Below are 113,196 nucleotides of genomic sequence, written 5' to 3'. Positions count from 1 at the left end.
CATCATCAGCTTACGGAGCCGGGTATCAGCTCTTTCTGGAAATACCTGCAGGTCGTGCTGACCTTCATGGTTATTGTGCCTTCCCTGATGACCGCGTTCTCGATGTTCGCCATGTTCGAGACGACAGGCCGCGCCAAGGGTGCCAAGGGCCTGTTCGGGTGGGTGAAGGTGCTGCCGTGGAAGGATGTGCGTTTCTTCGCTCCCTTCATGGGCATGGTTATGTTCATTCCGGCCGGAGCAGGCGGCATCATTAATGCGAGTAATCAGATGAATCAAGTGGTTCATAATACGCTATGGGTAACCGGACATTTTCATCTGACCGTAGCTACGAGCGTGGCGCTGACCTTCTTCGGCATCACCTACTGGCTGATTCCTGCAATCACGGGCAGGCAGCTCACGCAGCGTCTGAACAAGCTTGGCATCTGGCAGACGGTAATTTGGAGCGCGGGCATGCTGGTGATGTCCGGTGTGATGCACGCAGTCGGACTTCTGGGCTCGCCGCGTCGTACTTCGTACACGACATACGATGATCATCCGGTTACTTTTCTGTGGATGCCGTACCATGTGTCGATGGCGGTAGGGGGCATGATCGTTTTTGTCGCCGTCCTGCTCATGGTGTACAACATCATTGCCCTGCTCAGAGCGCCCAAAGGCGAGACAGAGTATCCGATCGCAGAGGTCCGGGATGCTTCCGAGCCTACACCGAAGCTGTTTGAACGATGGGGCTTATGGATCGGGGTTACCGTTGTCCTTATTCTGGTCGCTTATACGATTCCGGTTTCTCAGATGATCGGTGGAGATTCCCCGGGCTCTATCCCGTTTGTAACCTGGTAATCGACCGGTCCAAAGCGCGCTGTCTGGGCACAGGCGCCCCAAATTAAGTCAGCGGCTCATTGTTAAGAACCGTCCGTCATTTTATGGCAGGCGGTTTTTTTCGTGTTAGTAAAAGCTCAATAACGGGCATATTACCACTATCATCACCTTATACCGTGAAGGAGCCGAGTACGATGGATCTAGTTACTGGACTTTCTTATTGGCCGTATACACTTGAAGCGATACCCGCTTATCCGACCCTTGCAGAAGATTTGACATGCGATGTTCTTGTCATCGGCGGGGGGATGGCGGGGTCCATGATTTCATACATGCTTCATAACAGCGGGCTGGATACCGTACTGGTGGATGGCCATACGATAGCGGGGGGCAGCTCAGGCGCGAATACGGGAATCATTCAATATTTTAACGATAAAACACTGACAGGCTGTATACATACGTATGGAGAACAGAACGGAGTCGCGTTCTACAAACTTTGCGAACAAGCCGTAGATACACTGGCGGAAATTATGACGCGCGAAAATATCGAAGGGGCAATAACCCGCAGAGAATCCTTATACATGGCTTCGGATGATTCCGATGTACCTATGCTGAAGGAAGAATACGAGACCTTACGGAAAAATGGTTTCGAAGTAGAGTACTGGGATGAGGCGGACATTGCGGGCAACTTTTCATTTAATAGACCGGGCGCTATCTTGGCCAAAGGGGATGCACTGCTAAATCCGCTTAAATGTGTGCATGGCCTTGTCTCCGCGGCTGCCGCTGCGGGAATGCGAGTCTATGAACATACTAGAATCGAATCCCGGCAAGATACCCCCGACGGTATTATACTCTACACCAAGGACCGGTATCGGATCCGTGCCAAACATGCCGTGTATGCAACCGGGTATAGGGCGCAGGAGATGAAGCCCAATGCCAATGCGAGGCTGTTCACCTCGTATGTTCTCGTGACAGAGCCATTACCCCAAATCACCGATTGGTACCGGGAGTGTATGATCTGGGAAACGGCGAGACCTTACCTGTACCTGCGCACGACGGAGGATAACCGGCTTATTATCGGCGGTGAGGATGAGCCTATGATGGGAGAGCATGATCGTGTAAACCGGCTCCCTGTTAAGCAGAAACAGCTACTGGCCCAGGCAAGATCCATGTTTCCGCATTTGGATCTGCGCACAGCCTATGCGTGGTCGGCTGTTTTTGGAGAAACGCATGACGGATATCCTCTCATCGGCAGCCAACCGGAATATCCGAACAGTACGTTTGCGTTAATTTATGGCGGTAACGGTTCCGTGTATGCGACTATAGCCGCGGAAATCATAAAACGTCAATTATGCGGCGGCGAGCCTCACCCGGCGGCTCATTTTTTCAGGTTTAACCGGCCAAGCCGGACGCTCCCTTCCCAAGCCGGAAAAGAACGGAAGGAAGCGCCGATTGTATCCGGAGAGGCTTAAAATAAGAAAACTGGTTATTTGAGTCATTTTAGGCGCCGATCCGCTATAATAAAGGGGAGCTGCTGTCAGCCCAGATTCTTATTAGTGAGAGGAGTACCGGACATGAAAGTCGCCGTAATCGGCTGTGGAACAATGGGAACCGTGCATGCTAGGGATCTCTATAAGCTTCCCGGCATAGAACTAACGGGTGTATGCGATCTCGATTTGAAAACGGCTCAATCCTTAGCCGAAGGTACCGCTGCCCAAGCTTTCGCTTCATTCGAAGAAATGATGGCGGAAGTAGAGGCCGATGTGATCCACGTATGCCTCCCGACTTATCTTCACAAGGAATATGTATTGAAAGCTGCGGATCTAGGCAAGCATGTGATCTGTGAGAAACCGATTGCGTTGAATCTTGCGGATGCCGAAGAAATGATCGCCCACTGCGAGAGCAGAGGGGTCCGGTTATTTGTCGGACACGTGGTCCGGTTTTTCCCGGAATATGCGGATCTTCATACCAAGATTGAAGCGGGCGTCATCGGGGAACCCGGAATCGCACACTTTAAGCGTATCGGTTCTCACCCCGGTATGGCGAAAGCCTGGTACAACGACGAAGAGAAAAGCGGCGGAATCCTCATGGATCTGATGGTTCATGACATTGATTTTGCCCGCTGGTCGTTTGGGGAAGTCAAGGAAGTGTACGCGATGAGCCACCGTTCGCAGGGGAAAGAGTATGCGCTGGTTACGCTGCGTTTTGTAAACGGTACCATTGCAAACCTGGAAGCCCATTGGGGATATCCGGGAGCGTTTACAACGTCGACAGAGATCTCTGGCTCAGCGGGGATCCTGCGCTCGAATAGCCGCGATTCCGGCTCCCTTCAGCTTGTCCGGTCGACTATAAGCAGAAGTGCCTTGGCGGGCGTCCAGGTACCGGGAAGTCCTTCCTATCACGATCCGTATTACTATGAACTGGAGCATTTCTTAGCGAGTATCCGCAATAACAATCAGTCCGTTGTGACTGCACGCGATGCGTACCACGCGATTGAGATTGCGCTGGCAGCTAAAGAATCTGCACGCTCCGGCCGGCCTGTGCAAATCGCATCGAAAGGGGGCGTGCCCGTATGAATAAGCTCCGTATCGGGTTGATTTCATTTGCACACAGTCATGCTTTTTCCTACTTAAACGCACTTTTATCGATCCCTGAGGTTGAGGTGGCAGGGATAGCCGATGAAGAGAAGAACCGTGTCCAGAAGGTGCTGGACCAGCATGCCATTCCTTATTTTGCAGACTACCGGGATCTGCTGAAATCCGATCTGGATGCCGTTGTCATCTGCTCGGAGAATTCACGCCATGCGGAGCTGACGCTGGCCGCAGCCGAAGCGGGCAAGCATATCCTGTGCGAGAAGCCGCTCGGAATTACCGTCTCCGAAATGGAAGCCATGATAGAGGGATGCAGGAGGAGCGGCGTGCAGCTCATGACCGCATTCCCCTGCCGGTACATACCGGCGGTTGTGCAGGCCAAAGAAGCGATAGACCGCGGAGAGATCGGAGAGATCATTGCGATCAAAGGAACGAACCGCGGCAGTATGCCCGGCGGCTGGTTTATCGACAAGAAGCTCTCAGGGGGCGGGGCGGTTTTTGATCACACGGTCCATGTGATGGATCTTATGCACTGGTTCCTCGGAGCGGAAGTCACGGAAGTTTTTGCCTATGCCGATACCAGGTTTAACGATATTGAGATTGATGATGCGGGAATGGTGCATGCTAAATTCGACAATGGCGTTTTTGCGGTACTGGATCCAAGCTGGTCCCGTAAGCCTGTGTTTCCTACCTGGGGAGATGTCACGATGGAGATTACCGGGACCAAGGGTGTCTTGAGCATCGATTCATTCGCGCAGAAAAACGATGTGTACAGCGTTCAAGCGGGCAAAGCCCAGTGGAGTTATTGGGGCGACAACATGGACGAGTATCTGGTCCGCGGTTTTGTCGATGCCCTGCAAAAAGGCGAACCTGTGCCGATTAGCGGTGAGGACGGCATGAAAGCGGCCGCTGTGGGACTCGCGGCATACGAATCTGCCCGCCGGGGCGAGCCTGTGAAATTATAGTCTCCGAACAAAGTGCCTCCGGTTATAACGAGTCAAGCATGAACAGGATGCTTGTCGGGTACCGGAGGCTTTCTTTTTACGTAAAAAAAGTTCATGTTTATTCTGCATGCCCGTTCCACTGTCTTTTCGTAATTTTACGGGTTGTACAGGGAGCTGCCGGTTTGTGAACACTTTCCGACACTGCCGCGCATAGGAACGGACCGTTTACTTTACGTGCTTGTAATAAAAATCACTGCTTGTTATGATAAAAGCGTTACGCTTTACCACGGTAACCGCTGAAGTACATATTGACTATGGAGGAATCGACATGTCAGACAAGTTGCTTAACATTTTTGTGCAGTCACATGCGGGATCATGGGCATTTATCGTTATCCTGTTTATCGTGAGTGCGATTTTCTACCGGCAAAAAATCACACCTATGATCCTGCGCCTGTTCTACTTAATCATGGTTGTATCCGGTGTTGGAATGCTGATTGGATATAGCTTCCCTGCAAAATATGTGGTCAAAGGAATTATTGCCATTGTAGTGATCGGTCTGATGGAAATGATTCTGGGACGCATGAAAAGAGGACAAGGAAGAGAATCTTCCACGAAGATCTTGTTTGCAGTCTGGGCCGTTCTTATTATCACGGTAATCATGATGGGCTTCGGAATATTCTAATCCGTGCATTTCGGGAACCGTCCTTGCTTGTGCAGAAGGGCGGTTTTGCCCTGTTAGAAGAAGGAGAAGAGGCAGATGTTAAAATCTATATTATTCCTGTTCTGGACTACCATGCTGGGCGGGGTTGTGCTGGGACTCCTTACATGGGGAATAGGCAGAACTGTTTTCAGTGATTTTGTGTCCATGGACGTCGCGGTTAGCGGTGCGAGTGAGATCGGGATGATTATCCTGGCGACACTGACGATGTGTCTGATTAGCGTGGTCGGCTATGTCGGCTACTTAATGACCAATTACTATATGATTGGAATCCTCAGAAGCAGAAAAGGAGCCTGGTCCGGACTGCAGCTGTTCTTTATCGCACTGGCGATCGCTAACTTATTCTTCCTGAGATACACAGAATTTGCCGAAGGCCGTGAAAGCCTGGGAATGTACTTGGGAATTCCGGCACTTATCATTGCGGCCGGTCTGATTGTCTCGCAGATCAAAGTATCCCTTACAAATTCGCATGCAAGAATTCCGACGTTATTCTTCATTATTGTCGTAACGAGCCTCGAAATGCTGCCTGCTTTCAGTATTTCAGATTTATCCTCGCTTCTCTACGTCGCCATCGTTCTGCTGGGCTGTAATGCTTGGCAAATTCTTATCTTTCATAAGCTTACAAACAATAATAGAGCAGGGGCCAAGGCACCGGCGAATGCACCGGTCAAGAGCCCGCCCAAACGCCCTTCTGCTAAAAAGGCCTAGCCGATTTCTGCTTCATTGTACAGCCCCGCCTATTATGGCGGGGTTTTTATTTCCTGCAAGCGGATTGTCCGGATATCGGGCCGCGATGTATGCAGGTCCCTAATCGGAAGTTTGCTGTTGCCGGAATGGAGAAGCCCGATTATCGAGGAAGCGGCTAGAAATTCCCCGGCTGTTGACTTGCACTCCCTAACATTCTTAGAATAGATAGATAATGAAATCCAGCATAGAGCGGCCCTGAGGCCGGGCTGTTTTTCTGACAAAGGAGACAGGAGAGACACATGAGCAAATCACTCGTACTGGCCGAAAAACCGAGCGTAGCCAAAGAAATCGCGCGCGTTCTCGGTTGCGGGCAGAAGCATAAATCGTACTTTGAAGGACCCAAGCATGTTGTAACCTGGGCACTCGGCCACCTTGTAGGACTGGCGGAGCCCGAAGATTACGATACGAAGTACCAGAAATGGAACCTGGAGGATCTTCCGATTATTCCGGGACGCATGAAACTGAAAGTACTGAAGGAAACTTCGCATCAGTACCGCGCTATTGCCGATCTTGCCAAACGTAAAGATCTGAGCGAGCTTATCATTGCCACGGATTCGGCCCGTGAGGGAGAACTGGTGGCGCGCTGGATCATGGAGATGATCCGCTGGAATAAGCCTTATCACCGCCTGTGGATATCGTCGCAGACAGATAAGGCGATCCGTGAGGGCTTCGCGAATCTGAAGCCCGGCAAGCAATACGACCGCCTGTACGAGTCGGCGGTTTGCCGTGCCGAGGCCGATTGGCTGATCGGCCTCAATGTGACGCGCGCGCTGACGAGCAGGTACGAGGCGCAGCTGTCGGCCGGACGCGTCCAGACCCCGACGCTGGCTATGATCATGGACCGCGAGCAGGAAATCCGCAATTTCCGTTCGGCCGAGTACTGGACGGTGCAAGCGGATTTCGGCGCGTTCCGCGGGACGTGGCGCCAGCGCTCCGGTGAGAGCCGGATCTTCGACCGTGGCCGGGTGGATGCGCTCGTGCAGCAGGTCTCCGGCAAGAGAGGCACCGTGTCTTCCGTTAAGAAGACGGAACGGACAGAGCCTCAGCCGCTCGCTTATGACTTGACGGAGCTGCAGCGTGATGCGAACCGGCGCTTCGATTTCTCGGCGAAGCATACGCTGTCGGTCCTGCAGCGGCTGTACGAGCAGCATAAACTCGTCACTTACCCGCGGACGGACTCCCGCCACCTGACGAGCGATATGGTAAGTACGCTCCAAGAGCGTGTGCAGTCGGTAGCGGTGGGCCCTTACGCTCCGCTGGCGAAACCGCTGCTCAGGGGAACTCTGCCGTTAAGCCGGCGGATTGTAGACGATGCGAAGGTGACGGATCACCACGCGATTATTCCAACAGATGAGTATGTGAATCTGTCGGCACTTTCGGCTGACGAGCGCAAACTGTACGATCTGATCGTCCGGCGTTTCCTGGCGCTGTTCTATCCGGCTGCCCGGTACGAAGTGACCTCGATGATCCTGGACGTCGAGGGGGAGCCGTTCCATGTATCGGGACGGATCGTCAAGGAACTGGGCTGGCGCGGTGTCTACGGATCGGGTACCGCAGCTGATTCCGGCAGTGAGGACGGGGACGATGACTATGTGGATGAAGACGACCGGAAGGCTTCGCAGCAGGAGCTGCCGGAACTTGCCGCCGGCGACCGTATCGAAGCCGTCCGCTGCCGGATCGGCAGTCACCGCACCCAGCCTCCGAAGCGGCATACGGAGGCTACTCTCCTCACCCAGATGGAGAAGCATCATCTGGGAACCCCTGCCACGCGCGCCGAGATTATCGAGAAGCTGGTCAGCTCGGACACGATCGAGCGGGAGAGCGGAGCTTTGCATCCGACAGGCAAGGGGACGCAGCTGATCGAGCTCGTCGCCAAGGAGCTGCGCTCACCCGAGCTGACGGCTAAGTGGGAGCAGGAGCTGGAGGATATCGCGCGGGGACGCGGCAAGACCGAGACGTTCATCGGCGGAATCCGCGAGATGACCAAGCAGCTTGTCCAAGGGGTCAGATCCAATGAAGCGGAATACAAACCGCATAATCTGACGAACAGCCGGTGTCCGGAATGCGGCGAAAGACTTATGGAACGTAAAAGTAAGCGCGGCAAAATGCTCGTATGCGCCAACCGGGAGTGTGAGTACAGACGCTCTGCCGAGAAACAGCTGACTAACCGCAGATGCCCGCAATGCCACAAGAAAATGGAAATGAAGACCGGGAAAGCCGGGAAATACGTCCAGTGCCTGCCGTGTAATGTCGTAGAGGTTCTCGGGGAAAGTACAGGCCGTGTTGCCAAACATCAGCAGCAGAAGCTGGTGAAGCAGTACAGTAAACAGGAGAATCTCGGCTCGAGCCTGGGGGATGCCCTCAAAGCCGCACTATCCAGACAGGACGGGGAGAACTGACGGCAAGGTATAAGCTTGTATTGTGCATGGGTGTTTCAACAGAAAGGTAAGATTGGTAATCCAATAGGGTATAGACGGCCTGTTCCCCCGGCCAAAGAACGGAGATCCCAGCGGATCTCCGTTTCTTGTTTGCTTCTGCGGATAAAACAAGGTAGAAATTCTTCCGCGCAAAGATGACCTGCCGACAAACAATGTGCGGGAAGGAAACGGAGTAGCCATATTTCCATGTTGGTGGGAAGGGCCTGTCACACGAGGGTTTTCAGCACGAATCGACCTTAATTAGAATTATTATAAATTAGTATTGATTATAATTAAGCTGTCTGTTATAGTAAGTATATAAGAAATAAGCAGCACAAGATGTGACAATTCATACACGGAGGTTGATCAACTATGACAACAATGACAGCTATGACAACAAACCAACACTTAATCAAACTGACTGCCGATTGGAATGTATTCTCCATGAAACTGCGGCATTATCACTGGAATGTAAAAGGCCCTCACTTTTATACGCTGCATGCGAAGTTTGAGGAATTATATAATGAAGCAGGCCAATATGTGGATGAATTTGCGGAGCGCGTTCTCGCACTGGGCGGCAAGCCGATCGGAACGTATGGCGAGACTCTCCAAGAAACCCGTCTGAAAGAAGCTTCCGGTAAAGAATCTTCCGAAGAGATGGTGGCAGCCATTCGTGAGGATTTTCTTCAAATGGTTGCTTTTCTGCAAGAAGGCATTGAAACCGCGCAGCAGGAAAATGACGAACCGACCGCAGATATGCTGATTGGAACTCAAGGTAACCTGCAGAAGCATATCTGGATGCTTGGAGCTTTTCTGGACGCCTAAAATCCAAGTCCGTTACTACCAGAGGATAGACAGATTCCGGATCGGGGTCTGTCTTTTTTTGGTATGCCTGTTTAGGTGAACACCGTCTCTTGAACCCTTTCAGCAACGCAGAACTAGAGCAGCCGGTCTGAGACCCCGGTCCCTATCTGTCTATCAGGTTTGTGTTATACTAGAAAACGGAAGAAAAATATGGAACCTAACAGATTTCGATCTTCCTTACCGTTATCATTACGACTCTATCAACACTACTATCAGGGGGATTCTATGAAAAAAATCTTGCCAGTATGGCGAACCGCTGCACTTGCCTCATTTTTGCTTGCTTCTCTAGCTCCGGCTGCGCCTGCAGTTCTTGCGAATTCACCGGCAGCGGTACAGTCTGCCGCTCATGCGGATTCAGCACTCGTGCCTTTACGTCTTCTGAGTGAAACCGCAGGAGCGAGCGTGACCTGGAATCAGGATGACCGCACGGTTACGATTTCCAAGGGCAGTGACCGGATTATTCTGACGATTGATCAGAAGACCGCCGTTGTGAATGGCGAGAAGGTTGATTTGGACAATGCTGTACAAATCGTGAAAGACAAAACAGTTGTGCCGCTCGGGTTCTTTAAGAAAGTGTTACATACATCTGTATCGTGGGATCTACATAAGAATGAACTGGTTCTGCCGGCAGGGGATCTGGAGGCCAAAGCGAACGCTTTTGTCAGCTATTTGAACCAGGGGGAAAGCCAGCCAGCATACGCGATGTTTAATGAGGATCTCCGGAAAAGTCTGAATGAGAACAAACTTAGCTACTACTGGTCCTATTTTGCCAGCGTATATGGTGAAATGAAGGGGCAGACCCAATCGGGCAAGGAAAAAAACTCCGTCCACGATAACGTGTATCTGACTTATGAAACGGAGAGCAGTTATCCTTTCCAGGTCACGGTCCGTTTTGACGACAACAGCCAGATCAATGATTTGTTTATTCCGCAGTACTATATGCCGAGTAATTATGTCAAGCCGGCCTATGATAACCCTGCCGCCTATACCGAGAAAGAAGTGAAAATCGGGGAGGGCAGGCTGGCTCTTCCGGGAACGTTAACCCTGCCTAGCACAGCAGGTCCGCATCCGGTCATCGTGCTTGTGCATGGCTCAGGTTCCAATGACCGCGATGAGACGATGGGTTCATCGAAACTGTTCCGTGATCTTTCCGTCGGACTGGCTGCGCAAGGAATCGGAACTTTGCGTTATGAGAAAGTCACACGCGAACATCCGTTTAAATCGCAGAAAGCTGATTTTACGGTACAGGATGAAACGGTAAACGATGCCGTTTATGCGGTTAACATGCTCGCACAAACCGAAGGCATTGATCCTAGGCAGATCTATGTAGCAGGTCACAGTCAAGGGGGGATGCTGGTTCCCCGCATTATTGAGTCGGATACGAAGAATCATATAGCTGGCGCTGTCGTTCTGGCCGGTCCTACGAATTCGATAGAAGATGTCGTACTGGAGCAATCCAAGCACCAGCTGAAGATTGCCAAGGAACTGGGTACGGATACGGCTGCCCTGGAGCAGCAAGTAACTTTCTGGGAAAGTCAGGTTAAACTGATCAAAGATCCGAAGTACTCCACGACGAATCTTCCTGCAGAACTGCAGCTCGGCAACACTTACTGGTGGATGGACTTCCGCAACTATTCCGGATCCGCTATTGCCAAGAACCAGAAAACGCCAATGCTAATCCTGCAAGGGGATAATGATTCCCAGGTGCTGTCCTATCATCTGGATAAATGGAAAGAAGCTCTCAAAGAGCGCACGAACGTACAGTATAAAATGTATCCGAAAGTGAATCATGTCTTCACAGAGTTCGACCAGAAATCAACGGGAGCAGAGTACAGCCTTCCGGCGAACGCTCCGGAAGTTCTTATTCATGATATTGCGGATTGGGTCAAAAAAAGCAAGTAAGCCCCGCAAAGTTCCGTTCGTTTTCGTTTGGGTGAGTTTTGCTGCTTGTAAGGAGAGTTAATAAAAGGGAAAAGCCGTCAGCCATTATTATCGGGTCGACGGCTTTTTGCCGTTGCAGGAGTTGTGGATGTCCGGCAGGTTGCCGGGCTTGTATCAGATCAGTTGAACACAATCGGATTCAAGTTATGCAGGGACCGGCCGAATGATCCGTCTTCATATGAACCGCTGCAAGCCGGGAGAGAACTTGATCCGTCTCATCCATTAGCCGAGTTACCAATTCGGCGGCCGAGGTCTCCAGCGCTAACGGGGAAGCTTGGCCCGCCCACATAGCCATATACGCCGGATTGCCGGATCTGGCCGCTGTACGCCGAATTTCTTGGGTGAGCGCGTTCTGCGCCGGATAGGCGGGAAGCTGTCCGGCCAGCGGCTCCAGCTCCTCCAGCAGGCGGCTGCGGATGCCGCGGGCATGCTTGCCGGAGACAGCGCGCGTTAGCATCGTCGACTCATCGGACGATCCCAAGACCGCTGCCTTATGCGCGGGATGTGCACCGCTCTCGGTACAGGTGAGGAAAGCTGTACCGAGCTGTACGGCTTCGGCGCCGAGCGCAAGGGCGGCAGCGATGCCCCGGCCGTCCATGATGCCGCCGGCTGCGATTACGGGCACCTGCACGCTGCCGGCGATTTGCGGCACGAGTGCCATCGTGCCGGTCAGCGGCGGCTCGCCCTCACCGGGGAAAGTGCCCCGGTGGCCGCCCGCTTCGGCGCCCTGCGCAACGATGGCGTCAACGCCCGCCTGCTCGAGCCGCAGCGCTTCGCGCACGGTGGTCGCGGTGCCGATGGTGCGGATGCCGAGTCTCGTACACTCGGCAAAAGTATCCGCATCCGGCACGTCGAAGGTGGAGCTGAAGACCGGTACCCGCTCGTCCAGCAGGACGGCGAGCTGTTCCCGGTAGGATTCGCTCCACACGGCCGGCGGCCCGTCCTCGCGGACATTCAGCCGCTCCCGCAAGGGTGCGAGGAGACGCCAAGCGCTGTCGGCCCGGGCTCTTTGCTGCGTTTCACCGGGAGCTTGCCCCGGTTCGGGCAAGATAAAAAGGTTGACTGCAAAAGGTCGTGCGGTCAGCTCGCGTATATCGCGGATCGCCTGGCGGATAGCGCCGGGGGACATGTATCCGGCGCCCAAAGTGCCAAGTCCTCCCGCTTCGGATACAGCCGCAACCAGAGCGGGTGTTGTCGTGCCGCCCGCCATACCGGCTTGAATGAGCGGGTATTTTAATTGGAATAGCCGGCACAATCGGTTCGTTGATTTACTGGATGTCTGCATGAGAAGAAAACCTCTCTTTCACCTGGTAATAGAAATGGATCGTTCCGTTTATTAGATCCATTATACGCCGAATCAGGTCATTAGACTTCCCGTATCCTGCTTCGTATACAGAAAATAAAAGCGGTTAGCTGATTCCGGCAACGGACATCACAAGCGGCTCAAAGTTCACTAAGCCTGCGCCGGCAAGCATTTGAGACTTGTGCGTGGTATACTAGTTCTTAATGTCTAGTTCTTAATGTTTATCAACCAAGAGGAGTGAGCCCGATGAAGGCGGTACATATCAAACAATTTGGCGGTACAGAGGAGCTGTATATCGGGGAAAGTCCAGAACCTGTCGCAGGCGACGGGGAATTACTTATACAGATAAAAGCGGCCGGGCTCAACAGGGCCGATATCTTACAGCGAGCAGGCAAATATCCGGCTGTTCCGGGTGAGTCCGATATACTTGGCCTTGAAATAGCGGGTGTCGTGATCGGTGTCGGATCCGGCGTAACCGGCTGGCGTGAAGGGGAGCGTATATGTGCGCTGCTTCCCGGTGGAGGTTATGCGGAGCGTGCGGCGATCCCCGCGGGAATGGCGATGCGTCTGCCCGCCGGTCTCAGCTATGCGGAAGGCGCGGCAATTCCGGAAGCTTTCCTGACCGCTTACTTGAACCTCGTGCAGCTTGGAAGTATCCAGGAGAAAGACTACGTGCTCATCCATGCCGGTGCGAGCGGAGTCGGCACGGCCGCCATTCAGCTGGCCCGTGAGTATGGCGCCCGCGTGCTTGTGACAGCCGGCTCCGAGGAGAAGCTCCTGTATTGCCAGGAGCTGGGGGCAGATTCCGGCTGGAACTACCGCCAAGGCTCATTTGTGCCATGGCTTATGGAAACCACGCACGGTCACGGGAGTGACCTGGTGCTTGATCTCGTCGGCGCATCGTATTTCGCCGATCATCTAGCCAGCGCGGCCGTCGGGGGCCGCATTATCCTGGTCGGGATGACCGGAGGCTCCAAAGTGCCGATGGATACATTCGACCTGAATCCGCTGCTCATGAAGCGGATCTCGATCATCGGCTCCACGCTTCGCAGCCGGAGCCGGGAAGACAAAATCCGTCTGACTCAGCAATTCTGGCGGAGCATGGGTCCTAAGTTCGCGGATGGCAGCATTTATCCTGTCATAGACCGGATTTTCCCTTGGAGCCATGTGAGGGATGCGCATGAAATGATGGAGGCCAATGCCAACAAAGGCAAGATCATTCTGGATATTACAGCGGATGCGGAATAACTAAGAAAAAAGCAAAAGCAACCAGGTTACGCGGGGAGTGAATTCCTAACGTGAGACAATCAAAATACCTTCAGGAGAATGTGGCCCTGTCGTAAGATAGGGGACAACCTTGAAGGTGTTTTTACGTTGCCAGCAAGATTAGTCTGGAGGTGCTAAAAAAGTGAAAGAAATTGTAAGTGAGATGGGCCGGGAATCATTATTCCATGGATGGACTTTAACCAGTTGCCGGTTGTTTTGCGGCGACTGGTTATTTAGATGTAAGGTATTTTGATCCTATCTTATAAATGGAATAAAGTTTCTGAAAGCTATTTTTAGGTATTTATATATAATTTATATATTATTTATTTTACATATAAAAATATAATACAAGACTTTTATATAGGTATATAGTATTATGTTTATGGAAATTAACTTAAAATGGAGGAAAAGAAATGAAACTAAAGAAGTTGAAATTAGCAATTCTTATTATTGTGCTTATTTGTTATTCTATTATGTTAAGTAATACTGTTTTTGCCGCATCCAGCAAATACACGGGTGGTCTGCTAGATGGTATAAATCTACAAATGGGTCCTTCAATTACTCAACCCACAGGCTCAGGTGTAGCACAACTTACGGATGGTAATCCGACGAATTATATAAGTATGTCGAATCAAATGGTTTGGCATACGTTCGCTTCACCCCAAGAAATTCGTGCGGTGATTGTAAAGTCTGACACTAAAGCTATCATTGAATTTTACGATACAGGACAAAATCTTCTCACTTCTTATACAACTGCAACGAGCGATGGTATGGAATCATTGCCGGCTCCAGTACAAAACGTTAGCACAGTGGTGCTTAAACAAGGTAAGTATGTTTACGAATGGAATGTTTTCAGTACTCCGACAGCCACACCATTACCGACAGTTATTAATTGGATTCAAGGAGGGGATAAGAGTGTCGATTTGGACTGGGACTCAACAGGAGCAAAATCCTATAATGTGAAGCGTTCCGCATCTCCAGGAGGACCGTATGCTTTATTAGCAAATGTATCGGGTACGTCCTATACAGATAAAGATGTAAAAAATGATACGAATTATTACTATGTAGTTATGGCCGTCAACGAATCAGGTGAAAGTGCGCCTTCTCCAGAAAAACTCATTAGACCAGCGGCAACGAAATATACAGGTGGGTTGTTGGATCGAATAGTCTTAAAAGCAGGAACTGCAATAACCAATCCACTGACAACTGTTCGGCTACTAACGGATAATAACGGTTCTAATTATGTCGGTATGGCCAATCAAATAGTTTGGCATACTTTCTCGTCTCCAAAAGTGGTGGAGTCGGTAATTGTAAAGTCTGATGCCAAGGCTGTAATTGAATTTTATGATGCAGATAACAACTTGTTAGATTCCTATTCGCCGACAAAGAGTGATACAGTAGAGACTTTACCGATTCCTATAGTCAATGTATCTACAGTCGTACTTAAACAAGGAACCTACGCTTACGAATGGAACGTCTTCGGCAAAGGCACTGAACCACCCGCTGCCACTCCGCTTAATCTGACAGCAGTTGGGGGAGATACCAAGGTAAACCTGGCATGGAATGCTTCAGTGAACGCCGTGAGCTACAACGTTAAGCGCAGCGCAACAGCGGGCGGACCTTACGCTGCAATCGGTACAGCTGCAGGGAGCGCCTACACAGATACGAGCGTAGTAAATGGCACGACCTATTACTACGTCGTGACAGCTGTCAATGCTTCCGGAGAGAGCCTTCCTTCCAACGAAGCATCCGCGACGCCAAAAGCGGGAACCGTTGTTGTGCCTCCGGTTGAAGAACCGTCCGGTGAAAGCGCGATTCTAGTGATTACACTGAATAACGGAACGGACAAAGAATATGATCTTTCAATGAACGAAGTGAATGCCTTTATCGCTTGGTACGAAGGCCGTGCAGCAGGTACGGGTCCCGTTATGTTTGCCATAGACAAGCACAACAATAACAAGGGACCTTTCAAGAACCGTAAGGATTATATCCTGTATGATAAAATTATTACATTCGAAGTGAGTACATACGACAGCATAGAGAGCGGTGCGCCTGTAGAACCGCCAATTCCGCTGTAAGCAGCCTATCTGCTCCGATAAAAATACCAAAGAAGCCCGCGGTCAGTTTCGAACTGACCGCGGGCTTTTGGCGCAGACCCGAAATCTGCTCATGACCCGCTCTCGGGTCCGGCATCTGGGGCTGGAGACTTGTACAGCTCGCTCAGCTTGACGAAGGAGAGAGTCTCCTTTAAGCGCGGAAGAGTATCCCGCAGCGCAGAAGCGGTAATTTCGCCCTTGGCGCCGACATGGCCGATCGCAATGCAGGGCTGATGGACTTTGTTGTGAGCGCCGATTAATTCAATTTGCCGGGTCACTTTGCTCTTTGTGTGGACATCATCCAGGAAAATGTGATTTTCCAGACAGGGCACTCCTGCTTTTTTGGCCTCGCGGCAGGCGATGCTCCGGTAATTCGTGTGGCTGTCCAGAAAGAAGAGGCCTCTTTCGCGCAGGACTTCCATCACGATATGCATAACCCGCTCATCGGCTGTGGCTTTAGACCCCATATGGTTGTTAACGCCGATAGCGTGGGGGATATCATCTATGGCTGCATGGACACGTTTACGGATTTCCTCATCGCTCAAATCGGTAGAGACTACACCGGGGCCCAGCCAGCTTTTCTTGCCGGTCATAGGTTCCATAGGCAGGTGCACGATGACTTCGCGGCCTTTGCGGAAGGCGTCTTCCGCATCGCTTTTAGAAGAGGAGAGGAAGGGCATGACAGCGACAGTCAGCGGGATGGGAAGATCAAGGATCGAGTCCGTTCCTTTCATGTTATTCCCGAAATCATCGATAACAATAGCGGCTGATTTGGGAGCAGGACCGGCGAGTCCGGCAGCCTCGTTACTTGATGCGGCAGTAGCGGTAAACGGATTAACAGATGTCAGCAAGTTAATGCATATAATACCCATAGTAAGCGCGCGGGTTAGGGGTGTTTTCCGGGAGCCTGTACGATTCCGATTCATAAAGTTCTCCTTCCGGTTGCAATTTCTAATCTTGGCTTTTACTAATATGGAGTAAGAATCCCTATGTTATGCAACCGCCCCATGCACAGCTTTATCAAAGGAAAGGCATAAAATCCAAGCATGCGGGAATACGTTGAAGTAAATCAATGAATGGATGGAAGGGAGGCCTTCAAACCGGCGGATCTTCTTCAAGAAGCGCGCATCCTGTCTTTGACTGACTTTGACTCTTCATCGCTTTCGGAGCTATACTGTATAATAGGAGATTGTTCTATTCTCCAAATCTAATTTATGGACATAAAAGGAGGTGTACCTATCTGCTTCTCTGAGGTAGATAGGAATTAATTGGATAGTGACCCCTTGCCAGTGTTACTTAGCCTTACCATGATCGTGGTTCTTGTTCTGCTCAGCGGCTCATTTGTATCGGCCGAATTTGCGATGGTGAAATTGCGGGGAAGCCGCATGGATGCACTTGTGTTAGAAGGTAACATGAAAGCGCGCATCGCAGGGAAGATAGCTGACAATATGAATGGGTATCTGTCTGCCAGCCGGCTCGGAATTATCCTAACGTCTTTGGCGCTTGGTTGGATTGGAGAGCCTATGGTGGTGGGAGTACTCGAACCCTTATCAGCCAACATTGGTATACCGGAAAGTATTATTCATGCCCTGTCTTTTGTACTTGCCTTTACGGTTATAACAGCGATTCACATTATGATTTCCAAAAAGTATGCGGACCGCAAGTCGGAAGAAGTAAACCTCTGGGTTGCAGCTCCTGTGCTGGTATTCTACAAATTAATGTTTCCCTTCTTCTGGGTATTGGATAAAATCTCGAACTGGCTGCTCCGCCGCTCGGGAACAGAAGCTACGGGCAGACAGGACTCGGCGCATACAGAGGAAGATATTCGTTTACTGATGAAAGAAAGTCACAGAAACGGCCTTATTGATAATACGGAGCTTACGCTTGTCGACAATATTTTTGAATTTGCTGATACGAATGCGCGTGAAATTATGATTCCGCGTACTGAAATCGTTTGTCTGCATGCCATTCATTCTTTTGAAGAGAACAAGGCGACGGCTATCAAAGAATTGTATACCCGGTATCCGGTTTGTGATCCGGACAAAGACAATATTATCGGATTCGTGCATATCAAAGATATTTTGACGGCAAGTGATGAGCTTGACGATATACGCAGCATTATGCGCCCCTTAATGACGGTGCCCGATTCTATGCCCATTAGCATCCTGCTGAGATTGATGCAGAAACGCAAGACGGAAGTGGCCCTGCTCATTGACGAATATGGCGGCACTTCGGGGCTTGTTACCGTCGAGGATATTCTGGAAGAGATCGTCGGCGAACTGCAGGACGAATTCGATCACGAGCGTCCTGAGTTTGAGAAGAAAGACGAATACACGTATTCGATTGACGGCATGATGTTAATTGACCAGTTCAACCAGCATTTTGGCACGGCTATCGAAGCGGAACATTTTGATACCATCGGCGGATGGATTTATTCTCAGGTGGAAATTCCGCCGGTTAAGAACCAGCGGATTCATCATGAGCAGATGCAATTTATTATTGACGAGGTTGATAATATGAGAATTGTCCGGCTGCTGATCCGTAAGGACCAGCCTCAAGAAATTCTCTCCCTCGAAGAGGGATATATAGACCTTGATCTCGACCCGCAAGTAAAGTTGTCTTCCTAACACACAAAACCGCTGCATCAGATGCAGCGGTTTTTGTTGTATTAAGGACTAAATTAGAATGTAGCAAGGATGATAACCAGAAGGATGTACAGAACAAGGATAATTGCAGTGCTCGTGCCAACAACGCCAATACCGTAACCGCCAGTTCCACAACCGGACATATTTGTTTCCTCCTCATGAAGTAGGATGTAGTTTACGTTAATATCCTATGTGCGGAAGTGTTTCTTGTCATGGACTTCTGTCCCGGTGCTGCAAAAAAAATCAAGATACCTGTACAGCATGCCGGCAGATATCGTTTGTTTGATTCTCTTTTAAAAAGGCTAAACAATATAGAAAGGGCAGCGGCGCTACACATAAACGGTGCTGCCGGACGCGTATTTTCAAAACCATTAGATATAGAGGAGTGTTGGAAGGATGGCTGACAAGAACAAGACAGAGAACAAGAATGAGAATAAGGACAAGCGCGGGAAGCGGCTGATCCGCCAGATAGACCGCACATTTGTGCCGGAGAATACCCTTGCACTGTGGCATCTGGGACAAGAGAGCATGGTTGTGAAAGGGTCGGGGATGATTGCATACATAGATCCTTATCTGAGTAACTCTATTGACGAGCAGTTCGGCAATTCACCGCGGAATTTCGAGACGCCGATATCCCCGGAACTGATCGGACATGCCGATCTGGTCCTCATAACCCACGATCACCCGGATCATCTGGATCCGGTTACAGTGCGGGCCATGGCGATTGCTTCGCCTCATGCGACATGGATATGCCCGGCGCCTGTAGTTCCGCAGCTTGCTGAACTGGGCATTGTCCCCGATGCGCTGATTGGAGCAAGAGCCGGTGATATGATTGATTTTAGAGACATGAGAATTACGCCAATTGCCGGCAAGCATGAAGAGTTTAAGACCGATGAGAACGGTAATCATCTCTTTCTCGGTTATGTGATCGAGCTTAATGGAGTGAAGCTGTACCACGCAGGAGATACGATTGGCTATGAGGGGCTGGTCGAGGCTTTGAGGCCGCACCGTATCGACATTGCGTGTATGCCGATTAACGGACGGGATTGGAAAAGATACCAGGACAACCTCATGGGGAACATGAATTTCCGGGAAGCGGCGGATCTCGGCGTTGCGATCGGGGCAGACCTGCTTGTTCCGATGCATTACGATCTATTCGCGTTTAACACCGAGAATCCATCGTATTTTGTTGATTATGTTCATCACACCTACCCGCATCAGAAGTTTAAATTGTTTGCTCCGGGAGAAAGATTAATGTATGCGGCGGAAGAGAGCGATGAGGAACTGGAACTGGGGGATGAGGAATAGATCCGAGTGACTCCATCCTTGAAGAAGCGCATCAGACAGATGCCAGATGGCCGCGCTTCCGGCTTACGGATCACGGCTTTAAGAGACTCCACCGGCTTGAAATATTGACGCTGCGGCCCCTCATAAGGCATTATAAGGAGATAGATGCAGCATATGTGGAGGGACCGCAGTGAAAGCCGAAGAGATTACCCGGGCGATGGCCGAGCAAGGAATGCGGATTACCGATCAAAGACGAACGCTGGCGGAATTGTTCGCAAAGTCCGACGGGTACGTGACGCCTAAAGCCGTATACGACATTATGGGCAAAACATACGGGGGTTTAAGTTTTGATACGGTCTATCGCAATCTGAGAATTATGCATGAAATGGGCGTGCTTGAGCAGTTTGTGTTCGAGGACGGAATCAAGTTCCGTGCGAGATGTTCAGAGACGCACCATCATCACCATCTGATTTGTCTGCAGTGTGAGAAGACCATTTCTTTTGTGTTTTGTCCTATGGATGAAGTGGAAGGACTGCCGGAAGATTTTAAAGCCGTTAAGCATAAATTCGAGATATACGGATACTGCAAGGATTGTCAGAAATGAAGAAGCTCCTGCAGGCTCCGATTCATGTTTACCGCAAGTTCATCTCTCCTCTCAAACCGCCCACGTGCCGCTTCTATCCGACATGTTCTCAATATGCGCTGGAAGCCATTGAACAGCATGGGCCCGCGAGGGGATCTTGGCTGGCGGTTAAACGGATCTGCAAGTGTCATCCTTTCAATCCCGGAGGGATCGATCATGTGCCCCCGCGTAAAGAGAGGTAGGCAGTTTCCTGGGCGGTTGACAGCCGGACCGAGATTCGCTATATTGTTGGTTAAACGAGACATTTGACAGGGAAATGACGAACTGGATATGACAATGTTCGATGAACGGATGTGTACGGGGGAAAACTGCAGCAGAGAGCCGGGTCAGGTGGAAGCCGGTGCAGGTAGAACCCCGGAGTATGGTCCCGGAGAACATGCTTTTGAGCGTCCTGATGTACCCGAATGTGCCTGGCACAGAGGTTGGCGCATCAGCGTAAGGAAGCATCGCTTTTCCGGCGTTAAAGGAACATGCCGTCTGGCGACAGGCGGCTGCCGAGCTTCGTTCTCGCAAGAGACGAAGGAATGTGGGTGGTACCGCGTGAGCCTAGCTCTCGTCCCAAGCTGGACGAGGGCTTTTTTTGCGCTCATTCAAGGTTCAGCATAGAAGAAACAACATGCCGTACAATTCAATGAAGACGAAGAAAGGGAGCGCCGACATGGATAAGAACAAAACCTTTTATTTGACGACACCGATTTATTATCCGAGTGACAAACTGCATATCGGTCATGCATACACAACGGTTGTTGGAGATGCGTTAGCCCGATACAAAAGGCTTCGCGGTTATGATGTGATGTATTTGACAGGAACCGACGAGCATGGTCAGAAAATTGAACGCAAGGCGCAGGAGAAGGGCTTGACTCCGCAGGCTTTTGTCGATGAAATCGTAACCGGAATCAAGGAATTGTGGAGCCGTTTAGAGATTTCCTATGACGATTTTATCCGCACGACCGATAAGCGCCATACGGATGCCGTCCAGCAAATTTTTGCGCGTCTTCTTGAACAAGGAGATATTTATCTCGGTACTTACGAAGGCTGGTACTGTACACCCTGTGAAGCATTCTTCCTGGAGAACAAGCTGGAGAATGGAAACTGCCCGGACTGTGGACGTCCTGTTGAGTGGGTGAAGGAAGAAAGCTATTTCTTCCGTATGAGCAAGTACGTAGACCGTCTTCTCCAATACTACGATGAGAATCCGGATTTCATTCAGCCGGAGTCCCGCAAGAATGAAATGATCAACAATTTTATCAAGCCGGGATTAGAGGATCTGGCCGTATCCCGTACGACTTTTGACTGGGGCGTGAAGGTTCCGGGAGATCCGAAGCATGTAATCTATGTGTGGATAGATGCTCTAAGCAACTACATTACGGCGCTTGGCTACGGCAGCGAAGATCCGTCTAAATATGAGCGCTACTGGCCGGCAAATGTTCACCTGATGAGCAAGGAAATTGTCCGGTTCCATACGATTTACTGGCCGATCATGTTGATGGCGCTGGATTTGCCTTTGCCCAAGAAGGTATATGCGCACGGCTGGCTGATGATGAAAGACGGCAAGATGTCCAAATCCAAGGGCAATGTCGTGGATCCGGTTACGCTGATTGACCGGTACGGTCTGGATGCGCTGCGTTACTATCTGCTCCGTGAAGTGCCTTTCGGATCGGATGGAACGTTCACGCCGGAATCGTTCGTGGAAAGGATCAATTATGATCTTGCCAATGATCTCGGGAACTTGCTGAACCGTACTCTTGCCATGCTGGGTAAATATTTCGACGGCGTCTTACCTGTATTCGAGCAGGGAGCAACCGAATTTGATGCCGATTTGATCCAGACCGCTCAAAGTACGGTGGATAACGTAGAGAAGCTGATGGATAAAATGGAATTCAACAGCGCTCTCGCGGCCATCTGGGCGCTCGTCCGCCGCGCCAACAAATACATCGACGAGACGCAGCCTTGGAATCTCGCCAAGGAAGAATCCCAGCGCGGCGCGCTCGGCTCCGTAATGTATGCGCTGCTGGAAGCGCAGCGCATAGTCAGTGTGCTGCTGCAGCCGTTCCTGACGCGAACGCCTGCGAAGATCTGGGCCCAGCTCGGCATCGAAGCCGGCGAGCTGACGGCCTGGGACAGCGCCCGCACCTTCGGGCTGCTGCCGGCAGGCACGCAGACGGCCAAAGGCGACCCGATGTTCCCGCGTCTGGACATCGCGGAAGAAGTCGCCTTCATCGCCGCTGCGATGACAGGCGCAGCGCCGCAGGCGGAACCTGCGCCACAGAGCGCTCCTGCGGCTGAGCCCAAGGCCGCGCCGGAATCGAAGCCCGAAATCGCAATCGACGATTTCGGCAAGGTAGAGCTGCGCGTCGCGCAGGTGACGGCTTGCGAGCCGGTCAAAGGCGCCGACAAGCTGCTCCAGCTCCAGCTGGATCTCGGTTATGAGCAGCGGCAAGTGGTGTCCGGTATTGCCAAGCATTATAAGCCGGAAGAGCTCGTCGGCCGCAAAGTGATTTGCGTGACGAATCTGAAGCCGGTGAAGCTTCGCGGGGTTATGTCGCAGGGCATGATTCTTGCAGCCTCCGAAGGCGACCAGCTTACGCTCGCTACCGTGCCTGATTCCATGCCTAACGGCGCAATTGTAAAGTAATCAACGAGAAACCCGGAAGAGTTGCGGTGAATCCGCGCTTTTCCGGGTTTTGATATTTCGTGTCAGCAATTTTCTTAATCGTAATGATTATGATTAGTCTTGACAAGCTGCCCGGATTCTCCGTATAATCAGCTAGTAAATAAAAAACATTACGATTTACATGAATAGCAATGATAGATGGAGATCGCTCGTTGAGAGGAGTTATTTTATATGAATTACAGGCGTATACTGGGAGGAATGGCTCTTGTCTTTCTGCTGGTAATTGCAGGCTGCGGAGGCGGTCAGAAGTCGACCGTGGTCGAAGGCAAAGTGAATGTGATGACAAGCTTCTATCCGCTTTATGACTTTGCCGTCCACATCGGCGGCGCTCATGTGAATGTCGTGAATCTTGTACCGGCGGGTGTGGAGCCGCATGACTGGACCCCGAAAGGCAGAGACATTATGAACGTTGGCGACTCCGAGCTGTTCTTATATCAGGGAGCTGGATTTGAAGGCTGGGTTGACGATTTTATGAAAAGTGTAAAGGATAAGAAGGTGAAGGCGGTGGAAGCGAGCGCGGGCGCACATCTGCTGGAAGCAGCCGAAGGCGGCGACGGACACGATCATCAGCACGGGGGTGAGTCTCACGGCAGCAGTCCCGCTGATCTGAAGAACACCGATCCTCATGCTTGGCTGAGTCCGCACAATGCGAAGAAGATGTCGGAGAACATCAAGAATGCATTGATAGAAGTAGATCCGGCACACCGCGAAGATTACGAGAATAATTACGAAGCTTATGCGGCCAAGCTCGACGGGCTGGATAAGCTGTATCAAGATAGTTTGAAAGATTTGCCTAAGAAAGAAATCGCCGTATCCCATCAGGCATTCGCTTACTTGTGCCACGATTACGGCTTGACTCAAATGGCGATTATGGGGCTGTCCCCGGATTCAGAGCCGACGGCTCAGGATATGAAAAAAATGCGCGAATATATTCAGGAGCATCAATTGCAATATGTGTTCTTTGAGGAACTGGTCTCTGATAAACTGGCTAAGACCCTCGCTAAGGATGCGGGTGTGGAGACCCTTGTGCTTAACCCTCTTGAAGGTTTAACGGAAGAACAGATTAAAGAAGGACAGAATTATATTTCGGTTATGGAAAATAATTTAAAAAATTTAGTCAAAGCTTTACAATAGATGAACAATAACCTATTCGGGCTAGCGCAGATTTCGTGGAGATACGATTCTTAAGCGCTAGCCCGAATAAGCGGTTGGAGGTTGAGTGAAAGTGCCAGGCACCAAGACGGTTAACTGCCACAACAATATTGTGGAATTCGATGATATCTCGTTCTCTTACGGAACGAAACAGGTGATTAAGAAGTTGAACTTTCATGTTCTTGAGCGTGATTTTATAGGTTTGATCGGGTCTAACGGGGTCGGCAAGACAACCCTTCTGCGTATGCTTGTAGGGCTCATTAAACCTACGGAGGGAGATATCCGCCTGTTCGGCGAACCTATCCGTCAATTCCGTGACTGGGAGCGCATCGGCTATGTCCCGCAGAAGAATTCGCTTAACCCGCTATTCCCGGCTACCGTCCGTGAAGTTGTGCTGTCGGGCCTGTACACCAAGAAGAAGCTGTACCGGCGTCTGACGAAAGAAGATATGCGCCGCTGTGACGATGCGATGGAAGCGATGCGGATCACCGACCTTGCCAAGCGCAAAATCGGGGAGCTCTCGGGTGGACAGCAGCAGCGGGTATTTCTGGCGAGGGCCATCGCCAACAGTCCGGAACTGCTTATTCTGGATGAACCGACAGTAGGCATAGACGCCGAGAGTCAAGCCGGTTTTTTCAATATGATCCGGCATATGCATCTGCATCACCACATGACCTTCATTATGGTCTCCCACGATATGGAGATGATGAGAGCCTATCTCGGATCGGAGCCGGTTGCGAGCAGCGGAGGGCTTAAATTCTATGTCAAACATACGCATGAGCCGGAGAATTGTGAAGAAACAGATCTGGCACATTCCACTTCAACAAGTAAGGAACTTGAATTAAGCGGCATTAAATAAATCCGAACAAGTAAAATGAAAGTTTGGTAGAGGTTAGGGGAGAACGGCTTGGATATTTTCACAGAACCATTCTTTATAAGAGCGCTAATCGGTGGAGTTCTGATTGGGCTTACCGCTCCGCTTATGGGCGTATTCCTGGTGTTGCGGAGATTGTCCATGATCGGAGATACACTGGCTCATGTCTCCATCGCGGGTGTGGCGCTGGGTTTTCTTCTCGGGGTATATCCGACGGGCATGGGACTTGTATTTGCGCTATTGGCTTCCTTCGCTATTGAGAAGCTGCGCAAAGCGTATAAGACTTACGCGGAGCTTTCGATCGCCATTATTATGTCCGGCGGCGTTGCCTTGGCAACATTGTTGTTTACACTGGGCAAAGGGTATAATATTAATGTGATGAGCTACTTCTTCGGAAGTATCTACACGCTGGATTCCAGCGATATATGGGTTGTATTCGGTGTATGTGTCGCTGTGCTGCTTATCGTGGGCATTCATTTCAAAGAGCTCTTCCTGATGTTCTTTGACGAAGAAGCTGCAGGCGTCAGCGGGCTTCCGCTAAGACTCTACAACATCATGATCACGATCCTGACGGCTCTGGTCATCTCCGTCTCGATCAAAATCGTCGGAGCCTTGCTTGTATCGGCCCTGCTTACTATTCCGGTTGCCTGCAGCCTTCTGGTTGCGAGAAGCTTCCGCCATTCCGTGGCACTGTCTGTTCTGGTATCCGAAATCGGCGTGGTAGCCGGATTAGCCTTGTCCGCATGGTATGATCTGGCTCCCGGAGCGACGATTGTGCTCTCTTTAATTACGATCCTGACCTTACAGCTGGTCTGGAAATCACTGCGAAGATAACCCGGGGTTATAGGAGGAAATTGCACTATGCAGCAAGTGAACATGTGGTTGGCGTTTTGGGCGGGGTTTGCCTCCTTCATTTCTCCATGCTGCCTGCCGCTTTACCCGTCTTACTTATCTTATATTACCGGCATTTCTGTAGGTGAGCTCAAATCCGGCGCGGCCAAAGGCTCTGCAAGATTGCGTACGATGGGGCATACGCTTGCTTTTATTATCGGGTTCTCGATCATTTTTTATAGTCTCGGTCTTGCAGCGAGTTCCGTTTCGGAGTTTTTTGTAAGTAATCGTACGCTGCTTCGTCAGATTGCCGCTATTTTAATTCTCGTCATGGGCCTTTTTCTGCTGGGAATTTTTCAACCCCAGTGGATGATGAAAGAACGCAAATTTCAATTGAAATGGAAACCGGCCGGTTACCTGGGCTCGGTGCTTATTGGCATGGGATTTGCTGCAGGCTGGTCTCCTTGTATCGGCCCGATTCTCTCTTCCATGCTTGTCATGGCAGCGGCAGAGCCCGATTCCTGGCTGCCGTTGATCAGTGCTTATTCTTTGGGTTTTGCCGTGCCGTTCTTCGTTTTGTCTTTCTTTATCGGCTCGACGAAATGGATTCTGAAATATTCCGGCATCATTATGAAAATAGGCGGAGGCGTTATGGTTCTTTTCGCCATCCTTCTGTACACGAATCAAATGTACAAAATTACGATCTGGCTCAACAGCATAACGCCTCCGTGGCTTCAGTTCTGATCCGTTTTATTTTTAAGTGAAATATTCGATTTTGGCGGCAGGAAATTTATCGAAAATATGCTCCGTTATAAATTCCCGGAGAGCTGCAGCCTGTTCATCGGGATAAACATATTTGCCGCGGCCGTACCGGCCCCACTTGTATTTGCGTTTGGCTTCGTCCATTTCGAGTTTGGACTTGGGGTAGCGTCTTTCAATGATATTTTTAGCTGTTTTGGTAAAGCGGTGCTGAATCAGCTCGAAGGTCAAATCTTCAAGCGCTTCTTTGGGAAGCGTGTCATGCAGCTTAACAATAAGCTCCTCGTATCCTTGCTCCCATCCTTCATACCAGATGATGGGGGCGATGATAAAGCCAAGCGGATAACCGGCGCGTGCGACTTTACCCGCTGCTTCGATCCGCTCGTGGAACCTGGAGGTGCCGGGTTCGAAATTTTTAATTACATAATCCGAATTTACGCTGAAGCGGAACCGGGTATGCTTGTTATGGTTCGCATCAAGAAGCGGGTCCACATGATGATATTTGGTTACAAAGCGAAGCCTCCCGAGAGGCTCTTTTCCCATAAATTCAATATATTCTTTCAGAGAACCCGTGATGTGCTCCAGTCCGACCGGATCGGAGGTACAGGCTGCTTCAAACCGGGTAATTTCCGGCGCGCGCTCTTCGATATAATCTTTGGCCGACTTGAGGATATCGTCCGTATTGACGTAAGCCCGTACATAAGGCTTGTTGCCCAGGGTCGTCTGAAGATAACAATAATGGCAATGGCCCATACAGCCGGTTGCGATCGGAATCGCATATTCCGCAGAGGGCTTGGACGTATCGAATTTCAGCGTCTTCCGGATGCCGACAACAAGCGTTCTTTTCGATATCCGGTATTTCTCCAGATCGGTTTCGCCCGGAAGATTGGTAATCCGGTTATGGGAAGTTGTCATATGGATAGGAAGGTCTTGACTCTGAGCCCATTCGAGAATCCGTTTGCCTTTGGGATACAGCATTGCATCGGGTTCGAAATAGACGAGTTGAGGCACGAACAAGGCCGTACTTCTGGTGTGTATCAGTTGCTCTGTGCTCATGATTGCTCCTTTGGCCCGCATTGTAACGGAAGCAAATCCGTTCAGCTGATAGTGTGCATCGGTTGCACCCCGGGCACTCATGGGAAAAGCAGTGGATGCGAGGCAAACTTGCTTTCTTAGTTATTTAAAGGTATTATACTAAAACAATATTCTAGCAAAAATCAGGGGGAACTCGGATGGCAACGCCCAGTATGGAAGATTATTTGGAACGGATCTACAAACTGATCGATGAGAAAGGCTACGCCCGCGTATCCGACATTGCCGAAGGCTTGGAAGTGCATCCTTCCTCCGTAACCAAAATGATTCAGAAGCTCGACAAGGATAAGTACCTTGTCTATGAGAAGTACCGGGGGCTCATTCTTACGCCCAAAGGCAAGAAGATGGGTAAGCGTCTTGTTGACAGACACGCGCTGCTTGAGGAATTTCTGACGGTCATCGGTGTTCAAGAGGCTAATATTTACGGGGATGTAGAAGGAATTGAGCATCACTTGAGCTGGGATTCGATGACTTGTATCGAGACTCTTATTGAGTATTTCAACCGCGATCCCAAGCGTCTTGAAGACCTTAGAGGTGTACGCGCCGAACTAGATAATAACTCCGGTCCGGAGTGAAACAGGAACGTTTGCCGGAAACTAGAGGCGGACGTTTTTTCGTTTTGCGGTTTCATCCGATTTAATACGTCTAAGAAGCCAGGCCTCCGCATACATACCTAGGGAAAGCTTGCGGAGGTGGGGGAAGTGAAAATCAACGGCGTTTTTGAAGGCGGCGGGGTAAAAGGAATTGCTCTGGCCGGTGCAGTCAGTTCAGCACTCGACAGCGGGTTCAAGTTTCATGATGTGGCCGGGACTTCATCAGGGGCTATTATTGCCGCTTTTCTGGCCGCGGGTTATACAGGTAAAGAGATTAAAGAACTGATTATCGAAACACCGTTTCATAAGTTTCTGAAACGTTCTCCGATTTTTGATACCGGTATTATCGGGTCTGCGGCCAGACTTCTTCTTAAGAAAGGTCTGTATTCGGGGGATGCTCTGGAAGATTGGGTACGTGCGAAGCTGGAGGCCAAAGGAATAAGGAACTTCGGCGATTTGCGCCGGAATCAGCTTCGGATTGTAGCTTCGGATATTTCCCAGGGCAAGCTCCTGGTCCTGCCGGATGATATTGCCCATTATGGCATTGAGCCGGCCCGTTTCTCCATTGCCCGTGCAGTCAGAATGAGCACGGCCATCCCTTATTTCTTCGATCCGGTCACGATTCGCAAGCCGGCCCGGCTCACCCGGCACGATGAACCCTTCCGCAATCAGTTCGTCTATATTGTGGATGGTGCTATCCTCAGTAACTTTCCTTTGTGGCTGTTTGACGAGCCGGAGCAGCAGAGCCGCATTGCGACACTCGGATTTAATCTCGTCGGCGACATTCCCAAGCAGATCCACAAGATCAATGGCATGATCTCTATGTTCCAGGCCTTGTTTACGACCATGATGGATGCCCATGATACCCGCTACATTGAAGAGAACAACTACTTCCGGACGGTAAAAATACCGGCGATGGGGGTTCAGACCACGCAGTTTAACATTTCCGTGGAGGACAGCGAGAAATTGTACGAAGCCGGATACCGGGCCGCGGAAGCTTATTTCAAGCAGTGGTCCCTGCATATTTACGAATCCGCTTATGAGAAATACGTTCTCCGCCGTCCGGTGTAGAATTAGTCGATACGAAATAACCAAAAAAGCGAACCCGCGGGTTCGCTTTTTGTTATTTCAGTGATAGGGAGGCGGATCATCCGGATCATCAGAGCGTTTGGATCCGTCGATAACCCGGAACTTGGCGCGCCGTTTGCGCTCAGCTGCGGACATCCGCCCGGGCCCGGGCGGCTTCTTAAGCGAAGGGGCGCCGCTTCTTCGGTAGGATGAGCCCGATTGTCCTTGGCGCGGCACAAATTTGTACAGCAGGAAGATCAGGCCGAGTACAAGGATCGGTACGAGCAGAGTGCGGATGCTGACGGCAAGTCCGATCACGGCAAGAATCGCGATGACGACGGCAGGAACCGACCAGCGTCTTCTCATGCGCGCGCCTCTTGGATGCGGCTTTCCGCTTCACGCATACGGTTGAAGGAAGCAATGGACACTTCAACCTGATCATCGTTAGGTTCCTTCGTGGTTAGCTTCTGCAGCCACAGCCCGGGATAACCCAGGTAGCGGAGGACGGGAACGTCACGCAGAGAATTCGTAAAGCGAAGCACTTCATAGGATACGCCGATAATGAGCGGCAGCAGAGCAAGTCTAAGCAGCACGCGGTCGACAATGCCCTCATATCTGAAGAAGGAGTAGATAACGACTCCGACAATAACCGTGAATACCATAAAACTGCTGCCGCAGCGGTAATGCAGGGTGCTGAACTTCTGAACGTTGCGAACGTTCAGCTCCACACCGGCTTCATAAGCGCTGATGACTTTGTGCTCTGCGCCATGATATTGGAAGAGCCTCTTAATGACCGGGGTGAGTGAAATGAAATAAATGTAGGAGACCAGCAGGATAATCTTGATGAGGCCTTCCATGAGATTGTGTAGAATCTGATTCTCAAACACGTTCTGGAATAAATACTGCTCGATAATTGCAGGAATCGCCGTAAAAATAACTTTACCGAATACAAAAGAAAGAACCCCGACAACGGCAACGCCTAGAATCATGGAAAGGCTGAAGCCCGCTTTTTCTTCTTTCACCGGTTCTTTTCCGTCATTCTCTTCTTCCGCAAAATTCTCTGCTGAGAAGTTCAGATGCTGGGCGCCTTTGGCACTGGATTCGATAATTCCGACTAATCCGCGGAGAAGAGGAATTTTCTTCAATGTATTGACCCAGCGGATTTCAGTCTTAGGTACTTCCAGATATTCGATGCTTTTATCCTTCTTGCGGACAGCTGTAACATGCACATTGCGGCCGGCGAACATAACGCCTTCAATTACGGCTTGACCGCCGTAAATACTCGAATTGGATTGGGACAATGTTTTTCCACCTTTTCCGAAATAAATGGTTTACTTACTATTTTAGCGAATTTCCCGGCAGAAAGCCACCGCTTTTGGACGGGTCCCTCCGGCAGATTAAGAAGAGGAATATCGTACATACTATCTTAGACAGCTGGAACGGGAACAAAGTTATAGAGATGGAGGAAACAGGTATGCAGGTGAATGTTCAAGGCAGCGCAGTTATGGATAATGGAGCGGCCTCAAACGGTCAGCAATCCGAAACGGACGTTTTGGCAGGCGGCAGGGGCGGGTCCCATGAAGAAAAAAAGACGAATCGTTTCTTTTTCGCTATGAATATCGGTTTTTTTGCCGGTGTTTTATGGGGGGGAATCAAGATTGTCGAGTTCTACTTCCACTTTACGAGTGTAATTCCTTCTTTTCTCGCGGAACCGTTCTATCGGACAGATTTTCTGCTCACTTGGCAAGGGTTGCTTATAGGGTGGCTGTTCTTTGTCCTCTTCTCGGTTATCGCCTCTTGCATTTATATGCTCCTGCTATCGAAGATCAAGGGACCGTGGGTGGGAATCGGTTACGGAATCGTCTGGTGGTGCCTCCTCTACCTCGCGATAGGGCCTTGGACAGGAATGATGGGCTGGCTCTATTACAGTGAATGGAATACGATTATTACGGATTTCTGCCTCTTCCTTCTATGGGGTCTTTTTATCGGGTATTCGATTGCGTTTGAATTTACACAAGAGAACAGCCGCAAGCCTTAGGATCTCTACCTTTTCTAAGCAACTTATGGTAAAATGTCACGGTAAAGCGAGAAGCCCGGCCAAGCGGCAGGCTTTATGAAGGAGGCGCTTTTTTCGTGAATAAAGTGCTCGTTCTGAACGGGCCTAACTTGAATATGCTCGGTATACGTGAACCTGGCGTGTACGGCAGTCTCTCGTTGAAGGCTATTGAAACCGGAATGTCCGAAGCTGCACGGCAGCTTGGGCTTGAATTGACTTTTTATCAATCCAATCACGAAGGCGATCTTATCGACAGGATCCATGAAGCTTATGGAACGATGGATGGCATACTCATTAATCCCGGCGCTTTTACTCATTACAGTTACGCCATACGGGATGCGCTGTCATCGGTATCGCTACCCGCTGTAGAAGTGCACTTGTCGAATATTCACAAACGGGAAGAGTTTCGTCACCACTCCGTGATCGCTCCCGTTGTGATCGGTCAAATTGCAGGATTCGGGGCCGTCGGTTATGAACTCGGACTAAGGGCGCTCCATCAACATTTTTCGGAAGCAGGGTGATTCGCATGCAGGATAGACGCTTGGAGAAGCTGCGGCAGCTCATGCGGCAGAAGGGGCTTCCGGCAGTGCTTATTACAAGCAGCTATAACCGCCGATATTTGACCGGATTTACGGGAAGTGCCGGTGTGGTCCTCGTAACAGAGGAACGAGCTGTGCTGCTGACAGATTTTCGCTATATGGTACAAGCCCCGCAGGAAGCTGTCGGCTATGAAGTAACGGACCACCAAGGCAAAATCGGCCGGACGGTACTTGAGATTTTGAAGAAGCAGGGAATTGCCGCGCTCGGTTTTGAAGAAAATGACTTGACTTACGCCGGATATTCCAGCTATACTGACGATTTGCAAGGGGTTGAATTCATCCCTACCGGAGGAATAGTGGAGCAGCTGCGTGTCTTCAAGGATGACACGGAGCTTGCGATTATGCAGGAAGCCGCGGATCTGGCTGATCGCACGTTCTCTTACATACTTACGAGAATAAGAACAGGTGTGTCAGAGAAGCAGATCGCCCTGGAGATCGAGATGTTTATCCGTGAGAATGGAGGAACCTCGTCCTCGTTCGATACGATCGTCGCTTCCGGCGAACGGTCGGCTCTGCCGCATGGCGTTGCAAGTGAACGGATTCTTCAGCAGGATGAATTCGTCAAATTGGATTTCGGTGCGCTGTACAAGGGGTATTGTTCCGATATAACCCGTACGGTCGTACTCGGGAAGCCATCGGAGAAGCACAAGGAAATTTACGGTATTGTGCTTGAGGCCCAGCTGAACTGTGTCGGTAATCTGCGTGCGGGAATGACTGGCTCGGAGGGTGATGCCCTCTGCCGCGACGTTATCGCCCGGCACGGTTACGCAGACAACTTCGGGCACAGCACCGGACACGGACTTGGCATGGAGGTTCACGAGAATCCGCGCCTGGCCAAAGGCTACCCGGTTATCTTAGAACCGGGCATGGTGGTTACCGTTGAACCGGGCATTTACATTCCCGGCTTCGGGGGAGTCCGAATCGAAGATGACGTGATCATTGAACCGGACGGAATCCGGCTGCTGACGCATTCTTCGAAAGAATTTATTACCATTTGATGTATTCCAGGAGGGAATTTTAGCGTGGTATCAGTAAATGATTTTAAAACAGGATTGACGATTGTAGTAGACAACGATTTGTTTACCGTTATCGATTTTCAGCATGTTAAGCCAGGTAAAGGAGCCGCTTTCGTCCGCTCCAAACTGAAGAATCTGCGTAACGGCAACGTCGTGGAGAAAACATTCCGTGCAGGCGAGAACGTCGGCCGTGCGCACATCGAGAACCGTGAGATGCAGTACCTGTATGCAAGCGGATCTGAATACACGTTCATGGATACCGAGACTTATGACCAGATTTCCCTGGAAGAAAAGCAGCTTAAATGGGAACTGAACTTCCTCAAGGAAAACATGAACATCCACATCATGAGCTACCAGGGCGAAATCCTTGGAATCAACCTGCCGAACAGCGTTGAGCTCAAAGTTGTAGAAACCGAGCCGGGCGTAAAAGGAAACACGGCACAAGGTGCTACGAAAAGCGCGAAGGTCGAGACCGGCCTGAACGTTCAAGTGCCTTTGTTCATTAATGAGAATGATGTCCTTCTGATCGATACTCGTGAAGGCAAGTACATCTCCCGCGCTTAATCGGGCGACCTAGAATCCTCCGCTTCCATGATGGAAGCCGGGGGATTTTTTTGTGTAAAAACCCTTGGCTGGCAAGCCTTTCAGAATAAGTGGGAACAAATGAAACGTTTTCATTGACGTCCAGAAATCATGAGGTTAAAATGACAATAACGCTTTACAGGTTTCATGCTTTCGTGCAGTAAAACGTTAAATCGACCAATGGATAATTTTAGGGGGAAAAGAAATGAAAGCGAAATTCAAATCATTCGCGACTATCCTGCTGGCGGCATCGCTCGTTACGGCGGCTGGCTGCGGCAAGCAGGCGTCACCGGAAGCTTCCGGTACAGCGAACACACCTGCCGGCGATGGCAAGAAGGTCAAAATCGGTATTATGCAAATCGTCGAACATGCTTCACTGGACGCTGCGCGCCAAGGATTTATTGCAGCATTAAAAGAAAACGGCTATGAAGATAAAAAGAATGCCGAGATAGACTATCAGAATGCGCAGAATGATATGAACAACAATACGACCATTGCACAGAAATTTGCAGCGGACAAGAAAGATCTCGTACTCGGCATAGCAACGCCGTCCGCTTTGGCTGCGGCGCAGACTTTGAAAGATACGCCTGTATTGTTCACCGCCGTGTCCGATCCGGTAGGAGCTAAACTGGTTAAGAGTATTGAATCGCCGGGCGGTAACGTTACGGGTACGTCCGATCTTGATCCGAAGTCAGTTGATCAGCTGACTGCATTCATCGCGAAGAACTTCCCTGCAATCAAGACAATCGGCATTGTTTCCAATGAAGGGGAGCAGAACTCCCAGGTCCAAGTGAAGCAGGCGGAAGCGGCTTTTGCCAAGAACAACATCAAGATGGTGAAAGCTTCAGCTTCGAACAGTTCCGAAGTGAAGCAGGCTGCGGAGTCGCTGGTCGGCAAAGCGGATGCGCTGTATGTTCCGCTGGACAACACGGTCGTATCGGCTCTGAAAGTTGTCGTTCAAGTGGCGGAGAAGAGCAAGAAGCCTCTGTTCGTAGGCGAGAATGATTCAGTCCAAGGCGGAGGATTCGCAGCGTACGGATCGAACTACTACGATCTTGGCTACACAACCGGCCTTCAGGCGGTAGAAATTCTGAAGAATGGCAAAAAGCCTGCGGATATCCCGGTCGGCTATCCGAAGAAGCTGGATCTGGCCATTAACTTAAAAGCTGCCAAGAACATGGGGGTTGAAGTCACGGACGCTATGAAAGCGGAAGTGAAGGAGAAAGCTAACCTGTTTGAATAAGAACAATGCCGGGCGGCTTCAATTATGAAGCCGTCCGGCTTTTATAACGAAACGGAGGGAGTTACATGGAGATTGACTGGGGAACAGTGGCACAAGGATCTCTGGAACTCGGATTGTTTTTTGCCATTATGGCACTTGGCGTATACATTACTTTCAGAATCCTGGACTTTCCGGATCTGACGGTAGACGGGAGTTTTACGACGGGCGCTGCCATTTCGGCTGTACTGATTACCGCAGGCGTCTCGCCGCTCCTGGCGACCCTTGCCGCTTTCGGCGGTGGTGCGGTTGCGGGCCTTCTGACGGGCCTGCTTCATACAAAAGGCAAAATCAATGCCCTGCTGTCGGGAATTCTGATGATGATTGCCTTATATTCCATTAATTTAAGAATCATGGGCAAAGCGACGATTTCACTATTGGGCCTCGATGTCCTTCTAAGCACCGAAACCATCCTGTATGTCATGCCCTTTATAGTCATTCTGATTAAGCTGGCGCTCGACTGGTTTCTCCATACCGAAATGGGCCTTGCACTTCGTGCAACGGGAGATAATAAGCGGATGATCCGAAGCTTTGGTGTGAACACAGATAATACCATTATACTCGGCGTGGCTCTCTCCAACGGACTCGTTGCATTATCGGGGGCTTTGATCGCCCAGTATCAAGGGTTCTCAGATAGTCAGATGGGCGTGGGCATGATTGTAATCGGTCTGGCTTCCGTTATTATCGGTGAAGCGATATTTGGTGCCCGTACTATTATTTGGGCTACTCTGGCTGTTGCTTTGGGAGCCATTTTGTATCGTTTTGTCGTTGCGATTGCCCTTCAGATCGGTGTGGAGTCAACCGACATGAAGCTGATGACCGCTCTGATTGTAATTGTCGCCTTGACGCTTCCGATGTTTCAGAAAACTTGGAAGCAGAAGGCGGTTATTCGTAAGCGGAAAGCTGAACTGGCGAAGAAAGGCGGGGGGATGAACCATGCTTCACATAGATGATGTAACCAAAATATTCAACCCCGCCACACCGGATGAGAAAGTTGCCCTGTCCGATATCCATCTTCATTTGAATCCGGGTGATTTCGTAACCGTTATCGGCAGTAACGGTGCGGGGAAATCAACGCTGATGAATATCATCTCGGGGGTCATGCAGCCTGACTACGGGGTCGTCCGTATCGAGGGCGCCGATATTACCAGTCTTCCGGAGCACAGAAGAAGCCGCTGGGTCGGCCGTGTGTTCCAGGATCCGATGGCAGGTACGGCGCCGTCCATGACCATCCAGGAGAACCTGGCGATGGCCTATTCACGCGCAGGCAAACGGGGGCTTGGTCTGGGTGTGACGAAGCAGAGAAAGCTTGCGTTCAAAGAGCACCTGGAGCGGCTCGGTATTGGCCTGGAGAACCGTCTGACGGCCAAGGTGGGCCTTCTCTCGGGAGGCGAAAGGCAGGCGCTCAGTCTGCTTATGGCGACTTTCACACAGCCGAACATTCTGCTGCTTGATGAGCATACGGCGGCGCTGGACCCTGCAAGGGCAGAACTGATCACCAGGCTGACCCACCAGATCGTCAGCGAATCCCGGTTGACGACACTGATGGTCACCCACAACATGGAGCAGGCGATTCGTCTGGGCAACCGGCTGATCATGATGGACAAAGGACGCATCATTCTCGATATACCTGCCGAATCCAAGCAGGATCTGACGGTAGAGAAGCTTCTGCGTGAGTTCGAGAACATACGCGGAGAGAAATTTGTGGATGACCGGGTCGTGCTGGGCTAACAGAAAAATCTCGTTTTGCAAGAAAATGAAGAAGATATGCATCCAAACAGGCCGATTTTATGAGAAAAACCTTCGTATGATAAGAAATTCAAGAGGAAAAGGCAGGTTTACAAGGAAAACACCTTTCCTCTCCCACATTTCCGAACGTTTATGCTATAATGATCTACAATTATTCATTTGTAAGGATAGGGAGTGAACAGGGTTGTCTTTAATTGTGATGAAATTCGGCGGCAGCTCCGTAGGCGATGCCGAGCGGATGAAACGTGTAGCCAAGCGGATTGTAGACCGTAAAAGAGAAGGACACCAATGCGTTATCGTTGTTTCGGCAATGGGCGATACGACGGATGATCTGATTGATCTGTCCAAGCAGATTTACGACGGACCTCCCCCGGCCAGAGAAATGGATATGCTGCTGAGTACGGGTGAGCAGGTATCGGTTTCTCTTCTGTCCATGGCGATACAAAGTCTTGGCGAGCCGGCTGTCTCTTATACCGGATGGCAGAGCGGAATGATTACCGAAGATGTACACGGCAAGGCACGCATTACCGACATCCAGCCTCACCGTCTGCACAAAGCTCTGGAGCGCGATGCCGTTGTGATTGTAGCGGGATTCCAGGGAATGACAGAGGATGGGGAAATTACAACGCTCGGACGCGGCGGCTCGGACACGACAGCTGTGGCTCTTGCAGCGGCTATCGAGGCCGACCTGTGCGAAATTTATACAGATGTGGACGGGATTTATTCCACAGATCCGCGTGTCGTTAAGAATGCGCGTAAATTGAAAGAAATTTCTTACGATGAAATGCTGGAGCTTGCCAACCTGGGAGCGGCAGTTCTTCATCCGAGAGCAGTAGAATATGCGAAAAATTACAATGTAGCACTTGTCGTTCGTTCGAGTTTTACACGGAACGAAGGCACGTCTGTCAAGGAGGAAGCGGAGATGGAACAAGGAATCGTCGTACGAGGCATCGCATTCGATAAAAATGTCGCAAGAATCAGCATTTTGGGCGTACCGGACAAACCCGGCCAACTGGCGAAAGTATTTACCTCGCTTGCGGCAGAACAAATCGATGTGGATATTATCGTACAGAGCGGCGTCCTGAACGGCTTGGCTGATTTCTCGTTCTCTGTTTCTCTATCCGACCGTGACAGAGCGCTTCAAACGATTGAGAACATCAAAGGCGAAATCGGATACCGTGATGTGACTTCCGAGGGTGATCTCGTCAAAATCTCGATCGTCGGCGCCGGTATGGTCAGCACTCCGGGTGTAGCGGCTAAAATGTTCGATGAGCTGTCGAAAATCGGTGTCAGCATCAACATGGTCTCGACTTCCGAGATTAAAATTTCCTGTGTCATTGACGGCAAGCAGCTGACTCAAGCTGTTCAGGTGCTTCACACTGCTTATGGCCTTGATACACAGGAGCAGGTTTATGTCGGCGGTCCTCAGGACAGACGGTAACGCAAGAAGTCAGGCTTTGCGGGCCTGAATGCCTATAGATTTAAAGCGCTCAACAAAAGAAGTGCCGATCAGGTCGTAATGACTGATCGGCACTTCTTTTATTAGGAAGAACAAGCAGGCGGCCGTCAGGAGATCCGGTCTGAAATAAACGTGAAGATTTTGAGAAGCACAGCCGTAATACCTGCCGCCATTAGGGGACCGACCGGTATTCCGCGCATAAAAACGATGCCGATAATAGAGCCGATCACAAGCCCCACGATAAGCTGAGGGTCTATTTTGAGCAGATCGAGTCCCTTTCCGTTCATATAAGTAGCGATGGCGCCGCCGGATAAAGCGAGAATACCGGGCCAGGTCGTAAAGACGGTCAAGACGTCCTTGTAGGAGATCCGTTCGCTTGCAAACGGCACCAGAACCCCCATCGTCAGAAAAAGCAGACCGAGCTCAAGACCCCTGCGCTCAATTGCGGGCAGAAAGCGGTCAAGGTTGATCAGCTTGACGACCAGCAGAATACATGCGGCCGTTGTGATGATGGGGGAACGGCCGATCATTCCGACTATGATGAGAATAACGAGCAGCAAATCTCCGTTCATTTTCATGCCCCTTGTACCAGTCTTTCTTCATTGTATGAAGAGTTGGACGGGTTTTAGAACGGCATAGGCTGATGCTCGGACAGCGGGACCAGTACGTTTCCGGTGAGCACCGGGACCAGTCGGCTCGTGTCAGCGCGGGCAGAGTACTCCAAATCTGCCCGGAAGCCAAGGCCGGAAAGCCGTCTGCCGTTATCGGAGTCCGTCAAGGCTTCGGCCAGTTGTCCGGCATGCCGCGTGTAGCAGGCCGCCATGGCTCTGCTGAAGTCGCAGATGCTCAGAGAGCTGCCGCTGCCGGATGAGAGCAGATGCGATACGATCTGGCCGGCGCATAGCCCATCCTCGAGGCAGAAAGCGCCCCGGGTGCCCGCGCACAGAATGACCGCGTCCCGCTGCCAATCCAGGACCGCCTGGGCGCAGGCGGCTCCGTTGAGCAAAGAGGCGGCCGCTACGTGACTGGCTTGCGAAGCTTTCTGCAGCGCGCGGGTTCCGTTCGTGGTCGTCAGGATGACGCGTCTTCCTTCCACGGCAGCGGGAGTATATTCGAGCGGTGAATTGCCCAGATCAAAGCCTGCGATACGCTCGCATCCCCGCTCGCCGCCAAGCACATCCCCCTGTGTATGAAGCTCCAGAGCCTCTTCAACGGTTTCCACCGGAACTACACAGCTGCTGCCGCTGCCGAGTGCAGCCAGGATCGTCGTGGTCGCTCGGAGTACATCAATAACCAGAACGGTTTTGCCGGCAAGATCTTCCGGGTGCACCGCAGTAAGAAAAGGAATGACGTCAATCCGCATGAACTTCGAACCCTTCGCCCTGGATTAACTTGCAAGGATCACACGGATCTCCCAAATGGAAGGTATCCGAGCGCAGCCCCCTCCGCAGCGCCTCCAGAGAAATGATGTCGGCAGGGGCAACATTGCCCAGATGGACACCCGGTCCGAGGATTTCCAGCAGGCGGATCTGCTGGTTCTTAAGCGGAGCCTCCCATAGAAGGACTTCGGGTCCCGGAACCTTCTTCAGCACATGCAGAAGCTCTTGATCCTTGCAGGATCCCTCTTCGTCGAAGATGCCGACACCGACGCCGGATTCTCTCGCTTCGATGGTTACCAGCTCCGCGCCCATCCCGATATCCCCGCTTATCGTCGCTACAAGTTCATCGACTTCAACAGACGAACCCCAGCACTTTTTACCGTATTCCGTAACGACTTTCAAGCCTGCCTGAATCCCTCGGACAATAAGTTCGCTTCGCTGGGTACGATCCATCTCGATGGTGCCGTCAGAAATTTCGACACAAGTAAATCCGAGAGAGGTGACCGTGTCGAAAAAAGAAGAAACAAGTCCGCTGCGCACAGCAACTTCGAGAAAGGTGCCTCCCGGATAAATATCAATGCCATATTCCTTCGCCATTTCAATCTTTCGCCGGAGCATCTCCCCCGGATAGAGGGCCGAGGTCCCGAATCCTAACTTAATATAATCTACATGTTCTCCCGCCGACTGAAGCAGGTCCTCGTAAGCATGGAGCCCGAGGCCTTTGTCCATCACCATGGTTTTTCCAAGAGTTCTCGGCTTGGCCTGACGAATTCTCGTCGGATCGGCGAGAGTCGGATGCCACTTTTTGCAAGAAGTTCCTTCCATGTCGTTTCACCTCGATGTTGTTCCCCGATGGGGTAAACTTCGTGTTCATCTTATGCGCTCATACAGGGGTATGTGCGGAGTATGCCTAAAAACAGACAGGCCCGCATATGGTGAATCAACAGGCGATTTTTGAGGGAAGCGGGGCTTAGATCGCGGGATGAATGTAAAGAGGTGATGATCACATGTTGAATAAAATTGTTCTTACTATGGCGTCCCTGCGCTTATTTTCCGGCACTCTGGAAATTGCGGCCGCTCTTCTTATGCTGCGTTTTAATCAGATCGAGAAGGCGCTGCTCGTGAACACGGGGCTTGCCTTGGCGGGGCCGCTTATCTTGTTGTCTACAACTACGATTGGATTAGTCGGCATTGCAGAGAAGCTTTCCTTTGGCAAAATGCTGTGGGTAGTGGCCGGAGTCAGCTGTATTTTTATAGGGATTTTGAAGAAATAAGGCGCATAATCGGGCAGGCTGGGCATACATATGGTTGTAGAAGACAGGACAACCCGGAGGAACGCTTATGCTGGACAACGTATTGATTCATCTGCCTGCTGCCGTACGAGCCGCTGTTGCTTCGCTCCCGGCATCCCTGCTCCATGTTGTGGAAGAAATCAGGATAAGGGAAGAGCGGCCGCTCGAAATCGTGTACGACAAGGGCTGCGCGTTTGTTACCCGGGATGGCAGGCAGACGGCTGTAGCGGACGATGCTTACAGGCCGACTCACGAGGAATGCAGAGGATTGCTGGAACTGTTGACCCGTCATTCGTTCTATTCGTTTGAGGAAGAGCTGAAAAGAGGGTATATTACGATGCCCGGCGGCCACCGGGTCGGCTTAGCCGGACAGGTGGTGCTTGAAGGCGGACAAGTTAAGCATATCCGGGAAGTCAGCTCCTTCAATATCCGAATCGCCCGGGAGCTGAAAGGGGCAGGAAGCCCGCTGCTTCCGTACCTGATTCATACAGAATCAGGATGTGTGCACCATACGCTCGTTGTATCGCCGCCGCAGCAGGGCAAAACTACTTTGATCCGCGATTTGGCCCGGCTTATCAGCAGCGGGGAAGGGATTTCTTCTGTTACCGGAGGGATCGGCTATAAAGTCGGGGTTGTGGATGAGAGGTCGGAGATAGCGGCTGCCGTCAAAGGCGTGCCGAAGTTTGACCTCGGACCCCGGACCGATGTGCTGGATGCCTGTCCGAAGGCCGAGGGAATGATGATGATGATCCGCTCTATGTCGCCGGAGGTATTGATCGTGGATGAGATCGGCCGTCCGGAAGACGCGGAAGCCATCCATGAGGCCGTTCATGCGGGCATTCGGATTATTGCTACGGCCCACGGGCGTGATTTGGCCGATATCCGCAAGCGTCCCGTGCTGCGCGGCCTCTTGGCGGACGGTGTATTCGGGCGCTGTACCGTGCTAGGCCGCTCCGGCGGCGGGCAGCGCAACATGCAGGTCTATGATGCCGCCGGCAAGCTGATGGCCGCACTTAGTCCGCCCAGCCTCAGCGCGGCGTCAAGCGAGCGGAGAGAGCTTGGCGGCAGGGCGGCCATGGGCAGCCGGGGGCTTGTGCCTCCGCAGGGCAAGCGATGAAGAGGAGCTGCCGCAGAAGGAGAACAAGAACATACGCTGCGGGGTATCCAGGCGGTTCACGCGCTGCGCTAAGCTGTTTCCGTGCGCTGTACTAAGCTGAATCCGCAGTGCATTATCACAACACCCCTTTAGCATGCTGCCGGGGACGAGGAGGAGTTCCGATGTGGGTCAAATTGGCGGGAGCAGCCCTCGTGCTGGCGGCGGGAGCTGGCTTCGGCTTTGCCAGAGCGCGGAGTTACCGCCGCCGTCCGCAGCAAATCCGAAGCATGATCCAAGCGCTTCAGCGGCTTGAGACGGAAATCGTGTACGGCGCTACACCCCTTCCGGAAGCGTTTCGTACACTCAGCCGGCAATCGGCCGAACCGTTCTGCGGCATGTTCCGCCAAGCGGCAGAGCGCCTGTCGGAGCCGAAAGATGACACGCTCAGCACCATCTGGAGCGAAGCGGTGCAGGGTGGCTGGCGGCGTTCGTCCATGAAGCCTGCCGAAATGCAGATTGTCCTCCGGCTCGGACAGACGCTGGGCTTAAGCGACCGTACCGATCAGGCGAAGCACCTGCGCTTGTCGGTCCTGCAGCTGCAGGCGGAGGAAACGAATGCGGCGGAAGAACAGAAGCGCTATGAAGCGATGTGGAGAAGCTTGGGTGTGCTGGTCGGAGCATTGATCGTCATTTTGATGTATTAAGTGGGGTGCCTAGCATGAACGTAGATGTCAATGCCATTTTTCAGATCGCCGGCATCGGAATTATTATCGCGATGATCCATACGGTTCTGAAGCAGATGGGAAAAGAAGACATGGCGCATTGGGTGACGGTCATTGGTTTCGTCGTTGTTCTCTTTATGGTGGTGAGGCTGCTGGATACCCTGTTCCAGGAAATCAAAACGATCTTTCTGTTCCAGTAGGGGGCCGCTGCCGTGGAGATCATTCAGATCGTTGGGCTGGGTCTAATCGCCACCGTCCTCATTCTCATTATCAAAGAGCAGAAACCGATGTTTGCCTTCCTGCTGGCGGCGTTTACAGGCATTCTCATCTTTCTTTTTCTGGTGGGTAAAATTGCTTCCGTTATTGAAGTGCTGGAAAATCTGGCTCAGCGATCGGGAGTAAATATGATTTTTCTGAAAACGATTCTCAAGATCATCGGCATTGCCTATATCGCTGAATTCGGCGCTCAAATCGTCCGCGATGCAGGCCAGGAATCGGTTGCTTCCAAGATTGAATTAGCCGGTAAAATTCTTATTATGGTAATGGCTATTCCCATTATTACCGTCATCATTGAAACAGTGGTCAAGCTTATTCCCGGATAAAAAAGTGGACAGGCAGCCGGAACACCCTCGGACACTTGGACTGGACAGGAGTGGAACACATTGACGCAGCAGCTATCGCACCGGAATTGGACGACGCTCGTACTTATATCCGCACTCTTCGTCAGCTTCCTCGGACAGATCTGGGCGCAGAACCCGCTGGATAGTCTAATGCAGCAGCAGGCCGGCAATCTCGATACGAATTCAGTCGAAACGTTCTGGAACAAGCTGATCAAGGATTACGGAGGGTATTTCCCGGAAAACAGGCCGCCCAGCTTTGCCGACCTGCTCTCAGGTGCGAAATCCCTCGACATGACGGGGATTCTGAAAGGTGCCCTGCGCTATTTCTTTCATGAGATTGTCGTCAACGGCAAGCTGCTTGTGTCTATCGTCATTCTGACGGTATTCTCCATGCTGCTGGAGACGCTGCAAAGCTCCTTTGAACGCAATAACGTAAGTAAAGTCGCATTTATCATTTCGTATCTCGTTCTGCTGATTATTGCCGTCAACAGTTTTCAGGTTGCCATTGATTATGCCAAATCGGCTATATCTTCGATGATTCATTTTATGATTGCGCTCATGCCGCTGCTGCTTTCCCTGCTGGCTTCGACGGGGGGGATCACCTCTGTAGCTGTGCTGCACCCGCTGATCGTATTTATGATCCATGCGGTGGGTACGGTTATTTACCTGTTCGTGTTTCCTCTTCTGTTTATTTCGGCTGTTCTGCATATCGTCAGCTCCATGTCGGACAAGTATAAAGTGACCCAACTGGCGAATCTGCTTCAGAAAATCAGTCTGGGAGTGCTTGGCGTGTTCCTGACCGTATTTCTGGGTGTGATTTCCGTGCAGGGAAGTATGGGAGCCATAACGGACGGCGTAACGCTGCGAACCGCCAAGTATATTGCGGGGAACTTCGTCCCGGTTGTGGGCCGGTTGTTCTCGGATGCAACGGAGACCGTGCTGGGCGCTTCACTGCTGGTCAAGAATGCGGTAGGCCTAGTCGGTGTGGTGATCGTCATTGTGCTCTGCGCTTTTCCGGCAATCAAAATTTTGGCGCTGGCGCTAATCTATCATGTCTGCGCTGCGGTTATGCAGCCTCTGGGCAACAGCCCGATTATCGGGTGCCTGGCCACGATCGGCAAGAGCATGATCTACGTCTTTGCATCGCTGGCAGCGGTTGGGCTGATGTTCTTCCTGGCTTTGACGATTATGATCGCGGCAGGCAATATGGCGGTTATGGTGCGTTAATGGATAACTTTCAAAAAAAATCGGCATATTTGTCTCCGAAAGCAAATATATACAAGCATAGGCGAACAAGCTCAGACAGCCCGAAGGGATCACAGAGGCTGTTCGCCTGGAAGGAGGCTTCTGCCGTGGACTGGCTGAGCGGCTGGCTCAAGACGGTCGTCGCGCTCATACTTCTCGCGACGTTTATCGAACTGATGCTCCCGACGAGCAAAATGCAGCGTTACGTAAGGACGGCGATGAGCCTGTTCATTCTCCTGACGCTGCTGTCCCCCGTGCTGGAAATAACCCGCAAAGGATGGGATCCCGGCAAGCTGCTTGCCGCTGCGCAGCTGGAGCAGAATCAGCAGGGGCTCCGGGCGGCAGGGGCGGGCGGGTCATCCGGACTTAAGTCCGTCAGCCCGCCTGCCGAGCCGGCCTCCCTGGAAGCGGTCCTGCAGCAGTCGGACCGGTTGAAGGCGGAGAATCAGCGGCAGGCACAGCGCCTGCTGGAGGAAGATCTTGCTGCAGGGATGAAACAAGAGCTGCAGCAGCAGACGGTCTATCCCATCCGGGAGCTGCGGGTCACGACAGAACTTGGCGGCAAGGCGAATCCTTCCGTCACCCGCGTGCAGATCGTGCTGGATGAACCGGATTCGCCTGCCGGCAGCCCGTCCCCCAGTTCGGGCGGTTCCGGCACTGCGGCGGCGGATGCAGGCGGCAATGGCGCAGGAAGTACCGGCGCCGGCGATTTGCCGCAGACCGGCCCAATCGCGCAGATCGAGCCGGTCGCACCTGTGGCGCGGGTGGAGATTTCCACCGAGCCTATAGGGGGGACCGCTTCGGGCGGGCCGGCAGACCCGGCAGAAGCATCCGCAGCTGCGGGCAGGCTTACCGCAGCGCAGCAAGAAGCGTCAGCCCGGCTGGTTAAAGCTATTCAGCTCGGCTGGCAGGTAGACCCCACTCACATTTCGGTGCAATGGACGAAGGAGCGAACGAAGCTTTAGAACTACCAGAATATGCGGCAGGGAGCGATGGTGAGGTGAGCGGATGGGCTTTTGGAAGCAGTGGAAAAGCAAACTATTCGGGGCAGGCGAGGATGGCAAACGTTCCAGTTCCTTACTATGGATTATACTGCTTGGTCTGGTCGGTGCCGCCCTGATGATTATGAGCTCGTTTCTGAACTTTAAAGAAATCGATCCTGCAGGTGACAGCAGGGCCTCTCCGGCTACGCAGCCGAGCAGCGAGACATTCATGGGTGGAGCGGCCAAGGAGAAGACTCCTTTCCGGGATTATGAGCTGGCTTACGAATCCCGGCTCCGGGACATTCTCCGTAAAATAGTCGGTGTAGGCGATGTGGAAGTACTCGTTACGATCGAATCCACCGAAGAAATCGTCGTCGAGAAAGATACGAAAGATTCGGAGCAGGTAACGACGGAAAAAGACACCAATGGAGCCTCGCGTAATATTTCGCAGATCACTAAAGAAGGCAAAGTGGTTCTGTATCAGGTGTCCAGTGACCAGCAGCCGCTTGTGGTCAAGACGATTAAACCCAAGGTCAGCGGTGTACTTGTCGTAGCCAAGGGGGTCGAAGACATGACAGTCAAGAAAATGATGACAGAAGCCGTTGCCCGAGGGATTGATGTACCGGTTCACCGCATTTCTGTCCTTCCGCGAAAGCAGGCAGAATAGCAGCAAATTGTTCGTTCATCCACCATTATCCGCAAGGAGGAATATCAAATGAATGCCAAAAGACAAACAATTTGGCTCGTTTCCATGCTGAGCCTGATGGTCGTACTTTCCGCTTATTACCTTTTTACAGAAGATGTAGACAAAATGGATTTGGCCTCTAATGCGCCCAAAACAGAAGAGGTTAAAATCGATTTGAGTCAGGTCTCGCCGGATCAGGCCGCAGCCATGCAAACCGGCAAAACGACCGCTGCCGATGCTAAAACGGGCGACAAGGCTGCGGATGCGGCCAAGACGGACCCCGCAAAATCGGCCGATGCCAAAGCCGCTGACCCCAAAGCTGCGGATCCCAAAGCCGCAGATCCGAAATCAGCAGAGAAAACGCCGGCCGATAAATCTGCGGCAGCCAAAGATGGCAAAGAAGAAGCGGCACCGGTATCGGCTGACGCGAAGGTATTGCAGCAAATGCAAGCCAGCAGCAAGTCCGGCCGCGATTACTTGACGAAGCTCCAGCTTGAGCGCAACGATCAGCTGGCTGCACAAACGGAGAAACTGCTGACGACCATTACAGATAATAAACAGTCGGCCGAAGCGGTCAGCAAGGCGCAGCAGCAGCTCCAGCAGATTGAAGATACAGTAACACGCGTCACGAATGTCGAGGATGTGTTGTCTAAAGACTACCCGAATGCGGTGCTGACTCAGGAAGGAAGCAAATGGAAAGTGACCGTTCAGGCCGAGAAGCTGGAAAAAAGCCAGGCTGTATCGATCGTAGAAACCGTGATGAAAGAACTGAACGTAGGACCCGAAGTTGCCGTTCAATACATTAAGTAACTGTAAAAAATTTGAAAATTTATAAATTACCTGACAAGTAAAGAGGATTTATGCGGTAGCAAATCGAATAAGGAATAAAGATCAGTGGAAAAGAGTCCGGATAACTGGACTCTTTCCATTTCTTGAGGTTGTGATATAATACATACGTCGTATTACGGCATCGGTTCACCATTTTTGAAGGAGTGACATGGATGTTCAAGCTGAGCGAAATTAAAGAATTGATGAAACTAATGGACCAGACGTCCCTGCAGGAACTCGAAATCGAGAATGAGGGTTCGCGTCTCCTTATACGCAAACCCAACAAAACCGAGTCCGTGGTTGTGACAAGTGCACCGCTGCAGCAGACATACGCGCCGGTTAACCCCCAGACAGCTGCATCTGCACTATCTGTACAGGCGTCTGCAACGGTTGGTTCGAATGTGGACGAGCAGAAGGAATCGGATTCCGGATTACATAAAATCGTGTCACCTATGGTCGGAACATTCTACGAAGCAGCATCCCCCGGATCCGCCCCGTTTGTGTCCAAAGGATCTAAAGTCAGCGACAAGACCGCTGTGTGCATTATCGAAGCGATGAAGCTGATGAATGAAATTGAGGCGGAAATAAAAGGTGAGATCGTCGAAGTTCTGGTTCAGAACGGCCAGTTAGTGGAATACGGCCAGCCTCTGTTCTTGGTGAAGCCGGAGTGATTGAACGGAGGGAAGTTATGCGTTTTCAGAAAGTCTTAATTGCTAACCGTGGTGAAATTGCTGTGCGCATTATCCGTGCCTGCCGTGAACTCGGCATTCAGTCCATTGCCGTGTATTCGGAAGCCGACCGTGATGCGCTGCATGTAAGAATGGCAGACGAAGCGTACTGCATCGGACCGACAGCATCCAAAGACAGCTATCTTAATTTTACAAATATTATGAGCGTGGCTACACTTACGGATGCAGATGCCATCCATCCCGGTTATGGCTTCCTTGCAGAGAATGCCGATTTTGCCGAGATTTGTGAAAGCTGCAATATTACCTTTATCGGTCCTTCTCCGGAAGCCATTACGAGAATGGGGGACAAGGCCGTCGCCAAGCAGACCATGAAAGACGCGGGCGTACCGGTTATTCCGGGTTCCGACGGTCTGATTGAAGATCTGGAAGACGCAATCCGTCTTGGACGTGAAATCGGTTATCCGGTCATTATCAAGGCTACTGCAGGCGGAGGCGGTAAAGGCATCCGTATTGCGGAGAGCGAGGACATGCTTGTCCAGCACATCACCACTGCCCAGCAGGAAGCGGAACTCAACTTCGGTAATTCCGGCGTCTACCTGGAGAAATACTTAACGGGCATGAAACATGTCGAGATTCAAATCATTGCGGACAAGCATGGCAATGCCGTTCACCTCGGTGAACGCGATTGTTCCGTGCAGCGCCGGAGACAGAAGCTTGTGGAAGAAGCTCCATGCCCGACCCTCTCTCCGGAAACCCGCCAGGCTATGGGAGATGCGGCTGTCCGCGCCGCCAAGGCTGTTAATTACTCCGGAGCAGGTACACTGGAGTTTCTGCTCGGACCGGACGGGAATTTCTACTTTATGGAAATGAACACCCGGATTCAAGTGGAACACCCGGTGACCGAGTACGTAACGGGTGTCGACCTGATCAAAGAAATGATCCGCGCGGCCGAAGGCCATCCGCTGCCGTTTACGCAGGAAGATATTCAGATCAACGGATGGGCCATCGAATGCCGGATCAATGCAGAGGACTCCGAGCGGAATTTTATGCCTTCACCGGGCCGCGTTGACTTTTATCTGCCTCCGGGCGGAATTGGTGTCCGTGTAGACAGCGCCGCTTATCCGGGCTACGTCATTCCTCCGCATTATGACTCCATGATCGCCAAACTGATCGTTTGGGGAGCGACTCGTGAAGAAGCCGTTAACCGTATGAAACGCGCGCTTGCCGAATTTGCAATCGATGGTGTTCATACGACGATACCGTTTCATTTGAAACTTCTTAATCATCGTAAATTCCTTAGCGGGGATTTCGATATTAAGTTCCTCGAAGAACATGACGTGAACGATCCGGAGTCCTAGACCCGGATTCGTTGTCATAAATTTGGCGGAATGGTATAGTATTTAATTAATGGGCTTATCCCAAACGTGCAGGAGGTGTGCATAAGAATGACGATGATTGCAGCGGATTATGAGAAGACAGATATGGGCACCATTCAAATTGCGCCGGAAGTAATTGAAGTGATCGCAGGTCTTGCGACAGTTGAGGTTGAAGGTGTTGCGGGCATGAGCGGCGGTTTTGTTAACGGCATCACCGAACTCTTGGGCCGCAAAAATTTTGCCAAAGGCATTAAGGTTGAAGTAGGCCAGCGTGAAGCGGCTATCGATGTTTCAATCGTAATGGAATTTGGCCACCGCATTCCCGAAGTGGCAGGCAAGATCCAACAGAACGTCAAGCAGGCAATCGAATCCATGACGGGTCTGAGCGTAGTGGAAGTGAACGTTCACATTCACGATGTCCAGTTCAAAGCGGCAGAGAAGCCTGTAGAAGAAGAAACAGCGGTAAACCGTGTCAAATAATAAATAGCAGCGGCTACATCTAACCCCCAACCGCGAAGGACGGGGGTTCCTCACTTATTTCGGAAGGAGCCAACAGCTGTGGTCAAAATACTAGACAGACTCCTGTTATTTCTATACAGCCTCGTAATATTGCTTATATCCGCCATTGCCGTACTCGCAGCCTTCCAGCTCATTCCGGTAAGAACGACCGAATACTACCTGGGGTATGTGTTCGACAGAGGGTTTACCTGGGAGAAAGTCGCTGTTATCACAGGCGGCATTCTTATTTTCCTGCTCAGCCTCCGGTTTTTCTATATATCGGTACGCAGGAGCCGCACACAAGCCTCTTCGATCGACCAGAGATCCGAGATTGGCGATATTCGTATTTCCGTGGAAACCGTTGAGAACTTATCTTTAAAAGCGGCCGGCAGAACACGCGGTGTCCGCGACTTGCGCGCAAGGGTTAAAGTGAGTGAAGCCGGGCTTGACATAAACATCCGCACGGTGGTAGACGGGGAAAGCTCTATTCCGGAAATTACCGAAGAAATGCAGAACGCCGTCAAGAGCCATGTGGAAGAAATTACGGGCATCCCCGTTGCGCATGTATCGGTTTATGTGGCGAATATCGTTCAAAGCGCCCCCACGTTTAAAAGCCGGGTAGAATAGAGGTGAACCTGCACATGTTAAAACGATTATGGCAGGAACATCCGGGAACGATTGCTGGCGCAGCGGGCGGTCTGCTGCTCGGTCTGGTGTACCTGATCGCCGGATTCTGGGACATGCTGATTTTTGCATTTATCGTGTTTTTGGGATATTATATCGGCAAAAAGCTGGATCAAGGAGAGGATCTTCTTCTTCCTTTTCAGACCCTCTGGCAATTCCTTTCGCAAAAATGGAGAATGTTTCGATGAAATCCTTGGTTCATCCTTGGATTTTTTTGTTTGGGTTGGATTTAAAATGACGTATACTAGACGTATGTGAAATGACTAGCGGTTTTTAAGATTTGGGAGGATTACAGGTATGAGGCGTAGAGTAGCCAGAGAAATTGCATTACAGAGTTTGTACCAGATCGACATGAATGGTGTTTCGGCTCACGAGGCTGTGGAAGTGGCCGTGCACGAAGCAGAGAATGAGAATGAAGCGCAGGTTGACGGCAAGGAGAAAATTATGCCGGAATATATCCGTGAGCTGGTAACTGGAACGCTAAACAACCGTGATCGTATTGATCAGCTGCTTTCCGGATATCTCAAAGGCTGGCAGATAGACCGACTGTCCCGTGTGGATCGGGAAGTTCTTAGACTGGCTGCTTTTGAAATGCTGTTCCAGGAAGATGTGCCGCCCAAAGTTGTCGTAAACGAAGCGATTGATCTGGCCAAGCATTTCGGCACGGATGATTCAGGCAAGTTCGTTAACGGGGTATTGGGTAAGATGATCAAAGATGCGGATGCGCTTAGAGATGAAGTCCGCAAGGGTAAAGAATAACAGAGATACCAATGGGGTAGATGAGAGGAGAACCGTCATGGCAGCAGAAGTGATTAACGGCAAAGAGATCGTAAGTTCGATTCGCGGAGAGATCAAGCAAGAAGTGGCGGAGCTTATTTCGAGCGGGACAACGCCGGGTCTGGTCGTCATTATTGTCGGAGACGATCAGGCTTCGCATGTTTACGTCAATAACAAGGAAAAGGCTTGCGCGCAGGTCGGAATTAAGTCTCATGTCCATCGTCTTCCGGCAGATACGTCTCAAGAGAAGTTAGTGAAGCTGATCCACAAGTACAATGAAAATCCGGAGTTTCACGGGATTCTGGTTCAATCTCCACTGCCTAAACATATTAACGAAGAGCAGGTTGTGGACGAAATCACCCCGGGTAAAGACGTGGACTGTTTTCACCCCGTTAACGTAGGGAATCTCATGATCGGCAAAGAAGGAATGCTCCCGTGCACTCCCGCCGGAGTTATGGAAGTATTGAAAAGGATTGGCGTCTCCCCTGCAGGCAAGCATGCCGTAGTAGTCGGACGGAGCAACATTGTCGGCAAGCCTATGGCTATGCTGCTGCTCCGCGAGCATGCAACGGTGACGATCTGTCATTCACGTACACCTAATTTGCAGGACATTACCCGGCAGGCGGATATCCTGGTTGCCGCAGTGGGTAAAGCGAATGTTATCGAAGATAAGCACGTGAAACCGGGTGCTGTCGTCATTGACGTGGGCATGAACCGTAATGCCGAAGGCAAGCTGTGCGGTGACGTTGATTTTGATGCGGTCAAAGACATCGCAGGCTATATCACGCCGGTTCCCGGCTGCGTAGGTCCGATGACGATCACCATGCTGCTCAAGAACACGCTGAGTTCCGCTCGCCGTGCGTCGCTATCAGGTACGGCAGCGGGCCTGTAGAGCGATGAGTGAGCGCGCGGTTCTATCGATTAAGGATCTCAACCGTTACATCAAAATGAAGCTCGAAGGCGACAACCGGCTTCAGGATGTATGGGTACGCGGCGAGATCTCCAACTTTACCCATCACTCCAGCGGGCATATGTATTTTACGCTGAAAGATAAAGACAGCCGGCTGAAAAGCATTATGTTCGCTTCCTATAACCAGCGGCTGCCTTTCCGGCCCAAGGAAGGGACTATGGTTATCGCCAGAGGCAATGTGTCTGTCTATGAACGGGACGGGCAGTACCAGTTCTACGTCACGCAAATGCAGCCGGACGGCATCGGCGGCCTCTATCTGGCCTTCGAGCAGCTCAAAAAGAAGCTCGAAGAGGAAGGGCTCTTCCGCGTCGAGCGGAAGAAGTCAATCCCGCGGATGCCCAAAGCGGTCGGCGTTGTAACATCGCCGACGGGAGCGGCTGTCCGCGATATTATTATCACCCTGCAGCGCCGCTATCCGAACGTACCGATCCTGCTGTATCCGGTACTTGTTCAAGGCGCGCAGGCGGCCCCTTCCATCGTCAAGGCGATTGAGACGATGAACAGGCTCGGTGAAGTCGACGTCCTGATCGTCGGCCGGGGCGGGGGATCGCTGGAAGAGCTGTGGGCGTTCAACGAAGAAGTCGTTGCACGCTCGATCTTCGCTTCCGCGATCCCGGTCATATCGGCCGTCGGTCACGAGACCGACTTCACCATCGCGGATTTCGTCGCCGATCTCCGTGCGGCGACGCCGACCGCTGCAGCAGAGCTGGCGGTGCCTCACCATCTGGAGCTGAAGCAGCAGATGGCTCATCTCCGCCAGCGTCTGCACCAGGGTCTCTTGCAGCAGCTGCAGCGGCGTCAGGACCGGCTGGAGCGGCTCCGCCGTTCGCCGTACCTGACCAATCCGCACCGCCAGCTGCTGCAGCACCCCGCCCAGCGGCTGGACCGGCTGGGCGAGCAGCTGAACTTCCGGATGCGGCAGCAGCTCACACGGGCCAACGACCGTCGCATGCGGCTTGAACGGACTCTGTCGGGTTTCAATCCGCAGGAGCAGGTCCGGTTCGCCCGCAGTCGTACAGAGGGCTCGCAGAAGGCGCTGACGCTTGCTATGCAGAGTATCGCGCGCGGCCGCAAGCAGCAGTTGATGTCTACACTTCGGCATCTCGATGCACTCAGTCCGCTGAAAGTGATGCAGCGCGGATATAGTCTTGTGTATGATGAACAAGAGAAACGGCTTGTCAATTCAATCGAGCAGGTACAACTCGGCGATATGGTAAGCGTGCAGTTGACGGATGGCCGGTTGAGTTGTCATGTCTGGGCAATGGAGGAGAAAAAGGATGGCTAACGAAACGAATCCGCAGGAAGAAGCTATACTGAGTTTCGAAGAAGCGATGGACAAGCTTGAAGGAATTGTAGCCAAGCTCGAGAGTGGCGACGTTCCGCTGGAGAAAGCCATCGAACTGTATCAGGAAGGCATGAAACTGTCCCATTTGTGCGGACAAAAGCTGGAGATCGTCGAGAAAAAAATCGAAATGCTCGTGGAAAACGAAGCCGGCCTCTCAAAGAAGCCCTTCGGAGCGAACATCGTCGAGGATAAAGGGGAATCTCTTTGAACACCGACATGAACATCCATGAATATATTGCCCATTATGCTAAGGAAGTCGAAGATGAGCTCAAACGGTTGTTCCCGCAAGAATGGGACATTCCCGGCATTCTCAGGGAATCGGCTCAATATTCCCTTGATGCCGGCGGCAAAAGACTGCGGCCGATCCTTGTATTAGCCGCAGCCGAAGCTTTCGGAGGCCGTATGGAAGCCGCGATGCCTGTAGCCTGCGCGATCGAGATGATACATACGTATTCCCTAATTCATGATGACTTGCCCGCAATGGATAATGACGATTACCGCCGGGGCAAACTAACCAACCACAAAGTATTCGGGGAAGCGATGGCGATTCTTGCTGGCGATGCCTTGCTGACACAAGCTTTTTATACCGCTTCCCAGGCGCGCAGCCTGGGAGTTCCGGCTGAGCAGGTGCTCGCCATCCTATCCGAAATGGCCGAATATTCGGGTGCGCGCGGCATGGTCGGCGGGCAAGTAGCCGACATGCAGGCGGAGCAGGGTGCCACGGATTTGAACGGACTTGAATATATTCATCTTCATAAGACGAGTGATCTGATTATTTTCTCGCTGCGGGCGGGAGGAAGAGTGGCCGGCGCGGATGAGAAGCAGCTGGAAGCACTCACCCGTTATGGCCGGAGCATTGGTCTGGCCTTCCAAATCCAGGATGACATACTGGATGTAACCGGTACGCTGGAGAAGCTGGGTAAGCCGGCTGGCAGTGATGAGAAACAGCAGAAAGTGACGTATCCTTTCTTTATCGGACTGGATGAATCGATGCAGAGGGTACGTGAATTAACGGATGAGGCTGTGTCCGCCGTGAGCAGCGGTACCGTTTCTAATCCGCAGAGGCTGCTTGAATTGGCTGATTACCTGATGAAGCGGGACCGCTAGATTTGTGTATCCGCCTTTGTTTTATGATATAATGTTTTCATGACAATACACGAACAAATGAACGCATTTCAAACTTTTGTATATTTTTTTCCCTTAGAAAGCGAGGAATTCATGTGCTGCTCGATCATATCAACCAGCCCGACGATTTGAAGAAGCTATCAACAGCAGAACTGGAACAGCTGGCGGTGGAGATTCGGCAATTTCTCGTCGAAAAGCTGTCGGTATCCGGCGGTCACCTTTCTTCCAATCTGGGTATAGTGGAGCTGACCATCGCGCTGCATGCTCTGTATGACAGCCCTCGGGATAAATTTATTTTTGACGTAGGCCATCAGGCGTATGTTCACAAGATTTTGACGGGGCGTAAGGACCGCTTTGACTCTTTGCGTAAGTACAAAGGCATGTGCGGCTTTATCAAACGGGCGGAAAGCGAGCATGATGTATGGGAAGCGGGTCACAGCAGCACCTCGTTATCTGCAGCGATGGGGATGGCCATGGCCCGTGATCTTAACGGTGAAGATAACCGCGTGTTTGCGGTGATCGGCGACGGTGCTATGACCGGAGGTATGGCTCTTGAGGCTATGAATCATATTGGCCATGAGAAGAAGAATCTGACCGTTATTCTGAATGACAATGAAATGTCTATTGCTCCTAACGTAGGAGCACTTCATAATTATTTGAGCAAGATCCGTTCGGATAAGCATTACCGTAAAGCCAAAGAAGAAGTGGAACTACTCCTTAAGAAAATCCCGGCTATTGGAGGCACTCTGGCCAAAACGGCAGAGAAAGTCAAAGACAGTCTGAAATATTTGCTGGTTTCGGGTGTCTGGTTTGAAGAGCTCGGATTCAACTATATAGGCCCTATCGACGGACATAACCTGCCTCTGCTTCTGGAGACCCTCAAGCAGTCCGAGAAGATCCAAGGTCCAGTCCTGATTCATGTGATTACGACCAAAGGTAAAGGGTACTCCCCGGCAGAATTGGATTCTCATAAGTGGCATGGGGCAAGTCCTTATAAGATTGAGTCCGGACAATTCCTCAAAGCTGTCGGGAACCCTATGTATACGAATGTCTTCGGGAGCACATTGATTGAGCTGGCTGAGAAGGACAAGCGCATCGTAGCCGTTACACCGGCTATGCCGGGCGGTTCAGGTCTAATGGACTTTGCCGCGAGATTCCCGGACCGGATGATCGATGTCGGAATTGCCGAACAGCATGCCGCAACCTTGTGCGCCGGAATGGCTTCCGAAGGAATAAAGCCGGTATTCGCCGTGTATTCGACCTTCCTGCAAAGGGCTTACGATCAAGTCGTACACGATATCTGCCGGCCGAATCTGAACGTGATGTTCGCCATCGACCGGGCCGGATTTGTCGGTCCGGACGGAGAGACGCATCAGGGTGTCTATGATATTTCTTTCCTGCGCAGTCTTCCCAACATGGTTCTGATGATGCCTAAGGATGAGAATGAGCTGCGCCGAATGATGGTGACCGGCATTGAGTATAACGACGGTCCTATCGCTGTCCGTTATGCACGGATTAACGGATTAGGCGTAGAGCTGGATGAGCATCCGGAGCCGATCGAGATCGGCACGTGGGAAACGCTGACCGAAGGCGACACGATGGCTGTACTGGCCGTGGGCCCGATGAATCAGGTTGCTCTTGAAGCCGCGGAGGCCATAAAGAAGGAAGGCATTAATCTGCGCGTGATCAACGCCCGGTTCATTAAACCGCTGGATGAGGCGATGCTGCTTCAATTGGCCAAGGAACACATGCCGATCATTACGATGGAAGAAGGTGCTGAAATGGGCGGCTTCGGCAGCAGTGTCCTGGAATTCTATGCCCGTCAGGGAATTGATGGCATGCGCATCCGCGTTATGGGTGTTCAGGATTATTTTGTGGAGCACGGTTCCATCAAGGAACAGCGGCAGGAAGTCGGCTTAACGGCTGAACATTTGGCTACCCAGGTGAAATCTCTTCTGCCCCGCAAACGCCAGCATGCTTAATACGCCATGCAAGGTCTTAAACATTTGATACTAACAATCCGCTCGATGAAACGACGGACCCTACAGGAGTTAACGGATGGCAACAGATAAAGAACGAATTGATGTACTTTTAGTTGAGCATGGATATTTTGAGAGCAGAGAAAAAGCCAAGGCCGCCATTATGGCTGGCCTTGTTTTTGCTGATGAGGAGCCTGTGGACAAAGCAGGGATGAAAATTAGCCGTGCATCTGCCCTTAAGGTAAAAGGAGCCGTACATCCTTATGTGGGCCGCGGCGGCCTCAAACTGGAAAAAGCTTTAAAACATTTCAACCTGGATATTCGAAATGCCGTGATGCTGGATATTGGGGCTTCGACAGGCGGATTTACGGATTGTGCTTTGCAGCACGGCGCGTCCTATGTTTATGCGATCGATGTCGGTTATAACCAGTTAGACTGGTCGTTACGGCAGGACGAGCGTGTTCATGTTATGGAACGGACGAATTTTCGTTATGTAACACCGGAAGTACTGGATGGACCTGCACCTAACTTCGCTAGTATTGATGTCTCCTTCATCTCTCTGCGCATCATTCTCCCGCCACTTAAAGCGCTGCTCGGTACGACAGGGGAAACCGTGGCTCTGATTAAACCCCAATTCGAGGCTGGCCGTGAGAAGGTCGGGAAGTCCGGTGTTATCCGTGATTCTGGCGTACACCAGGAAGTGCTGGAACAGGTGCTTGGTTATGCCAAAGACCTGGGATTTAACTTGAAGGGCCTTACGTATTCACCGATTACAGGGGGCGAAGGCAATATAGAGTTCCTGGCTTACTGGACCTGTAATCCGGATGATCCGGAAACGATTGTGGAGCCTTTTACCCCGCATATCAATCGTGTGGCAGCCGAAGCCAAAGCGCAGTTTGCCAAACCCGATCTAAACCGGCATTCCGGATAGATAGAGATGCCGCGCACCCGGTTCCATATATTCTTAGTCCTCAGCCCAGTATTGGTCTTCTGGCATCAAAAGGATTCCTAGCCTTCATTCGCGAATACGTATGTCGAGGTGATTGCCTATGCAAAACGGGGATGCGTTCATCCTAATCTTGCTCCTGGGACTACTCGCAGCATGGATCGGCATACGTTTTCATAAATGGCTGGTTGAGCCTGACAAGAGTTCTTTATATCGGCCTGTCTATACGGAAGTTCCGGACGACGAGGTTGTTGACCTTCTTCTAGGCGCAGGCTTTGATGTTATTGGCGGCAAGACGAGAATCCCGATCACCATCACCCTTAACCAGAAAGAAGAGCTCTACAGCCGGCTGTTTATTGATTATTTTGCGGAAAAAAATGACAAACTGTATCTCGTCAAGGTAGCGAAGGAACGGAAGCCTCTTGAGATGACAGGAAGCGCGATCCGGGAACGGCTGCTGGCCTATTCTTTATTGGTGCCGGAAGCCGAGGGTGTCCTGTATGTGGATATGAACGGGCGCAAAATCAAACAAATTACGTTTCACATTGAGGTGTTCGAATGAAAGGGCAACGCCACGTCAAGATTCGCGAAATTATTGCGAATAACGAGATCGAAACACAAGACGATCTAGTCGAAGCTCTCCGTACTGCTGGTTTTAATGTGACCCAAGCCACAGTATCCCGGGACATCAAAGAGCTGCATTTAATTAAGGTGCCTTTGGATGATGGCCGCTATAAGTACTCCATGCCGGCGGATCAGCGTTATAACCCCCTGCAGAGACTCAAGCGCGCGCTCAGTGATCACTTTATTAATATTGACTTCACCGATAATCTTGTCGTAATGAAATGTATGCCGGGAACGGCCAATACGATATGCGCTTTAATGGACAATCTGGAATGGAATGAGATCATGGGAACCATCTGTGGGGACGATACCATTCTGATTATTTGCCGTTCCAAGGATGTAAGCAAGAAAGTCGTGGACCAAATTATGTCTTTGATTTGATAGATGCAGTAGATTGAAGTCAAAATTGGTTAATTCGCTCTCATAGAGAAGCGGATACGGGGAGGAACCTATGCTCACAGAACTGTCTATACGTAATTTGGCGGTAATCGAGTACGTTCATATTGGTTTCAAATCAGGTTTTCATGTGCTCACCGGTGAGACGGGAGCCGGTAAATCCATTATTATTGATGCACTTAGTCTGATTGTAGGCGGCAGGGGTTCTTCCGAACTCGTCCGTTATGGCAGTGAGAAGGCGGAAATTGAAGCCGTGTTCGAGGTCGAAGAAGACCACCCCGTGTGGGAAACTTTGACGCAGCTCGGCATTGAGGCCGCTGCCGAAGAACAGCTTCTGATCCGCCGTGAAGTTACGGCAAACGGCAAAAGCTCCAGCCGGATTAACGGCCAGCTTGTCAATTTGACCATGCTCCGCGAAGTGGGCAGATGGCTCGTGAATATTCACGGGCAGCATGAGCATCAATCTCTTCTTAAATCCGATGAGCATATTCACTGGCTCGATACATACGGAGAGAAAGAGATTGCCGCTAGCTTGCAGGCATACCGGGCAAGTTATGACCGTTATACCAAGCTCCGCAAAGAACTGAAGTCTCTAGTCGAGACGAGTAAACAATCTTTGCAGATGTTGGATCTATACCGGTTTCAGGTCGATGAGATAGCAGCCGCTTCCTTGAAGGAAGGGGAAGAGATCGGCCTGGCGGAAGAGAAGAGCAAGCTTGCGAATGCAGAGAAATTGTATAAGAATGTAGCCGCATCTTATGATACCCTGTATGGGAATAACAGCGGACTGGACTCCATCGGGAAGTCCATTGCCCGCATCCAGGATGTAGCCTCCATTGACAAAACGGGGATAGCGCCTCTGCTCGAACAGATGCAGAATGCTTTTTACCAGCTTGAAGATGCGGCTTATCAGCTGCGGGATTACCGGGATGAAGTTGAATTTAATCCGGAGCGTCTGGATGAAATCGAATTGCGACTCGATCTTATTGCTTCGCTGCGGCGCAAATATGGCGATACCATCACAGAAATCCTGGCTTACAGCGATAAAATCAGCGGTGAGCTCGCGACAATCGAGAACAAAGACGAGATTATCCAGAAGCTCCAGGATAAACTGGCTGCCGAAACTTCACAGCTTGCCAAGGCAGCGCTGGATCTCTCGAAGCGGCGCAGCAAAATCGCAGGACGGCTCGCTCAAGAGATTGAGACAGAGCTGAGAGACCTGCATATGGAGCGTACGCAGTTCCGCGTGCAGGTGGCCCATATAGAGGCTGCGAATGCTCAGGCAGGCCTTGCGCTGGATAACGGGAGTGTGAAATTCACCCGCGACGGTATCGATCAGGTGGAATTCCTCATGGCTCCGAATCCCGGGGAGCCCCTGCGGGGGTTGAGCAAGATCGCCTCCGGCGGCGAGCTGTCGCGGATTATGCTGGCGATGAAGAGCATTTTCGCCAGACTGGACCGGATTCCCGTCCTTATATTCGACGAGGTAGACACGGGCGTAAGCGGACGGGCAGCCCAGGCCATCGCCGAGAAACTATCCGTGCTTTCGGTTAGCTGCCAGGTATTCTCCATCACCCATCTTCCGCAGGTAGCTTGTATGGCGGATGTTCACTTTTATATCCATAAGGAAGTCGAAGGGGAACGCACTTATACCCGCGTAACCGATTTAAGCCGCCGCGGCAGAGTCGAAGAACTGGCCCGGATGCTCGGCGGAGTGGAAGTTACGGAAACGACTTTGCATCATGCTCAAGAAATGCTTGCATTGGCAGACGAACAAAAGTCGAGGAACTAACTGAGGTCTCTAGAAGCATTTGCAGTTATAAAACGGATGGCGGGAGGATACCTTAAAGGTACGCAATTGGCGATAGTCAGCTAAATCAGCTTTCGTCAGGGCCAGAAAGCAGAAGGAGCGTGGTCAAGTGAAATCGAATCGCCGGAAAAGATTCATTGGTCTTCTGCTCGTTTTCCTTGTGTGTATCTTTAGTATCTCTTCCCCTTTCCAGAGCTTCGCTTCCTTCCCCGACGAGCTTAGGCTTTTCAGCGGCCAAGGCAAGCAGTTAAGGCTAACCATGCCGGTTAACGCCATGTTAACAGTCAAGGACCCCGATATCGTCAAGGTCAACGGGAACGCCCGGCACTCATTTCAAGTTAATCTGAATGAACCGATTTCCCTCCAGTCGGAGCGGCATGGGTCGACAGAAATGAAACTCAAGCTGTTCGGCGCCATTCCTTTTAAGACGGTAAAAGTTAGCGTAGTCCCCGACCTTAAAGTCATTCCGGGCGGACAAACCATCGGTGTCAAAATTAAATCCTCCGGTATTCTGGTGGTGGGGCATCATCTGGTGTCAGTAGGGGAGAATCAGAAGATCTCTCCGGGTGAGGAATCCAAGGTGCAGGTCGGTGATTTGATCGTATCCATTAACGGCAAACCGTCCTCGGACGTCTCCAAGGTCTCCAGTCTTGTCAATCAAGCCGGACAGAGTAAGAAGCCGCTGGAGCTGACCGTCCAAAGAGGCAGCCAGAAATTCAACCTTTCACTGAAGCCGGCTTACGATGTGATGGATAAGTCTTATCGGCTCGGCTTGTACATCCGCGATTCGGCCGCAGGTGTGGGCACACTTACCTTCTTTGCTCCCAAGCAGAATGTGTACGGCGCTCTGGGCCACGTCATAACGGATATGGATACCCAGACTCCTATTGCGGTGGGAAGCGGCGAAGTGGTGCACTCAAGTGTGACTTCTATTGCCAAAAGCCAGAACGGTGAACCGGGCGAGAAGCATGCCCAAATTTTTAGAGACAGCAAAGTGATTGGAAATATTGAAAAGAACACGTCATTCGGAATTTTCGGTAAAATGGAGGAAGCTCCGGATTATAGTTTATCCCATACGCCTATTCCGGTTGCTTTTGCTGAAGAGGTAAAAGAAGGGCCGGCCCAGATCTACACCGTGGTGAGTGGGCAAAAAGTCGAGAAGTTTGATATCGAGGTCGTCCACGTAACCAAACAGGAGTACCCGGCAACCAAGGGCATGGTCATTAAAGTGACGGACAAACGCCTTCTGGAGAAAACCGGGGGCATTGTGCAGGGGATGAGCGGCAGTCCCATTATACAGAATGGCAAGATGATTGGGGCGGTCACACATGTCTTCGTTAACGATCCGTCAAGCGGCTACGGCTGCTTTATCGAATGGATGCTTCATGACGCAGGCATCGTGTTAAGGCCGGAAACAGACGCAAAGGGACTGAAGGCGAGCTAGCCTTTGGTTCTTCTTTTTTATAGAGAGGATTTGTCGAAAAATGTTGAAATACAAAGATAAAACTCTATTATAGAATATCGGCTGGAAAAAATAAAGAAAATAATTTTTCGACAGGAGGAATTTGATTCGGGGTGTCGAATTTGTAACACAAGGAAAAAGACACTACCCGCTTTTTTAAAATAAAGGAGGCTTTTACGTTGCAGAAGATTCAAGTATTGTTAGCGGACGACAACCGAGAGTTTACACATTTGCTTTCCGAATTTATTAGCGATCAGGAAGACATGGAAATCTCCGGCATTGCCTATAACGGAAATGAAGTGCTCCGTTTTATGGAAAATCCGAAGGATGTACCGGATATTCTCATTCTGGACATCATAATGCCTCACCTGGACGGCCTCGGTGTGCTCGAAAAGCTGCGTGAAATGAACTTGAATCCTGCACCGCGTATCATTATGCTTACGGCTTTCGGTCAGGAGAACATCACTCAGAAAGCTGTGCAGCTTGGAGCCTCTTATTATATTTTGAAACCGTTTGACATGGAAGTTCTGACGAACCGGATTCGCCAGCTGGTCGGCAACCAGCCTGCCGTCACTTCGACCTCTTCGATGAAAGCAAATGTCGTTCAGATGCCGAAGACCAAAAATCTGGATGCCAATATTACGACAATCATACATGAAATCGGCGTTCCTGCGCATATTAAGGGATATCAATATTTGCGCGAAGCGATCACGATGGTGTACAACAACATCGAAATTCTCGGTGCCATCACCAAAACACTGTATCCGGCTATTGCGGAAAAATACAAAACGACGCCGAGCCGAGTCGAACGCGCGATCCGTCACGCGATTGAAGTCGCCTGGACACGCGGCAATATCGACAGCATCTCGTTTATCTTCGGCTACACCGTGAACATTAGCAAATCGAAGCCGACCAACAGCGAGTTTATCGCGATGGTGGCGGATAAGCTGCGGATTGAGCATAAGGTGAGTTGAATGGCGTCACTGCTGTGTTATTCAATGCTTATAGAACGTTTGTTGGTATAAACTAATCAGCCATTGGCTTGGAAATTCCAATAAACTTTTACGTAACATTCCGAAGAACTTTGCTAGTATCCCCCTATTCTTAGCGCTACTTTATCGAGCTGTAGCTAAGCCCATTTTATACGATAAAACTTAACGTTTTAATTGCCCTACTGCCGTATTTCGGTTAGGGCTTTTTTATATCCAAATTATGCTGTTCTAGTGAACCCTATAAGCAGCCTCACGATATACAAGAAGCAGCTCACCAAGTGTTTTCGCCTCCTAAGTACTTTCGTGAAAGATTATGGAAATAGAGAGGGACCGTTCATGGCGAATCCTCTTGTGATAATGGGTTTAGTGTCAGCGCAACTGCCGTGAAAAGAAGATATGAAATGTATCCGAAACGAAATAGTAAAAGTCCTTGCTAAATTAAAGCAAGGACTTTTCAAATTAATCTAATCTAACTGCAATAAAAGAATTAGTTGTCTCCCAATCACCTAACCATGTAAACCAATCTCCGTAAGCAAAAATTTTCAACAATACCTTAAAGTTTCCTTGTGAATATTGATTCAGAATAGGATTTAAGCTGCTTTTAGGTACTTGGTGAGTAACTGAAGAACCTAGTGTTCCACTTGCAACCTTTACCATCTGTGTGTCAGACATTAAGTAAATAGAATAGTAGGCTGCACCAACAGTTGATTTTTCTGCTGTAACAGTAATAGTGTCAGACCCAGCGCCGTAATAAGTAGAATTCGTATAAACTTTTGCCCTGATATTACTTTGTGTCTGCCAGCCAGAATCAGCACCAACCGCCTTAGGTGTAATTAGGCCCTGCGGTGATACATTACTTTGTTCCGCAAGAGCAACCGAGGATAAAGAACTAAGAAGCAATGCAGCTGATAGGAATGAAACAACAGATTTTTTCATTTAATAACCTCCGAATTTTTGGTATGTTTCTCCAGTAGTTTACAATGATGTGATATTTTTATCAATGCATTATTGATTGTGTAAGGAAATTCGTAGAATATAATAATAATATTTGGATAAGAAGTAAGCGTGTGTGACGAGTAATAACCAATATTTTCATATTTCAAGAGTAGTACATGATTGAAAAATAACTACAAGAGGGGAAAGCTATTAAATCTCATAAGTTTACGCCTACCTTAAGTTTGATGGGTTTCTGTTTATTGTTTATTACAATTCTAGTTAATATCAGTTATAGAGTGGCTTCAGACATAGGATTTAAAATACTCTTTTCATCCTTAGCGTAAAAGCTGATTTTTACATACAAAAATAAATAAAGAAAATTATCTCAAGGGCATAAAGAATCTTAGAGTAGGGTTTATTGTAAATATAAGTTATCTTCTAGTGGTTCTGATCCAGCTGTGGTATGTAATAAATAATTGGGAAATAGTAGATATTTAAATCTCTGAAACCATATCCTCATACTTTTGGCAATATGTTTGGCGAGCTCTAAAGAATGGACACATCAAGCCAACGATTTCTGAAAAACAGCAATATAGTTGTAGGTTGCATCATTCTTGTTCTATTTCTTTTCGCCGGATGTCAATTTGTCGTCGCTCCTATATCTTAAGAATGAGAAAAGACTCCCATTTGAAATAAATGAGAGTCTTCTTAGTCTTGTACGGTAAGGTGCCCCGTTGGAATTAATTAGGTGCAGATGGGACCGCTTCAGCCGGTGAAGGGATCGGTGGTATCGATGCAGAGGGTTTAGTTTCAGAGGGCACGGACGAGAGGCTAACGAAAAAGGTAAAAATAAAGGTAAATATAAATAAGCCGAATGAGCCTAGAAACCGTTGTTTACCCGCCCGTTTGTTCTTTTTTAGATATGAGACAACAGCAAGTAACATAAGAATGAAACTAGTAAACATGCTCACCGTTATAACCATGTTTCCCCACATAATAAAGCCTCCTACACGTATTCGTTCTAAGTATTATATCAGATGTTTGGATATTATTGGGGTCCTACGGGCCACCATTCAAGAAGAATTTGTAACACCGTTAAATATTTTTTACCAAATTCAGAAGAAAACACTTGTTTCCCTGTATGAATTCAAATACTCTTATATTGTCAGAATATGGCGCAAAAGTTTAACGAATGAGGGGGAAGTTAGTAAAAGACTTTATTCCATAGCATCAATTGTGATATGTAAACGCTTTTATAACGCACTTATATAACCGTGAACGGGAGGAATTATATTGAAAAAATCTATTCTTACTGCTATTGCGATAGCTTCTCTGCTTCTGTCGGCTTGTTCGGCAAAACCCGCTGCTTCTACAACGACTACTGCAGCGGATGCGGGTAAATCGGACAAAGCGGACCAAGCGGTGGAAGTGAAAATTCAGCTTCCGGAGAAGATTGCACTGAATCAGGAAAGCACACTCAAGGTGCAGGTGAAGCAGGGAACGGCAGCGGTTGAGGATGCGGAAGATATCCAATTTGAAATCTGGAGCATCAAAGACATTGACGACACGGAAACGATCCTAGCCAAGCATGAAGGCGGGGGCGTATACAGCGTGAAGAAAACGTTCAAGAAGGACGGAATTTATCTGGTCAGAACGCATGTAAACGCCCGGGGTCAGCATGTCATGCCCAAAGAAAGGCTCTTAGCAGGGAATGTACCGGAGAAGGATATCCAAGAATATGAAGCCACGGTCGCCGGGAAATAAAGACCTGCGCTTATTCAGTAGCGTACCGCCGGCTCTAACAAAGTGAGTGTTCCGTTAGTTGCATCAAGATTTACGTCTGCCCCGATAGGGAGAGCAGCCTTGTAATACCCATGGCCGGAGGCGAGGTTAGTCAGCAGAGGCTTGCCTAGCCCCACCATGTAAGTATCGATGAGATCCTGATACGACTTGCCGTAAGCAGCGATACAGTTCGTACATTCCCCCATCACGATTCCCGCGCAGTCTTTGAATTTGCCTGCCAATCTTAACTGCTCCAGGTAACGGTACACGGTGTTCACAGGCTCATGGGTTTCTTCGATCAGAAGAATTTTGCCCGTCGTATCCGTTTCATAGGGAGTTCCCAGTGCTCCGACAAAAGACGTCAAGTTGCCGCCTACCAAAGGACCGCTTGCGATGCCGGGAACTTTGGACACGAGTGGGATGCCAGGTGGATTCTGAATGGGTCGTGGAGCCGCTACGGAGGATGTAGCCGTAAAGAACTGCTCGAAATTATAAGGAGGTGTGGTCGGGCGAAAATCAAGAAGTAGCAGGCTGTGCAGAGTAATCACGCCGGCAAGTTGATATAAAGTGTTCAGAAGCACCGTAATATCACTGTACCCGGTGACGATTTTAGGATTCTGCCGGATATAGTCGTAGTTCAAATAAGGTAAAATCCCCGATACACCTACGCCGCCTCTAACCGGCAGAATCATCCGGACTTTTGGATTGGTGTACACATTCATGAAATCCTCCGCACGTTCCCTGTCTGTCCCGGCCAGATACCCGTCAACCTTATAGACGTAGCGTCCCACAACGGTTTGCAGCCCCATGCTTTGCAGGTAAGAAATCCGCGCATTAATCGTATCCGCATCCAGCGGACTGCCCAAGGTTACTATTCCAACCGTGTCACCTTTTTGAAGCGCAATCGGTTTAATGCCCATACATCTGCCTCCCGGATAGTCCTTTTATTCTAAGTTATGAGAAGATGGGGTTGAATAGCCTAGAGAGTTACGCCCGGGAGGATTCCTTCGTTGTTTGCTGGTTCATTAAGCGGGTTCTTCTGGAATAAAACAGTGCAATAAATTATGCTTATAAAGCAGTCTGCAAAAGGTGTACCAACAGATAAGGCCAAGAAAACGAGGACAGATTCATGAATTCGAGCTATTTAGTTATCGTTCCTTCCGGTAAGAAGAAAATATGGGACAAGCATCCAGATGCCGGATCTTGCTCTGCCAAGCGGGCTTATGGGAGTACGCTGAATAAAAAAGGCCGTGCCTTTGCGGAAGCAAACGGGTATGACTGGGTGATTTTATCGGGGAAAGCCGGACTTTTACTGCCGGATGACGTGGTACTTGGGAATTACGATGTTTCTTTCGGCACGAACGACCCGGATCTGATCAGCCTTCCGGCCCTGTATGAGCAAACCGTAGAGAAAGATTTGCAAACGTACGAGGAGATTGTTGTTCTAGGCGGTAAGAAATTTATTCCGGTCATGGACTATTTATTCAAGAGGCAGAACGTTGCTTTTCCTCTGAACGGGTGCAGAGGGATTGGAGAGATGCTCCAGCTTCTGGATAAATGGACATTCGAGGCCGCCAAGATGAATAAGTCTACTGACTAGTGCGAGATAAGGCCCGCCGATCGCAAAATAGAAGAAGCCGTCCCCTTATGGAGGCGCGGCTTTTTGAGGTGATTGTGATTGGAATCAGGCTGGTTGAGTCCAGCCTGTGCTGCTGTTTAAGTTTAACGGGCAGCCCAAGCTTTCGTGTGACCTCCGACCAGACGGGAAGCGGGATACATGTGACGGACCGGCACGATAATAAGGGTCGCGACCACCGCTTTGAGAGCATCACCGATCAGGAAGGGATAGCAGCCAACCGCCATGGCTTTGGCAAACGTCATATTAGGCACGACATGCATCATCCACGGCACACCCGTAACATAAAGCAGCAAGGAGCCGAATAACATCAGCACGCCAAAAGTAAGAATAAATGCGGGAGCTCCTTTTCCTTTGATACGCGGAATCATCCAGCCGATGAACAGCGCAGCTAACGGATAGGCCCAGATAAAGCCGCCCGTAGGCCCGAGAATAAGGTCCAGTCCGCCCCTGCCGTGCAGAAGCGGGAGTCCGACAGCAGTTAACCCGACGACCAAGGCAATGCTGAAAAATCCATACCGTGCGCCTAAAAGGGCACCGGCAAGCATAATGGCAAAATTGGACATCGTGATCGGAACGGGAGAAAATCCGACATGGATGTTAACGAAGCTTAGGGCGACAAGAAGAGCGGCAAACATGGCGCTGAACGTAATGCCGCGGACTGTTAGTGGGGAACGTTTCAATTGCATCTTCTCCATTCTTTTGTTAACTTAATAGTACAAATATCGGTTGACAATAACAATTTGCATTGTAGCACAGGAGGAACCGGTTGGGAATTGTTTTTTTTGATAGATTCGGAGATAGAGAGAAGGGGCTGGAACAGTAATGAATCAGGCAGGTCCCTACCGTATGAATAACATATCTGTTATCTGGACGGGAGACCCGGCAGCGACAGGGGAGAATAGTCAGGACGAGATCGTCTTGAATAAAATCAGTTTGGAGCTGAATCAGGGAGAGTGGCTCGTTCTGGTCGGCCGCAACGGGAGCGGTAAAAGCACGTTAGCCAAAGCCGTCGCGGGATTGATTCCTGTAACAGGAGGAACGGTCGAACCCGGATGGACCTCTGGAGAACGCATGCGTATGGTACTTCAGAACCCGGACACTCAGCTGATCGGTGAGACGGTGTATGAAGATATTTGCTTCGGACTTGAAAATATTGCGGCAGATCCGGAAAAGATGCCGGACATTGCAAGACACGTGCTCTCGCTCGTAGGCATGAAGAATCGGATGCACGACATGTGTGAACAATTGTCCGGCGGTCAAAAACAGCTTACTGCTGTTGCCGGAGCATTGGCAGTCGGTGCGTCCGTGCTTCTACTGGACGAAGTGACGTCCATGCTTGACGCAAGTTCCAGGCAAGCTGTGACAGAGGCTTTGCATCATTTACATAGAAGAGGAACGACTGTCGTCTGGATTACCCAGTGGATGGATGAGCTGGCTTTGGCTGACCGTGTGATAGCCCTGGATCAAGCGGAGATTGTTTTTGAAGGTACAGCTCAGGATTTCTTTTATTCGCAAGACAATGGATCGGGCTTCACGCCGTGTGAAAAGTTAGGTTATCAGCCTCCTTATTCCGTACAAGTGATGAGGGAGCTTCAGAAACTGGAGCCGCGCATGCTGGATTTCCGCCCTGTTTCTTTGGAAGAATGGATGGAGGTTATGAAAGAACATGGGCCTCAAAGTTGAAAATGTGTCTAAACAAGGGGAGGCCACCTCTGATTTTAGACTTGAAATTTTAGATGGGATTTCTTTTGCTGCGGATAAAGGCGGCATTACGCTTATCCTGGGCCGAAGCGGATCGGGAAAGTCCACCCTGCTGGATGTAGCGGGGGGATTATCCGTACCGGATCAGGGCAGTGTATGGGTGGACGGGGAATCTCTGTGGCATCAAAACTCTGCCGACAGGAATATCCGCCGAAAGCTCGCCATGGTATTCCAGCAGCCGGAGGAGCAGCTGTTCGCGGCGACGGTTCAGCGTGAGTTTGACTACACGCTGAAGCCGCAGCGCCTGTCTGCTGCCCAAGCGGACAAGCGTATCCGCGAGGCGCTGCAGCAGATGGGCCTTGGCCCGAATCTCCTGGGCCAAAGCCCGCACGAACTTAGCGGCGGCACGAAGCGCAGAGTAGCGCTGTCCGTGGTCTTCGCGGCAGCCCCGGAGTGGCTGCTGCTGGACGAGCCGACGGCAGGCCTCGATCACGAGGCGGCGGCCGGGCTCGTCAGGACGGTGCGGACGTGGACGCACCGGACCGGCGGCGGCGCGCTTATCGCGACGCATGATCTGGATGCGTTCCTGCCTGTGGCGGATCGCATCGTAATGCTGTCACGGGGGCGTGTCGTGCACGACTGCACCCGTGACGAGCTGGCCCGGCATCCGGAGCTTCTGCGGGATGCCGGGCTGCAGCCGCCGGAGGCGCTGGCGCTCGGCAGCTGGCTGCGGCGGCACGGCGCAGCGGTGCCGCCGGGGTGGCCCGCCCCTGCGCAGATGGCGCGGGCGGCTGCGCAGGCGCTGCGGGCATCCGCAGCGTGGAGCGGGCAGGGGATTACCGCGCCCGCGGGTGGCGCGGTAATCCTGCCGGAAGCTGCCGGTTCCGGAGGCAGGCCCGCTCCGGACGAGCCTGCCGGGTCAGCGGCACCCGGACACGGCGCAGCCCGTGCGGACAGCGTTCCTGCCGGCGGTCTTGGTTCCAAGCAGCCGGCAGAAGCGAAGCCTGCACTTCAAGAGCCGGAGGAGCCAGCGGTGCACGTACAAGGCGCCTCGAATACGGGCAGCTTGCCCGACAAGCGTCCCGCAGACGATTCTCTGGCAGCCCCTGTGGAGTTAACGGCTGCGCAGCTCCCGGCCCGAGTTCCCGGCGCAGCTCCCGGCTTCCAGCAGTGCTCCGGGCGTGAGCAGGAATATGTCTCCAGCTCCCTCCAACCAGGGATGCACGCGGGAGCTGTAGATGCGAAGCCCACGGAGAGCTGCGAATTGAACCCGTCCGGCTCTCTTAAGGATGCCAATTCAGCAGTCCCGATCGGCCATCGACTCGATCCTCGAACGTTCTGGATCGGCTATATCCTGCTTTCAGCCGGTATCCTCATGCAGAGAACGCCGGCAGGACTCGCTGCCGCAGCCATAGTAACGGCGGTGGCTGTGCTGCTGTCCCGGGTGCCTTTAGCGGTCGTTTGGAGGCCGCTGCGGGCCTTTCTCATCTTCATGCTGATATCCGGCGTCATAGCCGGTATTTCGCTGCCGCTTGGTTCGGGCGGGAGCAGGTGGGTGAGTTTCAACCCGGGCGCTGCCCTGGAAGCGGTACGGGGGCTGCTGGGAATTATGCTGGTGCTTATTCTGGGTGTGCTGTTCCCGCAGCTAATCGGATATTTACGGATGAAAAGAGGAGTGGAGCAAGGGCTCCACTTTCTCACCCGGTTTAAACTGCCTGTAGAAGCGGTTGCCTTAACGGCCTCTCTTATGTTCCGCTTTATCCCCTTAATCCAGGCGCAGTGGGTCCGGTTTGGCCGAATAGCCAGAGCCAGAGGCCAGGGCCGGAGCAGGAAAGCGGGGATCGGGCTGGGGGAGTTTCGAATCATGGCGATCCCGTTCGTGGTCTCCCTAATCCGCATGGCGGATGAATTCTCGACCGCTTTAGAATTACGGGGCTACAGCCGGACCGGTGAAGCAAGAACCCGAAGTTTTACGCTGCAAATGCAAAAGTCGGATTACAAGGCTTTGTTTATTTTTGTTCTGGTCTTTATTCTGCTCTTCCTGGTGAAGCGTCTGTCCTCCTAGACGGATGCGGATCAAGGAAGACAAAAAGCCTATGATTCGGGGATGATTCCCGGAAACATAGGCTTTTTTAACAACCAGTCGACTAGCGGGGCGGGTGCCCTGCCGAGCCGAACAGGCTTACTTTTCGATTTTCTCCAGAGCTTGTCCGGAAATTTTGTCCAGATAACGGTCCAGACAGTTGCAAAGGAAATCTTTGCGGCAAATTGGGCAGGGCTCTTTGAGCAAACGGCTTATTCTTGAAGCTTTGATTTCACCGGTTTGCAAGTTGCGTTCGAAGAAAATACGGCCGTGCGTACGGTCTTTCAGAATAACGACGACTTCGAACAAGCCGTTCTTGGGATTATCACTTACTTTGGTTGCTTCAACAACCTGCGGATCATATGCCATGTTTCTTCCTCCTTAGTCACTCCTGCATCTTCGGACAAAGACAGGCAGTGGATTTTTATATTATAATAAAATTATCACGTTGTATTCAATAGGAAGGTTGGAAGCCAGATGATTATTGATTATCATGAAGTCCATCCGAGCGAGGTTTGCTTAAATGTAACGGTAGGCGTTCACTTTGAAGATGAGCCCGATTCGTACTATGTAATTGACCTGTATGCCGCAGAGGACGGCCTTGTTACGGATATGCGGCTTCTTTATAACGGTTTTCCGTGCAAGTACGCCTTTAAATCCGAAGAGAAGCAGGCGGTTGCGGCTTATTTAAATGAACAGAAGCTCCTGACACATCCACTGCACATCCCTCAGGAACTCAGCGGAAAATAACAAACGGAACGGTCCTCAACATAGGGGAACGCGTTCCGTTTGTGTTTGTGTTCTTGTCTCCGGCGTTTTTCTTCAAGAGTGGGCGTTACCCGAGTTGAAGGCTGCACGTCTGACCAACCTCTGCGTTTAATTGCCGGGTCTAACTTTCCTTCACGGACTCGTTTGGCCCGCTGTTTACTTGCCTTGCTCGCTGCCATATAAAGCGGCCTCCTTTTCCTATCCTTACCAAGAGCATTCGATTTAGTTTGGATTTCCCAGCGCTTTGAATACCCGTCTATTATACGCCGTACACCGGCAGATTGACAACATGGCATCGGCCAAGAAACGCTTATTTATGGATACCGGAATCGGAATGGGTTAGAAATTTCATTCTAAATTATCGAATGGATTAGAAATTTCTTTCGGAATAGTTGATTGCAGAGACAGAGGGGGAAGAAAATGAAAGTTAAAATTGATCTTACGGCAGGCGGAGAACTTGTCAAAGAGGCCGTGATCGAAATCGATGACCGCAAGGTCGAACATCTGGACGAGGATCAGCTGAGACAAGCGATTGAAATCAATATCCGAAGCTGGGCGGACCGGACGATCGGGATTTCATGGGAGATCACGGAAGGGATTGAACGAGAGGACGACCTGGATTAACGGTGGGTTCCTATGTTTTCCGTGCTTGGCTGATCCCTGATTGCGTTGTTTTGTATTCCGAATGGGCCTGAAGTTAGCTGGGTATTCTACAGGAGTAGTAGATGTCATCACGGATGGAGTGAAGGGAAATGGTTGGAAACGAAGCGGGAACTCCGGCTTGGGAAGGCAAGGTTGATGCTTATAAAGAGGGCATCTCACTTCTGAAAAGGCAGCTTCCGGATGTTGCGGAGGCCTACCATCAATTCACCGGGGAATGCTTCAAGGATGGAGCTCTGCCTGCCGGTACGAAACAGCTGATCGCGCTCGGAATGGGTCTTTTTGCAAATAATGAAATATGCACGTTCTATCATGTTCAGGAAGCGCTCAGCAAGGGAGCAACGGCAGAGGAAATTATGGAGACGGTCGCTGTCGCTGCGGCAATCGGCGGAGGCCATGTCATGTCGCAGGGCGCGACCCGTGTGGAGCAGGCACTCCAAGGTCCCGTCCATTAAGGACAGTCTCTTAAGCGAGGCCCCAGGCGGCACAACAGCTCCGAATTGCGAGGATGAATAGCCATCTTTGCAGCGGAGCTGTTTGTTTGTGCGCGTATTCCATCCTAGTTGCTGGAAGCGCAGTGGAAGGGAAGAGAATGGTCCATTATGATAAGAGATGCTTCGAGACTAGAGCTGTTTATTTTCTGCGCTTGGGCTTAAAACGCGGGGCAACGTAGTTACGTTTGCGATCCCTGAAAAAAGTCCAGCCGCCAATAAAGGCAATGCCGAGTCCGAATAAAATAAAACCAAAAACCATTTTGCCCCAAGGAAGATAGCCATCCGGTTCAAATTGATAGAAGAATGCGTCTTTCATAGCCAGAAAACCGTAAGTGGCCATTAAACCCGGAATAACCAGGAGGAGTATGGCGACAAAACGGCCGAGTTTATCTTTCATGATGCGGCTCCTTTAACGCTGTAGAATAGCGCGAAAATAAGTGGCGAAGACGCCAATATTCTAATCATACCGCCTCTTTGGGCTTCTGTCTATTTTGTGTATAAGACTATGTTTCGGTTAGGAATTGAAGGTACAATGAAATTGTACTTGCAAGGGGGCTTATTCTTCTAATCTGGCTTTAACGGAATAATATTTGTAGAATGAGAACATAGACCGCACATGAAGATACATATGGATTACAAAGGATTGGCATGGAAACTTTGAGAAAACAGCTGCCGGTTTTTCTTGTTACGCTGCTTGAGGGTGAAGGGGAAACAGGCGCTGCTTATATGAACAGGAGGCAAGGCAATATGAGCGGACAAACTCACGATATCGTCATTCTGGGAGGCGGTACAGGAGGCTATGTAGCGGCCATACGGGCGGCTCAATTGGGTAAGAAAGTGGCTATTGTGGAGAAAGACAAGCTGGGCGGTACTTGCCTGCACAAGGGCTGTATTCCGAGCAAGGCGCTGCTCCGAAGCGCAGAGGTGCTTGCGGTAACCAGAGAGGCAGAAGATTTTGGAGTTATCGTGCCGGAGGTCAAGCTGGATTTTGAACGGGTACAGGCCCGCAAGGAGGGCATTGTCAGCCAGATTCATAAGGGTGTTCAATATTTGATGAACAAGAATCAAATCGAAGTGTACAGCGGCATTGGCCGGATTATGGCACCGTCGATATTTGCCTCACGAAGCGGTACGGTCTCGGTCGAAATGGAAGACGGATCGTTCGAGACGCTCGTTCCCGGGCATCTCATCATCGCGACAGGTTCGAGGCCGCGCACGCTTCCGGGTCTAGAGACGGATGGGGAGTACATTCTCAGCAGTGACGATGCGCTTCAGCTGGAGACCCTGCCCGAGTCGCTGATCATTGTGGGCGGCGGGGTGATCGGAGTCGAATGGGCCTCGATGATGAACGATTTCGGTGTCAGCGTAACGATCGTGGAGGCCGGGCCGCGGCTGCTTCCGGGCGAAGATGAGGAAGTCTCGCGCGAGCTGCAGCGTCTGTTCCGCAAGAGGGGCATGACTATTGTCACGGACGCTCAAATACAAATGGATACATTGCAGAAGGAAGCCGGGACAGTTAAGTTTGCTGCAGAGCACAATGGGCAGCGGCTGGAGCTGTCCGCCGACAAGCTGCTCGTCTCCGTGGGCCGGTCTCCGAATGTGGAAGGATTCGGTCTGGAGAATACCGATGTGCTGCTGAAGGGCGGTTTTATACACGTCAATGAATATATGCAGACGAAAGTGCCGCATATTTATGCGATCGGCGATGTAATAGGCGGGTTGCAGCTTGCACATGCCGCCAGTCATGAGGGGACCGTAGCGGTTGAGCATATTTGCGGGCATAAACCGTACATTCACGAGCCGCATAGAATTCCCCGCTGCGTCTATACGCGTACCGAGATTGCATCCGTCGGCTGGACCGAAGCGCAGGCCAAAGAACGCGGATATGAGATTCGGACCGGCAAATTCGGCTTCAAACCGCTCGGCAAAGCCATGGTTCAAGGTGAGAACGAAGGCTTCGTCAAGGTTATTATCGATACGCAGAAGAATGATCTGCTGGGTGTTCATATGATCGGGCCTCACGTGACCGACTACATAGCGGAAGCCTCTCTGGCTCAACTGCTGGAAGCTTCACCATGGGAGATTGCGAATACGATTCACCCCCACCCGACACTATCTGAGGCTTTTGCAGAAGCGGTTCTTGCGGCTGAGGGACGGGCTATTCATATTTAGCCGCCGGGTAAAATAGGACTGCCGAACCAAATGCTCGTTGAATTGGGTTCCATTTACGTCTATAATAAAGTTATAGAGGCTAGTATTAAGACCAGGTAACAAAAAGGAGGCGCAGCCCCAATGTCCATCGGTCAATACACGAAACACCACCAATTAGGACTATCCGATGAGAAAGTCATTGAAATGTATACAGCTATGCAGCGTGCCCGCAAATTTGACGATCGTTCTCTAGTTCTTCAGCGTTCGGGCAAGATTGCTTTTCACGTATCCGGAATTGGGCAGGAAGCCGCACAGGCTGGAGCTGCATTTGCATTAGACATGGAGAAGGATTATTTCCTGCCCTATTACAGAGATTACGCATTCGTGCTGGCGGCCGGCATGACGATGAAGGAACTGATGCTTTCCGTATTTACGAAAGCAGAAGATCCTAACAGCGGAGGCAGACAAATGCCGGGCCATTTCGGTCACCGCAAGCTGCGGATCGTAACGGGCTCCAGCCCGGTTACGACGCAGGTGCCTCACGCCGTCGGTATTGCTCTGGCTGCCAAGATGAAGGGAGACCCGCTGGTCTCGTTCGTTACCTTCGGAGAAGGCTCCAGCAACCAGGGGGATTTCCACGAAGGCTGCAACTTTGCAGGCGTACACAAGCTGCCGGTTATTCTGATGTGCGAGAATAACAGATATGCCATATCCGTACCCCACCATAAGCAGGTGGCAGGCAATATCGCGGACCGGGCGCTCGGCTACGGCTTCCCGGGTATCAAGGTGGACGGCAACGATCCGCTTGAAGTATACCGGGTCGTCAAAGAAGCCCGTGAGCGTGCACTGCGCGGAGAAGGGCCTACGCTCATTGAAGCGGACATGTATCGCGTCTCGCCGCATTCCACGTCGGATAATGATCTGCTCTACCGGACCAAAGAAGAGGTAGAGGAGAACCGTGCGAAGGATGGACTGCCGAAATTCCGCCAGTATTTGATGGATTGCGAGATCTGGGATGAGGAGAAGGACCGCGAGCTGCTGGCCGCTATTCAGCAGGAGATCAATGATGCGACGGCTTATGCGGATGCGGCTCCTTATCCGGCTGGTGAAGATACGCTGAAGCACGTTTACGCGGAGGCGTAAACGGGAATACGGATGGGGAGGCAGCAAATGTGGCTGTAATTACTTATTTGGAAGCAATTCGGTCCGCGATGCAGGACGAAATGCAGCGGGACGAGAATGTCTTCGTGCTCGGAGAAGACATAGGCAAGGGCGGCGTGCTTAACACGACCAAAGGCTTGCGTGATCTGTACGGCGAAAGCCGGGTCCTTGATACCCCGCTGGCGGAATCGGCTATCGTGGGTACGGCTATCGGCGCCGCTATGTACGGAATGAAGCCGATTGCGGAAATCCAGTTCGCCGATTTTATTTTTCCGGCGACGAACCAGATCATCAGTGAAGCGGCGAGAATCCGTTATCGTTCCAATAACGACTGGACTTGTCCCATTGTCATCCGTGCCCCTTACGGCGCGGCTGGCGGCGGCGGACTTTACCATTCCCAGTGTCCGGAATCGGTGTTCTTTGGAACGCCGGGACTTAAGATGGTAGCCCCGTCTAATCCTTATGATGCCAAAGGGCTGCTGATTGCAGCGATCCGGGATCCGGATCCGGTCCTTTATTTTGAACATAAAAAAGCCTATCTTTCTCTATCCGCTGAAGTACCGGACGGCGATTTCATCGTGCCGATCGGCAAAGCGGATGTGAAGCGGGAGGGCGACGACATAACGGTCATTGCTTACGGCATTGCGGTTCATTATGCGCTGCAAGCTGCCGAGGAGCTGGCCGCCGAGGGTATCAGCGCCCATGTGCTGGATCTGCGCACCCTTCAGCCGCTGGATAATGAAGCGATTCTGGAGGCGGCGGCAAAGACAGGTAAAGTGCTGATTGTGCATGAAGACAACAAAACGGGCGGTATCGGAGCCGAAGTAGCGGCGATCATCGCAGAAGAACTGCTGTATGATCTCGATGCGCCGATACGCCGGTTGTGCGGGCCGGATGTTCCGGCTGTCGGCATGAACCCGCCGATGGAGAAGTTTTTCCTTCTCAACACGGATAAATTAGCGGACGCGATGAGAGAACTCGCGCAGTTTTAATGGGGGAACGCGATATGAGCGAAATCAACAGCCGTTTGGCCGAAGTGCCGGTTCCCCATCTTGCGGAAAGCTTAGTCTCCGCAACGGTGGGAACCTGGCTCAAACAGCCCGGCGATTATATCCAGCAGTACGATGTGCTTTGCGAGCTGTACACGGATAAAGTAAACGTGGAAATGCCGAGTCCGATCGAAGGCAGACTTATCAAAATTCTGGTCGGCAACGGCGAAACTGCTGCGGTGGGCGATCCGATCTGCCTGATCGAGCTGCCGGAATCCTCAGCGGGATCTGCGGCAGTACCGGCAGCTGGCGGTAATAACAGCCCGGCTGAAAGAGCGGGAGCTCATAACCAGAGCGGCGAACAAGGCGGTTTCACAGCCCGCCCGTCGGGCGCTAATGCGCAGCCGCCGCACAGCAGTTTGGCTGGAGGAAGCGGCGACCCTATGCGGGCCCGTTACTCCCCGGCGGTGCTGCGTCTTGCGGCCGAGCACAATCTTGACCTGGGCCGTGTCACAGGCACGGGCATGGGAGGACGCATCACGCGCAAAGACGTAGAGATGCTTATAGCGCGGGGAGAAGCGCCGGGTGCCGGCCAAGGTGCTGCCGCGCCGGCTCACACATCTGCGCCGGTGCAGGCTTATAGCGGCCAGCAACCGTCTCAGGTGCCCCCGCAGGCATCTGTTGACGCTGCCAGCATCCCCGGATACCTTCAGGGGATTAGTGATGCATACAAGGCTGCCCAATTCCCGGTACGAAGCAGCGGAATCCATCTGTCCCAGCATCCGGCTACGCCGCTTGGGGAGATGGAAGAGCGCAGCACGGATGGCCGCGGCGATACATATATCGACGTTACCCCGGTCCGCAATACGATTGCAAGCCGTATGCGTCAGAGCGTATCCGAAATCCCGCATGCCTGGACGATGATCGAAGTCGACGTGACCAACCTGGTTACGCTGCGCAGTAAATCCAAAGATGATTTCATGAAGCGTGAAGGCATTAATCTGACCTACCTCCCGTTTCTGCTTAAAGCCGTCGTAAATGCGATCAAGGATTATCCGATTATGAATTCCGTATGGGCGGTTGATAAAATCATCATTAAGCGCGATATTAATCTGGCGCTTGCGGTGGGGACGGAAGAATCCGTTCTAACGCCCGTGATCAAGAAAGCCGACCAAATGAATATTGCCGGACTTGCCCGGGAAGCGGATATGCTCAGTAAAAAGGCCCGCACCGGAAGGCTGTCGCTTGACGACCTGCAGGGGGGCACTTTTACGGTGAATAATACCGGATCGTTCGGTTCCATCTTGTCCAAGCCAATCATTAATTACCCTCAAGCGGCAATCCTTACCTTCGAGTCGATCGTGAAGAAGCCTGTCGTTATTCAGGATATGATCGCGGTCCGGTCGATGGTTAACATTTGCTTGTCTCTGGACCATCGTATTCTTGACGGGGTCATCTGCGGCAGGTTTCTGCAGCGCGTGAAGGAGAATATGGAAGGTTACGACTTGGACACGAAGCTGTACTGATGGTCTTTTAGAATGTCACCAGGTAACTGAGGGACATCATCAGAGTGGACAGCACCATGCTGAACAGCATAATGTACACGACGATTTTAAACCAGCGGTTTCGTTTCATAATTAATCACTCCTATTCGGACAACTTATAAGACTATTGTAAACCATCGCAACATAGGAGGAAAGATATGATCCAGCAAGAAAGGTTAATTCAGGAATTTGTTGAGCTCGTTCAGGTGGATAGTGTAACGCGGCATGAGCAGGAAATCAGCCGGGTGCTTCAGAGCAAGTTCGAAGCACTCGGGCTTTCCGTAGTTATGGATGACGCTGCCGCGAAGTCGGGACACGGCGCAGGCAATCTGATCTGTATGCTGGAGGCGTCCGGTGGCGCACCGGATACGACACCGTGTATTTTCTTTACCAGTCATATGGATACGGTAGCACCCGGTAACGGTATCAAACCCCAAATCGGGGAAGACGGAATTATCCGCAGTGACGGCACTACGATTCTGGGCAGTGATGACAAAGCGGGGATCGCGGCTATGTTCGAAGCGATCCGTGTCCTGAAGGAACGCAATATTCCGCATGGTCCTATCCAATTCGTGATTACCGTAGGTGAAGAATCCGGGCTCAAAGGTGCCCGTGCCATGGACCCGTCTGTCATGAAAGCGGAGTTCGGCTATGCGCTGGACTCTAATGGTGAAATCGGGGGAATCGCAGTCGCAGCTCCTGCCCGCGCTGAAATCAGGATCGTGATGTACGGCAAGTCAGCTCATGCGGGCGTAAATCCTGAAGACGGTATTTCCGCGATCCAGGTAGCAAGCAAAGCCATTGCACGTATGAAACTGGGCCGGATTGATTCGGAGACAACGGCTAATATCGGCAGCTTCTCCGGTATCGGGCCTCTCAACGTGGTCTGTGACCGGGTGGTTCTCGAAGCGGAAGCGCGGAGTATCGTGCAAGAGAAACTTGTTGCCCAGCTCGAAGCCATGAAAGAAGCCTGCCTCAGCACGGCCGCCGACTACGGAACGACATGCGATTTCGAATCGGACATCGCTTACCCGGCGTTCATGTACGAGGATAACGCGCCCGTTGTCCAGCTGGCGATGAAAGCTCTTGAAGGTATCGGCTGCAAGACGAGCACCTTCCATTCCGGCGGCGGCAGTGACGCGAACATTTTTAACGGAATGGGTATTCCGACCGTGAACCTGGCCGTAGGCTACAAGGAGATCCACACGACGCAGGAGAACATCGCCGTCTCCGATCTTGTAAAGACAGCCGAAGCGGTTGTTGCCATTATCCGGGAAGTGACGAACCAGGCGAAGTGAATTTTTCCTTGATTAAAGGATCGGTTAGCAGGAATTTAGCAGTAATTATCAATTGACCAGAGAAGTCCTCAGCCTCGATTAGAGCGCCGTGGGGGCTTCTTTGCGTTCTTCCAGTGAGAGAAAGCACCCAGCGTATGCAGAGAATCCCGTTGTTCACAGAAGATGCTAAGCGGCGGGGTCATTTTTTTGAGTAGCCGTACCGCATACTATGGGGACTGAAATAAAGACCGCAGAGAAAGGAGGGCGAGGATGACAACCGGAAAGAAACGATCTCGTTTAAAATGGCTGCTGATTCCGCTTGCCGCACTGCTTTTATTCGGTGGCTACTATGTATGGAATGCATACTCGAGCTGGAATCAGGTGTACCAGGAGCAGAATCAGGCGGGGGAGCGGCCTGTAGAGTCGGTTAGCCCGGTTCCTGTTCAGGAGCCTCTCAATAAAACGACCTACTCCTTTCTCCTGCTTGGCGTTGATTCAGGCGATGTAGAGCAGGGCCGATCGGACAGTAACATGCTGGCGGTCGCCAATGCCCAGACACAGCAAATCTCCCTGCTCTCTATTCCGCGGGATACGTATCTGCCTATTCAAGGGCATGGCAAAGAAAAACTGGCTCATGCTTATGCCTACGAGGGAGCCGGTTTGGCCGTAAAGACGGTAGAGGACTTTCTGGCCATCCCCATCGATCATTACGTAGCTTTTAATTTTAATGGAGTCAAGAAGTTTGTGGATGAGCTCGGAGGCTTGTCCATAGATGTGGAGAAAGATATGGATTTTGACGACCGGATTACACACAAGCATGTGTATCTCAGAAAAGGCCGTCAAACGCTGAACGGGGAACAAACATTAAACTATGCAAGGTACCGGGGGGATGCGGATGGGGATTTGGCCCGGATGAGACGGCAGCAGCAGGTCGTCAAGGAACTGCTCACGCAAACCGTGAACTACCGGAATGTAGCTAAAATCAACCGTTTTCTTAAAATTATGGGGGATAACGTACGGACGGATATTCCGATCCGCAGGCTTTTGCAGTTTGCGGGAGCCTTCTCGACATTAACAGGCAGCCAAGTGGAAACGATTCCGATGGAAGCGGCGCCTTCAAGCATAAACGGTGTGTCTTACATGCTCATTACAGCGGAAGAACGGCGGCGGGTGCAGGCACAGCTGCAAGCACTGCTATCGGGCAGCGGCAAAGACAGGGCTCCGGAGCCTGTCACACATTCTGGCAGCTTCAACTCTGAGAGCACTGCCAATTCCTTCCGATCAGGCAGTCTGACGGACGCAATTAACGGGCCTCGCAGAGGCACTTTCGGGATTCGTCCAACCTTTCCTGATTTCCGTCAATCCCGGCAGGGGCCGTAACGTTTAGCCAGATAGTCGGAGAGAGAGATTTTATCCCCCTGCTGGCGCAGCATTTGCTGTAAATAAGTTTTGATTTCCCAACCCTTACCGGTTAAACGCAGGCCTTGTGCACCGGAATAATTTTTCATCGGATACGCCCTCTTTCTGTTCCTGATTTATGAAAAGCTTATGCGCCGGCGGGACAAGGTATTCCAATTGACTTCAAAAGGATCAGAAGAGAACCGCGGCGGGTTCTCTTTTGTATTTTCCATACTCTGACACAGAGTTTAGCTGATTTTACATTAGAATTTGCTATAATAGAACACGTGAGCTTACAATGACGGATAGAAACCGCACAGGAGGGATTGTTATGTCTAATCAATCAACCGATCAGAAATTTGAAGAAGTAACGGTCCGTACCGAGCCTATATTTCAAGGAAAAGTGATCTCCCTGCAGGTGGATCATGTCCGTCTGCCTAACGGCGAGATGGCGACCCGGGAAATCGTGAAACATCCGGGAGCGGTGGGTGTGCTCGCCATAACCGGAGACGACCGGATGATTGTAGTGGAGCAGTACCGCAAGCCGCTGGGGAAAAGTCAGGTGGAGATTCCGGCAGGCAAGCTGGATCCGGGCGAAGAGCCGATGACAGCTGCACTGCGTGAGCTGGAAGAAGAGACCGGCTATCGCAGTGAGTCGCTGCAGCCTGTGTGTTCATTCTATACATCGCCGGGATTTGCCGATGAGATTCTGCACTTGTTCGCCGCTCAAGGTTTAACGGCTGGCGAAGCGCGTCCGGACGAGGATGAATTCCTCGAATGTACGGCTATTACAATGGAAGAGGCTAAGGAACTGATTGCACAGGGCAGAATCAGTGACGCCAAAACCATCACGGCCGTCTATGCCTGGCAATCCTATAAGCTGACAGGTTCTTTCTAACCGTGCGGACGTTCTACGCGGATTTACATATTCATATCGGCCGTACGGAGAAGGGCGCAGCCGTCAAAATCAGCGGTGCCCGCAACCTGACGTTCTACAACATTGCCCGCGAAGCATCGGACCGCAAGGGTCTGGATATTGTCGGAATTATCGACTGTCATTCACCTGCCGTTCAGGACGAAATCGATCAATATCTCGCAAATGGCGAAATGGTGGAGCTGCCGGGAGGCGGAATCCGGTATGGCGGCACCACGATCCTGCTGGGGAGCGAGATTGAGGTACGAGACCCGGGAACGGGGCCGGTTCATCTGCTCGCCTTCCTGCGATCGCTGCAGGATATGAAAGCATTCACGGAGTGGATGCGGCCGCGCATGAAGAATGTGGAGCTGAGCTCCCAGCGTATGTATGTAACGGCGCGTGAGCTGCAGGCGGAAGTGGTGAATAGAGGGGGAATCCTTATTCCCGCGCATATTTTTACGCCTCACAAAAGCATGTACGGAAGCGGTTCATCCCGCATGGAGCATCTGCTTGATCTGGATGCCATTGCCGGGGTAGAGCTCGGCCTGAGCTCGGATTCCGAAATGGCGGGTTTTCTGTCGGAATTGGACCGGTATACGTTCGTGACCAATTCCGACGCCCATTCCCTCGGCAAAATCGGCCGGGAGTATAACAAGCTCCTCATGGAGGAGCCGACATTCGACGAGCTTGTACTGGCGCTCAGGCGCAAGGACGGGCGCGCGGTTGCGGTCAACTACGGTCTGAATCCGCGTCTGGGCAAATACCACCGCACCTACTGCCCTAGCTGCGACAGTATTCTGGATGAGAGCGAAGCGGCAGTTGGGCGATGTCTGTATTGCGGCAGCCCCAAAATTGTGCGGGGTGTGATGGACCGCATTATGGAGCTTGCTGACCGCTCCGATTCTTACATCCCGGACTACCGGCCTCCGTATTTCTATCAGGTGCCGCTGGAATTTATACCGGGTCTGGGGCCTCGGAAAATGACTGCGCTGCTGGAACGATTCGGCTCCGAGATGGCGATTCTTCATGAGACTACCCAAGAAGCGCTTGCCGAAGTTGTGGGCGCAGAGATAGCGGGTATGATTGCTGCCGCGCGAAGCGGTACTTTGGAGCTTCGTGTGGGAGGCGGCGGGACCTACGGCAAAGTAGCGCCCTTGCCGGCAACCGCAGCCGAAACTGCGGAACGCGGGAAGTTACCGGAGGAATAGCCTGTCAAGTGAGGCGAGTTCCTGCAGCTGCATTAGACTCCCCTGAGTACCCAACAGGGGTCCACCCATAACAATATACGCCGCTTTAAGTAGTTAAGGGACTGGACAAGCATCCAGCGCAGAGGCTGGATTCGGCTGAGCCGGATGGATCAGCCGCTGGCCAGGATTGTCCTGTCGATTGCGCGAACAAGCAGGCTGATGGAGAGTGAAAACCTATGAAAAGAAACATGAGCTGGACTTTGCTGCTCATCCTACTCGCAAGTATTGTCCTAACCGCTTGCGGCGGTGAGTCTAAGAAGGCGGAACACGATACGCAGCACGCGCCTAATGGCGACCTTCAAGAAAAGACCGCTTCCGTCAAAGTGCTGCCGGCTTTCCTGGCGAATCAAAAAGAGGAAATCCGCACGATTTACCAATTAGCAGGCGAGAATAAAGAGCTGCTGGAATGGATGCCCTGCTACTGTGGATGCGGCGAAAGTGCCGGACATAAGAGCAATCAGAACTGCTTTATCCGTGAAACCGGCTCCGATGGCTCCATCGTATGGGATGATCACGGCACCCGCTGCGGAATCTGTCTGGAAATTGCTCTTAAATCCGTCGCTATGAAAAAGCAGGGAAAGAGTACGCTTGAAATTCGTAAAGCGATTGATGAAGCCTACAAAACCGGAGCAGGCAAGCCGACCGACACTCCGATGCCGCAAGCCTAATACTGCTAATGGCACAAAAAGTTCCCTTCCGCTTTCTTAAGCGGCGGGGAACTTTTTTGTGCTCGTCAGCGACAGACGAAACTTTCTTCAAGGAACCGGAGGCTCGTACTAAGTCTTAATTTGTGCTCCAGCACAATTTTTTTTGAATCGATGAATATAGAAATCGCTTTCAGACTGTGAGATAACTAATTAGGAAGAGCTAAGGGAGGTTATCACATCATGAATGTAACCAGAGTCGCCATTCTAGGCGCCGGAAACGGCGGTATCACAGCTGCCGCGGACTTAAAGGCCAAGGGTTTTGAAATCGCTTTATTTGAAATGCCGGAGTTCGGCGGCAATTTGGACGGCATCCGGAAGCAAGGAGGTATTCTCCTGCAGGATACAAAGGGTGAGGCGTTCTATGAGGTAGACGTCGTCACGACAGATCTGGAGGAGGCGATCCGGGGCGCACAGATTGTTATGCTGACGGTTCCGGGATTTGCCATTGAACTGTTTGCCGGGCAGCTGGCTCCTCTGGTGTCGGAAGAGCAGGTGATTCTGCTGAACGGGGCTGCGGCGATGGGCTGCGTACGTTTCGTCAATAAAGCCAGGGAGCTGGGGATTCAGAAGGAATTCAAAATAGCCGAGACCAATTCGTTGACATACGGCACGCGGGCATTTCCCGGGGAAGCGAGGGTGGAGCTGTCTCTGCGGGTCAAGAAACTGTTTTTTGCCGCGTACCCGCATGAGAACAGTAAGGAATTGTTAGCGGTCTGCTCACAAATTTATGATTGCTTTGTATTGGCGGACAATATATGGCATACCACACTGGAAAACGGGAACCCGGAGGTCCACCCGGGACCGAGCTTGCTCAATGCCGGAAGAATCGATTATTCCGAAGGGGAGTTCTGGCTATACCGGGAAGGCATTACGGAGCATACCGTTAAAGTGCTTAGAGCCATTGAGCGCGAACGTATGGCGATCGGACAAGCATTCGGGTTTCAACTGGAAGACGCGGTGCAAAGCAGGGCCCGGAGGGGATATTTCCGGAATGAGGAAGAGGACCTGCAGACGCTTTTTAATACAAGCGAAGTGTTCACGCAAATTAAAGGACCGCATAGCGTGAAATCCCGTTACTTTACGGAAGATATTTCGAGCGGATTGGTCTTGTGGTCCGATCTGGGTAAAGCTGCCGGTGTGCCGACTCCCAATATTGATGCGGTTATCGTACTGGGCGGCTCCTTGCTGGATACGGACTTTTACCGGGATGGTCTGACCCTGCAGAAGCTGGGTTTTGAAGGCTATACGTTCAGGAAGTTAATTGAAAGCGTTTAATTAGCGGAGGCAGCCGGAGTAACCGGGTTGCTATCATGCAGGGGGAAGGGGGCAGCTGGATGAAGGGAGGCCTGTCTGTGAAACGCAAGCCGACATTACTGGAATCGGTATCCTGTCTGGTGTTTATGGGAGTCGCTGTCGGGGTAGGGTTTGGCTATTTTAAAATCGGCATTCAGCCGTTACTGATCCTGTCGGCCGTATACGCCGCTTTTATCGGGAAACGGGTGGGATTGACTTGGGACGAAATGGAGAAGGGGATTTCCGTCCGGTTAGGGAACTGTATGCCCGCCATTTTCATTTTGTTTGCGGTCGGCATTGTTATCGGTACATGGGTCTATTCCGGTACGGTTCCGATGATGATTTATTACGGGCTTAAAATGATTAACCCGAGCTTTTTCCTCGTGACTGCTTTCGTTATTGTGGCCATCGTATCGACGGCCACAGGCACGGCGTGGGGATCTACCGCAACGGCGGGGGTTGCGCTTATGGGTATCGCGGCCGAGTTGGGTGTTCCGCTGCCTATGGCAGCAGGCGCGATTATTGCGGGCGGCGTGTTCGGGGACAAACTGTCCCCTCTGTCCGATACGACCAATCTGGCTCCTATGATTACCGGCGTCAACTTGTTCGACCATATCAAACATATGCTGTATACGACGATTCCGGCGTCAGTAATCGCCATGGTTGTGTATGTCGTTGTCGGCCTCAACAGAGAGGCCGCAACCGTGAACGATGCCAACATCCAGGCGCTGCTGGCCGATCTGGATTCGATTTATCAGTGGAATGTATTTATGCTGCTGCCTTTTGCCGTGATATTCTGGGGCGCTTATTACAAAAAACCGACCGTGCCCGTCATGCTGCTGTCTTCGGCCGTAGCCGTTGTGGTTGGCATGCTGTCCAACGGGTTCGGTTTTGTAGACGGATTTCAGTCGATGATCAACGGGTTTAACGTCTCCATGGTGCATGCCGCGGGATTCGACCCGTCGGCCATTTCCGATACGGTGACGAAGCTGATCAACCGGGGCGGCATTTTCTCGATGACGACCATCGCGGTTACGATTATTTGCGGCTATGCGTTCGCGGGCATTGTTGAAGTGGCAGGCTGCCTGGATGTGATCCTCGCTGCCTTTTACAGCAAGGTATCCAAGGTGTGGCATCTGATCGGTGTCACGATTCTGGGAAGTGCCGCCATCGTGTTTACAGCAGGCGTAGCCTCCATTTCCATTATTATGATGGGAACGTTACTGAAGGACGCTTATGCCAAAATGGGACTCCATCCCAAGAATCTTTCCAGAACACTGGAAGATTCGGGTACGATGCTGCTGCCATTTGTTCCTTGGGGCGTATCCGGAATATTCTATCTGGAAGTTCTGGGAGTCGGCCCGGGGAGTTTCTGGATCTGGGCTATCCCATGTTATTTATGCGTCGTGTTCGCGATGATTTACGCCTTTACCGGCTTTGGAATCGAGAAGCTGAAGAAGGAAGGGAATCCGGTAAATCCGCAGACGGCGGTGAACGTGAAATAAACGCAAGCGACTAGTTCGGCAGCTCCATCTGGTATTAACTGGATGGGGCTATCTTTTTGGAGGTACGAAGATGTCCATTACTTTGCAGGAGTTTCTGTTCTTGCTCGTCGTATTAATCGGCAACACCGTGGAATCCATGACGGGTTTTGCGGGCACTTTGCTCGCCATGCCGGCATCCGTGCTTCTGATCGGGGTAGATGAGGCCAAAACGGTCCTGAATGTCATGGCGCTTATCTGCTGCTTATGGATTGCCCTCAGGCACCGCAAGCATATTAACGGGAAAGAATTTAGAAAGATAACCGGTTATATGTTCCTGGGTATGATCGCTGGCGTCGTTATTTACGATACGCTGCCTTCTGCTTTTCTGCTTAAAATTTATGCGGTTCTGATAATCGCCATTGCCCTCAAGAAAATGTTCGTCAAGAAAAACGTTACGCTTCCCGGCCTGCTGCTGATTGTGACTATTCTGGGTGCAGGCGTGATCCACGGGATGTTCCTGTCAGGGGGATCGCTGCTGGTCATCTATGCCGTTATGGTACTTAGAGACAAGTCGGAATTCCGTGCTACGCTCGCCGCCGTCTGGGCCGTGCTGGATTTCTTCCTGTTCCTGAATCAGGCGCGGCTCGGACATGTGAACAGCGACACGCTTCCTCTGATTCTGATTGCACTGGTTCCCCTGGCGCTGGGAATTGCGCTCGGCAACCGTCTGCATCACAAAATCAATCAGAACCATTTCCTGCTGGTTACCTATATCCTGTTATTCATTTCGGGTGTGTCGCTCCTTGTCAAATAACCGCCTGTAAGCCTATTCTATTCATAATCGATCCGAGTTATGGATGTGTCTAAGAGAAAGGATCGCCAAGGGAGTGAATGGCTATTTCCATTCTGTTGAGCAAACTTTACCACAGCGTAGTCGGGCACTACCCGATTAAGCTGGTTGCAGGAGAGAGCGGATTAAGCAATGCCGTCAAATGGGTGCATATGGTCGAAAACAAGGAGATCTCCTCCTTTCTGGATGGGCAGGAAATCGTGTTTACGACCGGGATCGGCGTACAGACACCGGAGGATTTGCTTGCTTTGATCAAAGAGAATGTATGCAACCGTGCAAGCGGCATGGTCGTCAATATCGGTCCCTATATCAAAGAAGTGACTCCCGAAATGCTGGATTACTGCAATGAAGTCCATTTTCCTTTATTCGTGGTCCCCTGGCAGGTTAAGATGGCCCGTATTATCAAGGTGTTCTGTTCTTATATCTTAGAATCCGAGAAGCATGAGGTCGAGCTGGCGAGTGCCGTGCAGAACGCTGTCTACTCACCCGAACAAACAAGACTCTACGTTCCGGTGTTTGAAGAACACGGATTCCGGGAGCCCGGCAAATTTCATGTGGCGATACTCGATGCCGGAGACGGGAAGACGTCTCAAGAAATACGCGTAGACAGGAAAAGAAAAATCGAGTTCCGCTTGGAATCGTTCCAGGCCAAAGCGATTGTGGCAGATATGGATACAGCGTTTGTCCTTTTCTTCATGGATGTCACTGCGGATGGAATCAACGATTTCGCGGAGAAGCTGCTGGCCTTCATGAACGCGAAATACGAGAACGCTGCGTTCCGTATCGCCATCGGGAATGAAGTGAGCCGTCTGTCGGAACTGGTCACAAGCTATACGCAGGCTTGCCGCATTTTTCAAATCAGCGGCGATACTGACGAAGGCCGTTTCATTACGAACTACAGCGAAATCGGTGCCTATAAGGTGCTGCTGGAGCTTGATCGTCAAGAGGTGAGTGAAGCCTATATTCAAGAAACCATCGGGCCTCTGATCGAATATGACAAATTGAATAACAGCGACTTCGTTCAAGTGCTCGATTTATATTTGCGGCACAGCGGACGCGTTCATCCCGTGGCCAGTACTCTTTTTGTGCACCGCAACACCATTAATTATAAATTGAAACGGATTGAGAAATTGCTGGATTGCGATTTATCCGATTTTTATGTGCGGCTGAACCTGGCTGTTGCACTCATGCTGAGGAAAATCAGCCGGTGAGCGAATTGGCATAACAGACGGCGCAAATGCATAAGCATCCTATAATGACAGGCGGACAAGGAGGACTTATCATGCCAGCCAAACATTCGCTCAATCAGTACTTCCGGGACCAGCTTACGTTGTTTATCTTCGTCTCTGTCCTCTTCGTGGTAGGGGTTGTATTCGGAGCGATTATGGTCAATGCGCTTTCTCTGGAGCAAAAGCAGGAGATCGGACGGTACTTAAGCTCATTTTACCGCTCGGTTGACGAAGGGGCGTCCGTGGACGGCAAGCAGTCGCTCATGGCCGCTTTCTCCCTCCACATGAAGTGGATTCTGCTGATCTGGACGCTGGGTTTATCCGTCATCGGACTTCCTTTGATTCTGGTGCTGGATTTTTTAAAAGGTGTTCTGATCGGATTTAGTGTCGGTTTTATGGCTGGCCAGTTATCCTGGAAAGGGATCGCCTTTGCGCTTGTCTCTATCGCCCCGCCGAACCTGATCGTGATTCCGGCTATTCTGATTTGCAGCGTCGTATCGATCGGATTTTCGTTATTTATTATCAAAAACCGGCTGCTGCGCCGCAGCGGCACTCTTTATCAGCCGTTTATGCGTTATTCCTTTACAACGCTGTTTATGGGGGGATGCATGCTGGCCGCCTCCGTTATGGAAGCCTATTTATCCCCGGTTATGATGAGATGGGTGACGCCGATGCTGGCCGCTTTTGTTAACTAGAATAATTCTAAATAAGAGTTTGACTTTATGAACCCCCTCCCTCTATAATGAAAAAAGGAAGTTATCGCGAGAGTTGAAGCTAGCGCGTTTGTAAGAGGGGGAGGAGTATGGAAGCACGTATTGATAAGATCAAGCAGCAGCTGCAATCCCAAGGTTACAAGCTGACTCCCCAACGGGAAGCAACCGTTCGAGTGCTGCTGGAGAACGAAGAGGATCACCTTAGCGCCGAAGATGTGTTCATGCTCGTAAAGGACAAAGCGCCTGAAATCGGACTTGCTACCGTGTACCGGACACTCGAATTGCTCAGCGATATGCACGTGCTGGAGAAGATGAATTTCGGAGATGGAGTCGCACGCTACGATTTGCGCAGTGACAGCACTCATCATCACCATCACCATCTGATCTGCGTACAGTGCGGGTCTGTAGATGAAATTATGGAAGATTGGCTGGGTCCGCTCGAAGAGCGGTTGGCTCAAGAATATAACTTTAAAGTTCTGGATCACCGGCTTGATTTTCAAGGCATTTGTCACCGCTGCAATGAGAAAAGCGCGGAGCAAATGAAGGAGAAGGACAAGCAGCCGGATAAAGATAAACCATCTGCCATGATTTGATCATGAATCCAGGCAGCACAGCAGGCGGTTGCGGCTTTTCGCAAGGCCTTCTTTGCAGCCTCTCATACGTACGATCACACCAAGCCCGAAGCTTCCCGCTTCGGGTTTTTTTGGGTTCCGCCAAGACAGCGGAATCTCTTCGGCGATGATCTTCGTTTTTGCTTGGAAGTAAGGCGTTTCTCTGTTGTTTTAACGGGGTAATGAGGCATGGAATATGCATACATTCAATTCTGCTTGGTAAACTAGTACAGTGGAAGCGAAATTGGAGGAATGTCCCATGTTAAGTGAGAAGCAGCCCGGTCAAGAAGCGAGCCGATCCAATCTCGCGGGCAAAACAGCACTGATTACCGGAGCAAGTTCGGGAATCGGTAAAGCAGCCGCACTCAAGCTGGCTAAACAAGGCGTCAAAGTCTGCCTGCTGGATATTACGCGCAAGCACGCGGAGGATGTGCAGGAAATTATTCTTCGCAAAGGCGGCGAGGCCATCGTAACGGAAGCCGACATTGCGGATACAGATCAGGTTAAGAGAAGTATCGAGAAACTGATAGAGAAGTGGGGACATCTCGACATCGTATTCGCGAACGCGGGTATTAACGGTGTCATTAGTCCGATCGAGGATTTGGAGGCGGACGATTGGGACACTACTCTTAATACGAACCTGAGAGGAACGTTTCTGACAGTTAAGCACGCCATACCTTATTTGAAAAAGCAGGGCGGGAGCGTTATTATTACCAGCTCCATCAACGGGAACCGGATTTTTAAAAATTTCGGATTTACCGCGTACAGTTCATCCAAAGCCGGGCAGGTTGCTTTTGCCAAGATGGCTGCCCTTGAGCTGGCCCAGTATAAAATCCGTGTGAATGTCATATGTCCGGGTTACATAAGCACGAATATTGAAAAGAACACGGAGCGCACTCCGGAAATCGAAGAGATTCAAATTCCAATTGAATATCCCGAGACCAGCATGCCGCTGGAGGACGGACCCGGCAAGCCGGAACAGGTTGCGGATCTTGTCAGCTTCCTGGCTTCGGATGACTCCAGTCACATTACAGGTACGGAGATTTATATTGACGGCGCGGAATCGCTGCTCTAACGGATCATCCAGATGCTGCCGTTAACGGAATACGGTTTGAAGTCAGGAGGAGACGGCTATGATTGTCGGAGTGCCCAAAGAAATTAAAAATAATGAATATCGTGTTGCTTTAACTCCGGGCGGCGCAGGAATGCTGGCACAAGAAGGACACAAAGTACTTGTAGAAGCCGGGGCCGGAGAAGGCAGCGGGTTTACAGATGAAGAATATGTCCGTGAAGGTGCTGAAATGATTGCGCTGGCCGGGGAGGTGTGGGGCCGCAGCGAAATGATCATGAAGGTTAAAGAACCGCTGCCATCCGAATACGGGTATTTCCGCGAGGGGCTGATCCTGTTCACCTATCTGCATCTGGCCGCAGCAGGCGACTTAACGGCACAGCTTACGGCCAGTAAGGTGACGGGGATAGCCTATGAGACCATTCAGCTGTCCGGAGGCGGTCTGCCCCTTCTGACGCCTATGAGCGAGGTGGCCGGTCGGATGTCCGTACAGGTGGGCGCCCAGTTCCTTGAGCGCTTCTACGGCGGCCGCGGCATCTTGCTCGGAGGGGTGCCCGGCGTACCGCCGGCTGATGTGATTATTCTGGGCGGCGGGATTGTCGGGACCAACGCGGCCAAGATCGCCCTCGGTATGGGCGCTAACGTCGTCATGATCGAGCGCAGCGCAGACCGGATGCGCTACCTGGATGATGTTTTTGGCGGACGCCTGCGGACACTGATGTCAAATCCGTACAACATTGCGAGCGCGGTGCAGAAGGCCGATCTGCTGATCGGCGCGGTTCTGATTCCCGGAGCGCGTGCGCCCAAACTCGTGACGGAGGCAATGGTGAAAACGATGAAGCCCGGTTCGGTCATCGTCGATGTGGCGGTCGATCAGGGCGGCACGATCGAGACAATCGACCGGGTCACCACACATAGTGACCCGACGTATATCAAGCACGGCGTCCTGCACTACGCCGTGGCCAACATGCCCGGCGCCGTCCCGCGCACCTCGACGCTGGCGCTCACCAACGCCACGCTGCCATACGCGCTGGAGCTGGCCGGGAAGGGCTTCGCGGCAGCGGTCACCGGTAACCCGGTGCTCCTGCCGGGCGTGAACACCTACGGCGGCATGGTGACGCATGCCGCCGTAGCGGAGTCTGTCGGCCTGCCGGTTGTGCAGCTGGCCGACCTGCTTCCGTGAAGCCCCACCCGCAGCTGCGGGCAGGGCTTCATGTCCTCTGCGCGCGGAAGAGGCCGCTACCCGGCGTTTAACAAGCATGCAGCAGCGGCGGCGCCGTCTGCTGCATGCTTGTTTGCCGGAGGAAGCGGGCGCCTCAAGCAGGGAGAGGTCAAGATAAATCCCGTTGGCAACTTGGAGATCGGGCTCATTAGCGAGGACTCCATATTTTTGGGACATATACTCATCTTCTATATTTAAAAATTTTTTACAAATTTACTGAGGCCTTGTGACCTGTATGCCGCCGCAATCAAGGAACCCTGCGGCACTTTAAATCAAGTAAATTTTTCCCGAATTCGAATCATATATTCTCCCCTTTGCTCATAGGATGACGGTAAAAGGGGGGGACAGGTATGATCTTATCCGTTCATAAGTGGCTTCAGCGGACCCGTTTTCTAATCCTGTTCATATCGTTGACCTATCTGCTCTACCGGCTGTTGTCCGTATTCTCGTATTGGGTAGAGCCCGCTGACAAATACAGGCATCCGGGCGGAGCTTCCGTCAAAGTTTTTCAGCAGCATAACCTTCACACGGACGGCAGTGCAACGATGTCGGAGAGACTCCGCTTGTTTTATTGGTACGGTGAATGAAGGAATTAGCGTTTGGGTGACGAATGGTATATAGACTCACTACCCCTGTCATAGGCGGGCTAAATGAAGGAGCAAGGGACCTTGAGACAAGATCTGGAAGTATTCATGGACTATTTGGAGCATGAGAAACGATTGTCCCGGAATACGCTTGAATCGTATTCTCGGGATTTGCTGCAGTACATAGATTTTCTTGAAGAGCAGAATGTGCACGATCTTGCTGAAACGAGCAAAGTACATGTCGTCACCTATATCGCCCGTCTGAAGCAACTGGGCAGAGCTACGGCGACTCAGTCCCGGACGCTTGTTTCCATTCGTTCGTTGTACAGCCACCTGATCAGAAGCAGACGAATGGAGCATGATCCTACGCGGGATATAGAGAATCCTAAGCAGGATAAAAAGCTTCCGCAGGTACTCACCCTGGAGGAGATGGAGCGCCTTCTCGGCGCTCCGCAGCCGGCCTCTACGAATGGCGTCCGCGACAAAGCCATGCTGGAAGTTCTGTACGCGACTGGTATCCGGGTGTCGGAACTGATCAGTCTGGATGTCGGAGATGTGAATACGAGTCTGGGCTTTGTTCGCTGCGTCGGTAGCGGTGCGAAGGAACGGATCATTCCGCTAGGCACTATGGCAGCCAAAGTCGTCGATGACTACGTATCGAATTCACGGCCGCTTCTCATGAAGCCCCATAAGCCCGAGACGGCTCTGTTCGTGAACCATCTGGGAACCAGAATGACGCGTCAGGGCTTCTGGAAGATGCTTAAAAGGTACTCGGCGGAAGCATCCATCGATAAAGACATAACGCCGCATACACTGCGGCACTCCTTCGCCACCCACCTGCTTGAGAACGGGGCGGATCTCCGCTCGGTGCAGGAAATGCTGGGGCATGCCGACTTGTCTACCACTCAGGTGTACACCCATGTGACACGAAGCAAGATGAAGGAAGTTTATGACCGGTCTCATCCCCGCGCCAAGATGACCTGAGCCATAGCCTTGGCAATTAAGCGGGCAGCAGCAGCTTCTTATTGCTGGCTCGGCAAGCGTGCAGAATCAGGTATCCGAAGATACCGGCTGCACGTTTCTTTCTTTATAGAACCGATCCGCAAAAAGGATCGTTATTTAAACATTTTTTTGCCGGATGACTTTGCATCTGCAGGGTAAAAATGAGATAATGTCCGTGGTGTTTTAGGCTGTATACGGTTTTAGGCAGCCCTTCTGCCGCGGAGTGTTTAATCAGTCTTCCGGTTTCTTAAGCCCAGACTCTCGCAGCAGCTGTATTCGCACTTAGGAGGCTTTAGCGAAGCCGTGTACCTCTGCCATACATAGGCAATTTACCGATTACCCGTATTCGTGTTACCCGCATAATTGTACAAGCTTTAACGAGTCTGAGAGAGCCTGTGAACAAGATCTAAACCTATTTGAAAGGGTGTCCTTACTATGAACAATGAAAAAGAGCGCATTTCTGAAGCGGCTGTGTATATTGAGAAAGAACTTGGCTTCCGTCCAACCATCGGTCTTATTCTCGGTTCAGGACTCGGGGTCCTGGCGGATCTGATTGAAGATGCCGTAGTGGTGGCCTACAAAGATATTCCGCATTTTCCGGTCTCCACCGTTGAAGGTCATGCCGGCGAACTGGTAGCGGGCCGTATCAAAGGCCGCGAGGTTGTCATGATGAAAGGCCGTTTTCATCAATACGAAGGATACGGGGCGGAGACCGTTGCTTTTCCTGTCCGTGTTATGAAAGCGCTCGGCGTCAGCACCCTGATCGTGACCAATGCTGCAGGCGGCGTGAATACTTCGTATGAAGTCGGTGATCTGATGGTCATTCAGGATCACATCAACTTCATGTTCCGCAACCCGCTGATCGGACCCAATGACGATGAACTGGGTCTCAGATTTCCCGATATGTCTGAAGCTTACAGCAGACGTCTGGGCAAACTTGCGCATGGGGTTGCAGAAAAACAGAACTTTTCGCTGCGCGAAGGCGTATATCTGGGTCTGCTCGGACCTACATATGAGACACCGGCTGAGATCCGCATGATTCGTACACTCGGTGCCGATGCGGTTGGAATGTCTACCGTACCGGAAGTTATCGTAGCCCGGCACGCAGGGATGGAAGTACTCGGCTTCTCCTGTATTTCCAACATGGCGGCAGGAATTCTGGATCAGCCGCTGTCCCATCAGGAAGTCATGGAAACAACGGAACGCGTCAAACCAAAATTCCTGAAGCTCATTCTGGGCATTATCGAAGAACTGTAAGCAATCAGGACCTTTTTTGCAAAGATTGTTAGCGAGAGGGAAAGGTATTTCCTGAGCAATCGCAAGAATCGTCATAGGGTGACAAAAGCAAAAAGATGGAGATCTGCAAGGATGTCATGAAATCACATTTTTTTGTTATTTGTAGACGATCCCTTGCATTCTGGACTAAAAATCACGGAATTGTCACAAATTATTCGAAGTTTCAGTTGCGAAGGGATTAGGCAATTTCCATAATTTTAGGTACAATAATTAGGTAATTACGCGATGGGGGGATCTTCATGTACAAGTGGTTAATGTTTGTACTTTTTATCGGTGCCAGTGCTATGGGGATAGGGTTCCTATTTTCAGATATTTCAGCCCGACAAGCCGAGATGGCAGCTGAGCAGACTGCAGGCCCGAGCCTGAAACTTTCAGCAACGAACTGGAAATTTGATCAGCAAGAGTATAAGATTCCAAAAGGTCAGACCAAAGTTTCCCTGATTAACAAAGAAGGTATCCATGCAGTTGACATCACAGGTGAAGGTCTGGATATCAAGCTGGATGCACAGAACAAATCTCAGGATGTTAACTTTGAGAAGCCCGGCAAATACGAAATTCATTGCGTTCTTCCATGTGGAGAAGGCCACGCTGATATGAAAGCTGTTTTGATCGTTGAATAATAGGCTTACACAGCTCAGGAAAGGGAGCCCGGAAGGGCTCCCTTTCTTTTTTATGCGAACGGGGTATGAAGATAAGATAGTTTTGACATCCGGATTAATGCAGTTAAAAGGGCTTCCTTGCATCGTTTGGTGCATGGGAGCCTTTTGTTTCCTTTTTAACCGTGCCACAGGGGCAAAAGAAAAGACTGCCGTAAAAATAAACGTATTCGCAAGCGGAAGCGGAATATTATTCCTGAAACTGGTCAAGACTTGTTACTGATATTTCTAGTTTTCCGCGAGATGCGATTTGTTTTAGGAGAATTAATGAACAGGAGGGGTAGAAACGATGTTGAAAAAAGTGTGCGGCGCCCTGCTATGTATACAAATAGTGCTCACAGCCGTCATGCCGGCCGTCCTGGCTAAAGAGGAAAAGGCTCAACCGGTAGACCTGACGCCAAGTGCCTTGTCGGCCGTTCTGATGGATGCCGATTCGGGTACGATTATCTCGAACAAGAATATGGATACCAAGCTGCCGCCCGCCAGTATCACGAAAGTGATGACGATGCTCCTGATTGTCGAAGCGGTGGATGCGGGCAAAATTAAAATGACGGATAAAGTCAGTACGAGTGAATACGCGGCTTCAATGGGAGGTTCGCAAATCTTCCTGGAGCCGGGTGAAGAGATGTCTGTCGAAGAGATGCTGAAAGGGATCGCGATGGCGTCCGGCAATGATGCTTCCGTTGCTATGGCTGAGAAAATCGCAGGCTCGGAAGAGAACTTTGTCGCCATGATGAATGAGCGCGCCAAAGAGCTCGGGATGAATAACACCCATTTTGTTAATTGCAATGGGCTTCCGGCGGAGAACCACTATTCCACCGCCCATGATATTGCGATTATGTCCCGGGAACTGCTCAAACATTCGGAGATCACCAAATTTACCGGAAGCTATCAGGATTATCTTCGTAAAGATTCCGCCAAGCCTTTCTGGCTGGTGAATACGAACAAACTGGTCCGCTTCTACACGGGTGCCGATGGTTTGAAAACCGGCTATACGGGCGAAGCCAAGTTTTGCTTATCCGCTACAGCGGCGCGGGACGGCTTCCGGGTTATTGCCGTAGTTATGGGCGAGCCCAATACGAAAACACGCAATGCGGAAGTGGCGAAATTGTTTGATTACGCATTTGCGCAGTATACGAATTTCCCGATTTTCAAAGCGGGGGATGCACTTGGCGAGTTAAAAGTAAGCAAGGGAAGCTTATCGACGGTTCCGCTTACCGCGAGCCGCTCATACAGCATCCTCCTCAAAAAAGGCGAGACCAAAGAAGGTATCCGCCATGAGCTTCAGCTCCAGCAAGATCTGATGCCGCCCATTGCGAGAGGTCAGTCCATCGGCAAGGTCGTTGTCTACAAGAATGACGCCGTGCTGACGGAGTATCCGGTCGAATCCCCGGTTGATGTGGCAAAAGCAGGCTGGTGGACACTGTTTAAGAGAACCGCCAGAAGCATGTTCGGCAATGAGTAATAAGTCGTAATTCCCCGCAACATAAGGGCTTTTGACGCTTTTCTTCTAGTTTTGTCAGCAGGCAGGAAATGCTAGGAGGGTTGTAGAACTTGTGAGTCATGTGGGAAGGAGTGGCATGACACATGAGTCTGCAAATCGAATTCGAGCAGGGAAGAAAAGTGCTAGTCGTCCGTCTGAAAGGGGAACTCGATCATCATACGGCAGATGTGGTCAAAGCCCGCATGGAAGAAGCTATTTTCCGGCAGGATACCAAGCATCTGGTGTTAAGCCTGAAGGATTTGTCTTTTATGGACAGTTCCGGGCTTGGAGTGATTCTGGGACGATACAAACAGATCACGGGTAAGGGCGGCCGGATGGTCGTGTGCGACGTGTCACCTGAAGTTTACCGGTTGTTTGAATTATCCGGCATGTTCAAGATCGTATCGATCCAAGAGAACGAGAGATCGGCCATCTCCAGTCTGGAGGTCGCGCTATGAGCGAGAAGAACTTCATGAAGCTCCAATTCGCGAGCAAATCAGAGAATGAAGCTTTTGCGCGTGTTGCTGTTGCATCCTTTATCTCACAGCTCGATCCTACTATGAATGAATTGACGGATATCAAGACGGTGATTTCCGAAGCGGTGACGAACTGCATCATCCACGGATATGACAACAAGCCCGATGGCATTGTGACCATCACAACGGAAATCAATGAGGATGAAGTGTTTATTACGGTAGAAGACAACGGGGCCGGTATCGCGGATCTGGAAGAGGCCAAACAGCCGCTCTTTACGTCCAAGCCTGAACTGGAAAGATCCGGTATGGGATTTACCATTATGGAGAATTTCATGGATGAGGTGGACATTATTTCCGAAATCGGAACGGGCACTCGCATACGGATGAAGAAACGAATTGAATCCAAAAAAGCTTTGGTTAATTAGGGGTTTGATACCATGGACGTCGATTTGAAAGGTTCCTCGAACAGTTTCCTGGATGATAGTGAAGTCAAGCGACTAATCGCACTCAGCCAATCGGGCGATTCACTCGCCCGCGAGCGGCTGGTTAACTCAAACATCCGGCTCGTCTGGTCCGTGGTTCAGCGCTTTCTGAACCGTGGCTACGAAGCCGAGGATTTGTTTCAAATCGGCTGTATCGGACTGCTCAAATCGGTCGACAAGTTTGATTTGTCGTATGATGTGAAGTTTTCCACCTATGCGGTTCCGATGATCATCGGGGAAATTCAAAGATTCCTCCGGGATGACGGAACACTCAAAGTCAGCCGATCTCTTAAGGAACTGGCCAGCAAAATCCGTAAAGCCAAGGATGAGTTGTCCAAAGGGATGAACCGTCTGCCCACCATTAAAGAAGTGGCGGAAATGCTGGGAATCACCCCGGAAGAAGTTGTGTTTGCCCAGGAAGCAAGCAAGCCTCTGTCATCCATTCATGAGACGGTATTTGAGAATGACGGTGACCCGATCACCCTCATGGATCAGATTGCCGACGAGACGCAGGATAAATGGTTTGAGAAGCTTGCGCTCAATGAAGCAATAGGGGCTCTGAATGAACGGGAACGGCTGATTGTATATCTCCGCTACTTCAGGGATCAGACACAGTCGGAGGTCGCCAGCAGGCTCGGGATTTCCCAGGTTCAGGTATCACGGCTAGAGAAAAAAATATTGCAGTCCATCAAGGACCAGATTGCTCAATGATAGAAAAGAACTAAAGATGCTCTTTAGAGTGGATCACGAACACCAACGGGTGTATCGGTTCATTCTAAAGAGTTTTTTACGTAAATCGGGTATAAATCACTGGACTTTGTATCGTATTCTGCGCTAAAAGTTCCAATCAAGCTTAATAAAGAGGTATAAGCTCGTTCTATTCGTAATTTTGCCGGCCGGCCCCGTGCCGGTTTTTTGCCTTTTCTAGAGCTAGGAAAGGCAAAGAAGGCTGCCCGTTCCGGACAGCCTAGAATGGATACCAGGCGGACTTTATTTCACAACAGCGTCATCCTGGAAGAAGAATGAGATGCTGTATAGACCCGCCAGCCCGACAAGGGTATAGATGATTCTGCTGAACGCGGAGGAATCGCGATGCACCTCACCTCCGAAAATAGCGGAGACTAGATCCCACTCGAAGATGCCGACAAGCAGCCAGTTCAGCGCCCCTATAATAATGAGGGTAAGAGCTAGTCTGGACATGGATATGTTCACCACCTGTTTAGAGTAGATACTTGCTGCCTTTAATGTTCCTCAACGGTTCACGGTTATTCATCGCCTCTGAGCATAAGAAGCATACATTGATTGAAAATGGTTAATTTGACCAAACCGGTTTGACGGCAGTTCTTGGATTATCTTGTGCTGAGCTTCGCATACTACTGGCAAAAGGATGGTTTGGGGAGCTGATATAAATGAATCAAACCACCGCTGCTTGTCTCTATATCCGGCTGCGACGGAGAGTCAGCGTATCGCCGAATGAAACCGTTAAGCTGGATAAGATTGCTCAGCTTATCGCCGAGCCTGCATACGAAGCCGCTTTGAAAGACCTGACGGTCGTCAGGCTGCAGACAAAGGATGGGAACCGGGTTCTGGTCGATATGCTCAGCATAGTGGCGAAGATTAAAAGCCTGTATCCTCATCTGCAAATCGAACATTTTGGCGAGCCTCACACGCTTTTGGAAGTGCAGACGGCTGCCCGCAAGCCCAATCTGCTGTTTCTTGCAGCTGTATGGATTTTGTTGTTTATAGGTTCGGGTCTCACAATCATGAACTTTCACGCGGACGTGTCCATGGTTGAAGTGCACCGGCGCGTCTATGAATTGTTAACCGGTAACCGCAGTGAGCATCCTTTCCTGCTGCAACTTACATATTCAATCGGGCTTGGCATTGGAATGTCCGTGTTCTTCAATCATTTCTTTAAGAAAAAATTTAATGAAGAACCGAGTCCTCTCGAGGTTGAAATGTTCACCTACCAGGAGAACATCGACCGCTATACGATTGCAGAGGAGTATCTGACCTTAGCCGATGAAAAGAAGCCAACACCATGAACGCGCTTCTGGGCTGGTCAGCGGCAGCTGTCTTCGGATTAGCCGGAGGGATCGCGGTAGGAAGCGGTATGGTGGCTTTCCTGCTAGTGCTGGATATCATACCGCGGCTCTTGCAGATCAGCAGGGCTGTAAACCGGATCCGAAGCTGCGAAGCAGCCGTTATAACAGGATCTCTAACCTTTACTGTGCTCGATTTTATGGATTGGCATCTATCTGCGCCTCTTTGGTGGACAGGCTTCTTCGGCCTATTCGCGGGAGCTTTTGTCGGCATGCTTTCTGCCGCGTTGACGGAAATCATCAATGTGCTTCCCGTGCTGGCCAAACGGGTGGGAGTTGCTTCACATATGGTATGGCTCCTGATGGCAATGATCTTGGGTAAGGTGCTCGGTTCGTTGTTCGAATGGTTCATTTATTGAGGAATGAAGGAGGAAGAACAGGTGAAGAAGTTAATGGGCCAGATGATGGACAAAAAACGCGAGAACAAACAATCAGCGGAATCCCGGCAGCCCGAGGCACTGCAGATCGATGAAGCAGGGAACTTATTTACGGCTTCGGATAGCTCGATTGACAGCTCTGAGTCCTCTGATGACAGCAGAACCGATTTTGGAATCAAGGCGATCTTACAGGATACTAACAAGGTGACGCCTTCTGCTCAAGATGAGCAAACCGGTCAGAACGATTCGTCCGGTTCAGGAACTGTCTCTGCCGGCGGCAAGGACCCAGCCGCTTCCAGGGGCGATGTCAGCAGAGAGACGGCAAAAGAGCGGCAGAACTCAGCCGAAGCTCCAGAAAACGCGAATCAACAGCAGGAACCGCAGTCTTCAAAGAAGCCGGATCAAAAAAATGACCCGATCCCTTTTAAAATGGAAGCGATTAAAGCCGAGCTGGAAAAACGGACTGGATTGGGTACTTCCTTTGACCTTGTTCTTCGGGAAATGGTATTCGATACGATTCGTACCGGGTTTTTCTATGTCAATGGATTCGCCAAGGACGATGTGCTGACGCTTGTGCTCGATCGGTTATCGACGGTTCATGATGAAGCGATGCGGACAGCGCCCGCCAATGCGCTGAGAGAGTATCTCATCCCTCATATCCAAGTCGAGCCCTACGAAACGATGGAAGAAGTAATCGGACAAGTTCTGGCCGGAGGCACGGCTGTATTCATCGAAGGAGAGAAGCAGGCAATCGTTATCGATGCCAAGAAATTCCCTTCCCGGTCAACGGAAGAACCGGATTTGGAACGGGTGGTCCGTGGTGCCAGAGACGGCTTCGTAGAGACACTGATGACGAATGTAGCGTTAGTACGAAGACGGATCCGGGATCCGCAGCTCAGGCTGGAAATCACACAGGTAGGTAAGCGCACGAGCACAGATATCTGCATCGCATATATTAACGATATAGCGAACAACGATCTCGTGCAGTCTTTGCGGGATAAAATCAAACAAGTTCAGATTGACGGAATTCCGCTGGCCGAGAAGCAGCTGGAAGAAGCCATAATGAACAGCAGCTGGAACCCTTATCCGAATGTAAGGTATACGGAACGGCCGGACGTGGCGTCGGCTCATCTGCTCGAAGGGCATGTCATTGTCATGGCGGATACGTCGCCGAGCGTCATGATCATGCCGACCACCTTCTTCCATCACGTGCAGCATGCGGAAGAGTACCGCCAGCTTCCTATTATCGGCAGTTACCTCCGATGGGTAAGATTCATGGGGATGCTGGCTTCGATTTTCCTGCTTCCACTGTGGTACCTGATGGTGATGGAACCTTCCTTAAAGCCGGCGGGGCTTGAATTTATCGGACCTCAGGAGCTGGGTCAAATTCCAATCCTGGTTCAATTCCTGCTTGCGGAGCTGGGGATTGACCTCATGAGAATGGCCTCCGTGCATACTCCGACACCTCTGTCGGTAGCCATGGGTCTGGTGGCCGCAATCCTGATCGGGGACATCGCGGTCAAAACAGGCTTGTTCACGAACGAGATCATTTTCTACATTTCAATAGCAACGATCGGCATGTTCGCCACACCGAGTTATGAGCTTAGTCTGGCTAACCGGATTGTCCGGCTTCTGCTGCTTTTTGCGGTAGCGATCTTCAAAGTGCCGGGCTTCGTAGGGTTGTGTACCCTGTGGCTCATTTTCTTATGTGCGCAGCGTTCCTATAACGCGCCCTACATGTGGCCGTTTATTCCCTTTAACGGGAAAGGGCTGCTTAACATTGTGTTCCGGCTTCCGGTGCTGAAGCATAAGACCCGGCTCAGTATTACAAGAGCCAAAGATGTCACGCGTCAGCCGCCTGATAAAAGCCCGGCGTGACCGCTTTATTTTCTCTGTAAAAAGTTGTGTTGTCAGCCCGGTGACATTATGATACTTTAATTAATAATGTAACGGAGAGCTACACGGAGAAATGTAGAGGATAACGGTGACGAAGAGGGGAAACTGACGATGTATCTTCATGGAACTAGCAAAATTAACGATAAAGGGCACCTGGAAATAGGCGGTGTCGATTCCACCGAGCTTGCCCAGCGTTATGGAACGCCGCTGTATGTTATGGATGAGGCACTGGTGCGCAGACGCTGCCGCGAATTTGTCGATGCGTTCCAAGCGACTGGTTTGAAATTTCAGGTAGCTTACGCAAGTAAAGCACTTTGTGTCATGGCTATGTGCCGCATTGTGGAACAAGAGGGGCTCTCTCTGGACGTGGTTTCCGACGGGGAGCTGTACACAGCCCTTCAGGCAGGATTCCCGCCGGAACGCATTCACTTCCATGGCAACAACAAAACGCCTATGGAAATTGAGATGGCGCTCGATGCCGGAATCGGCTGCTTCGTAGTGGACAATCTCACGGAACTTCGCCTTCTGAACGCCATTGCCGGCGAGAAAAAGAAGCAGGTTCCGATTCTATTGAGAATAACACCGGGTGTAGAAGCTCACACGCATGAGTACATTTCGACGGGCCAGATCGATTCGAAGTTCGGCTTTGATCTGGGCAACGGTGCAGCTTTTGAAGCGGTGCACGAAGCGTCCCAGTCTGCTCATGTGCGGCTTCTTGGTATCCATTCCCATATTGGCTCACAGATTTTTGAAGTAGAGGGCTTCTCCCTTGCCGCCGAGAAAATGGCATCCTTCGCATCCCGTGTAAGGGATGAACTCCAAATCGTATTCCCGGTAATTAACCTGGGTGGCGGATTCGGCGTACGTTATGTGGAAGGTGACACCCCGCTTCCCATGTCGACTTATGTGGAGGCGATCGCTGAAGCTGTCAAGACACAGTTCCATGCGGTTTCCTATCCGATGCCGGAAATTTGGATTGAGCCGGGCCGCAGTATTGTAGGCGATGCGGGTACGACTTTGTATACGGTCGGAACGAGCAAAGACATTCCGGGCGTACGCAAATACGTGGCGGTAGATGGCGGAATGACGGATAATCCTCGTCCGGCCTTATACCAATCCGAATACGAGGCCATGCTTGCCAACCGGGCTAATGACGCGGCAGATGAGCAGGTATCCATTGCAGGCAAGTGCTGTGAAAGCGGCGATATGCTCATTTGGGATGTGCAGCTGCCTGCCGTGAACAGCGGTGACATTCTTGCGGTAGCCAGCACGGGCGCTTATAACTATGCGATGGCCAGCAACTATAACCGGATCCGCAGACCGGCTCTGGTTTTCGTGAAGGACGGGGAGTCCGATCTGGCTGTCAAGAGGGAGACGCATGAGGATCTTGTTCGCAATGACGTCGTACCTGAGCGGATGAAACAGAAAGAAACAGCCCGGTAACAGACTTCTAATCCGGTAGAGGTTCGTTTATTTCGTTCATTAAGATGCGCATGCGGATAAATAGGCGGGAGAGAACCGGAGGTGTGATCCGGTTCTTTTCTTTTACAGGGTAAGGACAGGGAACAAAGAAGGGAAATTCAAAGAGGTGGCCTTTTTTTCCTTATTTGTGCATGCAGATGTTTTGGAGTACAATGTAAAGGATTGCTTGTTCAATCTTAATTACCGCAATCTATGCAGGAACCTATACATAAAAGGAGAGTGTTTTACATGGCAAAACAAGCGAAAATCACGATGGCAGGCGGCGGAGAAGTTGTGATCGACCTGTTCGAGAAGGATGCTCCGAACACGGTAGCGAACTTCGAGAAACTGGCTCAATCCGGGTTCTATAACGGCCTGAACTTTCACCGCGTAATTCCGGGCTTCGTAGCTCAAGGCGGCTGCCCGAACGGCAGTGGTACCGGCGGTCCAGGCTACACGATCGACTGTGAAATCAACCCGAACAAACATGAGCGCGGTACACTTGCGATGGCACATGCGGGCCGCAATACAGGTGGCAGCCAGTTCTACATCTGCTACCAGCCGCAGCCTCACCTGGACGGACAACATACCGTTTTCGGTAAAGTTGTCAAAGGTATGGAGTATGTCGATGCTTTCAAGGGACGCGACGTTATGGAGAAAGTTGAAATTGTAGAAGCTTAATAAAATTGCCTCAAGCCGGAGTTAAGTCTGGCCGCTGGCAGTTTTTCCCAGGAAAGCCCTGTTTTCGCGCATATATGATGTGCGAAAACAGGGCTTTCCTTCGTCTTGGAATGGAGGTAGGAGAGGGAGCTGAAGACCCGGTTAGTGCTGCTGAGCGCGGTTCTCCCGTTTGTTATTAGGCCTGGATACAACGACTAAACAGCCTGGCTGCGTTAATTCTGCCTGGATGACTTCCGAGAGCGAGTTAACTCCCGACTGATCAAGAAGCATCCAGAGCTCTGCTTTGGTAAAACCGGCTGTATACAGGTGGAGAGGGAACACGTGCCCATAGGAAACGAGTGGGAAAGGATAATGGGGAGCCTCTTTATCCGGGACGGATAGGGCGTACGTTCTCAGGTCCGGGGAATGGGGCATATAAGAATTCCTTTCTTATCCGGTATCGGCTCATGCTGATCGCTTTACTTATGGATGATCATCCGTGATCCGTGCTATCACCATATCCCGGATAGGCAGCTTTTATACGCAAGGAACTTTATATCCGACTCTTTTTGTTGTATATAAACTTGATTTTTTAAAGACACAATGGTACTATTCAGTCAAACCAATTACAATCGCATAATTGAGTTATCCTTCGGGGCAGGGTGAAATTCCCTACCGGCGGTGTTGCAGCAGTACCGGATTACCGGACTGCGGCTTAGTCCGTGACCCGGAATCTGATTATCCAGCGTACCAACGCAAGATCTTCAGGCTCCGGCTGACTTGGTGAGAGTCCGAGACCGACAGTTACAGTCTGGATGGGAGAAGGAGAAGAAAAGAATCCGTGTGCTAATGTTTGAACGTACCTTTCTTATCTATTGTCTTCGATACAGGAGCGGATGGGATCCAGTCGTCATTTCGTTGGTTTGATTTGACATATGGTGGATTAATTGTGTATACCTACATTCCTTGCCAAGACAATACGAGATGAATAGGCCAGGAACCTTTCCTTGAGACTGTATGGGGATGGGGAATTCCTTTGTTTGCTGACGCTTGAAGACAGCTATTCCGGTTGAATTTCTGTATGTGCCGACTGTATTGTGCAGCACACGCATCGATTTCTCTGGAGACTGCTGATCTTTCTTTCCGTATAGGCAATTAAAGAAAATCCTGGACAGGTACAAGTCTCAGGTGGAGTAATGAAACTCTGCCGCTGCTTAGCTGTAACGTAAAGACTGCTCTCGTGCAGACCTTTCTTACTGCTGCGCAGCTAGACGGTAAACTTAGTAAACCGCTGATCTTTATTCTTTGTCGACTTTCATCTTACAACGACCCCCGTTCATTGGAACCGGGGTCTTTTTGATGTTTTAGCGGATAGCACGACGGCTTTTACGGAATTAGGTTTAAATTTCACCGGATGAGGAGCGACAAAACCATGCTTCAACCTTTGCAGGATGAAACTTATATGCGTCTTGCGCTCCAGATGGCGCAAAGTGCTCAAGGCCAGACCGGGGTAAATCCGGTCGTGGGCTGTGTGCTTGTCAAGGACGGCCGCGTCGTTGGCATGGGCGCGCATCTCAGGCGGGGCGAAGGCCACGCAGAGGTGCTGGCGCTGCAGATGGCCGGGGCGGAAGCGGCCGGAGCCACCGCGTACGTCACGCTGGAGCCGTGCAGCCATTATGGGCGCACGCCTCCATGCAGCGACCGGCTCATCCAGAGCGGGGTGCGCCGCGTCGTCGTAGCCTCGGTGGATCCGAACCCGCTCGTTGCGGGCTCCGGCATCGCGAGGCTGAAGAGCAGCGGCATCCGGGTGGATGCCGGTCTGCTCGCGGAAGAGGCGAACGCCTTGAACGAGGCGTTCAATAAATTCATCGTGACCCGGCTGCCTTTTGTCACGATGAAGAACGCGAGCACGCTCGACGGTAAAATTGCTGCCCGCACAGGCGACAGCAAATGGATTACCGGCGCCCCGGCGCGCGAGCTCGTGCACACGATGCGGCACCGGCATGCCGCCATCATGGTCGGCATCGGCACGGTGCTTGCCGATGATCCCGAGCTGACCACCCGGCTGGCCGTACCGGCGCTCCACCCGCTGCGGGTCGTCGTCGACTCGCAGCTGAGGACGCCGCTGTCCGCGCGGGTGCTGCCGGGTCAGGATGGGGGGCCGACGCTCATCCTGACCACCGCAGGCGCCCCGGCTTCAAGACGCGAAGCGCTTGAAGCGCACGGCGCCCGGGTGCTGACGTGCGGCAGCGGACCGCACGTCGATCTTCCGCTCGCGATGAGGCTGCTCGGCGAGATGGAAATCCCCTCCGTCCTCCTGGAGGGCGGAGGACGGCTCAGCGGGGCGATGCTGGAGAGCCGGCTTGTCGACAAGGCGGTCCTCTTCTTCGCCCCGAAGTGGATTGGCGGCGGGGCACAGGCACCCGACAACGTCTCATTCGGCGGCTTCGGCCGAATGAGCGAGGCGATCCGGCTGGCCCGCATGACGGTTCAAACGGTCGGCGACGATGTCTGTCTGACCGGGTATCCGCAGTACGCCGAAGAGGAGGCTTCATCATGTTTACCGGAATAATTGAAGAAATCGGCGTGATGCGCCGGATACACAAACAAGGTCAGGCTATGGTGCTGACGATCGGTGCCTCTCTGATTCTGGAAGATGTCAAACTGGGTGACAGCATTGCCGTTAATGGTGTTTGCCTGACGGTGATCGCCTTCGATAAACACACATTTGCCGTAGACGTGATGCCCGAGACCTACCGTAAGACGAACCTGAACGGACTTCAGACAGGAGCCCGGGTTAATCTGGAGAGGGCGATGCCGGCGAGCGGCAGGTTCGGCGGGCACATCGTGCAGGGTCATGTCGATAGTACAGCCACTATCCGTACGCGGACTCCTGAAGAGAACGCGGTTGTCTATCGTTTGCAGCCGGCCAGTCCGGATGTGATGCGCTATATGATACCAGGCGGTTCGATTACGATTGACGGGATTTCATTGACTCTGGTAGATGTAACGGAGCAGACCTTCGCGGTCTCCATTATCCCCCACACGCTGGCTCAGACCGTCCTGCAGGATAAGCATCCGGGGGACACGGTAAACATGGAATGTGATGTACTGGGGAAATATATTGAAAAACTTCTGCAGCCTTCGGCAGCAAAAGGGACTGGCTCCGCCGCTTCACGGGGTGGACTAACGAAAAACTTTTTAGCTGAGAACGGCTTTTTCTAGACCAAGAAACAAAGGAGGGATTGGCATGGCTGAGAGAGAAACCTACACATTTCATTCGATAGAGGAGGCTGTTCAAGATCTGGCCGCGGGGAAAGTTATTATCGTCGTAGACGATGAAGACCGCGAGAACGAGGGCGATTTCATTGCCCTTGCGGATAAAGCGACCCCCGAAGTCATTAATTTCATGATCAGAGAAGGACGGGGCCTCGTGTGTACTCCGTTAACCGAAGAACGCGCCGGGGAACTGGACCTGCCCCCGATGGTTTCCCGCAATACGGATTATCACGGGACTGCCTTTACGGTTTCAATTGATCACGCGGATACCACTACGGGTATATCGGCTTATGAGCGTTCGCGTACCGTGCAGGCGCTCATTGATCCGGCTGCAAAGCCGCTGCATTTCCGTCGTCCCGGACATGTTTTTCCGCTTATCGCCAAGAAAGGCGGCGTGCTGCGCCGCGCAGGTCATACGGAAGCGGCGGTTGATCTCGCCCGTATGTGCGGCTCTTATCCGGCTGCCGTTATCTGTGAGGTGATTAAGGAAGACGGTACGATGGCGCGGGTGCCGGATCTGATGGACGTTGCCCGGATTCACGATCTCAAAATCATCACCATCCAGGATCTGATCCGCTACCGCAACGAGCAGGAGAAGCTTGTCCAGAGGGAAGTGGAAGCTAATTTGCCGACAGACTTCGGTACTTTCCGTGCTGTTGCGTATACGAATCAGATTGATCAGAAGGAACATGTAGCTTTAGTGAGGGGTGAGATCGACCCTTCTGTCCCTATTCTGGTACGTGTGCACTCCGAGTGTCTGACTGGCGACGTGTTTCATTCCCACCGGTGTGACTGCGGCCCTCAGCTGGCTTCGGCGCTGCAGCAGATCAATGAAGCAGGGGCCGGCATCCTTCTCTATATGCGCCAGGAAGGCCGCGGCATTGGTCTCATTAATAAGCTGAAGGCTTACGTTCTCCAGGAAGAAGGTCTGGATACCGTCCAAGCCAATGAAAAACTCGGCTTTGCACCGGATCTGAGGGAATATGGCGTGGGCGCCCAAATTTTGAAAGACCTCGGTGTGCGCCAAATGCGTCTGATGACCAACAACCCGCGTAAAATTACCGGTTTGGAAGGATATGGACTCGAAATTGTGGAGCGGGTTCCGATTCAGCTGCCCCACAACGAAGATAATGCCCGGTATTTACATACCAAGCAGGAAAAATTAGGGCATTTACTCACGTTTGATCCGAGCTGATTCTGTTTTTCGCAAAATATTTCTTTTTATATGGAAGATAGGTTTGTATACTAGAAGATGAAGGAGTAGGTACACATGGTCAAGAATTATGAAGGTAACCTCATTTCGCAAGGATTAACATATGGGATTGTTGTAGGTCGTTTTAACGAGTTTATTACATCCAAACTGCTGGCGGGAGCGCTCGATGCCCTGCAGCGTCATGGAGTTGAGGAAACCGAAATTGAAGTGGCTTGGGTACCGGGAGCATTTGAAATTCCTTTGATCGCTCAGAAAATGGCTGAAGCCGGAAAGTACGATGCGGTGATTACACTCGGAACGGTTATTCGCGGTTCGACACCGCATTTTGATTATGTTTGCAATGAAGCGGCGAAGGGTGTATCGGCTGTTTCACTTAAGACGGGGGTTCCTACGATTTTCGGCGTTCTGACTACCGACTCTATTGAGCAGGCTATCGAACGGGCAGGAACTAAAGCGGGTAACAAGGGCTGGGAAGCTGCTGTTACCGCCATTGAAATGGCAAATCTGACGAAGCAGATGAAGGGTTAAGCACGGCTATACCGCGGGCGTGCTCCCAGACGGCTGCAAGCAAGGATTCGAAAGCCCCGGCCTACTTGGACGGGGATCTTTTTTTTGGGAGAACGATGTTATGAAAATGCTGTATAAACTGGAAGTGTTCGAAGGGCCGCTCGATCTGCTGCTTCATTTGATCGATAAGTCCGAGGTTGACATCTATAATATCCCGATCAAGGACATTACGGAGCAGTACATGTCGTATGTCCAGGCTATGCATGAGCTGGAGCTGGAAGTTACCAGTGAATTTCTGGTTATGGCGGCTACGCTGCTCGCGATTAAGAGCAAAATGCTTTTGCCGAAACCGCCTGTACTGGATATGGAATTCGATTTCTACGAAGAGGAGGATGTTGATCCTCGCGCAGAGCTGGTGCAGAAGCTGATTGAATACCGTAAATACAAAGCGATAGCGGATTTGCTGAGGGATAAAGAGGTTGAACGGAGCCTGGTGTTTACCCGGGAACCGGAAGACCTGACGCCCTACACGCCGCAGATCCAGGAGAATCCGGTCAAAGGCTTGGGAGTAAGCGACTTGATGATGGCTTTTCAGCGGACACTCCGCAAAATGGGTCACCGCAATCAGGTCGCCAAAATCAGGCGCGATGAAATCTCCGTGAAAGACCGCATTGTCGATATTATTGAACTTCTTCAGAACAAGGGAGGACGCGTCTTGTTCTCGAAAATGTTCGAAAAGGACTGCAGCCGCGAGGAAATTGTAGTCACATTTTTAGCGATACTGGAACTGATGAAGATGAAGAAAATCCAGTGCTTCCAGCACAGGCTGTTCGATGACATCGTTATTCAGGCCAAGGAGGGAGAACTGTCCGATGGACTATCAACAGATGAAATCGATTATTGAAGGACTGCTCTTTGTAGCCGGGGACGAGGGACTCGACAAAAAGCAGCTGGCAGACGTACTGGAATCGGATGTGCATTTCATAACGGAACTGGTTGATGAATTAGCGGAAGATTTGCGCCGCACCGGACGAGGTATCCAAATCACGAGAGTTGCAGGCGCCTATCAGATGACGACCGTGCCGGAACACGCACCGTATTTCGAGCGTCTGGCGTACTCTCCATCCCGTTCCTCGCTATCTCAGGCAGCTCTGGAGACTTTGTCGATTGTAGCGTACAAACAGCCTATTACCCGTGTGGAGATTGAAGAAATCCGCGGAGTGAAATCCGAGCGTGCCCTGCACACGTTAATGGCGAAGGAGTTAATTATCGAGACCGGGCGCGCGGAAGCTATCGGGAGACCGATTTTGTACGGAACATCCAAGCCGTTTCTGGAATACTTCGGACTCAGCTCCATTCAGGAGCTTCCCGAATCGCCTTCTTTTGTAGGGGATTTCGATCTGGAGGAAGAGACGAAGCTCCTGTTCAACAAATTGGACGGAGACAATACCGACCAGCTCACCTTTGAGGATCTGGGCAGTGAAGAGAAGACATTAACAGCGGACGGGAACGATCTGGAACTTCTTCCTGTTCCGGATGAGGATGATCCACTTACAAGCTCTAAAGACAGCTCGGATTAATATTAAACCTATCAAACCAACGAACGGCGCCTTCCTTTTCATTTTGAAAAAGAGGCGTTTTTTTGATGTCCTGGCGCGCAAGCCCGGGTCTGCTGCATGAAAATGTGGACTGCGGTGATACTACTAGCAGCAATTGTTAGGACTTGAAGGAGGGAACGATAGTGGTGATCGGAGCCATACTGGCGGTACTGCTCGCCGTTCTTATAGGGGTTGTATTCGTAAGCCCGGTTAAGTTTACCGGCTTTTGGAGCCGGATGGATCAGAATGACGAGATATATTTCCAGATAAAAGCGCTCTATGGCTTAGTGTGTTACCGGTTCAACCTGCCTGCAGTAAAATTTCTTAATTTTTCGGAGGGGATTTTCGTAGCGGAAACCAAAGTAAATGAGAACAAACTGAAAGTGAATGAGAATCGGCAGGATAAGATTGATAAAGAAATGCTTCGCCGCTTTAAAAGGGATGCCAAAGAAATATTGGTAAATACAAAAGGAATAAAAAAGTGGACCGTGCAGACCCTTCAATTATTCCGCTGCTCCGAGCTCAAATGGACGACAGGCATAGGGGTCGGGGACGCGGCGCAGACGGCCGTTGTGACAGGGGCCGTATGGACTTTGAAGTCGATGGCGATTGGTATTATAACCCGTTACATCCCTTTGAAGACGACCCCGCAGCTCGCGGTTAACCCCCAATATAACCGGATGATGCTGCAAATTAAGTTTGCAGGGGAAGTGAGGGTGTCGGTGTGGTCTTTGTTCCTTTCGGTTATCCGGCTCCTCGTCCGGATTATTCGTACTCCAGGCGGCTTCAAAGCCTGGGTAAACCTCATCCGCCGGGCACTGCATAAGCCCAAGACCCGAAGGGAACCGGCACCGACCTGAGAAAGCACCTTTACATAGGATAGATAAATGCGGGGCAACCTACCGGATGCAGACCTATTACTCCTTCAGGCCGGAACCCTGTCTTGAAGGAACAAAGGAGGAGACTTCATTGACAGATCACCCTATTCAAGGCTTAATGAAAACGGCCATGGAGAATATTAAAGCCATGGTCGATGTCAACACCATTGTAGGTGATCCGGTTGAGACTCCGGACGGCAGTGTTATTATGCCGATCTCTAAAGTCGGATTCGGATTTGCGGCAGGCGGAAGTGAGTTTACGACGGAAACAATCCCCGGCGGTGGAGAGAATGCTACGGTCTCTATGCCTTTTGGCGGCGGTAGCGGCGGCGGCGTATCCATTACGCCAATCGCTTTCCTGGTTGTAGGCATTCATGGAGTCAAAATTGTACCGCTTGACAATCAGACACACTTGTTTGAAAGACTTATCGACTCCGCCCCGCAAATTGTTGACCGCGTTCAGACGATTTTCAAAAGCAGCGGTACGTCGTCGAATGCGCAGTCCCAGGGAGCAACTCCGAATATTACGATTCAGGCGGATTCCGTCGACATGAACTAACTCTGGTCCTGGATCAGACAAAAAAAGCTGTCCTTTTTGGAACAGCTTTTTTTGTCTTTTTTTCATTAAAGCATGGATATTGCGAGAATACGGATGGCAGCTGAAACGGGAGATTATAGGATCAGGATTAAGCAAGCCCCTTTTCAGCGGAAATGATTAAAAACATAGGTCTCCGGTTTTCATCC

Annotated in this window: 122 protein-coding genes and 1 riboswitch (2 of these 123 cut by a window edge); of the genes, 103 read left to right on the top strand and 19 right to left on the bottom strand. The window is 51.2% G+C overall.

Annotation, left to right across the window (positions count from 1 at the left end):
• The 9 genes from EDM21_RS11825 to EDM21_RS11785 form a co-directional block, all read left to right on the top strand.
• Positions 1-834, top strand: the final stretch of a protein-coding gene (locus EDM21_RS11825) for a b(o/a)3-type cytochrome-c oxidase subunit 1 (RefSeq protein ID WP_157335660.1). 834 nt of this gene lie to the left of the window's left edge; only the last 834 of its 1,668 coding nucleotides appear in the window; its start codon lies beyond the left edge, outside the window; the stop codon is at positions 832-834.
• Positions 835-1,007: 173 nt separating this feature from the next.
• Positions 1,008-2,282 (top strand): NAD(P)/FAD-dependent oxidoreductase, encoded by a 1,275-nt coding sequence (locus EDM21_RS11820; RefSeq protein ID WP_157335658.1) that lies wholly within the window; start codon positions 1,008-1,010, stop codon positions 2,280-2,282.
• 102 nt (positions 2,283-2,384) lie between these two features.
• Complete coding sequence (locus tag EDM21_RS11815; protein WP_157335656.1) at positions 2,385-3,386, top strand: Gfo/Idh/MocA family protein; 1,002 nt, start codon at positions 2,385-2,387, stop codon at positions 3,384-3,386.
• Positions 3,383-4,366 (top strand): Gfo/Idh/MocA family protein, encoded by a 984-nt coding sequence (locus EDM21_RS11810; protein WP_157335655.1) that lies wholly within the window; start codon positions 3,383-3,385, stop codon positions 4,364-4,366. The genes EDM21_RS11815 and EDM21_RS11810 overlap by 4 nt, the downstream gene beginning before the upstream one ends.
• A gap of 307 nt (positions 4,367-4,673) precedes the next feature.
• Positions 4,674-5,027, top strand: coding sequence for a DUF1516 family protein (locus tag EDM21_RS11805; protein WP_068775248.1), 354 nt, complete (start codon positions 4,674-4,676; stop codon positions 5,025-5,027).
• Positions 5,028-5,102: 75 nt separating this feature from the next.
• A complete protein-coding gene (locus EDM21_RS11800; RefSeq protein ID WP_157335654.1) occupies positions 5,103-5,771 on the top strand; it encodes a KinB-signaling pathway activation protein in 669 nt (222 codons plus the stop codon).
• A gap of 278 nt (positions 5,772-6,049) precedes the next feature.
• Complete coding sequence (locus EDM21_RS11795; protein ID WP_157335653.1) at positions 6,050-8,209, top strand: DNA topoisomerase III; 2,160 nt, start codon at positions 6,050-6,052, stop codon at positions 8,207-8,209.
• Positions 8,210-8,599: 390 nt separating this feature from the next.
• On the top strand, positions 8,600-9,052 hold the full coding sequence (locus tag EDM21_RS11790; RefSeq protein ID WP_157335652.1) for a Dps family protein: 453 nt from the start codon (positions 8,600-8,602) through the stop codon (positions 9,050-9,052).
• 264 nt (positions 9,053-9,316) lie between these two features.
• Positions 9,317-10,993, top strand: a complete 1,677-nt coding sequence (locus tag EDM21_RS11785) for a stalk domain-containing protein (protein WP_157335651.1) — start codon at positions 9,317-9,319, stop codon at positions 10,991-10,993.
• Between the two features lie 178 nt (positions 10,994-11,171).
• Here EDM21_RS11785 and EDM21_RS11780 read toward each other — a convergent pair whose 3' ends face one another.
• On the bottom strand, positions 11,172-12,317 hold the full coding sequence (locus EDM21_RS11780; RefSeq protein WP_157335650.1) for an NAD(P)H-dependent flavin oxidoreductase: 1,146 nt from the start codon (positions 12,315-12,317) through the stop codon (positions 11,172-11,174).
• 264 nt (positions 12,318-12,581) lie between these two features.
• Here EDM21_RS11780 and EDM21_RS11775 point away from each other — a divergent pair, with 264 nt between their 5' ends.
• Together EDM21_RS11775 and EDM21_RS11770 are read left to right on the top strand one after the other, a co-directional pair.
• Complete coding sequence (locus EDM21_RS11775; protein WP_157335649.1) at positions 12,582-13,583, top strand: NAD(P)H-quinone oxidoreductase; 1,002 nt, start codon at positions 12,582-12,584, stop codon at positions 13,581-13,583.
• A 431-nt stretch (positions 13,584-14,014) separates the two neighbouring features.
• Positions 14,015-15,679 (top strand): fibronectin type III domain-containing protein, encoded by a 1,665-nt coding sequence (locus EDM21_RS11770; RefSeq protein WP_157335648.1) that lies wholly within the window; start codon positions 14,015-14,017, stop codon positions 15,677-15,679.
• An 89-nt stretch (positions 15,680-15,768) separates the two neighbouring features.
• Here the strand turns inward: EDM21_RS11770 and EDM21_RS11765 are convergent, their stop codons facing one another.
• Positions 15,769-16,623: a divergent polysaccharide deacetylase family protein gene (locus EDM21_RS11765; protein ID WP_235918152.1), complete on the bottom strand. Its 855-nt coding sequence runs from the start codon at positions 16,621-16,623 to the stop codon at positions 15,769-15,771.
• Between the two features lie 381 nt (positions 16,624-17,004).
• On the opposite strand from EDM21_RS11765, the gene EDM21_RS11760 reads away from it, so the two are divergent.
• Positions 17,005-18,324, top strand: a complete 1,320-nt coding sequence (locus EDM21_RS11760) for a CNNM domain-containing protein (protein ID WP_166541970.1) — start codon at positions 17,005-17,007, stop codon at positions 18,322-18,324.
• A gap of 53 nt (positions 18,325-18,377) precedes the next feature.
• Here EDM21_RS11760 and EDM21_RS24720 read toward each other — a convergent pair whose 3' ends face one another.
• Positions 18,378-18,485: a sporulation protein YjcZ gene (locus EDM21_RS24720; protein WP_201280779.1), complete on the bottom strand. Its 108-nt coding sequence runs from the start codon at positions 18,483-18,485 to the stop codon at positions 18,378-18,380.
• A gap of 253 nt (positions 18,486-18,738) precedes the next feature.
• On the opposite strand from EDM21_RS24720, the gene EDM21_RS11755 reads away from it, so the two are divergent.
• The 9 genes from EDM21_RS11755 to EDM21_RS11715 all read left to right on the top strand — a co-directional run bounded on the left by EDM21_RS11755 (position 18,739) and on the right by EDM21_RS11715 (position 26,547).
• On the top strand, positions 18,739-19,650 hold the full coding sequence (locus tag EDM21_RS11755) for an MBL fold metallo-hydrolase (RefSeq protein ID WP_157335644.1): 912 nt from the start codon (positions 18,739-18,741) through the stop codon (positions 19,648-19,650).
• A 169-nt stretch (positions 19,651-19,819) separates the two neighbouring features.
• Complete coding sequence (locus tag EDM21_RS11750) at positions 19,820-20,233, top strand: Fur family transcriptional regulator (RefSeq protein WP_068775259.1); 414 nt, start codon at positions 19,820-19,822, stop codon at positions 20,231-20,233.
• On the top strand, positions 20,230-20,454 hold the full coding sequence (gene yidD / locus EDM21_RS11745) for a membrane protein insertion efficiency factor YidD (RefSeq protein WP_157335643.1): 225 nt from the start codon (positions 20,230-20,232) through the stop codon (positions 20,452-20,454). The genes EDM21_RS11750 and yidD overlap by 4 nt, the downstream gene beginning before the upstream one ends.
• 88 nt (positions 20,455-20,542) lie before the next feature.
• Positions 20,543-20,878 (top strand): hypothetical protein, encoded by a 336-nt coding sequence (locus EDM21_RS11740; RefSeq protein ID WP_157335641.1) that lies wholly within the window; start codon positions 20,543-20,545, stop codon positions 20,876-20,878.
• Positions 20,879-20,930: 52 nt separating this feature from the next.
• Positions 20,931-22,907, top strand: coding sequence for a methionine--tRNA ligase (metG, locus tag EDM21_RS11735; RefSeq protein WP_157335640.1), 1,977 nt, complete (start codon positions 20,931-20,933; stop codon positions 22,905-22,907).
• A gap of 210 nt (positions 22,908-23,117) precedes the next feature.
• Positions 23,118-24,080 (top strand): metal ABC transporter substrate-binding protein, encoded by a 963-nt coding sequence (locus EDM21_RS11730; RefSeq protein ID WP_157335638.1) that lies wholly within the window; start codon positions 23,118-23,120, stop codon positions 24,078-24,080.
• Between the two features lie 172 nt (positions 24,081-24,252).
• On the top strand, positions 24,253-24,957 hold the full coding sequence (locus EDM21_RS11725) for a metal ABC transporter ATP-binding protein (protein WP_420850655.1): 705 nt from the start codon (positions 24,253-24,255) through the stop codon (positions 24,955-24,957).
• Between the two features lie 48 nt (positions 24,958-25,005).
• Entirely contained in the window at positions 25,006-25,806 is an 801-nt protein-coding gene (locus tag EDM21_RS11720; protein WP_157335637.1) for a metal ABC transporter permease, read from the top strand.
• 27 nt (positions 25,807-25,833) lie between these two features.
• The gene (locus EDM21_RS11715) at positions 25,834-26,547 is read left to right on the top strand and encodes a cytochrome c biogenesis CcdA family protein (RefSeq protein ID WP_157335635.1); all 714 of its coding nucleotides are present in this window, start codon (positions 25,834-25,836) and stop codon (positions 26,545-26,547) included.
• Between the two features lie 12 nt (positions 26,548-26,559).
• On the opposite strand, the gene splB is transcribed toward EDM21_RS11715, so the two are convergent.
• Positions 26,560-27,618, bottom strand: coding sequence for a spore photoproduct lyase (gene splB / locus EDM21_RS11710; protein ID WP_157335634.1), 1,059 nt, complete (start codon positions 27,616-27,618; stop codon positions 26,560-26,562).
• A gap of 176 nt (positions 27,619-27,794) precedes the next feature.
• On the opposite strand from splB, the gene mntR reads away from it, so the two are divergent.
• A complete protein-coding gene (mntR, locus tag EDM21_RS11705; protein WP_068775267.1) occupies positions 27,795-28,229 on the top strand; it encodes a transcriptional regulator MntR in 435 nt (144 codons plus the stop codon).
• Between the two features lie 126 nt (positions 28,230-28,355).
• Positions 28,356-29,318, top strand: a complete 963-nt coding sequence (locus EDM21_RS11700) for a patatin-like phospholipase family protein (protein WP_166541963.1) — start codon at positions 28,356-28,358, stop codon at positions 29,316-29,318.
• A gap of 57 nt (positions 29,319-29,375) precedes the next feature.
• Here the strand turns inward: EDM21_RS11700 and EDM21_RS11695 are convergent, their stop codons facing one another.
• Positions 29,376-29,681 carry a hypothetical protein gene (locus EDM21_RS11695; RefSeq protein ID WP_157335632.1) on the bottom strand — a complete coding sequence of 102 codons (306 nt, stop codon included), beginning with the start codon at positions 29,679-29,681 and terminating at the stop codon, positions 29,376-29,378.
• Positions 29,678-30,616 (bottom strand): DUF1385 domain-containing protein, encoded by a 939-nt coding sequence (locus EDM21_RS11690; protein WP_157335631.1) that lies wholly within the window; start codon positions 30,614-30,616, stop codon positions 29,678-29,680. Before EDM21_RS11690 ends, EDM21_RS11695 begins: the two co-directional genes overlap by 4 nt.
• Before the next feature lie 173 nt (positions 30,617-30,789).
• Between EDM21_RS11690 and EDM21_RS11685 the strand changes: the two genes are divergently transcribed.
• The 8 genes from EDM21_RS11685 to EDM21_RS11650 all read left to right on the top strand — a co-directional run bounded on the left by EDM21_RS11685 (position 30,790) and on the right by EDM21_RS11650 (position 38,037).
• Entirely contained in the window at positions 30,790-31,353 is a 564-nt protein-coding gene (locus EDM21_RS11685; RefSeq protein WP_157335629.1) for a YqhR family membrane protein, read from the top strand.
• Positions 31,354-31,448: 95 nt separating this feature from the next.
• Entirely contained in the window at positions 31,449-31,892 is a 444-nt protein-coding gene (gene aroQ, locus EDM21_RS11680) for a type II 3-dehydroquinate dehydratase (protein ID WP_166541962.1), read from the top strand.
• Positions 31,893-31,897: 5 nt separating this feature from the next.
• On the top strand, positions 31,898-32,968 hold the full coding sequence (locus EDM21_RS11675; protein ID WP_157335628.1) for a M24 family metallopeptidase: 1,071 nt from the start codon (positions 31,898-31,900) through the stop codon (positions 32,966-32,968).
• 24 nt (positions 32,969-32,992) lie between these two features.
• Positions 32,993-33,550, top strand: a complete 558-nt coding sequence (gene efp, locus EDM21_RS11670) for an elongation factor P (RefSeq protein ID WP_166541961.1) — start codon at positions 32,993-32,995, stop codon at positions 33,548-33,550.
• A gap of 223 nt (positions 33,551-33,773) precedes the next feature.
• Positions 33,774-34,811, top strand: a complete 1,038-nt coding sequence (locus EDM21_RS11665; protein WP_157335626.1) for an ABC transporter substrate-binding protein — start codon at positions 33,774-33,776, stop codon at positions 34,809-34,811.
• Positions 34,812-34,876: 65 nt separating this feature from the next.
• The gene (locus tag EDM21_RS11660) at positions 34,877-35,800 is read left to right on the top strand and encodes an ABC transporter permease (protein WP_157335622.1); all 924 of its coding nucleotides are present in this window, start codon (positions 34,877-34,879) and stop codon (positions 35,798-35,800) included.
• A complete protein-coding gene (locus tag EDM21_RS11655) occupies positions 35,784-36,578 on the top strand; it encodes an ABC transporter ATP-binding protein (protein ID WP_157335621.1) in 795 nt (264 codons plus the stop codon). The genes EDM21_RS11660 and EDM21_RS11655 overlap by 17 nt, the downstream gene beginning before the upstream one ends.
• A gap of 202 nt (positions 36,579-36,780) precedes the next feature.
• Complete coding sequence (locus tag EDM21_RS11650) at positions 36,781-38,037, top strand: aspartate kinase (RefSeq protein ID WP_157335620.1); 1,257 nt, start codon at positions 36,781-36,783, stop codon at positions 38,035-38,037.
• Between the two features lie 125 nt (positions 38,038-38,162).
• On the opposite strand, the gene EDM21_RS11645 is transcribed toward EDM21_RS11650, so the two are convergent.
• Genes EDM21_RS11645 through comA form a run of 3 tightly spaced genes read right to left on the bottom strand, consistent with a single transcriptional unit; the run spans position 38,163 to position 40,259 of the window.
• Entirely contained in the window at positions 38,163-38,627 is a 465-nt protein-coding gene (locus tag EDM21_RS11645; protein ID WP_068775279.1) for a DUF441 domain-containing protein, read from the bottom strand.
• Between the two features lie 53 nt (positions 38,628-38,680).
• Positions 38,681-39,418 carry a 2-phosphosulfolactate phosphatase gene (locus tag EDM21_RS11640; protein ID WP_157335619.1) on the bottom strand — a complete coding sequence of 246 codons (738 nt, stop codon included), beginning with the start codon at positions 39,416-39,418 and terminating at the stop codon, positions 38,681-38,683.
• Positions 39,408-40,259: a phosphosulfolactate synthase gene (comA, locus tag EDM21_RS11635; protein ID WP_157335618.1), complete on the bottom strand. Its 852-nt coding sequence runs from the start codon at positions 40,257-40,259 to the stop codon at positions 39,408-39,410. The genes EDM21_RS11640 and comA overlap by 11 nt, the downstream gene beginning before the upstream one ends.
• A gap of 182 nt (positions 40,260-40,441) precedes the next feature.
• Here comA and EDM21_RS11630 point away from each other — a divergent pair, with 182 nt between their 5' ends.
• From EDM21_RS11630 to spo0A, 26 genes are all read left to right on the top strand, one after another.
• Entirely contained in the window at positions 40,442-40,708 is a 267-nt protein-coding gene (locus EDM21_RS11630) for a YqhV family protein (RefSeq protein WP_157335617.1), read from the top strand.
• Between the two features lie 67 nt (positions 40,709-40,775).
• Entirely contained in the window at positions 40,776-41,843 is a 1,068-nt protein-coding gene (gene spoIIIAA / locus EDM21_RS11625) for a stage III sporulation protein AA (RefSeq protein ID WP_157335616.1), read from the top strand.
• Positions 41,844-42,004: 161 nt separating this feature from the next.
• On the top strand, positions 42,005-42,526 hold the full coding sequence (gene spoIIIAB / locus EDM21_RS11620; RefSeq protein ID WP_157335614.1) for a stage III sporulation protein SpoIIIAB: 522 nt from the start codon (positions 42,005-42,007) through the stop codon (positions 42,524-42,526).
• A 14-nt stretch (positions 42,527-42,540) separates the two neighbouring features.
• Positions 42,541-42,744 carry a stage III sporulation protein AC gene (gene spoIIIAC / locus EDM21_RS11615; RefSeq protein ID WP_068775284.1) on the top strand — a complete coding sequence of 68 codons (204 nt, stop codon included), beginning with the start codon at positions 42,541-42,543 and terminating at the stop codon, positions 42,742-42,744.
• A 12-nt stretch (positions 42,745-42,756) separates the two neighbouring features.
• Positions 42,757-43,146, top strand: coding sequence for a stage III sporulation protein AD (spoIIIAD, locus tag EDM21_RS11610; protein WP_166541960.1), 390 nt, complete (start codon positions 42,757-42,759; stop codon positions 43,144-43,146).
• A gap of 60 nt (positions 43,147-43,206) precedes the next feature.
• Positions 43,207-44,391 carry a stage III sporulation protein AE gene (gene spoIIIAE, locus EDM21_RS11605; RefSeq protein ID WP_157335613.1) on the top strand — a complete coding sequence of 395 codons (1,185 nt, stop codon included), beginning with the start codon at positions 43,207-43,209 and terminating at the stop codon, positions 44,389-44,391.
• 125 nt (positions 44,392-44,516) lie between these two features.
• Positions 44,517-45,374 (top strand): stage III sporulation protein AF, encoded by an 858-nt coding sequence (gene spoIIIAF, locus EDM21_RS11600; protein WP_338043972.1) that lies wholly within the window; start codon positions 44,517-44,519, stop codon positions 45,372-45,374.
• Positions 45,375-45,417: 43 nt separating this feature from the next.
• Positions 45,418-46,059 carry a stage III sporulation protein AG gene (spoIIIAG, locus tag EDM21_RS11595; RefSeq protein WP_157335611.1) on the top strand — a complete coding sequence of 214 codons (642 nt, stop codon included), beginning with the start codon at positions 45,418-45,420 and terminating at the stop codon, positions 46,057-46,059.
• A 48-nt stretch (positions 46,060-46,107) separates the two neighbouring features.
• Entirely contained in the window at positions 46,108-46,887 is a 780-nt protein-coding gene (locus EDM21_RS11590; protein ID WP_157335610.1) for a SpoIIIAH-like family protein, read from the top strand.
• A gap of 191 nt (positions 46,888-47,078) precedes the next feature.
• Complete coding sequence (accB, locus tag EDM21_RS11585) at positions 47,079-47,576, top strand: acetyl-CoA carboxylase biotin carboxyl carrier protein (RefSeq protein ID WP_157335609.1); 498 nt, start codon at positions 47,079-47,081, stop codon at positions 47,574-47,576.
• Positions 47,577-47,593: 17 nt separating this feature from the next.
• Entirely contained in the window at positions 47,594-48,952 is a 1,359-nt protein-coding gene (accC, locus tag EDM21_RS11580) for an acetyl-CoA carboxylase biotin carboxylase subunit (protein ID WP_157335608.1), read from the top strand.
• Positions 48,953-49,039: 87 nt separating this feature from the next.
• Positions 49,040-49,450: an Asp23/Gls24 family envelope stress response protein gene (locus EDM21_RS11575; protein ID WP_068775292.1), complete on the top strand. Its 411-nt coding sequence runs from the start codon at positions 49,040-49,042 to the stop codon at positions 49,448-49,450.
• 78 nt (positions 49,451-49,528) lie between these two features.
• Entirely contained in the window at positions 49,529-50,095 is a 567-nt protein-coding gene (gene amaP / locus EDM21_RS11570) for an alkaline shock response membrane anchor protein AmaP (protein ID WP_166541959.1), read from the top strand.
• A 14-nt stretch (positions 50,096-50,109) separates the two neighbouring features.
• Positions 50,110-50,340, top strand: coding sequence for a DUF2273 domain-containing protein (locus tag EDM21_RS11565; protein ID WP_068775294.1), 231 nt, complete (start codon positions 50,110-50,112; stop codon positions 50,338-50,340).
• Positions 50,341-50,449: 109 nt separating this feature from the next.
• Positions 50,450-50,911 carry a transcription antitermination factor NusB gene (gene nusB / locus EDM21_RS11560; protein ID WP_157335607.1) on the top strand — a complete coding sequence of 154 codons (462 nt, stop codon included), beginning with the start codon at positions 50,450-50,452 and terminating at the stop codon, positions 50,909-50,911.
• A 37-nt stretch (positions 50,912-50,948) separates the two neighbouring features.
• Positions 50,949-51,821 carry a bifunctional methylenetetrahydrofolate dehydrogenase/methenyltetrahydrofolate cyclohydrolase FolD gene (gene folD / locus EDM21_RS11555; RefSeq protein ID WP_157335606.1) on the top strand — a complete coding sequence of 291 codons (873 nt, stop codon included), beginning with the start codon at positions 50,949-50,951 and terminating at the stop codon, positions 51,819-51,821.
• Positions 51,822-51,825: 4 nt separating this feature from the next.
• Positions 51,826-53,184 carry an exodeoxyribonuclease VII large subunit gene (gene xseA / locus EDM21_RS11550; protein WP_157335604.1) on the top strand — a complete coding sequence of 453 codons (1,359 nt, stop codon included), beginning with the start codon at positions 51,826-51,828 and terminating at the stop codon, positions 53,182-53,184.
• The gene (gene xseB, locus EDM21_RS11545; RefSeq protein ID WP_068775298.1) at positions 53,177-53,452 is read left to right on the top strand and encodes an exodeoxyribonuclease VII small subunit; all 276 of its coding nucleotides are present in this window, start codon (positions 53,177-53,179) and stop codon (positions 53,450-53,452) included. Before xseA ends, xseB begins: the two co-directional genes overlap by 8 nt.
• Before the next feature lie 8 nt (positions 53,453-53,460).
• Entirely contained in the window at positions 53,461-54,351 is an 891-nt protein-coding gene (locus tag EDM21_RS11540) for a polyprenyl synthetase family protein (protein WP_201280785.1), read from the top strand.
• Positions 54,352-54,464: 113 nt separating this feature from the next.
• A complete protein-coding gene (gene dxs, locus EDM21_RS11535) occupies positions 54,465-56,351 on the top strand; it encodes a 1-deoxy-D-xylulose-5-phosphate synthase (RefSeq protein WP_166541958.1) in 1,887 nt (628 codons plus the stop codon).
• A gap of 76 nt (positions 56,352-56,427) precedes the next feature.
• Entirely contained in the window at positions 56,428-57,279 is an 852-nt protein-coding gene (locus tag EDM21_RS11530; protein WP_157335601.1) for a TlyA family RNA methyltransferase, read from the top strand.
• A 118-nt stretch (positions 57,280-57,397) separates the two neighbouring features.
• Entirely contained in the window at positions 57,398-57,856 is a 459-nt protein-coding gene (locus EDM21_RS11525) for a hypothetical protein (protein ID WP_157335600.1), read from the top strand.
• Positions 57,853-58,299, top strand: a complete 447-nt coding sequence (gene ahrC / locus EDM21_RS11520) for a transcriptional regulator AhrC/ArgR (RefSeq protein WP_068775303.1) — start codon at positions 57,853-57,855, stop codon at positions 58,297-58,299. The genes EDM21_RS11525 and ahrC overlap by 4 nt, the downstream gene beginning before the upstream one ends.
• Before the next feature lie 70 nt (positions 58,300-58,369).
• A complete protein-coding gene (gene recN, locus EDM21_RS11515; RefSeq protein WP_157335598.1) occupies positions 58,370-60,106 on the top strand; it encodes a DNA repair protein RecN in 1,737 nt (578 codons plus the stop codon).
• Positions 60,107-60,233: 127 nt separating this feature from the next.
• Positions 60,234-61,568 (top strand): SpoIVB peptidase, encoded by a 1,335-nt coding sequence (spoIVB, locus tag EDM21_RS11510; protein ID WP_166541957.1) that lies wholly within the window; start codon positions 60,234-60,236, stop codon positions 61,566-61,568.
• Positions 61,569-61,765: 197 nt separating this feature from the next.
• Positions 61,766-62,560, top strand: coding sequence for a sporulation transcription factor Spo0A (gene spo0A / locus EDM21_RS11505; RefSeq protein ID WP_157335597.1), 795 nt, complete (start codon positions 61,766-61,768; stop codon positions 62,558-62,560).
• 477 nt (positions 62,561-63,037) lie between these two features.
• Here spo0A and EDM21_RS11500 read toward each other — a convergent pair whose 3' ends face one another.
• On the bottom strand, positions 63,038-63,514 hold the full coding sequence (locus tag EDM21_RS11500) for a hypothetical protein (RefSeq protein ID WP_157335596.1): 477 nt from the start codon (positions 63,512-63,514) through the stop codon (positions 63,038-63,040).
• Positions 63,515-64,807: 1,293 nt separating this feature from the next.
• On the opposite strand from EDM21_RS11500, the gene EDM21_RS11495 reads away from it, so the two are divergent.
• Entirely contained in the window at positions 64,808-65,278 is a 471-nt protein-coding gene (locus EDM21_RS11495; RefSeq protein WP_157335594.1) for a FixH family protein, read from the top strand.
• Positions 65,279-65,292: 14 nt separating this feature from the next.
• Here EDM21_RS11495 and EDM21_RS11490 read toward each other — a convergent pair whose 3' ends face one another.
• Positions 65,293-66,216 carry a S66 peptidase family protein gene (locus EDM21_RS11490; protein WP_157335593.1) on the bottom strand — a complete coding sequence of 308 codons (924 nt, stop codon included), beginning with the start codon at positions 66,214-66,216 and terminating at the stop codon, positions 65,293-65,295.
• A gap of 209 nt (positions 66,217-66,425) precedes the next feature.
• Here EDM21_RS11490 and EDM21_RS11485 point away from each other — a divergent pair, with 209 nt between their 5' ends.
• Positions 66,426-66,896: a DUF6884 domain-containing protein gene (locus EDM21_RS11485; RefSeq protein WP_157335591.1), complete on the top strand. Its 471-nt coding sequence runs from the start codon at positions 66,426-66,428 to the stop codon at positions 66,894-66,896.
• A gap of 122 nt (positions 66,897-67,018) precedes the next feature.
• Here the strand turns inward: EDM21_RS11485 and EDM21_RS11480 are convergent, their stop codons facing one another.
• On the bottom strand, positions 67,019-67,621 hold the full coding sequence (locus EDM21_RS11480; RefSeq protein WP_157335590.1) for a biotin transporter BioY: 603 nt from the start codon (positions 67,619-67,621) through the stop codon (positions 67,019-67,021).
• A gap of 160 nt (positions 67,622-67,781) precedes the next feature.
• Between EDM21_RS11480 and EDM21_RS11475 the strand changes: the two genes are divergently transcribed.
• Both EDM21_RS11475 and EDM21_RS11470 read left to right on the top strand, forming a co-directional pair.
• Complete coding sequence (locus EDM21_RS11475) at positions 67,782-68,618, top strand: ATP-binding cassette domain-containing protein (protein WP_235918151.1); 837 nt, start codon at positions 67,782-67,784, stop codon at positions 68,616-68,618.
• Positions 68,602-70,701 (top strand): ATP-binding cassette domain-containing protein, encoded by a 2,100-nt coding sequence (locus EDM21_RS11470; RefSeq protein ID WP_157335586.1) that lies wholly within the window; start codon positions 68,602-68,604, stop codon positions 70,699-70,701. The genes EDM21_RS11475 and EDM21_RS11470 overlap by 17 nt, the downstream gene beginning before the upstream one ends.
• A 117-nt stretch (positions 70,702-70,818) precedes the next feature.
• On the opposite strand, the gene EDM21_RS11465 is transcribed toward EDM21_RS11470, so the two are convergent.
• Positions 70,819-71,088: a hypothetical protein gene (locus tag EDM21_RS11465; RefSeq protein ID WP_068775316.1), complete on the bottom strand. Its 270-nt coding sequence runs from the start codon at positions 71,086-71,088 to the stop codon at positions 70,819-70,821.
• Between the two features lie 108 nt (positions 71,089-71,196).
• On the opposite strand from EDM21_RS11465, the gene EDM21_RS11460 reads away from it, so the two are divergent.
• The 3 genes from EDM21_RS11460 (at position 71,197) to EDM21_RS11450 (ending at position 72,602) form a co-directional block, all read left to right on the top strand.
• A complete protein-coding gene (locus tag EDM21_RS11460; RefSeq protein WP_157335585.1) occupies positions 71,197-71,469 on the top strand; it encodes a hypothetical protein in 273 nt (90 codons plus the stop codon).
• A 438-nt stretch (positions 71,470-71,907) separates the two neighbouring features.
• A complete protein-coding gene (locus EDM21_RS11455; RefSeq protein WP_157335584.1) occupies positions 71,908-72,111 on the top strand; it encodes a hypothetical protein in 204 nt (67 codons plus the stop codon).
• A gap of 128 nt (positions 72,112-72,239) precedes the next feature.
• Positions 72,240-72,602: a carboxymuconolactone decarboxylase family protein gene (locus tag EDM21_RS11450; protein WP_157335583.1), complete on the top strand. Its 363-nt coding sequence runs from the start codon at positions 72,240-72,242 to the stop codon at positions 72,600-72,602.
• Between the two features lie 178 nt (positions 72,603-72,780).
• Here the strand turns inward: EDM21_RS11450 and EDM21_RS11445 are convergent, their stop codons facing one another.
• On the bottom strand, positions 72,781-73,038 hold the full coding sequence (locus tag EDM21_RS11445) for a DUF2627 domain-containing protein (RefSeq protein ID WP_157335582.1): 258 nt from the start codon (positions 73,036-73,038) through the stop codon (positions 72,781-72,783).
• Between the two features lie 350 nt (positions 73,039-73,388).
• Here EDM21_RS11445 and lpdA point away from each other — a divergent pair, with 350 nt between their 5' ends.
• From lpdA to EDM21_RS11425, 4 genes are all read left to right on the top strand, one after another.
• Positions 73,389-74,813: a dihydrolipoyl dehydrogenase gene (gene lpdA / locus EDM21_RS11440; RefSeq protein ID WP_157335581.1), complete on the top strand. Its 1,425-nt coding sequence runs from the start codon at positions 73,389-73,391 to the stop codon at positions 74,811-74,813.
• A 120-nt stretch (positions 74,814-74,933) separates the two neighbouring features.
• Complete coding sequence (locus EDM21_RS11435; protein ID WP_157335580.1) at positions 74,934-75,935, top strand: thiamine pyrophosphate-dependent dehydrogenase E1 component subunit alpha; 1,002 nt, start codon at positions 74,934-74,936, stop codon at positions 75,933-75,935.
• A 29-nt stretch (positions 75,936-75,964) separates the two neighbouring features.
• A complete protein-coding gene (locus tag EDM21_RS11430; RefSeq protein WP_166541956.1) occupies positions 75,965-76,945 on the top strand; it encodes a pyruvate dehydrogenase complex E1 component subunit beta in 981 nt (326 codons plus the stop codon).
• Positions 76,946-76,959: 14 nt separating this feature from the next.
• Complete coding sequence (locus tag EDM21_RS11425) at positions 76,960-78,468, top strand: dihydrolipoamide acetyltransferase family protein (protein WP_157335579.1); 1,509 nt, start codon at positions 76,960-76,962, stop codon at positions 78,466-78,468.
• Between the two features lie 7 nt (positions 78,469-78,475).
• Here EDM21_RS11425 and prli42 read toward each other — a convergent pair whose 3' ends face one another.
• Positions 78,476-78,577 (bottom strand): stressosome-associated protein Prli42, encoded by a 102-nt coding sequence (prli42, locus tag EDM21_RS11420; RefSeq protein WP_156430882.1) that lies wholly within the window; start codon positions 78,575-78,577, stop codon positions 78,476-78,478.
• 67 nt (positions 78,578-78,644) lie between these two features.
• On the opposite strand from prli42, the gene EDM21_RS11415 reads away from it, so the two are divergent.
• Positions 78,645-79,784: a M20/M25/M40 family metallo-hydrolase gene (locus EDM21_RS11415; RefSeq protein WP_157335578.1), complete on the top strand. Its 1,140-nt coding sequence runs from the start codon at positions 78,645-78,647 to the stop codon at positions 79,782-79,784.
• A 249-nt stretch (positions 79,785-80,033) separates the two neighbouring features.
• Positions 80,034-81,143, top strand: coding sequence for an LCP family protein (locus EDM21_RS11410; protein WP_157335577.1), 1,110 nt, complete (start codon positions 80,034-80,036; stop codon positions 81,141-81,143).
• Here EDM21_RS11410 and mciZ read toward each other — a convergent pair.
• Entirely contained in the window at positions 81,122-81,271 is a 150-nt protein-coding gene (gene mciZ / locus EDM21_RS11405; protein ID WP_157335575.1) for a Z-ring formation inhibitor MciZ, read from the bottom strand. The genes EDM21_RS11410 and mciZ overlap by 22 nt on opposite strands.
• A gap of 221 nt (positions 81,272-81,492) precedes the next feature.
• On the opposite strand from mciZ, the gene EDM21_RS11400 reads away from it, so the two are divergent.
• The 20 genes from EDM21_RS11400 (at position 81,493) to sigF (ending at position 99,192) form a co-directional block, all read left to right on the top strand.
• A complete protein-coding gene (locus tag EDM21_RS11400; RefSeq protein ID WP_157335574.1) occupies positions 81,493-82,059 on the top strand; it encodes an NUDIX hydrolase in 567 nt (188 codons plus the stop codon).
• 2 nt (positions 82,060-82,061) lie between these two features.
• Complete coding sequence (locus EDM21_RS11395; RefSeq protein ID WP_166541955.1) at positions 82,062-83,285, top strand: PHP-associated domain-containing protein; 1,224 nt, start codon at positions 82,062-82,064, stop codon at positions 83,283-83,285.
• 215 nt (positions 83,286-83,500) lie between these two features.
• Positions 83,501-83,992 (top strand): PCYCGC motif-containing (lipo)protein, encoded by a 492-nt coding sequence (locus EDM21_RS11390; RefSeq protein ID WP_157335573.1) that lies wholly within the window; start codon positions 83,501-83,503, stop codon positions 83,990-83,992.
• A 219-nt stretch (positions 83,993-84,211) separates the two neighbouring features.
• Positions 84,212-85,306, top strand: a complete 1,095-nt coding sequence (locus EDM21_RS11385) for an NAD/NADP octopine/nopaline dehydrogenase family protein (RefSeq protein ID WP_157335572.1) — start codon at positions 84,212-84,214, stop codon at positions 85,304-85,306.
• 77 nt (positions 85,307-85,383) lie between these two features.
• Positions 85,384-86,829 carry a Na+/H+ antiporter NhaC gene (nhaC, locus tag EDM21_RS11380; RefSeq protein ID WP_166541954.1) on the top strand — a complete coding sequence of 482 codons (1,446 nt, stop codon included), beginning with the start codon at positions 85,384-85,386 and terminating at the stop codon, positions 86,827-86,829.
• A gap of 70 nt (positions 86,830-86,899) precedes the next feature.
• On the top strand, positions 86,900-87,622 hold the full coding sequence (locus tag EDM21_RS11375) for a sulfite exporter TauE/SafE family protein (RefSeq protein ID WP_201280778.1): 723 nt from the start codon (positions 86,900-86,902) through the stop codon (positions 87,620-87,622).
• 77 nt (positions 87,623-87,699) lie between these two features.
• Positions 87,700-88,869, top strand: a complete 1,170-nt coding sequence (locus EDM21_RS11370; RefSeq protein WP_157335570.1) for a PucR family transcriptional regulator — start codon at positions 87,700-87,702, stop codon at positions 88,867-88,869.
• Positions 88,870-88,940: 71 nt separating this feature from the next.
• The gene (spoIIM, locus tag EDM21_RS11365; RefSeq protein WP_157335569.1) at positions 88,941-89,582 is read left to right on the top strand and encodes a stage II sporulation protein M; all 642 of its coding nucleotides are present in this window, start codon (positions 88,941-88,943) and stop codon (positions 89,580-89,582) included.
• 107 nt (positions 89,583-89,689) lie between these two features.
• Positions 89,690-90,193, top strand: a complete 504-nt coding sequence (gene fur, locus EDM21_RS11360; RefSeq protein ID WP_157335568.1) for a ferric iron uptake transcriptional regulator — start codon at positions 89,690-89,692, stop codon at positions 90,191-90,193.
• A gap of 277 nt (positions 90,194-90,470) precedes the next feature.
• Positions 90,471-91,286, top strand: a complete 816-nt coding sequence (locus EDM21_RS11355; RefSeq protein ID WP_157335567.1) for an SDR family oxidoreductase — start codon at positions 90,471-90,473, stop codon at positions 91,284-91,286.
• 58 nt (positions 91,287-91,344) lie between these two features.
• Entirely contained in the window at positions 91,345-92,463 is a 1,119-nt protein-coding gene (ald, locus tag EDM21_RS11350) for an alanine dehydrogenase (RefSeq protein ID WP_157335566.1), read from the top strand.
• Positions 92,464-92,493: 30 nt separating this feature from the next.
• A complete protein-coding gene (locus tag EDM21_RS11345) occupies positions 92,494-92,700 on the top strand; it encodes a hypothetical protein (protein WP_157335564.1) in 207 nt (68 codons plus the stop codon).
• Positions 92,701-92,852: 152 nt separating this feature from the next.
• Positions 92,853-93,089, top strand: coding sequence for a DUF4227 family protein (locus EDM21_RS11340; protein ID WP_157335563.1), 237 nt, complete (start codon positions 92,853-92,855; stop codon positions 93,087-93,089).
• A gap of 81 nt (positions 93,090-93,170) precedes the next feature.
• On the top strand, positions 93,171-94,070 hold the full coding sequence (gene xerD / locus EDM21_RS11335) for a site-specific tyrosine recombinase XerD (RefSeq protein WP_157335562.1): 900 nt from the start codon (positions 93,171-93,173) through the stop codon (positions 94,068-94,070).
• Between the two features lie 453 nt (positions 94,071-94,523).
• Positions 94,524-95,345 (top strand): purine-nucleoside phosphorylase, encoded by an 822-nt coding sequence (locus EDM21_RS11330; protein WP_157335561.1) that lies wholly within the window; start codon positions 94,524-94,526, stop codon positions 95,343-95,345.
• A 278-nt stretch (positions 95,346-95,623) separates the two neighbouring features.
• Entirely contained in the window at positions 95,624-96,004 is a 381-nt protein-coding gene (locus EDM21_RS11325) for a cupredoxin domain-containing protein (RefSeq protein WP_068775338.1), read from the top strand.
• A 325-nt stretch (positions 96,005-96,329) separates the two neighbouring features.
• On the top strand, positions 96,330-97,505 hold the full coding sequence (locus EDM21_RS11320; protein ID WP_157335560.1) for a D-alanyl-D-alanine carboxypeptidase family protein: 1,176 nt from the start codon (positions 96,330-96,332) through the stop codon (positions 97,503-97,505).
• A gap of 122 nt (positions 97,506-97,627) precedes the next feature.
• The gene (spoIIAA, locus tag EDM21_RS11315) at positions 97,628-97,981 is read left to right on the top strand and encodes an anti-sigma F factor antagonist (RefSeq protein ID WP_068775340.1); all 354 of its coding nucleotides are present in this window, start codon (positions 97,628-97,630) and stop codon (positions 97,979-97,981) included.
• The gene (gene spoIIAB / locus EDM21_RS11310) at positions 97,978-98,424 is read left to right on the top strand and encodes an anti-sigma F factor (protein ID WP_157335559.1); all 447 of its coding nucleotides are present in this window, start codon (positions 97,978-97,980) and stop codon (positions 98,422-98,424) included. The genes spoIIAA and spoIIAB overlap by 4 nt, the downstream gene beginning before the upstream one ends.
• A 12-nt stretch (positions 98,425-98,436) precedes the next feature.
• Complete coding sequence (gene sigF, locus EDM21_RS11305; protein WP_068775342.1) at positions 98,437-99,192, top strand: RNA polymerase sporulation sigma factor SigF; 756 nt, start codon at positions 98,437-98,439, stop codon at positions 99,190-99,192.
• A 279-nt stretch (positions 99,193-99,471) separates the two neighbouring features.
• Here the strand turns inward: sigF and EDM21_RS11300 are convergent, their stop codons facing one another.
• Positions 99,472-99,681, bottom strand: coding sequence for a DUF378 domain-containing protein (locus EDM21_RS11300; protein WP_068775343.1), 210 nt, complete (start codon positions 99,679-99,681; stop codon positions 99,472-99,474).
• Positions 99,682-99,890: 209 nt separating this feature from the next.
• Between EDM21_RS11300 and EDM21_RS11295 the strand changes: the two genes are divergently transcribed.
• The 5 genes from EDM21_RS11295 (at position 99,891) to EDM21_RS11275 (ending at position 104,998) form a co-directional block, all read left to right on the top strand.
• Complete coding sequence (locus EDM21_RS11295) at positions 99,891-100,526, top strand: stage V sporulation protein AA (protein WP_157335558.1); 636 nt, start codon at positions 99,891-99,893, stop codon at positions 100,524-100,526.
• The gene (locus tag EDM21_RS11290; RefSeq protein ID WP_157335557.1) at positions 100,523-100,942 is read left to right on the top strand and encodes a stage V sporulation protein AB; all 420 of its coding nucleotides are present in this window, start codon (positions 100,523-100,525) and stop codon (positions 100,940-100,942) included. The genes EDM21_RS11295 and EDM21_RS11290 overlap by 4 nt, the downstream gene beginning before the upstream one ends.
• Before the next feature lie 21 nt (positions 100,943-100,963).
• The gene (locus EDM21_RS11285) at positions 100,964-102,838 is read left to right on the top strand and encodes a spore germination protein (RefSeq protein WP_338043971.1); all 1,875 of its coding nucleotides are present in this window, start codon (positions 100,964-100,966) and stop codon (positions 102,836-102,838) included.
• Positions 102,839-102,967: 129 nt separating this feature from the next.
• Positions 102,968-104,299 carry a diaminopimelate decarboxylase gene (lysA, locus tag EDM21_RS11280; protein WP_157335556.1) on the top strand — a complete coding sequence of 444 codons (1,332 nt, stop codon included), beginning with the start codon at positions 102,968-102,970 and terminating at the stop codon, positions 104,297-104,299.
• A 267-nt stretch (positions 104,300-104,566) separates the two neighbouring features.
• Positions 104,567-104,998, top strand: a complete 432-nt coding sequence (locus tag EDM21_RS11275) for a peptidylprolyl isomerase (protein WP_068775346.1) — start codon at positions 104,567-104,569, stop codon at positions 104,996-104,998.
• A gap of 141 nt (positions 104,999-105,139) precedes the next feature.
• On the opposite strand, the gene EDM21_RS11270 is transcribed toward EDM21_RS11275, so the two are convergent.
• Complete coding sequence (locus tag EDM21_RS11270) at positions 105,140-105,412, bottom strand: hypothetical protein (protein WP_157335554.1); 273 nt, start codon at positions 105,410-105,412, stop codon at positions 105,140-105,142.
• Positions 105,413-105,621: 209 nt separating this feature from the next.
• Positions 105,622-105,808: riboswitch (FMN riboswitch) on the top strand.
• Between the two features lie 601 nt (positions 105,809-106,409).
• On the opposite strand from EDM21_RS11270, the gene ribD reads away from it, so the two are divergent.
• From ribD to ytfJ, 8 genes are all read left to right on the top strand, one after another.
• Entirely contained in the window at positions 106,410-107,549 is a 1,140-nt protein-coding gene (ribD, locus tag EDM21_RS11265) for a bifunctional diaminohydroxyphosphoribosylaminopyrimidine deaminase/5-amino-6-(5-phosphoribosylamino)uracil reductase RibD (RefSeq protein WP_157335553.1), read from the top strand.
• Positions 107,534-108,202 (top strand): riboflavin synthase, encoded by a 669-nt coding sequence (gene ribE / locus EDM21_RS11260; RefSeq protein ID WP_157335552.1) that lies wholly within the window; start codon positions 107,534-107,536, stop codon positions 108,200-108,202. The genes ribD and ribE overlap by 16 nt, the downstream gene beginning before the upstream one ends.
• A 25-nt stretch (positions 108,203-108,227) precedes the next feature.
• Positions 108,228-109,451, top strand: a complete 1,224-nt coding sequence (locus tag EDM21_RS11255) for a bifunctional 3,4-dihydroxy-2-butanone-4-phosphate synthase/GTP cyclohydrolase II (protein ID WP_157335550.1) — start codon at positions 108,228-108,230, stop codon at positions 109,449-109,451.
• A 75-nt stretch (positions 109,452-109,526) separates the two neighbouring features.
• Complete coding sequence (gene ribH / locus EDM21_RS11250; protein WP_157335549.1) at positions 109,527-109,997, top strand: 6,7-dimethyl-8-ribityllumazine synthase; 471 nt, start codon at positions 109,527-109,529, stop codon at positions 109,995-109,997.
• A 100-nt stretch (positions 109,998-110,097) separates the two neighbouring features.
• A complete protein-coding gene (locus EDM21_RS11245) occupies positions 110,098-110,880 on the top strand; it encodes a segregation and condensation protein A (protein ID WP_157335548.1) in 783 nt (260 codons plus the stop codon).
• On the top strand, positions 110,849-111,556 hold the full coding sequence (scpB, locus tag EDM21_RS11240; RefSeq protein ID WP_235918150.1) for an SMC-Scp complex subunit ScpB: 708 nt from the start codon (positions 110,849-110,851) through the stop codon (positions 111,554-111,556). Before EDM21_RS11245 ends, scpB begins: the two co-directional genes overlap by 32 nt.
• A 161-nt stretch (positions 111,557-111,717) precedes the next feature.
• Positions 111,718-112,434, top strand: a complete 717-nt coding sequence (locus EDM21_RS25375; RefSeq protein ID WP_157335547.1) for a DUF2953 domain-containing protein — start codon at positions 111,718-111,720, stop codon at positions 112,432-112,434.
• Between the two features lie 109 nt (positions 112,435-112,543).
• Positions 112,544-113,011, top strand: a complete 468-nt coding sequence (gene ytfJ / locus EDM21_RS11230) for a GerW family sporulation protein (protein WP_157335546.1) — start codon at positions 112,544-112,546, stop codon at positions 113,009-113,011.
• A gap of 127 nt (positions 113,012-113,138) precedes the next feature.
• Here ytfJ and EDM21_RS11225 read toward each other — a convergent pair whose 3' ends face one another.
• Positions 113,139-113,196 carry the 3' end of a class I SAM-dependent methyltransferase gene (locus EDM21_RS11225; protein WP_157335545.1) on the bottom strand. Its footprint extends 683 nt past the window's final position, so only the last 58 of its 741 coding nucleotides appear in the window; its start codon lies off the right edge, out of view; its stop codon occupies positions 113,139-113,141.

This window comes from Paenibacillus lutrae (assembly GCF_009757775.1).
Taxonomy (GTDB): Bacteria; Bacillota; Bacilli; order Paenibacillales; family NBRC-103111; genus Paenibacillus_F; species Paenibacillus_F lutrae.
This window is presented reverse-complemented; position numbering and strand designations above follow the sequence as displayed.

What these genes read in the sequence shown, in the direction of transcription:
- EDM21_RS11765 (WP_235918152.1), bottom strand. Translation starts at nt 16,623, where the DNA reads ATGAATCGGAATCGTACAGGCTCCCGGAAAACACCCCTAACCCGCGCG.
- EDM21_RS11500 (WP_157335596.1), bottom strand. Translation starts at nt 63,514, where the DNA reads ATGAAAAAATCTGTTGTTTCATTCCTATCAGCTGCATTGCTTCTTAGT.
- accC (WP_157335608.1), top strand. Translation starts at nt 47,594, where the DNA reads ATGCGTTTTCAGAAAGTCTTAATTGCTAACCGTGGTGAAATTGCTGTG.
- EDM21_RS11715 (WP_157335635.1), top strand. Translation starts at nt 25,834, where the DNA reads ATGCAGCAAGTGAACATGTGGTTGGCGTTTTGGGCGGGGTTTGCCTCC.
- EDM21_RS11290 (WP_157335557.1), top strand. Translation starts at nt 100,523, where the DNA reads ATGAACGCGCTTCTGGGCTGGTCAGCGGCAGCTGTCTTCGGATTAGCC.
- EDM21_RS11295 (WP_157335558.1), top strand. Translation starts at nt 99,891, where the DNA reads ATGAATCAAACCACCGCTGCTTGTCTCTATATCCGGCTGCGACGGAGA.
- EDM21_RS11415 (WP_157335578.1), top strand. Translation starts at nt 78,645, where the DNA reads ATGATCCAGCAAGAAAGGTTAATTCAGGAATTTGTTGAGCTCGTTCAG.
- EDM21_RS11325 (WP_068775338.1), top strand. Translation starts at nt 95,624, where the DNA reads ATGTACAAGTGGTTAATGTTTGTACTTTTTATCGGTGCCAGTGCTATG.
- spoIIAA (WP_068775340.1), top strand. Translation starts at nt 97,628, where the DNA reads ATGAGTCTGCAAATCGAATTCGAGCAGGGAAGAAAAGTGCTAGTCGTC.
- mciZ (WP_157335575.1), bottom strand. Translation starts at nt 81,271, where the DNA reads ATGAAAAATTATTCCGGTGCACAAGGCCTGCGTTTAACCGGTAAGGGT.
- EDM21_RS24720 (WP_201280779.1), bottom strand. Translation starts at nt 18,485, where the DNA reads ATGTCCGGTTGTGGAACTGGCGGTTACGGTATTGGCGTTGTTGGCACG.
- EDM21_RS11685 (WP_157335629.1), top strand. Translation starts at nt 30,790, where the DNA reads ATGCAGGTGAATGTTCAAGGCAGCGCAGTTATGGATAATGGAGCGGCC.
- lpdA (WP_157335581.1), top strand. Translation starts at nt 73,389, where the DNA reads ATGAGCGGACAAACTCACGATATCGTCATTCTGGGAGGCGGTACAGGA.
- EDM21_RS11590 (WP_157335610.1), top strand. Translation starts at nt 46,108, where the DNA reads ATGAATGCCAAAAGACAAACAATTTGGCTCGTTTCCATGCTGAGCCTG.
- spoIIM (WP_157335569.1), top strand. Translation starts at nt 88,941, where the DNA reads ATGCCAGCCAAACATTCGCTCAATCAGTACTTCCGGGACCAGCTTACG.
- EDM21_RS11540 (WP_201280785.1), top strand. Translation starts at nt 53,461, where the DNA reads ATGAACATCCATGAATATATTGCCCATTATGCTAAGGAAGTCGAAGAT.
- EDM21_RS11565 (WP_068775294.1), top strand. Translation starts at nt 50,110, where the DNA reads ATGTTAAAACGATTATGGCAGGAACATCCGGGAACGATTGCTGGCGCA.
- EDM21_RS11760 (WP_166541970.1), top strand. Translation starts at nt 17,005, where the DNA reads ATGATCGTGGTTCTTGTTCTGCTCAGCGGCTCATTTGTATCGGCCGAA.
- EDM21_RS11755 (WP_157335644.1), top strand. Translation starts at nt 18,739, where the DNA reads ATGGCTGACAAGAACAAGACAGAGAACAAGAATGAGAATAAGGACAAG.
- EDM21_RS11785 (WP_157335651.1), top strand. Translation starts at nt 9,317, where the DNA reads ATGAAAAAAATCTTGCCAGTATGGCGAACCGCTGCACTTGCCTCATTT.
- EDM21_RS11270 (WP_157335554.1), bottom strand. Translation starts at nt 105,412, where the DNA reads ATGCCCCATTCCCCGGACCTGAGAACGTACGCCCTATCCGTCCCGGAT.
- EDM21_RS11790 (WP_157335652.1), top strand. Translation starts at nt 8,600, where the DNA reads ATGACAACAATGACAGCTATGACAACAAACCAACACTTAATCAAACTG.
- spoIIIAB (WP_157335614.1), top strand. Translation starts at nt 42,005, where the DNA reads ATGTGGGTCAAATTGGCGGGAGCAGCCCTCGTGCTGGCGGCGGGAGCT.
- xseB (WP_068775298.1), top strand. Translation starts at nt 53,177, where the DNA reads ATGGCTAACGAAACGAATCCGCAGGAAGAAGCTATACTGAGTTTCGAA.
- EDM21_RS11665 (WP_157335626.1), top strand. Translation starts at nt 33,774, where the DNA reads ATGAAAGCGAAATTCAAATCATTCGCGACTATCCTGCTGGCGGCATCG.
- EDM21_RS11425 (WP_157335579.1), top strand. Translation starts at nt 76,960, where the DNA reads ATGAGCGAAATCAACAGCCGTTTGGCCGAAGTGCCGGTTCCCCATCTT.
- EDM21_RS11450 (WP_157335583.1), top strand. Translation starts at nt 72,240, where the DNA reads ATGGTTGGAAACGAAGCGGGAACTCCGGCTTGGGAAGGCAAGGTTGAT.
- EDM21_RS11780 (WP_157335650.1), bottom strand. Translation starts at nt 12,317, where the DNA reads ATGCAGACATCCAGTAAATCAACGAACCGATTGTGCCGGCTATTCCAA.
- EDM21_RS11355 (WP_157335567.1), top strand. Translation starts at nt 90,471, where the DNA reads ATGTTAAGTGAGAAGCAGCCCGGTCAAGAAGCGAGCCGATCCAATCTC.
- EDM21_RS11805 (WP_068775248.1), top strand. Translation starts at nt 4,674, where the DNA reads ATGTCAGACAAGTTGCTTAACATTTTTGTGCAGTCACATGCGGGATCA.
- EDM21_RS11470 (WP_157335586.1), top strand. Translation starts at nt 68,602, where the DNA reads ATGGGCCTCAAAGTTGAAAATGTGTCTAAACAAGGGGAGGCCACCTCT.
- metG (WP_157335640.1), top strand. Translation starts at nt 20,931, where the DNA reads ATGGATAAGAACAAAACCTTTTATTTGACGACACCGATTTATTATCCG.
- EDM21_RS11645 (WP_068775279.1), bottom strand. Translation starts at nt 38,627, where the DNA reads ATGAACGGAGATTTGCTGCTCGTTATTCTCATCATAGTCGGAATGATC.
- splB (WP_157335634.1), bottom strand. Translation starts at nt 27,618, where the DNA reads ATGAGCACAGAGCAACTGATACACACCAGAAGTACGGCCTTGTTCGTG.
- EDM21_RS11475 (WP_235918151.1), top strand. Translation starts at nt 67,782, where the DNA reads ATGAATAACATATCTGTTATCTGGACGGGAGACCCGGCAGCGACAGGG.
- EDM21_RS11485 (WP_157335591.1), top strand. Translation starts at nt 66,426, where the DNA reads ATGAATTCGAGCTATTTAGTTATCGTTCCTTCCGGTAAGAAGAAAATA.
- accB (WP_157335609.1), top strand. Translation starts at nt 47,079, where the DNA reads ATGTTCAAGCTGAGCGAAATTAAAGAATTGATGAAACTAATGGACCAG.
- EDM21_RS11345 (WP_157335564.1), top strand. Translation starts at nt 92,494, where the DNA reads ATGTCCTCTGCGCGCGGAAGAGGCCGCTACCCGGCGTTTAACAAGCAT.
- ribD (WP_157335553.1), top strand. Translation starts at nt 106,410, where the DNA reads ATGCTTCAACCTTTGCAGGATGAAACTTATATGCGTCTTGCGCTCCAG.
- EDM21_RS11575 (WP_068775292.1), top strand. Translation starts at nt 49,040, where the DNA reads ATGACGATGATTGCAGCGGATTATGAGAAGACAGATATGGGCACCATT.
- EDM21_RS11255 (WP_157335550.1), top strand. Translation starts at nt 108,228, where the DNA reads ATGGCTGAGAGAGAAACCTACACATTTCATTCGATAGAGGAGGCTGTT.
- sigF (WP_068775342.1), top strand. Translation starts at nt 98,437, where the DNA reads ATGGACGTCGATTTGAAAGGTTCCTCGAACAGTTTCCTGGATGATAGT.
- EDM21_RS11640 (WP_157335619.1), bottom strand. Translation starts at nt 39,418, where the DNA reads ATGCGGATTGACGTCATTCCTTTTCTTACTGCGGTGCACCCGGAAGAT.
- EDM21_RS11795 (WP_157335653.1), top strand. Translation starts at nt 6,050, where the DNA reads ATGAGCAAATCACTCGTACTGGCCGAAAAACCGAGCGTAGCCAAAGAA.
- EDM21_RS11330 (WP_157335561.1), top strand. Translation starts at nt 94,524, where the DNA reads ATGAACAATGAAAAAGAGCGCATTTCTGAAGCGGCTGTGTATATTGAG.
- EDM21_RS11320 (WP_157335560.1), top strand. Translation starts at nt 96,330, where the DNA reads ATGTTGAAAAAAGTGTGCGGCGCCCTGCTATGTATACAAATAGTGCTC.
- ahrC (WP_068775303.1), top strand. Translation starts at nt 57,853, where the DNA reads ATGAAAGGGCAACGCCACGTCAAGATTCGCGAAATTATTGCGAATAAC.
- EDM21_RS11800 (WP_157335654.1), top strand. Translation starts at nt 5,103, where the DNA reads ATGTTAAAATCTATATTATTCCTGTTCTGGACTACCATGCTGGGCGGG.
- nusB (WP_157335607.1), top strand. Translation starts at nt 50,450, where the DNA reads ATGAGGCGTAGAGTAGCCAGAGAAATTGCATTACAGAGTTTGTACCAG.
- scpB (WP_235918150.1), top strand. Translation starts at nt 110,849, where the DNA reads ATGGACTATCAACAGATGAAATCGATTATTGAAGGACTGCTCTTTGTA.
- EDM21_RS11445 (WP_157335582.1), bottom strand. Translation starts at nt 73,038, where the DNA reads ATGAAAGATAAACTCGGCCGTTTTGTCGCCATACTCCTCCTGGTTATT.
- EDM21_RS11435 (WP_157335580.1), top strand. Translation starts at nt 74,934, where the DNA reads ATGTCCATCGGTCAATACACGAAACACCACCAATTAGGACTATCCGAT.
- EDM21_RS11660 (WP_157335622.1), top strand. Translation starts at nt 34,877, where the DNA reads ATGGAGATTGACTGGGGAACAGTGGCACAAGGATCTCTGGAACTCGGA.
- xseA (WP_157335604.1), top strand. Translation starts at nt 51,826, where the DNA reads ATGAGTGAGCGCGCGGTTCTATCGATTAAGGATCTCAACCGTTACATC.
- ribE (WP_157335552.1), top strand. Translation starts at nt 107,534, where the DNA reads ATGTTTACCGGAATAATTGAAGAAATCGGCGTGATGCGCCGGATACAC.
- EDM21_RS11530 (WP_157335601.1), top strand. Translation starts at nt 56,428, where the DNA reads ATGGCAACAGATAAAGAACGAATTGATGTACTTTTAGTTGAGCATGGA.
- spoIIIAC (WP_068775284.1), top strand. Translation starts at nt 42,541, where the DNA reads ATGAACGTAGATGTCAATGCCATTTTTCAGATCGCCGGCATCGGAATT.
- EDM21_RS11465 (WP_068775316.1), bottom strand. Translation starts at nt 71,088, where the DNA reads ATGGCATATGATCCGCAGGTTGTTGAAGCAACCAAAGTAAGTGATAAT.
- EDM21_RS11455 (WP_157335584.1), top strand. Translation starts at nt 71,908, where the DNA reads ATGAAAGTTAAAATTGATCTTACGGCAGGCGGAGAACTTGTCAAAGAG.
- recN (WP_157335598.1), top strand. Translation starts at nt 58,370, where the DNA reads ATGCTCACAGAACTGTCTATACGTAATTTGGCGGTAATCGAGTACGTT.
- EDM21_RS11490 (WP_157335593.1), bottom strand. Translation starts at nt 66,216, where the DNA reads ATGGGCATTAAACCGATTGCGCTTCAAAAAGGTGACACGGTTGGAATA.
- mntR (WP_068775267.1), top strand. Translation starts at nt 27,795, where the DNA reads ATGGCAACGCCCAGTATGGAAGATTATTTGGAACGGATCTACAAACTG.
- EDM21_RS11400 (WP_157335574.1), top strand. Translation starts at nt 81,493, where the DNA reads ATGTCTAATCAATCAACCGATCAGAAATTTGAAGAAGTAACGGTCCGT.
- EDM21_RS11300 (WP_068775343.1), bottom strand. Translation starts at nt 99,681, where the DNA reads ATGTCCAGACTAGCTCTTACCCTCATTATTATAGGGGCGCTGAACTGG.
- yidD (WP_157335643.1), top strand. Translation starts at nt 20,230, where the DNA reads ATGAAGAAGCTCCTGCAGGCTCCGATTCATGTTTACCGCAAGTTCATC.
- EDM21_RS11810 (WP_157335655.1), top strand. Translation starts at nt 3,383, where the DNA reads ATGAATAAGCTCCGTATCGGGTTGATTTCATTTGCACACAGTCATGCT.
- spoIIIAA (WP_157335616.1), top strand. Translation starts at nt 40,776, where the DNA reads ATGCTGGACAACGTATTGATTCATCTGCCTGCTGCCGTACGAGCCGCT.
- spoIIIAG (WP_157335611.1), top strand. Translation starts at nt 45,418, where the DNA reads ATGGGCTTTTGGAAGCAGTGGAAAAGCAAACTATTCGGGGCAGGCGAG.
- EDM21_RS11820 (WP_157335658.1), top strand. Translation starts at nt 1,008, where the DNA reads ATGGATCTAGTTACTGGACTTTCTTATTGGCCGTATACACTTGAAGCG.
- ribH (WP_157335549.1), top strand. Translation starts at nt 109,527, where the DNA reads ATGGTCAAGAATTATGAAGGTAACCTCATTTCGCAAGGATTAACATAT.
- prli42 (WP_156430882.1), bottom strand. Translation starts at nt 78,577, where the DNA reads ATGAAACGAAACCGCTGGTTTAAAATCGTCGTGTACATTATGCTGTTC.
- lysA (WP_157335556.1), top strand. Translation starts at nt 102,968, where the DNA reads ATGTATCTTCATGGAACTAGCAAAATTAACGATAAAGGGCACCTGGAA.
- folD (WP_157335606.1), top strand. Translation starts at nt 50,949, where the DNA reads ATGGCAGCAGAAGTGATTAACGGCAAAGAGATCGTAAGTTCGATTCGC.
- EDM21_RS11410 (WP_157335577.1), top strand. Translation starts at nt 80,034, where the DNA reads ATGACAACCGGAAAGAAACGATCTCGTTTAAAATGGCTGCTGATTCCG.
- EDM21_RS11385 (WP_157335572.1), top strand. Translation starts at nt 84,212, where the DNA reads ATGAATGTAACCAGAGTCGCCATTCTAGGCGCCGGAAACGGCGGTATC.
- EDM21_RS11695 (WP_157335632.1), bottom strand. Translation starts at nt 29,681, where the DNA reads ATGAGAAGACGCTGGTCGGTTCCTGCCGTCGTCATCGCGATTCTTGCC.
- comA (WP_157335618.1), bottom strand. Translation starts at nt 40,259, where the DNA reads ATGGAAGGAACTTCTTGCAAAAAGTGGCATCCGACTCTCGCCGATCCG.
- EDM21_RS11375 (WP_201280778.1), top strand. Translation starts at nt 86,900, where the DNA reads ATGTCCATTACTTTGCAGGAGTTTCTGTTCTTGCTCGTCGTATTAATC.
- EDM21_RS11775 (WP_157335649.1), top strand. Translation starts at nt 12,582, where the DNA reads ATGAAGGCGGTACATATCAAACAATTTGGCGGTACAGAGGAGCTGTAT.
- EDM21_RS11770 (WP_157335648.1), top strand. Translation starts at nt 14,015, where the DNA reads ATGAAACTAAAGAAGTTGAAATTAGCAATTCTTATTATTGTGCTTATT.
- EDM21_RS11740 (WP_157335641.1), top strand. Translation starts at nt 20,543, where the DNA reads ATGACAATGTTCGATGAACGGATGTGTACGGGGGAAAACTGCAGCAGA.
- spoIIAB (WP_157335559.1), top strand. Translation starts at nt 97,978, where the DNA reads ATGAGCGAGAAGAACTTCATGAAGCTCCAATTCGCGAGCAAATCAGAG.
- EDM21_RS11370 (WP_157335570.1), top strand. Translation starts at nt 87,700, where the DNA reads ATGGCTATTTCCATTCTGTTGAGCAAACTTTACCACAGCGTAGTCGGG.
- EDM21_RS11340 (WP_157335563.1), top strand. Translation starts at nt 92,853, where the DNA reads ATGATCTTATCCGTTCATAAGTGGCTTCAGCGGACCCGTTTTCTAATC.
- EDM21_RS11275 (WP_068775346.1), top strand. Translation starts at nt 104,567, where the DNA reads ATGGCAAAACAAGCGAAAATCACGATGGCAGGCGGCGGAGAAGTTGTG.
- EDM21_RS11460 (WP_157335585.1), top strand. Translation starts at nt 71,197, where the DNA reads ATGATTATTGATTATCATGAAGTCCATCCGAGCGAGGTTTGCTTAAAT.
- fur (WP_157335568.1), top strand. Translation starts at nt 89,690, where the DNA reads ATGGAAGCACGTATTGATAAGATCAAGCAGCAGCTGCAATCCCAAGGT.
- EDM21_RS11525 (WP_157335600.1), top strand. Translation starts at nt 57,398, where the DNA reads ATGCAAAACGGGGATGCGTTCATCCTAATCTTGCTCCTGGGACTACTC.
- EDM21_RS11480 (WP_157335590.1), bottom strand. Translation starts at nt 67,621, where the DNA reads ATGCAATTGAAACGTTCCCCACTAACAGTCCGCGGCATTACGTTCAGC.
- EDM21_RS11730 (WP_157335638.1), top strand. Translation starts at nt 23,118, where the DNA reads ATGAATTACAGGCGTATACTGGGAGGAATGGCTCTTGTCTTTCTGCTG.
- EDM21_RS11245 (WP_157335548.1), top strand. Translation starts at nt 110,098, where the DNA reads ATGAAAATGCTGTATAAACTGGAAGTGTTCGAAGGGCCGCTCGATCTG.
- EDM21_RS11390 (WP_157335573.1), top strand. Translation starts at nt 83,501, where the DNA reads ATGAAAAGAAACATGAGCTGGACTTTGCTGCTCATCCTACTCGCAAGT.
- EDM21_RS11655 (WP_157335621.1), top strand. Translation starts at nt 35,784, where the DNA reads ATGCTTCACATAGATGATGTAACCAAAATATTCAACCCCGCCACACCG.
- ald (WP_157335566.1), top strand. Translation starts at nt 91,345, where the DNA reads ATGATTGTCGGAGTGCCCAAAGAAATTAAAAATAATGAATATCGTGTT.
- EDM21_RS11630 (WP_157335617.1), top strand. Translation starts at nt 40,442, where the DNA reads ATGTTGAATAAAATTGTTCTTACTATGGCGTCCCTGCGCTTATTTTCC.
- EDM21_RS11815 (WP_157335656.1), top strand. Translation starts at nt 2,385, where the DNA reads ATGAAAGTCGCCGTAATCGGCTGTGGAACAATGGGAACCGTGCATGCT.
- EDM21_RS11675 (WP_157335628.1), top strand. Translation starts at nt 31,898, where the DNA reads ATGCAGGATAGACGCTTGGAGAAGCTGCGGCAGCTCATGCGGCAGAAG.